This is a genomic window from Mangrovimonas sp. CR14 (assembly GCF_011764015.1).
Taxonomy (GTDB): domain Bacteria; phylum Bacteroidota; class Bacteroidia; order Flavobacteriales; family Flavobacteriaceae; genus Mangrovimonas; species Mangrovimonas futianensis.
In genome coordinates this window covers 1-115,343 of the sequence record NZ_JAAFZY010000006.1, presented here as the reverse complement: position 1 = coordinate 115,343, position 115,343 = coordinate 1, and the positions used below count along the sequence as shown (strand labels likewise).

Genomic DNA, 115,343 nt, shown 5'->3' with positions numbered 1-115,343 from the left:
CGTCGGCTTTACCCATGATAAAGGCTCCTCCCGGAACCAGTTCCATCCCATAAGGTTTTTCTGGGTGCCATTTCTTACCCTTTACTCCAACTAACTGTCCTCTATCTCCAGAGTTACAGCTAAAAAGCAGGGCTACTGTTGCGGTTAGTAAAATAAACTTCTTCATATCCATAGAAAACTCGAGGTTAATTTTTAGTCTTAATTTTTAAAAGAGCGTAAACATATTTATATATTTTCGAAAAAACAACTTTTTTTTAAAAAAAAATACTCTTTGTCGTGAAAATTGTGCATTTCAACGATAAAATTTCCGATAATTAACAAATCAGCAATTAGACACTGTTCTTTTGAAAAGCCTTAAACCAACGGTCTGGTAACTTATTGTTACAGGCATCCAAATAATCCTCGTGCATGCAAGGTAATAACGTATGTCTTTTTAATTTATTATTAACATTTGATAAAAATGGAATTTCTATCCACCAACGTTGGGTTTTATTACTTTTATAGAAGATGAGCTCTTGGTCATCTGTCAAGGTTATGAATTTTTGATAGCTATCTTCATCAGAGAAATCATCATCCTTCACCCTGTAATTGACACCCTCAATAAAATACCAAATCATTTGAGCCATTAGCATGGAGGTGATATCATCGTTTGATGAAGGCTTGTATTCATAAATACCAAAAGACGACACCTTATTGCTGATACCTGCATATCTGGTAATAGCACAAATCTCCTTTCCGTCAAAACCATTAGGAGTCACTTTTTGTCTTTCACTTAATTCTGCAGCTTTAATACATCCTAAATCAATAGTAACAATATTAGCATCCCTCATAACTGGTTCTACCAATGATATATCTTTTGAAACCTGTCCCAAGCGATAATATTCAAAATATAATTTATCCATGAGGTCAATTTCTTCCTGAGAATTAAAATAGGTCTGATACCCCACGGAAGCATAATTGAACAAATTATAAGGTTGGTCTAATATAATCTTACCAACAAAGCTATCATTCTTAATGGGCTTTTGGGAATCCCCCAAATCAAATTTAGAATCAACATTAACGATATTGACCATGGGAGCTAAAGAATCATAAGCTCTATAATTAGCATATGTAAGATCTTGACTCCCTCCTAATATAATAGGTATGATTTTTTTGGGAATTAAAATTTCCAAAATAGTCTTTAAGGCGAAATAAGTATCTTCCACCGATTCCCCTTTATTGATATCTCCCAAATCAACAATGGTTGAAGACCAATTTCCTGGAAAAAGCGAATACAAAGATTTTCTTACTTCGTTGAAGTTAAACTCCTCTCCTATATAATTGATATCATTTCTATTCTCAAGAACACCAACAATGGCAATTCTTGCGTCTTCAAGATCTGGAAAGCCCTGTTGTTTTGAGTAAATCTTAATTTTTTTTCCTAAGGCTTGGGTTGACAGCAATTCATTATGAGCCAAAACAGCTTCTGAAACAGGGGAAAGAAAATTAAAATTCATTTACTTCTATTACTTTTTGGTTGTCGTTTTTTTCTTGGTTGCTTTTTTCTTTGGTGCTACCTTCTCTAGATGAGATTTAGCTTCTTCCAATGTCATTTCTGAGACGTCTACAGTCTTAGCCAATTCCACCTTAGTTTTTCCTTTTATAATATTGTGGCGTCCCCATCTGGCTTTTTCAACACGAATTCCTTCAGCTTCCCAATTATGGATTAACTTATCTTTTTCTTTTTGGATTTTATCCTCTATCAACTCAACAATATCACTATCAGATAAATTATCCCAATCATACTTTTTATTGACGTTAATAAACATATTGTTCCACTTGATAAATGGCCCAAAACGCCCTTTACCCTTCGTCACTTCCTTACCTTCATAATGATATATAGGTGCGTCTGCCTTTTGTTTTTGCTTTATCAAAACAACGGCATCCTCCATTTCCACACTTAAAGGGTCTTGACCCGCAGGCAATGAGATAAAGGTTTTTCCATGTCTTACATAAGGTCCGTATCTACCATTATTGACTTCCACTTCTTCACCTTCATAATCACCCAAGTTCTTAGGTAGCTTGAAAAGATCCATGGCCTCTTCAAAAGTGATGGTGTTCAATTGTTGTTCTGGCGTTAAGCTGGCAAACATCGGTTTCTCTTCCTCATCTACCGTTCCTATTTGCACCATAGGACCAAATTTACCCAAACGTACACTTACTTGCCTTCCGGTTTTCGGATCTGTACCCAAAATGCGTTCTCCAGATTCCCTTTCAGCATTTTCTTCAACATCTGTTACAGTAGGATGAAAGTCCTTATAGAATTCCCTCATCATCTTAGACCAATCCACCTTACCTCCGGCAATTTCATCAAAATCTTCCTCAACCTTGGCGGTGAAATTGTAATCCAAAATAGTATCGAAATGATTCACTAAAAAGTCCGTTACAATCATTCCTATATCCGTAGGAACCAATTTTCCTTTATCAGACCCAACCTTCTCTGTCAAGGTTTGATCTTTAATTTGATCTTTGGCTAAAGTAAGCTGCACATATTCACGCTCGGTTCCATCTACAGTTCCCTTTTCAATATAATTTCTGTTTTGAATGGTTGAAATTGTAGGAGCATAAGTAGACGGACGACCAATACCTAACTCTTCTAATTTCTTAACCAGAGAAGCTTCCGTATAACGGTATGGTGGGCGTGTAAATCTTTGTGTCGCGGTTATATAATTATTAAGGAGTGATTCACCAACTTTCAAGTTAGGCAACATCCCTTCTTGCTCCAAATCCTCCTCATCTGTCCCTTCCAGGTAAACCTTTAAGAAACCATCAAATTTGATGATTTCCCCATTGGCAGTAAATTGCTCCTGATGCTTATCTGCCGATATTTTCACATTGGTTCGCTCCAATTCAGCTTCACTCATTTGTGACGCAATAGCACGTTTCCAAATCAAATCATACAATCTCGCCTGATCCCTTTCCACATTAACACTATGCCTTGAAAAATCGGTTGGTCTGATTGCTTCGTGAGCTTCTTGAGCCCCTTTGGTTTTACCCGTAAAATTTCTTGGCTTGCTATAATTGGATCCGTAAGCTTTTTCTATTTCATTCTGAGCTCCTTTACGAGCTTCATCCGATAAATTCACGCTATCGGTTCTCATGTAAGTAATCAATCCCGCCTCATACAAACGTTGAGCCATGGTCATGGTTTTACTTACCGAAAAATATAATTTTCTTGAGGCCTCCTGTTGCAAAGTAGAAGTTGTAAATGGAGCCGCTGGTGATTTCTTGGCAGGCTTTTTCTCTAAATCGGCAACCTCAAAGTGTGCCGACACATTTTGCTCTAAAAACTTTAATGCCTCTTCCTTAGAATCAAAGTTCTTTGGCAACTTGGCCTTAAAGGTGTGCCCATCTTCCGTTGAAAATTCAGCGTCTATTCTGTATGAAGCCGTTGCTTCAAATCCTTGAATTTCACGCTCTCGTTCAACAATTAAACGAACAGCTACAGATTGCACGCGACCTGCAGACAATCCGCCTTTCACTTTTTTCCATAAAACCGGAGACAGCTCATACCCTACAATTCTATCTAGCACCCGTCTTGCTTGTTGGGCATCAACCAAATCATAATCGATACCTCTTGGGTTCTCAATAGCTTTTTGGATAGCCGACTTGGTAATCTCATTAAAGACAATACGCTTGGTTTTGGATTTATCCAATTTTAAGGTTTCTGCCAAATGCCAAGCTATGGCCTCTCCCTCACGATCCTCATCACTTGCCAACCAAACGATTTCGGCGCTTTTCACTAAATCTCTTAGTTTTTTTACGACAGCTTTCTTATCCTTGGAAACCTCATATTTTGGCTTAAAATCACCGTCAACATCCACCCCTAATTCCTTGGAAGGAAGGTCTGCAATATGCCCAAAACTAGACTCAACCTTGAAGTCCTTTCCTAAGAATTTCTCAATAGTTTTTGCTTTTGCGGGTGACTCAACGATAACTAAATTCTTTGCCATAAATACCTTTTTAAGGCTACAAATGTAGGCGAAAAAAAAGAAATCATCCTAATTTTCTGCATTATGCCGATAGATTCCACCTTAATTATTACATACTTAACAATAAAAAAAGTCTGCTTTTGCAGACTTTACATTTGAGATTTATCATATTTAAAATTATCTAATTATCAAATCCAATAACTTTCTTATAAATGACATACACAGGGTGATAAGTAAACGCCGAAGTCACCAAAACACCAACACCACACATTAAAAATCCTATCACGGAAGCCAATATGGAAGAGATCACAATAAGCCCAAAGGAAATCAACCATTTTTTATTTCCTAACACAAAACTATTAGTAATCATATCACCTACCGACCACTCGGGATTAAATGCGAAAAAGATATTGAAGAAAGACATAGGCACAATGGCATATATTAATGGCAAACCACAAAACATTCCAAACAATATGGAAAGACCTAAGGTAACCAGTAACATTAAAATCATTTTACCTACATATTCCTTTTTGAAAAAATAGAACAAATCCCCGGTTTTCACTTCCTCATTTTCATCCAGTTTTTTCAACATCCTAAAAAACGCTGTTTTTATAGCTAGGGATACTAAGGCAATCGCCAAAATAGCCAAAAAATAAAAGAAAATCATACCCAACGGCATTTCAGACAAATAAGCCTCTACAGCCTCTTCATTGTATCTACCATCAATAGACTCTGACCAAGCCAAAGCAATAATAGGAAAGTAAAAAATCATCACCACTGGAATAGTTATGGCAATAATTACCAGCTGCATGATCAAACCATGCAACCAACTTTTCTTAAATAAAGCTACGGAGTCGTTAAAGACATCTCCAAAATCAAGTTTTGGAGCATTTTCAATTTTAGCTCGCACCCAATCAGACATAACGATTTAGTTTTAGGTTAGTTACAACCTCCAAACTAATAAATATTTCATCGTTAAACAACTAATAACCAGAATTAAAAGCTAAAAGTACTCAAGAGGTTTATAGAGTTTTCAGAATATTCATATTGGTTTAAAAATGCATCCCCTACCAATAACAAAGTGGTTTCAAGAGGAATCACGTCACGGCCATCAACATCTTCAAAATTCTGAAGCTGCTGTAGCTCCAAAGGATTGGCTTTGTTAAATATTTTTAATCCCGCTGTTCCATCACACACAAACAGACTGTTTCCCTGATATCCCAAGCCATATGGGTTTTCGAGACTATATTGCCCAACTAAAGTTGGATTCTGTTTATTGGAAATATCGATGACCTCTAAAACGCTTTCCATTTGACCACATGGGTTTCCACCCCTTAAAGTAAGATATGCATAATTTTCATCGACCACTACAGGATCACAGCCTTCCCAATGCAGAAACTCCGACATAAAAATGGGATTCGTCCTATCGTGAATATCATATATAAACATGCCATTGCTTCCTCCCATATATAAGTAATCTTCATAATAAAAAAGGGTTTCAATATTCCAACCCGCATAAAAACTACCATCCAAAACTGGTGATGATAGACTTGAAATATTAAAAATACTTAATTCATATTCCCCTACAGTATACAAGAAGTCATCAACAATTTGAAATCTAGCCAAAGAACCACCAATACCTACGTCACTACTACTTTCAGCTGCACCAATAAAAGGACCATTGACACCAAAATCTGTATCACTATTCAACTCAATTCGTTCCTCCTCAAGATACCATCCCACAATGACATTTTCGGTGTAATCGTAAGAATCAAAATCAACCATATAAGCTCCTTCGGGTATATCATAATTGTAAACATTAAAAACATCCTCTAATCTATTGACTTCTTCAATATTGTTCATGTCAGAAATATCAAATACCACCAAATCAATCAAGCTATCAGCAAACAAAAATCCACCTTTAATAGAAACATCCTTATTCCCAGGTATTTTGATAAAAGCAATTATATTGGGATCAGAGGGATTGGTGTTATCTATCACATGAACTCCTGCATTATCTTCATTGATAAATATGTAACCGTTGTAATAGTAAATTTTCCCAGATTCCACAATAGCTTGCGGTCCCATAACCTCTACCGAAGTTCTCAACTCACTTTTAGACATTAAAATGGGATGCGCCACATTAACATACTCATATTGTGCACTATCATCGTTATTAGCGCAATTAAAAAGGAGCACAAATATTGACAGAAAGGAAATGACTTTTTTCATGGTTGGTTTTTATCTATTAGATGTAAAAATAACAAAAAGGTTGCCTCCTAATTAAATGAATTTTAACTTCTGCCATTATGTCACTATAATTAAATTAATCCTATCTTTGCACTCTTATTGATAGAAATAGATTCTACACATTTAGTATGGAGAAAATCATAGACGAAAACAAACAAGGAGAAAAACTGATCCTTGATCAGAAAGAAGGCAACCAAAGAAAACTTTTTATAGAGAGTTATGGCTGCCAAATGAATTTTAGTGATAGTGAAATTGTTGCGTCCATCCTCTCTGAAAATGGATTTAATACAACCCAAAACTTAGAAGATGCCGATTTGGTTTTGGTCAACACCTGTTCAATTCGAGATAAAGCCGAACAAACCGTTAGAAAACGTTTGGAGAAATATAATGCCGTAAAAAAAATCAACCCAAACATGAAAGTTGGTGTTTTGGGATGTATGGCAGAACGCCTTAAAAGTAAGTTTTTAGAGGAAGAAAAAATCGTTGACTTGGTGGTTGGTCCAGACGCGTACAAGGATCTCCCTAACCTGGTTGCCGAAGTGGATGAAGGAAGAAATGCCGTTAATGTGATTCTTTCTAAAGAGGAGACTTATGGCGACATTGCTCCCGTAAGATTAAACAGTAATGGAGTTACCGCCTTTGTTTCCATCACCCGTGGATGTGACAACATGTGCACTTTTTGTGTGGTTCCTTTTACCCGTGGTAGAGAGCGAAGCCGTGACCCACAAAGTATTATCGAAGAAATTAATGATCTTTGGAGCAAAGGCTTTAAAGAAGTTACTTTACTTGGTCAGAATGTAGATAGTTACCTATGGTATGGAGGCGGATTGAAAAAAGATTTTTCAAAGGCATCAGATCTTCAAAAAGCGACTGCCGTTAATTTTTCTCAATTATTGGAGATGTGCGCCAAAGCACAACCAAAAATGCGCTTTAGATTTTCAACTTCTAACCCGCAGGATATGACTTTAGACGTGATTGAAACCATGGCTAAGCATAACAATATTTGCAATTATATCCATTTACCTGTTCAAAGTGGAAGCAACAGAATCTTACAAGAAATGAATCGTCAGCATACCCGTGAGGAGTATTTTGAAATGATTGACAACATCAAACGCCTCATTCCAGATTGTGCCATTTCTCAAGACATGATTGCTGGGTTCCCTACTGAAACTGAACAAGACCATCAAGACACCTTAAGTTTGATGGAATATGTAAAATATGACTTCGGATTCATGTTTGCATACTCCGAAAGACCGGGAACTATGGCTGAAAGAAAAATGGAAGATGATGTCCCTGAAGACACCAAAAAGCGTCGCTTGCAAGAAATTATAAATCTACAACAACAACATAGTTTATACAGAACAGAGCAACACTTGGGCAAGGTAGAGGAAGTTTTGATTGAAAAATCATCAAAAAAATCAGATGCCCATTGGTCAGGAAGAAACAGTCAGAACACAGTGGTTGTATTTCCTAAGGAACACTATAAAGTAGGAGATTTTGTGAATGTAAAAATCACCGATTGTACCACGGCTACCCTTATTGGAGAAGCTGTTGGGTACTCTGAAAATAATTAAATACCAAATTCATGAAAAAACTAGTTTACATATGTTGCATTACATTTTTAGCACTAGCTTGCGCTAGTGATGACAACGCATCTGAAGAAGAAACTCAACAAGTTAACCCAAATGACTTAGATGGAGATGGAGTAACCAACCAACAAGAGATAATCGATAATACAGACCCAAATAATCCTTGTGATTATAAAACTAGTAGTCAGTTTTTTCCTTCTATTTCAAATGCTTGGAAAGCCTTAGACTGTGATGGAGATGGAGTAAGTAACTGGAAAGAGTTAGATCCTGATGGTGATAACATTGTGCAAAACAACAGAACCGACACCCTTAATGGATGTAGTTTAAACATCGAAGATGTAAATTTAGAACCTAGTGATGAATGGTTGCTTAACAATTGTGATGGTGATCCTTTTTCGAACGGACAAGAATTAATTGACGGTACAGACATTTTTGACATGTGTGATTTTCTAACTGGAAATCAAGACACCATTGCATCAAATGGATGGGAGGATTTAGATTGCGATAATGACAGCAGAACTAATGCGAGAGAAATTGAGGATGGTACAGATCCTTTAGACCCAACAGATTTTGATGGCGCAGGAAGCATTTTAAAAGAAATTTACAGAGGCACAAAAAATAATTACAGCGAAAAACACACTTTCACTGATGGTATTTTATATGATAAAATTGAAAGTGCTGATGGTACATTGATAACCGATTTTGAATACAACAACCAAAATAAACTTATTTCAGCATTTATTAAAGGTTACAGTAATCCTGATGTTGTATTTACTTACGCATACACGAACAACCAAATCTCTCAAATAACAAGAACTCAAGGAACTGACACCTACACCATAAATATAGGATATGATGGAAATATTATATATACATATGATGGCAATGAACCTCCTGGATTATTTACTCAAAAATTCACTTTTAACAATCAAAATCAACTAATCGAAAGAGAACAATTTTTATCCGATGGTACTAGAAATGATTTAGAAACTTATCAATATGATTCTAATTTTCAAAATTTACTATCTTCTGAAGTAATAAGACGTGGCTACAATTCTGAAACAGGTGAATTTTATGAACTATCATTTGGAAATGGAACTTATGTTGAATCAAAACAATATGGTTATGATCACGATTTAGAAAACGTTATCAATCCATTTTATAATGCCTACCAAAATATAAGAATGAACATTATTTTATCACCTGTCAATATTGGCAATGTAAATTTATACAGTAGAACTTTCTTCCCAACTATCAGTTGCTTGAGCACTGATTTCCTTGCATACAATAACTTTTCAAATTCCACTGACAGTGGAACACTAAGTCACACTTTTGCCTATGGAGTTCATAATCTACAATCTAATAATTTACCAACTAGTATATATCAAGCCGATTTCAACACAATCAATTACGAAGTACACTACGAATAGCATATGGAAAGCATACAAGCTATAAAACAACGATTTGGCATTATTGGTAACGATCACAAATTAAATCGGGCCATAGAAAAAGCCATTCAAGTAGCACCAACAGACATTTCAGTTTTAGTAACAGGAGAAAGTGGGGTTGGGAAAGAAAGTATTCCTAAAATTATACATTCTTTATCCCACAGAAAACACGGTAAATACATTGCCGTAAACTGTGGTGCCATTCCAGAGGGAACGATAGACAGTGAGCTGTTTGGTCATGAAAAAGGTGCTTTTACAGGAGCCACACAAACACGCTCCGGATATTTTGAAGTTGCTGATGGCGGAACCATTTTCTTGGATGAAGTTGGAGAATTACCGCTACCTACTCAAGTACGCTTACTTCGTGTTTTAGAGAACGGTGAATTTATCAAGGTAGGTAGTTCTAAAGTTCAAAAAACGAATGTGAGAATTGTAGCGGCTACCAACGTGAATATGTTTGAAGCCATCAAAAAGGAAAAATTCAGGGAAGATTTATACTACCGCCTTAGCACTGTAGAAATTCATTTACCCCCTTTAAGAGAGCGTAAGGAAGACATTCACTTGCTTTTTAGAAAGTTTGCCAGTGATTTTGCCCTTAAATATAAAATGCCGACTATCAAATTGACTGATGATGCCGTAAGCATCCTCCTCAAATATAGATGGAACGGAAACATCAGACAATTACGAAACGTTGCTGAGCAAATATCTGTTATTGAACAAAACAGAACTATAACAGCAGAAGTACTACGAAGTTATCTACCCAATGTAGGCAACAATCTTCCTGCCGTTGTTAACAACAGCAAGTCTGAAAGTGACTTTAGCAGTGAAAGGGAGATTTTATACAAGGTGCTTTTCGATATGAAAAGCGACCTTAATGACTTAAAGAAACTAACCATGGAATTGATGAAAAGCGGTAATGCTACCGAAGTTCAAAAAAGCCATGAAGGTTTGATTCAAAAAATTTACGGTGAAGATGAAGCCGAAGATGCCGTTGAGGATCTTGAAGATCTTGAAGTGCTATCGCTTCCAGAAAACCGAAGCCTTCCAGAACCTTTACCAGAAGAAACTTTAGAGGACAAATACCACTTTGCAGAAGATGTGGAAGAGGAAGAAACCCTATCCATCCAAGACAAAGAATTGGAATTAATCAAAAAATCGCTTGAAAGACACCATGGAAAGCGTAAATTGGCAGCACAGGATTTGGGCATCAGTGAGCGCACCCTTTACAGAAAAATTAAACAATACGACCTCTAATCTATCATGACAAAATTCCTAAAACTGTTTTCGATTATTGCCTTATTTGTTTTGGTTTCCGGTTGCGGATTTTACTCCTTTACAGGAGCCTCAATCTGCCCCGAAAATAAAACATTTCAAGTCAACTATTTTCAAAACAACGCCTTATTGATTGAGCCAGGACTTGACAGGGATTTCACCAATGCCCTAACCGATTTGTTACTTAACCAGACCAATTTGGAATTGGTAAAAAGCGGCGGGGATATGATTTACGAAGGGGAAATCACTGAATATCGCATCTCGCCAACTACGGCTACAGCCAACAATACGGCAGCCCAAAACAGACTGACTATGTCAGTTAACGTCCGATATTATGACAAATGTGAACCAGACGAAACATTTGAACAACGCTTTACCTTTTTCTATGACTATGCCGGTAACCAACAATTAATTGGTTCGGACAAGGACACAGCACACGAAGAATTATTTGAACGTTTGACTCAAGACATATTTAATGCTACCTTAGCTAAATGGTAACCTTATGAATCGAGCCGAATTCCATAATATTTTACAACATCCGCAGGACATTTCTTCTGCAGATGTGGACGGAATTCGGGCCATTGTTGATGCTTTCCCCTACTTTCAACCTGCTAGAGCACTTTATCTAAAAGCTTTAAAAGACGACGAAAGCTACAAATACAATCAAGAGTTAAAAACAACAGCCGCCTATACAACAGACAGAAGTATCTTGTTTGATTTTATTACTTCGGAAGATTTTCAGCAAAATGAAATTTCCAAGTCCATCAAACAAAATACTATTTATCTCAAAGAAATGGATGTTGATGCTGACGACATTTCGGTAGATAAAAAAGTTTCTGACGACCCAGAGTTAAAAAAACATATTGAAGACACCAAAGATGTTCTGGACCCCGATTTGTTTCAGCCCAAAATCAAAAAGGCTCCTATTGCCTATTTTGAATTGGACAAAACTGAGGAAATTACAGAATCAAAAAGTGATACTTCTTTAAACGACACTGAGGAAAATATCTCAGAAAATGAAGAGGAAACAACTTCAATTGATATTCTAAACATCGGAAAGCCTTTAGAGTTTGACGCAAAAGAAACCCACTCTTTCAATGAATGGTTAAAACTAACCTCTTACCAACCTATTGAAAGAAATGAGGAGTCAGACAAAAAGGATTCTTCAGAAAAAAGGGAACAACCGAAGGAAGTCTCTACTAAAACGGATGAAACAGAAACGGATAGAAAAAGGAAATTTGCTCTTATAGACAAGTTTATTTCTATCAATCCTAAGATTTCCCCAGAGAAATCCACAGGTAAAAACAAAAACTTGGCTGAGGAAAGTATTCTGCAACCTGACGCCTTGATGACAGAAACTTTAGCCCGAATTTATTTAGAGCAAAAAAACTATAAAAAGGCAATTCAATCTTATAAAATTTTAAGTTTGAAATATCCAGAAAAAAGTGGTTTCTTTGCAGACCAAATTAAAGCAGTAGAAAAATTACAAGAACAAAATAAATAATTTAAGATGAGTACGTTCACAATATTTTTAGTACTAATTGTTGTAGTAGCCTTTTTATTAGTCGTAGTGATTATGGTACAAAACCCTAAAGGAGGTGGACTTTCTTCTTCTTTTGGTGGTGGTGGAACCCAACAATTGGGAGGAGTTAAAAAAACATCGGACTTCTTGGACAAAAGTACTTGGACGTTGGCCGGAGTGATGTTGGCATTGATTCTATTATCTAATGTTACCATTCACAGAGGAGCTCAATCTAATGAATCAAAAGCATTAGACCCAGCAACAACGACTCAGCCAGTTACAACCCCAGATATTCCTGCTCCAGCAGAAAACGCAACAACTACAGCACAAGATTCTACAAAGTAATCTTTAAAAATATTTTAAAGAGCCAACCAATAGGTTGGCTTTTTTTATACCTCAAATTATAGTAAATGAAATTTTGTCAGTCCTTTGGCATTGGCATATTTTTAGCTTCTCCCAAAACAATAATTATTAAAATTAAATTTTAAACATATGGCATTAAACATTAAACCTTTAGCAGACAGAGTTCTTGTAGAACCTGTTGAAGCTGAAACTAAAACAGCTGCGGGAATTATCATTCCTGATAATGCAAAAGAGAAACCACAAAAGGGCAAAGTGGTTGCTGTTGGTAAAGGCACTAAAGACGAGCCCATGACTGTTCAAGTTGGAGACACTGTTCTATATGGAAAATATTCTGGAACAGAACTTAAATTGGATGGTAAGGACTATTTGATTATGCGTGAAAGCGACATTTTCGCAATTGTTTAATCTACTAAAAATTAAAATACAACATGGCAAAAGATATTAAATTTGACATTGAAGCACGCGACGGATTAAGACGTGGTGTTGACGCATTGGCAGACGCTGTAAAAGTAACCTTAGGACCTAAAGGTCGTAATGTAATCATAAGCAAAAGTTTTGGAGCTCCACAAGTAACTAAAGATGGGGTTTCTGTTGCAAAAGAAATTGAATTAGAAAACGCTCTTGAAAACATGGGAGCTCAAATGGTTAAGGAAGTAGCTTCTAAAACTAATGACTTAGCCGGAGATGGTACTACTACAGCTACTGTCTTAGCTCAAGCAATCGTCAAAGAAGGTTTGAAAAATGTGGCAGCAGGAGCTAATCCTATGGATTTAAAGCGTGGAATTGACAAAGCAGTTGAAGCCATTACTGCCGATTTAGAATCTCAAGCTAAAAAAGTTGGAAATTCTTCAGAAAAAATACAACAAGTAGCTGCCATTTCAGCTAATAATGATGATACCATTGGTGAATTAATCGCTAAAGCTTTTGGGAAAGTAGGCAAAGAAGGTGTTATCACTGTTGAAGAAGCTAAAGGAACTGATACGTATGTAGATGTGGTAGAAGGTATGCAGTTTGACAGAGGATATCTTTCTCCTTATTTTGTTACGGATGCAGATAAAATGGTTGCCGAATTAGACAACCCATACATCCTTTTATTCGATAAGAAAATCTCTAACCTACAAGAAATTCTTCCAATTCTTGAACCAGTTGCACAATCAGGCCGTCCTTTATTAATCATCTCTGAAGATGTAGAAGGTCAAGCTTTGGCTACATTGGTTGTTAACAAATTACGAGGTGGTTTAAAAATCGCTGCAGTGAAGGCTCCTGGATTTGGCGATAGAAGAAAAGCCATGTTAGAGGACATCGCTATTTTAACTGGAGGAACTGTAATTTCTGAAGAAAGAGGATTTTCTCTTGAGAATGCTGACTTAAGCATGTTAGGAACTGCAGAAACCGTTACCATTGATAAAGACAATACAACAATTGTTAACGGTGCTGGAAACCCTGAAGACATCAAAGGAAGAGTGAACCAGATCAAAGCTCAAATTGAAACCACTACTTCAGACTATGATAAAGAAAAACTACAAGAACGTTTAGCTAAGTTAGCTGGAGGTGTAGCTGTTCTTTATGTTGGTGCTGCAAGTGAAGTTGAGATGAAAGAGAAAAAAGACCGCGTTGATGATGCTTTACATGCTACAAGAGCCGCTGTAGAAGAAGGTATTGTTGCTGGTGGTGGTGTTGCCTTGGTTAGAGCTAAAAAAGTTCTTGAATCATTAACAACCGAAAACCTAGACGAAACAACAGGTGTTCAAATTGTAAATAAAGCCATTGAAGCACCTTTAAGAACTATTGTTGAAAATGCAGGAGGAGAAGGATCTGTAGTAATCAACAAAGTACTAGAAGGAGAAAAGGATTTTGGCTACGATGCCAAGAATGAGAAATATGTAGACATGTTTGAAGCGGGAATTATTGACCCTAAAAAGGTGACCCGTATTGCTCTTGAAAATGCTGCCTCTGTTTCTGGAATGATATTAACAACAGAATGCGCACTGGTAGACATCAAAGAAGATGAGCCTGCAATGCCTCCAATGGGAGGTGGCGGTATGCCAGGTATGATGTAATATAATTACAATCATATTAGCTTCATAAACAAGAGAGGGCCTTGAAAATTCAAGGTCCTCTCTGCATTTATACACTTTCAATTCAGTAAAATAACTGAAATTATAAGTCCGAAATTATCGTTGGACATCCAAATTTACATAGCATAGAGGAATCAGGAACACCTATTAATAGTTTTTTACAACCTTGGTTATCAATAAAATGTACTAACAATTCTTAAAAACCAAAGCTATGTATCAAACTATTAAAAAATTATTTTCGACAGTGAGTAAAGTCATGTGCTTTACTTTAATAATTACTTCTTGCAGTAATGACGACGACAACAATGATAATTTCCCCACTTCACCTTCAAACGTCATAACCATATCTCCTGGAGCTAATGCTCAAAATGAAGCCTTAGATGCATTTATTGAAGTTGAATCAGGTCAAACGATCCTTTTTGAAGCTGGAACCTTTAATTTCACCGGCAGTCTATCTATGACCGGTAAAAATGAAATAATCATCAAGGGATCTGGAAGAGACCAAACTTACTTGGATTTTAGCGCACAAACCTCTGGAGGAGAAGGTATACTAGTAGAAAACTCCACTAGTATCCGATTTGAAAATCTTACTATAAAAGACGCGGTAGGTGACGCACTCAAAACAAGGGAATGTACCAAAGTAAGCTTTGTAAATGTAGCCACCGTATGGTCTGGCGAACCCAGTTCTAATAATGGCGCTTACGGCTTATATCCCGTATTATGTGATGATGTATATATTGATAATTGCTATGCCTATGGTGCATCAGATTCGGGTATTTATGTGGGTCAATCTAACAATGTAATTGTTAAAAACACAGTAGCCGAAGGAAATGTTGGAGGAATCGAAATTGAGAACACAACCAATGCTGATGTATTTTATAATGATGTATTTGACAATACTGGAGGTATTTTAGTATTTGATCTACCTGGTCTCACTCAAAGCGGTAGTGGCACAAGGGTCTTCGACAATAATATTCACGATAATAACCGCAGTAATTTTGCTCCCGAAGGCAATATTATCGGTAATGTGCCGGCCGGAACAGGCATCATGGTATTAAGCACCAAAAATGTGGAGATTTTCTACAATTCTCTAGTCGACAACAATTTCACCAATATACTTGTTGCTAGCTATTTAATGGTAAATCCAAATCCACAGGACCCAACATTTAATCCATTTCCACAAGGTCTGAATATCCATGAGAATTCGTATACCATGTCAGGAACTGTCAATCCCAATCAACCCGCTTTAGCCCAAGCATTAATGCAATTGTTTCAACTAACCGGTTATCCTAATATTCTGCTGGATGGCATCTTGATGCAACCTACAGATGTTTGCCTTCAAGAAGCCACAGACCCTAGCTTCATAAACCTAAATGCCGCAGCAGACCCAACATTTGAATCTTTCACTATGGATACATCACCCCACGATTGTAGCCCCGATCCATTGCCACAAGTGGAATTTGACGAATTTTAACATCAATCATTCAAAAGTACGGCCTACCATTGGCTGTACTTTTTAACCATTTAAATATTAATTATGCGTTTATATTTAAAATATCTATTCAAGGGTATTATGGCCATGTTACTTTTTGCCTGCAGCACTTCAGATGACTATGTGGAAATCCCAACAACAGGTGTGAATATACCTTCAGGGACTCCGTTCAACACCCTTTCAGAATATAATTTTTTTATCGGAGACCTTAAAAATTTAAAACCTAATACTGAAGCTGGGATCATTCCATTTGACCTCAACACACCTCTATTTAGCGACTATGCCCTAAAAAAGCGATTTGTATATGTCCCAGAAGGAAAAACAATCGCTTATAATGATACGGAAGTTTTAAACTTCCCCTCCGGTTCTGTTTTGATAAAGAATTTTTATTATCAACTAGATGGTGAAGATTATATTATTGAAACACGATTATTAATAAAAACAGCCGCTACCTGGGAACCCGCTACCTATACATGGAACGATTCACAAACCGAAGCTTATCATTCCGTTGTAGGCGGTACTAAAAATATAACTATTACTATTGATGACACACAGCAAACCTTCAATTACTCAATTCCCAACGAAAACCAGTGTATTATCTGTCATGGAAACAACGGGAAAATAGAAGCCATAGGCCCTAGAATACATAACTTAAACAAAGACTTCAACTATGGTTCAAATACCGAAAATCAAATAACCCATTGGGCCAATCAAGGGATCTTGGAGCCTCCAACCAATACAAACATCCCGTCATGGCCTAAGTTTGAAGATACTACAGCAGATTTAAATGAACGAGCCAGAGCATATCTTGCGGTGAATTGTTCGTCGTGTCATTCAGCGGGGGGTGCTGCCAATAACTCTGGGCTTTACTTGGGCTATTTTAATGAAAACCCTTTAAGCCTTGGTATTTATAAAACACCGGTAGCAGCTGGGAGCGGGTCTGGAGGCTTTACATATGTCATTGAACCCGGAAATGCTTCGGAATCGATCCTCTTATACCGAATGAATTCCAGCGAGCTTGACATAAGAATGCCAGAAATAGGTAGGGAATTAATTCATAGTGAGGGTGTCGCTCTTATTGAGGAGTGGATTAATAGTCTTTGATTGAACGAATGCTAGGTTTAAAAAAGCCATAGTCCATTAAAGGCCCTTCTATTAAGAATTTGAAACGAAACAAATCATAAAAAAGTTGCCTAACTCAAAACAGTTAGGCAACTTAAAACGCTTACAATTAAACTAATTCAAAAATTAATTCTTTATTTCTTACTGAGCGCTCCAACCACCATCAAGGGCGAATGATGCACCCGTAATTGTGGATGAGGACTCCTTAGCCAAAAGCAATGCCGTATCTGCAATGGCCTGAATAGGCACAAACTCTTTAACGGCTTGTTTCTTTAACATGACCTTTGAGACCACTTGTTCTTCCGAAAGATTATGAGCTTTGGCTTGATCTTTAATCTGATTTTCCACTAAAGGGGTTTTCACATACCCGGGACAAATAGCATTACAGTTTATGTTATAAGGAGCTCCTTCGAGAGCCAAAACCTTGGTCATTCCTATTACCCCATGTTTGGCAGCAATATAAGCAACCTTAAACTCTGAAGCTCTTAAACCATGAACTGAAGAGACATTGATAATTCTACCAAATTTCTGCTTTTTAAAATATGTCCATGCTGCTTTAGACGCATAAAAGGACGCATTCATGTTAATTGAAATAATAGACTCATATTTGTCATTTGGAAATTCATCGATTGGCGATACAAATTGAATTCCCGCATTGTTTATCAAAACATGAATTCCTCCCAACAACTTAACTGTATCCGATATCAATCCTTCAATACTGCTTGGATCCATCAGATTTGCATTGGAAAATGCCACATTTATATTATGAGCTTCACCTATTTTATCAGCAATTTCCTGTCCATTTTCTTCTAAACCATGAAACATAATATCATAGCCATGAATTGCAAAATGCTTAGCAATTCCCAATCCGATGCCACTGGTGCTACCAGTTATTAAAACGACTTTATTCATTTTTCAAAAAATTGTACAAAGTTTGATTAAATGCTAGCGACTGATCCATAACCACTGCATGTCTAGAATTTTCAATAATCTCTAAACGTGCATTTGCCATTCTGGAAACATACTCCTTCTTAAAATCCACAGAGGTGTAATCCATATCAGAGGCAATAACCAAGGTAGCGTGATCTATTTTTTTCAAATCTTCACCTAGTCCCCAGGACATCAATGTCAAAAAAGATTTTTCATAGGCCTTGGGATGATTTTCTTTGCAACGCTTTTCAAAAATCATTCGCATCTCCTTTTGATCTTCCTCAGGAAACATGTTGTATGAGATTTCAGCAGCCAATTCGTCCAAGCCTCTTGTTCTCAAAAATTCGGTTCGATGGCTAATCAAATCGTCTCCAATTTGCCCCATCCCATTAAAATCTGGTCCACTATTAACAATCACCATTTTATCCACATACTCTGGATGCGAAACCGCCATTTGAAAAGCAACGGCACCTCCCATTGAAAATCCTACAAAATGAGCATGTTCAATTTGTAACTCATCCATGAGTTGTTTGACATCCTCTACCATAAATGAGACTCCGTAATCTTCCTTTGGAATTGTAGTATTTCCATGAGCTCTTAAATCTGGTGCCAAAACTCTAAACTCTTTAGAGAAAAATGGCACCTGAGCATCCCAATCTTGTTTGGTGGAACCCAGACCGTGAAGTAATATGATGGGACTACCTTGACCTTGATCAAGGTAATCCAACTCAATATTATTTACATTTACTTTGGGCATTTTCAATTTGGTTTACTGGTTCTTATTTTTCTTGAAAAAGTCTATAGTATATTTCAACTCAAAAGAAACCAGTGTCTGCATCGCTGGAGAAGCCACAAATTGTCTTACTTCAGCATTAAATAAGTTGGTAACACTTGCACCTGCTGTAAAATTATCTGTGATATAATAACCTACATTTGCATCAACTGTAAATCCACCCAATTGCCCATAATTCCATGTTCTTCCATTTTGTGCATTTTCAATAACATCATTAACCCCATCACCATTTAAATCTTGAGTTTCAGCAGCTATATTGATACCAGAGAAGAAATCATATTTTTGAGTCCAGTTTCCAAAAATGGTCCCGTAAAACTTTTTACCAGAATAATGTAACCCTAAACCAGCCTTATGCTCTGGTGTATTTACAGGAAGTTCTGTTTCCAATACAACACCATCTAAGTTTCCATCATTATTCATGTCATTTTTATCCAAATGACGTCCGAAATAAGAATAATTTAAAGAGGTTCTCCATTGATCAGATAAGTAATAATTCAATCCCAAGTCCAGTCCATAGGTATCTACATGACCAAAATTCAAATACGTAAGTACAAAGGACCCGTCTGACCCTTCAACCACATCACCTATAGGTTGGTCACCAATATGGGTTACAAATTTTCCATTTGCTGCATCTGCAATATTTCTTAGTGGACTAATGAAATTATCAGATTGGTTGTAGTAAGCACTAACATCAATAAACATCTTTTTAGATAACTTCCCTTTGAACCCTAATTCATATGAATTGATAGTTTCAACCTGTAATTTGTCTATTGTAGAACCATCACTCAACGTAAAGCCTTCTCCATTACCTAAAACCAAGCCACCAAACAGATTACCTTTCAAGTTTAAGATAGATGGTACCGCTATACCTCTACCATATGTTAATCTGAAGGTTCCAGCGTTAATTTTCTTAGTAATAGCTGCCTTTGGAATAAAATTGGAGCCATATAAATCGTGGTTATCAACTCTAGCTGCAAATAAGAAATTCCATCCAGAATCCTCAAGTCGGTATTCAACTTGACCATAGAAACCTAATTGGGCAATATCAATACTTCCGTCCTGATCCAATAAATAAGTTCCTTTAGAGTCAGCCATATCCAGCTGGTATTGACCACCCGCTGTTAAATAGAATTGATTCCAATTGTTGTTATACTGGGCTTCAGCATTAAATCTACGAGAAGCATCCTTAAAAACAGCCCCTCTTTGCAATGCCACACCAGTTCCTGGCCCCGTTGGAAACCATTGTTCAGTATAAGAGCGCTCCAAAGCCTCCTCTTCTGAAAACCCGTTATTTATGAAAGACACATAGTTTTGTGTTCTTTGGTTCATAGCATACGTATCGTCTGTATTACTCCAAGTGTAGTACGTATTTGCAAAAACATGTTTTGACACGTATTTTAACTGAGCCACATCAATTGTCCAGTCCTTTATTAAATTTCTACCTGCATTAGTAATAGCGATATTATTGTTATTACTATGCCCATAATATCCTATAATTTCAGATCCTGGAGCTGGTTTAAAATATAATCCTGTACCATATTTTGTTGTGTTGAAATCATAATCAATTCCTAATTCTTTATAACCTTCAGTACCTACATATACTGTATCAACATAATTGAAATCTTCTCCTTGAGACCTTTCAAAATGAACTTTATAGGCGAACTTATCACTCACCGCTTGCGCATGTCTTACCCTAGCGGACAATACTTTTTGATTTCCTCCTCCAAAAGCGAGTGTTGTTCCTTCAGAAGTTCTTGGATTCTTTGTAATTGTGCTTATCAAACCATTATGAGCGTTTGGCCCGTAAAGAGTTCCGTTTGGACCTAATAAAATCTCAACGCGTTCAATATCATCCTTTGTAACTGTAGCAAATGTTCCTAACGGCAAACCTGTAGCAATCAATGTAGACAAACGATCATCTGTAACTTGTAAATTTTTAGAATTAAAAGCTGAATTAAATCCGCGAATATTAATTCCTGTACCTAGGACACCGCTTCGAATAAAATCCACACCTTTCTCTCTCGCCGCTAACTCACCAACATTAAAACTTGAATATTCTTTAATGGTTTTTGAATCAATCACATTAACCGTAGCTGGAACATCAGTCAGCTTTTGAGGTTGCTTGTTAACGGTAAGGATAACCTCATCTAGAACACTTGAAGATTCCTCTAGCGTTTTGTTTAATGTTACCGTTTGACCAGACGCAATTGTTACTTGTTCTTTGATTGTGGTATATCCCACAAAAGAAATAGAAACCTCATAGGTTCCCTCTGGGATTTCACTAAGTTTAAAGTTACCATCAAAATCACTCATGGTTCCTTTCCTTAACGATTCGATATAAATCGATGCACCTGATAGAGGCTCATTGGAGCTATCTAAAATTTTACCTTCAAGAACCCCCTCGCTTTGAGCTAGAGCCAAAAAGGAATTAAAAAAAATGAGAATAAAGCATAGTTTTTTCATAGTTAAAACTTGATTAAATTAGTTTGTGCACGCAATCTAATTGTATTGAAAAAGAAAATGGGATTGAAAGAATAACTGTAGGCGTGTGACTTTTTATATTCACTTTGATTTTAAACTAAAAAACAACTGAAAACACCCATTAAATGGACTCAAACAAAACGTGCGACTTTAATTTCTCAAATGCTTCTGGTAAATTTTTTGAGAGCTTTTCAATGACTTTGGCCATCAATTCTTTTTGGTTTGAAGTCGCTTCAATATCAACTAAAGGATCTTTAATTTCTTTCAAAAGCACCTCAGAGCTAATTTTACCCTCCATAAAGCGTGATAAAGAAATACTCCATGCAATATTAGGCACATAATTATTTTTAAGCTTTCTTTCGTTTTCTCGCTCTTCCAAATGATACTTCGAGGAAACTTTAAGAACTTCTCCATACTTTTCTTGAGATACCAAAGCACTGACATAGGATGTAAAAAAATGATGCCATCTATGCTTTAGAATATCTTCATTGTATTTCTTAAGGAATATTTCAGCAGTTGATATGGCCAAATCGGCTTTCCCCAATTCAATATAGGTACGAATCAAGTAGGACGCATATCCTATTTTTTGATGATAATTATGAGTTTCTTGATATAGTTTTACATGTTTATTCAGTAATCTCCTAGCCTCTGTCGCCTTATGAGCTCTTAATAAAATAGCCACTAAATTATTGACATACATAAGGGTATCATTGTTCTCATACCGCACTGAGAGATAACCAAAATACTCTGCTTTTTTAAAATCCCCTTCTTTAGAATGCAAAAGAACCCTACTGGCATAATAATTACAAAGTAATCGTTTGGAATACATCATTCCATTGCTGAAAAACCGATCTATTTTTTCGAATAAAATCTCTAGCTTTTGATTCTCTCCATAGTTGGTATACATGAAGGCCAATAAAACAAAGGCCTGATATCTATTTTTACCATCTATGGTTTCATTCTCAAAAATATCCATCAACCATGACTCCATATGACTGGTCTCTTGATTGTTCAAGGTGTATTGATCGGTTATGGCAGAGGTAGCATGATATAATTTATCCTTTACCTGCATGGATTGCTCATAGGCCCCTTTGAATTCCTCCAGAAATCGCGAAACAATTTGATGATCATTATATCGCATTCTCACCAATAAATAAGGCTTATATTCTCTGGCTAAATCATACAACGTCTGAAAATTAAACTCTATAGACTTATATTGTGTCAAGTAGCCCAAAAACTCAGCTTCATCATCAGCCGTAATGGCATCCGTTAAAATCTTCCTTTTTAAATCAATAAGCCACTCCAGAGTCAAATCTACATCGATGGCTCTAATTCGCTTCTCCACCCAATTCTTGATGTAAGAGTATTTTCTTTTGTTAATGGAGTCATCAAATTCTTCAAACCCAATCTGATTTAAACAATTACTAATCAATAAATCAAAAATAGCCTTCTTTTCAACGTCCAGAAAATTCTCTTTGGAAGCTAAATACCTCGCTTCATTAGGAAGTAGCTGTTTATTGAATTCGGTAAATTTTTTAAGCTTAACTTTCATGGCTTTTGGAGAAATGAATTTATTAAGGCATTGACTTCTTCAGGTTTTTCAAACTGAACAAAATGTCCGGCATCGTCCACCATTTCCAATTGGGCTCCCTTAATTTTTTCTATTGCTAACTGCCCTATCTCTTTGGTAGTTGAATTAGGATGCAAATATTTATTTGGTATTAAATAATCCTTGGAACCAAAAATGACCAAAGTTGGTTTTGAAATAGCCTTCAAATCATCGAATACTGGCTCATCTAACATACCATGAACACTTCGCACTATGGCTTGGACATGCTGATAAAAATCTGAGGCTTCCCTAATATTTTTCCGGTCCTCAATCATAATTTCAACTTCCTTTGGAGCTTTGTAAAAATTCAAAGCGTAGTTCTTTTCTATTTGCGCTTCAGAAGTACTTTTCACGAAATCTTCAGTAAACGCATTTTTTAAAAACTGTGCCTCTTGACCTGAAAAGGTTTCTATTCCCGCAGGAGCTATCAAAATCAGCTTTTCAACTAACTCAGGATACGACTCAGTAAATTTAATAGCTGCCTGGCCTCCCATGGAGTGACCAACCAAAATGACATGATCTAACTTTTGATTTTCCATAAACCTACGAACTACCTTTGCATAAAAACTTGGCGTATAGGCAGCGTCTACCTTGCTAGATTTACCAAAACCAGGCAAATCCAAAGCATAGCAGGTATAATTCTCTTGAAGTCTTGAAATGTTATTTGACCATGCCTCGAGATTACTACTTAGCCCGTGAATAAAAAGTAAATTTTTATCTGAGTTACCTTGCTTTACATAAGCAATTTCCATTGAATCTAAAGACACATATTGGGTGTCAAATGAGTAGGCGGTTAAGATATCTTTCATCTTACCTGACGCTTTTTGGGCTTGTACATACATACTACAAACGATAATAAAACACAACGTAAATTGACGACACATTTTCACTCTTGGCTTATGGTTTTGAAATATTTTAATAGTTTCTTCCTGGACACCTTGCTCAAACTTGTCAAGGGAATTTCGTCTAAAATAAAGATGGACCTTGGATGCTTAAATGACACTAAGGTTTGATCTAAATAGTTCTTTATAGTTTCCACTTTTAAATTGCTCCCTTCCATTTTAGCCACAAAAGCTAAGCCACATTGCCCCCATTTTTCATCTTCAACACTCAAAACCACGGCCTTCTTGACCTCTTTTATTTGTTCTAAATGCATTTCTATTTCTTGAGGATAAATATTTTCACCTCCAGAAATATACATATCATTCTTTCTTCCTTTGATATACAAAAATCCATCCTCATCGCGGTGAGCAAAGTCGCCAGTATGCAGCCACCCATTTTTTATTTTACTCTTGGTTTTGACAGAGTTATTCCAATATCCTGGAGTTACTACTTCTCCTTTAATACACAACTCGCCAATTTCATTTGTTTTGGCCAGTTCGCCATTTTTATTCAAAATTTTCAATTCCAAATAAAAATTGGGTTTCCCAATAGAATTTGGTTTAGTTAGTATCATATTGTGGTGCAAAGAGGTAATACTGGGACCTGCCTCGGTTAACCCATAACCCGGCCTTATTAGAATCCCCTTTTCTTCCTTCCAATAGGAGACCATCGAACTAGGGACCGTTTCTCCTCCAGAAATAATATACCTCAAATTTGACAATTCAACCTCCTTAAAAACTGGCGATTTTTGCATCATTAGAAGCATGGTAGGAAGTGCCATGAACAATGTCGTATCATAAATACTTAAAAGTCTTAGAACCTTTTCAGGGTCAAATTTTTCAACCATACAAATATGCCCTCCTTTATGCAGTAAAGGTGTCACAAAAATGTTCCATCCCGAAGTATGGTATGGTGGCAAGGAGTTAATGGTAGAATCTCTATATGTTATCCCTAATTGCATGGAGGTGTTCAGACTATTCCAAAACATCATTTTGTTTGTATACAACACACCCTTTGGAGCACCAGTTGTGCCAGAGGTATAAAAAATAAAGACCGGATTTTCTTCCTTGATTGGTAAATCCCTTTGGCAAACTCCAATAGGATTCATATAAATCTCTCGAATGACCTCCCTAGACAACACCTTAATATCTGAGATATCTAACGTTGGTAATTTATCCTTTTGAGAGTCTGAAACAACCATAAGACTGGGAGTACAATCTTTTATCAATCGAGCTAATTCAGAATTGGAAAATCGGAAATTCAAGGGGACAAGCATGAGTCCCATTCTTTGACATGCTACAAACAGAACGATATATTCCAGACAATGCTCTGAGAGGACGGCCACCCTATCGCCTTCAGAAAGACCAATATCAAAAAAACGATCAATCAATCGATCTGCATAGGTATCCAACTGGGCATATGAATAAGTTTCATTTCGCTCAAAGGAGGTAAGGGCTATTTTATTAGGTGTGTAATCTGCCCATTTTCGTATCCAATCCAATCTATCCATTTGTTCTTGAATCTATTTTGTTAATAATTAATCCCACACATAGTGAGATAACGATTCCTATTGCAGCGGACACTCCAGGATTGTTCACTGGTTCTTGCATATAGGGCGTAATCCTTCCATAATATATACCAAAATGCACTACTAGCGATACGATGCTTGCTATAAAAACTGCACGTGTAGAAACTGTTTTAAAGAAAGTTCCAAAAAGCACGGGCACAAAAGCGGCTCCAAAATAGGCATAGACCCCATTTTGAGCAAAAATGGCAACACTCACATTAGGATTTTTTATTTGAGCCCAACTAAAAAGAAAACTTACGACGGCCAAAACCACAACAACTAGCTTATTAACTATGATGATATTTTCAGGCATCCTTTCTTTTAAAATTGGCTTTAAAATATCTGAAGTAATCGTAATGGACAGGGATTGAATTAAACTTTCTAAAGTAGATAATCCAGCAGATATTAAACCAACAACAATAACCAATCCTACTCCTACTGAAAATGTTTGTACCACATAAGTTGGAACTATTTCATCCATTTTTAAAGAGACACCATTCACGGAAAGATCTGGAAAGCTCATCCTTGCATATAGTCCAACGATAACTACCGAAAAGAAAACCAGCATAAAAACAATACCACTAAATAAATAGGAATTAATTTTTGACTGGTCTTTTAAGAGAAGTGATTTGGTTATAATATGTGGTTGACATACGACGGCAATTCCTATTACTATTTGACAGAATATAATCTCAAAATAGTCCCTAAACAGAAAACTTGAAGCATTAGTAGGTTTTGCCAATTGAGGATCTATGGCACTTAAATCATTTAACAATCCTGAGATCCCATTAGAGAAATACTCATAACCAGAACCGACCAAAATCAAGGCTACTATAAACATAATAATAGCCTGTATAGTATTGGTGTACACCATGGAGTTAGCTCCACCAAACATCATGTAGCCAAAAACAAAAACGGTGATTCCTAATAAAACATAAAAAGGCTCAACATTTAGGGATTTTGAAATTACCTGCGTAATCCCAACATTAATTAACACAATGAAGGTGATTAACAGCAATGCAATCACGCCAAAAAACAACTTATAAGAATCGCTATTGTATCGTTTTCCAATCCATTGCGCCATGGTTGTCGCCTTAACCGACTGACCATATTTGGCATACCCTTTTGTAAAAACAATAAGTGAAATTAATGCCGCCAAAGGAAAAACAACCCCAAAGGATAAAACACCAGACATACCGTACAAAGCAATAAAGCCCGGATTAATAATAAACGTAGCTGCACTTGTCATTGAAGCCGCAAGGGAGAGCCCTACAACCCAAGAAGGAAACCCTAAATTACCAACGGCATAATCAGCAATACTGGAGGTTTTCCTCGCTCCTCTAATAACAAAAAATAAAATTACAGCTGCGTAAATGGATAAAAGAATCCACATATAAGCAGACATAGTAGTTGAAGCCATAAATAGTTAAATAGTTTGTGCCACCAAAATATAACTTAAAATGCATACGAAAAGCACTTAAACGCATATATTTTATGTGACTATTTAAATATTTTAAATTAATTTATAATCAAACGCCTATTTTAAAGACAAAAACAAAGGTGTGACTTTTATTTTTGAGTCCTATTTAATTTTTTAAAAGGTCATTTTGAACCCAAGGAATTTGTAATAAAATTCATATAATTATTTTCAGCTTTCTTTTTTATATTTTTTACAATTCTCTATTTTTACTTAAAACCCAAAGTCATGATAAAATCAATACTCCCAAAAACCATATTGTTTTTATCCCTAGGAACCACTTTATTAGCACAAAAACCAAATACACCTCAAACCGAATCGGCTTATTCTAATTATTTTTCTTTGGACAAAGAGGTTATCCACACTCAAATGAACAAACTCCTCTTTTTTCCTACAGAAAATCTATGGTTTAAAACTTACATTTACAACATTAAAACACAACTCCCCTATCTCACAACTGTCAATATTTACACTGAAATATTTGATGAGGAAGGGAAATTACTTTCAAAAAAACTCTGGTATGCGGAGAATGGCTGCTCGCATGGAAACATAGAACTATCCAAATTCGAACCAGGCAATTACTACCTCAAGGTCACTACCAATTGGATGAAAAACTTTCACATTCCTGAATCGAGCGTGACCGCTTTTCAAATTATTGGAGAGGAAGTCAACCAAACCACCAACAGTCATGCATCACTCCCCAAGTATGACCTTCAGTTTTTGCCCGAAGGGGGTCACTGCATTGCTGATGCCACCAACTCCATAGGGTTCAAAGTTCTGAGGCAAGACGGGAAAGGAGAAAAAATTGCTTCTGGTCTTATTAAGGACTCTTCAGGAAAAACACTATTGACCTTCCATAGCAATGATTACGGAATGGGAAAATTTCAGCTAGAAATGAAAAGTAATATTTCATACACGGCAGAAATTCTATTTGATGACGGACATAAAATAACCAAACAACTACCGAGCGCTGAACTTTTTGGCGTAAACTTAATAACACATTCCAATAATAAGGAAACTGTTTATATCACCATACAAACAAACGCTGCTACCCTTCCTAATTTATTAAAAAAGCCTTATTATTTCTTAATTCACCGTGATGGCTTTAAAAAAAGAGTTGATGTAAATTTTTCTGCTGACAAGCTTTCATACACTTTTCTTCTAAACATACGAGAACTCATGGATGGTGCTAATATCATTACTGTGTTTAACGACCAGAATAAACCCATACTGGAGCGCGTCATATTTAACTTTACCAACAACCTGATTAATTCAGTTGACATCAGTAAAATTGAAAAAGGGCGGGATTCAACTAGGTTCTATTTTAAAAAGACAGATAATGATCAGGCCTTTTATCAATTGAGCATATCTGCCCTACCTCGTTTTTCAAAAGCAAATAACCTTAAAGAGGATATCACCTATGCCTTTCTTTTAAGACCTTATATTGAAGGACACATTGAAAATGCAGCTCATTACTTTGAGGAAAAAAGCGTAAAAAACATTTATGATTTAGATCTACTTCTTTTAAACCAGGGTTGGAGTAAGTATTCATGGAACCATATTTTCAATTACCCTCCAAACGACAAACATTTTTTTGAAGCTGGAATACAGATAAAAGGAAAACTGACACAACCACAAAAAAATTACAATGAAGTTCTCTTGTTCTCTCATGAAAACGAATTAATGATCAGCTCAGAATTGGACAAAGACCATTACTTCTCTTTTGATAATCTCTTTTTATCGGACAGTAGCTACATAGGCCTTAGCTTAAAAAATGATAAAGGCGATATCCTTAAAAAAGGAATTTATTACAATGTTTATCCCACAAAAAATTCGGGCAATCTAGATGTCCCCCAAAGTCACAGTAACCTATTCAAAGAAAACCACGCCATTATTTTCCCAGATTCCTTTCTAATAGATCCCAAAACAACGCAACTTGACACTGTTAGCTTATTAACCAAAAAAGAATACAAACCAAAAAATGAAATTTACAGAAAAGGGTTTAATGGCAAGTATGTGAATTTAAAAGATAGGTACGAACCTTTTGTGCGGGTTGTAGATGTTATTTTGCATCAAGGCTTTGATTTTTTCTATCACCCCAAATGGAAAACTTTAAGAATTGTTTCAAGAAGAGGCATTGGGTTTGCAGGAAGAAATGAACCAGCGATATATATGGATAACAGAAAACTGGATGATACTGATTTAGATTTACTCCCTGATTTACGTGTAAATGACATCGAGGAACTTTACGTATCCCGTCAAACAGATGTTTTTGGTGGTTTGGGAGGCAGCATCAATATTTTCACCAAAAAAGGTATTAAAACACGAAACAAGTATAAGGAAACATTCCAATCCTCTGCATTAAGTTTTGGCTTCTCAATCCCTGAAAAATACCATTCTCCGTTTTACAATACTTCAAGAGAGTCAAACTTTAGGGATTACAGCGTCTTGCATTGGATTCCTGATATTACCTTTAATGAGTTAGGGGAATTTTCTATTGATTTGCCCAATTATGATCCCGGTTATGAATTATACATTCAGGGTATGGGCAGTAATGGTATGCTCATTTCCCAAACCAAAGAAATTACCATCCGTCCACTTGGGGAAGGTTCCGAATAAATGACCATATATAAAATATAAATGCCACCCTAAGGGGTGGCATGTCTTTTCTTTTTCTGTTATAATGCTCAATTACATTGAGCTAAATACACAAACTACTTCTTCTTTGCAGTAGCTTGCGGAGCTTTCTTTGGAGCCGCTTTTGGAGCAGCAGAAGGCTTAGCTTTAGGCTTTGATTGTCCCATAATTAATGTCTTTAATACGACACAATAAAAGTAGCTAGAAATCCATTCGTTGATATTTTCTTTGGCTATAATTTAACTAAAATCATGGTACTAAAATCAAGGTATCCCACATTAAACCAATCATATCGGCACCTTCTTCTTCTCCCATACTATCCAGATTCATGGTAACAAACAATAGGCCTTCATCTCTTTTTCCGCTGTAGGAGGCAACTTCGTAAGTTTCTATTTCACCCTTATACTCCAATACAGCCTTCAAAACTTTCAACTTAACACCATCTGAAAGCTCCTTTTCATAATCCTCTCGTTTCATTTTATAACCATAGCTCACACTTTCCTTTATAACTTCATTCAGCATCATTTCTTTCAGCATATTGGGATCAAAAGACTCATATTTTTGAACTAAAACTCCAGAACCCATAGCCGTAAACATCATTATTTGAATAACCCCTTCTTCTATTTTTGACTGCGTTATTTTATGGTTCTTAATATGTTTAAATTTAAACTTACTGTCCTTGAAAAGTAATGTATCCTTTTCTTTTAAAAGAACTTCCGAATCCTTCCCATTGATTTTAAGGTGATACGTTTCATTTAAATTAACTTCAAACTCCTCCCCATCAATAGAAAGGATTAAGTCCGTTTGGGCAAATGAGATTATAACAAAAGAAAAGTAAGCAATTAAAGTAGGTAATGTTTTCATATAATAGTTTGGTTGATTAGTTAATCAACCAAAAATACATGGTCAGGTAAAAATTTCCAACAGAAACCCATATTAAGATTTACAAAAAATCAAACTTTAACCTGTAGCCTTTGGTAATAAAACGCAGGGATAAGAATTAAGAGAATTATTGGCTGAATAAGAAACCTGCGCACATTAAAAAACAAATAGTAATCCTCCTGTCTTGGGTTGACCACAAAATACAAGAACAAAATCATCAATAAAACATAGGCTACCCCATATAAAACTGCTGAAAACTTTACCGCACCCCAGTCTTTAAAAAGAACCCAGATGATTCCCAAAGAAATTATTGTGTTTAGTGTAAATCTCAAAGTTGTCGACAATACCAACCTTAAAGTTTCCCTTCTTGGAGAATCTATGTATAAGTAATCATTTTTAAAAAATATCAGATACGGGTCGTAGAAGAGCTGATCTTCAAAATACCTAATCAACACCAATAAAATGACTAATACGAAAACCGAAAATAACTGCAAAAACCTAGTCATTTTTTGTCTTACTTAAATTAGAAAACCGATTCACCCATAAAATCCATAATAAACATACCAAACCATAGATAATGGCAGGAAATATTACCTCATGTAAAATTTCAGATCGCCAAGGGAAATGATACAAACCAATAGACAGTAATGCAATTCTAAACAAATTGGCCACATACACCAAAACGCTACCCAACAACCCATACAAAAATGTTGTTTTCCAACCTCCCCTAAATGCGATTATAAAAGAAATAAACAAAATAATCACACTGATAGAATTGCACCCCTCTACAATTCTAGCAAGATATTTTCCATTGACAATAAATTTAATGGTAGGCTCTTCTGAATGCGGAACCATTTGCACCTCATACCCAAGGCACCTCAATAAATCAGCACTCTGTTCAGCAACCAAATGAGTTAGGTAATCGGGATAATAGATATTTCCCGTAGACCATTGTAAATAAAATTTATACGTAAAGGTAAGTACCGCATAGACCAGCAAAAAGGTAAGCATAAACACAATAACCGCCCGATACTTTTTTATTAGGGATTTCAATCAAATAATTTTTTCTGTGTTAAATTTATACAAAATGATTCTCAGTACTCATGCCTTTTTAAATACTTTTGGCAAAAAGTTTGAATTATGAGTTTGGAAGGTCTTAAGCCACAAGTAGAATTGATTGTTCGAGATGAAACCTCATCTTTAGATGAACGCCTTTTGAATATTTGCAAGCTTCTAGAAGAAAATGTTCCATATTACAATTGGGTTGGTTTTTATTTCAAAAATGGAGATAAAGAAGAATTAAAGTTAGGCCCTTATGTAGGTGAACCAACAGACCACACCATCATCCCTTTTGGAAAAGGAATATGTGGTCAAGTAGCCGTATCAAACCAAAATTTTGTAGTACCAGATGTTTCGGCTCAAGACAATTATATTGCTTGTAGCATCACTGTAAAAGCTGAAATTGTTATCCCGATTTTTGTAGATGGAGAAAATATTGGGCAAATAGACATTGACTCTAATACTCCAGATCCATTTACTTCAGAGGATGAGAGATTTTTAGAGTTTGTCTGCAAGGAAGTAGCTGCCATTCTATAATTGTAAACCGCTTTCTTTTTTCAGCTAAAATTCCTGTTCATTTTTAGTTGTTTTGCTATCATTTTTCGGGCTGAAATAGTTATTTTTGCCCCTTATTTACAACACTTCAAAAATGAGCAATAGCAAAACGATTAAATCGGCCTTAATTTCTGTATTTTCTAAAGATGGTCTAGAACCCATCGTAAGACAATTAAATGACCAAGGAGTTACTATTTATTCTACTGGAGGGACTGAAACCTTCATTAAAAATTTAGGAATAGATGTAGTGCCTGTTGAGGATGTCACTTCCTACCCTTCTATTTTGGGCGGTCGCGTAAAGACCCTTCACCCTAAAATTTTTGGAGGAATTTTAAACAGACAATCCAATTCCTCGGACATTAAAGAGCTTGCTGATTTTGAGATTCCGCAAATTGATTTGGTTATTGTTGATTTATATCCTTTTGAGAAAACAGTAGCGTCTGGAGCCGACCATCAAGATATTATAGAGAAAATTGATATTGGAGGTATTTCTTTAATACGTGCCGCTGCCAAAAATTATGCAGATGTGGTTTGCCTTTCTTCCATGGAGGATTATGCAGAATTTTTAGAATTGTTGAAAGAAAAAAATGGGGAAACCTCAGAAGAAGACCGTAAACATTTTGCTGCCAAAGCTTTTAATGTTTCGTCTCATTACGACTCTGCCATCTTCAATTATTTCAATAAAAATCATGAAATTCCGACTTTAAAAATTAGCGAAACCAAAGGACAGGTTTTACGTTATGGAGAAAACCCTCATCAAAAAGGATTCTTCTTTGGAGATTTTGATGCCATGTTTACAAAACTTCATGGAAAAGAGTTGAGTTACAACAACCTTTTAGATGTAGATGCAGCCGTAACTTTGATTAAAGAGTTTGAAGGTGAAGCTCCAACTTTTGCTATTTTAAAACACAACAACGCCTGTGGTTTAGCTCAAAGAGAAACAACCAAACAGGCTTATATAGATGCCCTAGCAGGGGATCCTGTTTCAGCTTTTGGAGGTATTTTAATCAGTAATTCTGAAATTGATCAAGAGACTGCTGAAGAAATCAATTCTCTTTTTTGCGAAGTAGTTATTGCTCCTTCTTTCTCTGAGGAAGCCCTTGACATCCTAAAAAGCAAAAAGAACCGTATATTATTAATCTTAAATGATATTGAATTACCACAAACAACCGTTAGAAGCTGTTTAAATGGTGTTCTAGTTCAAGATAGAGATAACATTACGGATTCTTTGGAAGATTTAACCGAAGTAACAAATAACAAACCTTCAAATACAGAATTGGAAGATTTAATTTTCGCATCCAAGATTTGCAAACACACCAAATCAAACACTATTGTTTTAGCCAAAAACAAGCAGTTATGCGCTAGCGGAACTGGACAAACCAGTCGTGTTGATGCTTTAAATCAAGCCATTCACAAAGCCCAATCTTTTAATTTTGAATTAAAAGGATCGGTTATGGCAAGTGATGCTTTTTTCCCGTTCCCTGATTGTGTTGAAATAGCAGATAACGCTGGTATTACTGCAGTCATTCAACCTGGAGGCTCTATCAAAGATCAATTAAGTATCGATTATTGTAATGAAAACAATGTCGCGATGGTATTTACTGGAACCCGTCATTTTAAACATTAATTTTATTACATTTACAAGATTTGATTTTTAAACCTCAAAAACTACAATAAGCGAATGGGATTTTTTGACTTCCTAACTGAGGAAATTGCTATAGATTTAGGTACTGCTAACACACTGATTATCCATAATGACAAGGTAGTTGTCGATAGCCCATCTATTGTTGCTCGAGATAGGGTTTCTGGAAAAATTATTGCTGCCGGAAAAGAGGCCAGTATGATGCAAGGAAAAACCCATGAAAACATCAAAACTATCAGGCCGCTGAAGGATGGTGTTATTGCAGATTTTGAGGCTTCAGAGCAAATGATAAGTATGTTCATCAAGAACATTCCTGCTCTGAAGAAAAAATTGTTCACACCGGCACTTCGTATGGTCATTTGTATTCCTTCTGGTATTACTGAGGTGGAAATGCGAGCTGTAAAAGAAAGTGCCGAACGCGTTAATGGCAAAGAGGTTTATTTGATTCACGAACCTATGGCAGCTGCTATTGGTATAGGTGTTGACATCATGCAACCTAAAGGAAACATGATTGTAGATATAGGTGGGGGAACAACCGAAATAGCCGTTATTGCATTAGGTGGAATCGTCTGTGATAAATCAGTAAAAATTGCTGGTGATGTTTTCACCAATGATATCATCTACTACATGCGTACCCAACATAACTTGTATGTGGGAGAGCGTACGGCAGAAAAGATTAAAATCCAAATTGGAGCCGCAACTGAAGATCTTGAACTACCGCCAGAAGAAATGAGTGTTCAAGGTAGAGATTTACTCACTGGTAAACCAAAACAGGTACAAATTTCGTATAGAGAAATAGCCAAGGCTTTAGACAAGTCTATTTTGAGGATTGAGGATGCTGTTATGGAAACACTTTCCCAAACACCTCCAGAGTTGGCTGCCGATATCTATAATACCGGAATCTACCTTGCTGGTGGAGGATCTATGCTAAGAGGACTAGACAAACGTCTTTCCCAAAAAACAGATTTACCCGTTTACATTGCGGAAGATCCGTTAAGAGCAGTAGTAAGAGGAACAGGTATCACTTTAAAAAATTTACCGAAATACAAAAGCGTCTTGATAAAATAGCATAGGGCATGCAACAAATCATAAACTTCATTCTAAGAAACAAAGTTTTTTTGTTGTATCTCACGTTGCTATTTGTTTCTTTGGTTTTTACAATTCAATCTCATTCCTATCACAAAAGCAAGTTTGTAAATTCTGCCAACTTTATTTCTGGTGGTATTTATAATTCAGCTAATAATATTGATGAATATTTTCATCTAAAGAATCAAAACATTCTGCTTCAAGAAGAAAATAATTATTTGAAATCCATCCTTTATAATTCTTCAGACTCCCTTTCTAAAGCATTTAACGATACTACAAGGTACGGAGGCAATTATAGATTCATCCCAGCTATTGTAATTAAAAATAGTTACTCGGCTACGGACAATATACTACTGGTGAATCGAGGTAAAAAGGATAGCCTGAGAGAAGATTTGGGTGTCATCACATCAAAAGGCATCTTAGGAATCATTGACAAAACAAGCAAAAATTATGCTACAGTTTTATCAATTTTGAACACCAACAGTCGGATTAGTGCCAAATTAAAAAATACCAATCATTTTGGTTCTTTACAATGGAATACAAAGAGCCCAAACGTAGTTCAATTAAAGGAAATCCCAAAAATAGCGCCTTTGAAAGAAGGCGATACCATTTTAACTTCTGGACTATCGGCTATTTTTCCTAAAAATATCCCCATTGGCTCCATACAATCCTATGAATTGGATGAAGCTGAGAATTTTTACAACATTGAGGTCAAACTCTTTAATGACATGACCAATATTGAACATGTTTACGTCATTGAAAATCGTGACAAGGAAGAAATTGATAGCTTGTTAAATAACCGAAATGAATAGTTCAATTATAGGACATATCGCGAGATTTATATTGCTGGTTTTACTTCAAGTATTGGTTTTAAATCACATAAATTTTTTGGGACATATTAATCCCTACCTTTATGTATTATTCATCCTACTATACCCCATAAATGGGAATAGAAGTGTTTTTCTTTTAGTAAGCTTTCTATTGGGTATCACTATAGATATGTTTTCAGATTCTGGAGGAGTTCATGCGGCTGCTTGTATAACCGCCGCTATTTTGAGACCTGTTGCCTTAAAATCATCCTTTGGAACTTCATACGACTACCAAACAGTTAAATTTAAAAGTATAGATTTTGGCTCTATGCTCATCTATATGAGTTTGGTTGTCTTCCTCCATCATTTTATTTTATTCTTTCTGGAAGTATTTAACATCTCCAGTATAATTTTAATCCTGAAAAAAGCGTTTTTCTCTAGTATTTTTACTATTATTTTGTGCGTTGGATTCAACATCATTTTTAGGAAAAGAAATTAATGAGACAATTTTTACTGTTTTTTTTGATTGTTGCCACTGGAATCACCTTTGTTTCTAGACTATTCTATTTACAGGTGCTCAATTCATCTACTCATAATTTATATGAGGACAACGCCATTAGAAAGGTTTTTGATTACCCCAAACGCGGATTTGTATATGATAGAAACGGCGAATTATTGGTCGCTAATCAGCCTTCTTATGATGTCATGATTATTCCAAGGGAAGTAAAGCCATTAGATACTTTAGAGTTCTGTTCGCTTTTAAAAATTACCAAGGAACAATTTTTAAAAACCTACGATAAAGCCTACCATTATTCTCCTAGGTTGCCTTCTGTATTTGTAGCCCATCTATCAAAAGAAGATTATGCTGTTCTTCAGGAGAAAATGAGAAAGTTTGAAGGGTTTTATATTCAAAAGAGACTCCTTAGGGATTACCAAACAAGTATTGGAGCCAATGTATTGGGGTTTATTGCAGAAGTAAATCCTGGTCAGATTGAGAAAAACCCATATTATAAAATGGGGGATTTAATAGGAAAACAAGGAGTCGAACTCTCCTATGAAGAAGAATTAAGGGGAGTTAAAGGCATCAAGTTCATTCAAAAAGACCGTTTCAATAGAGATATTGGTCCTTACAAGGATGGCAAATTTGATACCCTGCCAAAACAAGGTAAAGATATCACAATTACCATAGATGCTGCTTTACAAGAATATGGAGAAATACTAATGCAAAATAAACATGGTGGAATTGTGGCCATAGAACCTTCCACTGGTGAAATCTTAACCTTAATTTCTGCTCCCACCTACAATCCTAATCTTTTGGTGGGAAGAAAGCGCTCGAGAAATTATACCCAGTTGTATAATGATACCATCAATAGACCTTTGATTGATAGAAGTCTCCAAAGAATGCATGAACCAGGCTCGCCCTTTAAAACTCTGATTGCCTTAGCTGCCCTTCAGGAGCATGCTATCGTTCCAGAAGGAACAGTTACATGTACAGGAGCATACCACTATGGAGGTCGAAGACCTATGGGATGTCACTGCGGCGGTGGATCTAGAGATTTAACTAGGGGAATTGCCAAATCCTGTAATTCCTATTTTGCCAATGCCTTTAGGAAAACCATTGGAAGATATAACGACGCTAGTCATGCCATGGACGTTTGGAGCGACCATATAAAGAGTTTTGGTTTAGGAAATTTTCTTGGCTATGATCTTCCTATTGGCCAACCAGGTAATATTCCAAATGGAGCCTATTATGACAAATGGTACCCCGATTTTAAATGGGGAGCGACCACCATTATTTCAAACTCTATCGGTCAGGGTGAGGTATTGGTAACCCCAATTCAATTGGCCAATATGACAGCAGCTATTGCAAATAGAGGATTTTATTATACGCCACATATCATCAAGGATATAGAAAATCAAGAAATAGACCCCAAGTATAAGGAAATTCACCACACTACCATCGACAAAAAATATTTTGACCCCGTTATAAAAGGCCTTAATGATGTTTACAACTATGGTACAGCATCCTTTTTGAAAGTACCGGGAATTGAAATTTGTGGAAAAACCGGTACTGCCGAAAATTTTGCAAAAGTAGAGGGAGAAAGAGTGCAATTAACCGACCACGGCATATTCATCGCTTTTGCGCCAAAAGATGATCCCAAAATAGCAATAGCCGTATTTGTGGAGAATGGATACTATGGGGCCAGGTGGGCTGGAAGAATTGCCAGTCTTATGATTGAAAAATATATCAAAGGTGACATTTCTTTGAAACAAATGGAAAAAATGGTTCTTGAAAAAAGTTTGGAAGAGGAATATGCCAAACCATATGCAGGAAAACCATTTACTATTAATGATGGAGCTAAGGTTCAAGGATTACATTTAAAAGCAGATAATGATCAGACAAACTGATAGAAATTTCAAATTTGACTGGATAACAATAATCATTTTTCTGCTTTTGGTGGGATTTGGTTGGTTGAATATATTATCGGCTTCCCATAGTGGGGAAACTATTGAATATTTGGACTTTTCTAAATCTTATGGGAAACAACTCCTATTCATTTTATTGACATTTGGCTTAATCGTCATGATACTATCCATAGAGGCCAAATTTTATGAACGCTTCGCGAGTATCATTTACTTAGCTTCTATGCTTTCCTTGGCTGGTCTCTTTATTTTCGGGAAGAATGTCAATGGCGCTACTTCTTGGTATGGGATAGGCGGCATGACCTTTCAACCTAGTGAGTTTGCAAAAGCCGCAACAGCCCTCGCCGTCGCTAAATATTTAAGCGATTTACAAACAGATATCAAAACGTTTAAAGGTCAACTACAGGCATTTGCTATTTTGGTTGTTCCGGCTATTCTTATTCTTTTACAAAATGATGCGGGCAGCACCCTAGTTTATGGCTCTTTTATTTTTGTTTTTTATAGAGAAGGTTTACCACATCAATACCTCACACTCCTTATTTCTACTGTAGTCATGTCCATTTTATCATTGAAATTTGGAGGTATCGTTGCTTCAATAATAGCTATAACTCTTATTTTAACCTATCATTTCACTAGGAAGAAGAAACCCGTTCTAATAAAATCCCTTCTAGCTATTTTAGCTTGTACCATTTTATCATTTGGCGTCCAGTTCTTTTATGAAAATGTTTTAAAAGCCCATCAAAAAGATCGTATTAGTCTTTGGTTAAGGTTAGAAAAGGATCCAGATAAAATTGCCGAAATGAGGCGCGATATCCTTTATAACCTTTACGAATCAGAAAAGGCCATTCGGTCTGGAGGATTATCGGGGCGAGGATTCCTAGAAGGCACCAGAACTACTGGGAAATTTGTACCAGAGCAACATACAGATTATATCTTTAGCACTGTAGGAGAAGAGTGGGGCTTTTTGGGAACGGTTACGGTTGTCGTCCTATTTGTTTTGCTTTTATTACGGGTCCTACATTTAGCAGAATTACAAAAATCTCAATTCAGTCGCGTTTATGGATACAGCGTGGCATCCATCATCTTTTTCCATTTTTTAATCAATATTGGCATGGTCATGGGTTTGATCCCAACGATTGGAATTCCTTTGCCCTTTTTTAGCTATGGCGGTTCTAGCCTTTGGGGCTTTACCATTCTTCTTTTCATATTCATAAAATTAGATTCCAACCGAATCAACGAATGGTAATTTTTCAATTTTTTTAAGCACTTAAATATTAATTGATTATATTTAACTGAGGGATTTAAAAAGCATATACCAAAATATGATGTATCCTATTGAATCAATTACATATTTCCATTACTCAAATTATTTCATATCAAAACCCAAACTTTATTTCTTTTTGGAAAGGACTGTTTTTCGTGACGATCCATAGATGATAGCAGTTTAAAGTTTTTTCTCTTTTCCTTAATAGCTCATTTTAACTTTTAACTTTAATAACTAACATCATGAGAAAATTTATAGCTGAATTTTTTGGAACTTTTTGGCTTGTTTTAGGTGGCTGTGGAAGTGCTGTCTTGGCTACTGGTGTTCCTGAATTAGGAATTGGTTTTGCCGGTGTCTCGCTGGCCTTTGGTTTAACTGTTTTAACAGGTGTTTATGCCTTTGGGCCCATTTCTGGAGCTCATTTTAATCCTGCTGTCTCCATTGGTCTTTGGGTTGGAGGTAGATTTAATGGAAAATACCTACCCGGTTATATTGCCAGTCAATTATTAGGCGGATTTGCTGCAGCAACCATATTATATGTTATTGCGTCAGGAAATGATGTCTTTAGTGTTTCTGACGGGTTTGCTGCAAACGGTTATGGTGAGCATTCACCTTTAGGTTATGGCCTTAAATCGGCTTTAGTAACTGAAGTCGTAATGACATTTATGTTTTTATTGGTTATTCTTGGCGCCACTCATAAAAAGGCTCCCACCGGATTTGCCGGAATAGCCATAGGACTTACCTTAACGCTTATCCATTTAATTAGCATACCTGTAACCAATACCTCTGTCAACCCCGCAAGAAGTACAAGTCAGGCGTTATTTGTAGGAGGTTGGGCCGTTGAACAATTATGGCTTTTCTGGGTAGCCCCCATTCTTGGAGCTATCATTGCTGGTTTTGTTTTTAAAATTTGGGAAAACGATACCTCAGAAGAGGAATCTTAAAATAATAAAAAAAGCTCATTCTAAAATGAGCTTTTTTTATCCAACTATTTCTTCAATTCCAGCTTTTCAGCAAAATAATCGCAAAAATCTTTCATAGTTGCGGTCATCTTTTCGTCTTGAGTAGCTCTATGAAAGGTATCACTCATAGCGACCAAAGTTTGATGGAAAAACACTTTCATTTCATCTACTGGCATTTCTTTAGTCCACAAATCGATTCGAAGTGTTTCTTGGGCTTCACTGTCCCAAACTGAAAGCAACATAGCTTTAGCTTCCTCATTTTCAATACCGCCATCTTGGGCTGTCCAAAACAACTTTTCTGGAACTCGGTTTTCGTCAAGTTCTACATTTAATTCTATGGTTGATTTTATAATAGACATTATTTTCTAGGTTTAAATTTTGCGTTATTAAATATCTCTTCTGGCTCCATGATCAACATATTTTTAAAGGTGGTCTCATTATTTTCCATATAAGACCTAACAATTTGCCATCCCAAATACGCGCCTATTCTACCGGGTGATTCTTTATCAATTTCTTCTAAGTAAAATTTAGAAAAGGGAGCAGGGTTTATAAATCTACTAGGTAATTTAGCATCTGTACTATACAGCAATTCCCTTTCTATAAAATACCTCCAGATAGGTTCTTCATTAGCCATTGCCCAATCCAATTGTCCTTGGGTGTAACCCATTTTTGCAGCATCGTTTTTAAAAGGAATAACCTTGTCCTTAAAATAAAGTATTTTCCCATGATAAATCATCTCATCAAGAAGCGTCTTTCTTTCTGATTGGAAAATAAACTTTTCTGCATAAGCTGCCGCCATATCGACTACAATTTGCTCTCTTTCAAAATTATCACGAATATATTTATGAATGCCCTCATAAAAATGATGGCCTTCCCCTAAATAGGTATCCAAAGAAATCAACACAATAGAATCGGTCACTATAGATTTGTTTCTATAGTCCACCGAGGAAGTTACCGTGATGACTCTAGGAGTTCGAAACTCGTTAAAATAATATTTTAAATGTTGGAAGAGCTTTCTAATATCTTCCTTCTCTTCATCTAATCGCGGAAAAGACTTTATCGTTTCCTTTGATAATTCTTGCTGAAGGGTATCTTGAATTTTAGCAATCCAAAAAGAATCGGGATACTTTTTGGCAAACATAAATGGATACTCCCTTTTTGTTTCACTTAAGGTCTCAACTGTGGTTTCTGAAAATATTTTATCAAATCTTTCTATCTGAACATCTATTTGAATCTTAGCGATCTTTTTTTCTACCTCATCTTCCTTTTTACAAGAAAACACGGCAAAACCTAGAAAAAGAAATAAGAGGAATTTCTTCATAAACTTGCTAGCTGTTAATTTTTAAAAGTACTAGGTAAAACCTATTTTTGTTAGGCAAAGTTACTATTCTTTGACTTAAAACTTAGAACATGCAAACAGAAAAAGTTATAGATTATATTGTCAATTGGCTAAAGGATTATGCCACTAATGCTAAAATTAACGGTTTTGTGATAGGCATCTCTGGAGGTATTGATTCTGCAGTTACCTCCACATTATGTGCTAAAACAGGCCTCGATGTATTATGCCTAGAAATGCCTATACACCAAGCATCTTCGCAAGTGACAAGAGCCATAAACCATATTAATTGGTTACAAGAACATTTTCCTAATGTGTTATTGACACAAGTTAATTTAACTCCTGTTTTTGATAGTTTGGTAGCCTCTTTACCAACCGTAAAAAATGAGGAAGATCGCTTTATGTCATTAGCCAATACAAGAGCTAGATTAAGAATGACTACCCTTTATTATTTTGCAGCCTTAAATGGTTATTTGGTTGCAGGAACCGGAAATAAGGTTGAAGATTTTGGAGTTGGTTTCTACACCAAGTATGGAGATGGGGGCGTTGATTTAAGCCCAATTGCTGACCTTTTGAAAACTGAAGTTTATGAAATTGCGAAGGTTTTAGGTATCAATCAAGAAATTATTGAAGCGCAACCAACTGATGGCTTATGGGGGGATGACCGAACTGATGAAGATCAAATTGGAGCTTCATACCCAGAGCTTGAATGGGCCATGAAAATGGACGAAAAGGGTAAAAAGGCAACTGATTTTAGTGGGCGCGAACTAGAAGTTTTTAAGATTTACAAGCGATTCAATCAAGCCAACAAGCATAAAATGGTTCCCATACCCATATGTGAAATTCCAGATTATTTGAAGTAAAAATCTGACTTAGTATCATTTATATTTACTATCTTTACAATAAGTGGACTTTGCTTGACCCTAATTTTTACCTCAACAGCCTAATAATTTAAAAACACTAAGAAAATGATTAAACTGTTAGTTGTTGACAGCCATCCTATCATTAGAAAAGGGATTGAGCTTTTATTCATGTCCTCTCCAAATATAAAAGTTGTAGGAGGGGTTAGTAACGGTGAAGCTATCTTTGACTTTCTAAAACAGGAAAAGGCAGATGTCATATTATCTGAAATTGACCTTCCTAAATTAAATGGAATTACCGCTTTAAGGAGACTTTCTAAAGAATATCCTGAAATTAAAGTGCTTATTTTTACTGCGCAACCCGAAGAAATTTATGCCTTAAATGTCATTAAAGCAGGGGCATCTGGATATATCTCTAAATTTTCAAACATCATTACACTGAAGGAAGCCATCTTGAAGGTAGCTGATGGCGATAAATTCTTAAGTCCTACTCTTGCTCATCAATTGGCTTTTGGCAGAAAGGCAGGCAGATCATCTACTTCCCATTACAAAAAATTATCTACCAGAGAAGTGGAAGTTTTAAAACTTATTTCTTCAGGCAAGAAAAACAAAGAAGTAGCTGAAGAGTTGGAAATTAATGAAAAAACCGTGAGTACTTATAAAGCACGCTTAATGAAAAAACTACATGTAACAAACATTGTTGACCTCATTAACCGAGCTAAATTAATGGACATTTAAATAGGTTTATTCAGCTTTCTGGATAACAAATTATCCAATTTTTTATAACCCATAACCTCTTCCAATATTTCAAGATGTTGATCTGCGATATTGGATTTGGTTGTCTCCCCCAATTCATCAATCTTTTTACTTATTAAAAAACATCTTAAATGTAAAATGGTCTCACTAACTAATTGTGATACTGTATCGGTCTTCTTTTTGGGATAAATATCCTTTTTTGTCCAATCAGAAAGTTCGTATCGCTCATCTTCCATTAGAATAGTCGTTATTTCTGAAGCAATATGCGGCTCTACATCATTTACAAAACTCTCTACGGTAATTTCTGGGTTTTGGTTTAATTGTTCAACAACCGTATAATATAGTGTTTTAAACTGCTCATTGGTAAATTCCATTTCATCCTCCTGTAAATCAAGAAACACCTTTTCAAAAACACGAGCTTCCTGCTTTACGGGCTCTAAAACCAAATCACCCTCCTCATTTTCCTTTAAAATCAAATCTTCAAATTCTTCTACTCTCGTTCCGTAAAGTAATAGTATCTGTATGATGCGTCTTTCCAATTCATATTGCACATCAACCTTTTTTACTGGCTGCTCATTACGAATGACATCAAAAGCTTTTTGTTCTTTTTTAAAACTTTTATTTGCCTCATTTAACTCCTTTTTACCCAGCTGAGCTAAGGTGCTGAACAGTACTTCCTCGCCAATATCCATGATTTTGGCACATTCCTGTATATAAACTTCCTGTTTGATCCTATCTGGAATTTTGGAAATACTTTGGATGATCTCTCTTATGGTCTCAGCCTTTTTTATGGGATCATTCTTAGAGTCTTTGGTGAGCAAAGTCGCCTTAAATTGGATAAAATCCTGTGCGTTTTCTTCCAGGTAAAGCGATAATTCTTCAAGGGTATTTTCTTTAGCGAAACTATCGGGGTCCTCTCCTTGCGGAAACGAACATACCCGCACATTCATTCCTTGTTCCAAAATTAAATCAATCCCTCTGATAGATGCCCTAACTCCCGCATCATCTCCATCAAACAACACCGTAATATTTTTAGTCAGTCTACTTATCAATCGTATTTGATCAGGGGTGAGTGCCGTACCTGAAGAAGACACCACATTGTGAATCCCTGTTTGATGGAATTGAATGACATCTGTGTATCCTTCTACCAAAAAACAGTTATCTTCTTTAGCTATACTTTGTTTGGCATGATAAATCCCGTAGAGTACTTTCCCTTTGTGATATATATCACTTTCCGGTGAATTTAAATATTTGGCAGCCTTTTTATCATTGATTAAAATTCTTCCTCCAAATCCCAACACCCTGCCACTCATGCTTAAAATAGGAAACATGACCCTGCCTTTAAATCGATCAAATTGCTTTTCGCCCTTGACAATGGTGAGCCCTACTTTTTCCATGAACTCCAATTTGTAACCCTTTTTTATAGCTTCATCCGTAAATGCGGTCCAGTCATCCAAAGAATATCCAAGTCCAAATGTCTTAATGGTTTCTGTTGTGAACCCTCGCTCTTTGAAGTAACTTAAACCAATCGCCTGACCCGCATCTGTTTTATGTAATACCTTTTGGAAGTATTCATTAGCAAAATCATTGACCAAATACAAACTCTCTTTCTCGTTGGCTATCTCCTTTTGCTCCTGTGACTGCTCGGTTTCCTCAACTTCGATATTGTACTTTTTAGCTAAATACTTTATGGCTTCCGGATAGGTAAAATGCTCATGCTCCATTAAGAAAGCCACTACATTCCCTCCTTTACCACTACTAAAATCCTTCCAGATTTGTTTCACTGGTGACACCATAAAACTGGGTGACCGCTCATCGGTAAATGGACTTAGCCCCTTGAAATTAGTTCCAGACTTTTTCAAATTGACAAAATCACCAATAACCTCTTCTACACGGGCTGTTTCAAATACTTGGTCTATGGATTCCTTTGAGATCATTATTAAACAATTGAAGAATGTAAAAATATAAAGATTAATAAAGAGAGGGTAAAATATTTTTGTTAAATTGATTGGGTTAATCAATTACTAACAAATTAAAAAATGCTTATGAAAAAGGATTTAATTCTTAAACCCTTGCTACTGGCTATTGTCCTAAGCCTAGTGATTTTTAGCTGTTCAAGCGATGATGACTCAGCAGCAGAACCAGAAGACAATTCACCTCCACCAACATTATTTGATAAATGGTGGTATGATGTAGACGATTACTCGGCCGATATCTACTTTCATTCAACAGGAGAGTATGAACAAGAATTACATTTTGCCGGAAATGTATATCCAGCTACTGGCACATGGCACTGGATCAATGAAGCCACAGGAGAAATGAAACTTGAAAACCTTCAAGGTCCTATACAAGTAAATTCAGAACTGTATATAAATATTATCTCTGTGGATGACCACTTGCTTACGCTAGAAAGGTCTCCCGATGGAGGTTCGTTTACTCCAATTGTTTATGAAGACATCGATTAAAAAAAGCTCTCTATTGAGGGCTTTTTTAATTAAACTAATCCAAATCAAATCGTAAACCGAGTGAAATATTATTTTGGTCTATCACTTGGTCATTGAATATAGGAGACAAATCGTACTTAGCATAAATTCCTATATTTCCAAAACCCATATAAGCGCTCAAACCGTAAACAAAATTGTTGGTGTTATAATCCTTGTATTTGTCTTTTTTCTTCTTATCATTTTCATCATAGTATTTCACCTTTTGGATAGAGGAAATATTGAACCCTCCATATCCTCCAAATCCAAATTTAAACTTATGAAAGGTTGAATACCTGAAATAATCTTCTCTCTCAATTTTTCGAGATGGCCCAAATTCAAAATGAACAGGAAACACAATATTAGTGGTTCTAAACTTGGACTTTCTGACATTTAAAGGAAACTCTTCCAATACCACTTGTCCTTCATTATTCTCTGATAAAATCCTGTTACCCTTGATATCTAACTTATTCCATTGAAATGAGAATCCATATTTAAGTCTCATGGCATTACTATTTTTAAACACCCTAGTTTTCCAAGCCCATCCCAGTTCAACAAAACCAGATCCTCCCAATTTATATGGTGAATCATTTAATGATTCGCCTTCAATAATGGCATTATTGAATCCGATAGCAAATACCAAATCACTAGTAGTTCGACGGTCATACTTCCTAGGTTTCAACCTATAATCTTCACGCTCACCCACATAAAAAGAGCCTCGATCAAATTCATCTGAATCTTCATTCTTACCAATTTCCAAAATGAATCTATTTCCTGGGGTATATGTACCTTCCAAATTTCCATTTCTTTCCAATAAAGCGATTTGATTGTCAATGATGGCCAACCTATTTTCAATATTTAATGCTCGTTTTTGGGCAGCTTCTTGCTTTAAGACCTCTGCTTCACTCGATGTGATTTCACCCTTTTCCAACTGAGAGTTAATAGCCTCTACTTCCTTTTTGAGGGCTCCCTTTTCCTCCTGAGTAATTGTTTCTTTGGTTTTGTTGAGTTGTTCAATCTTCATTTGTTTCTGCTCTAATTGAATAGAGTCCTGGGCATTCATATTGCTTGTGACAAGACACAAAACAAGTGCCACCAAAAGTTTGGTAATGATGTTCATAACTGTTCGTTTTTTAATTGATGATTAATTTTAATAATTACGTTGGGCAACTGCAGTTTTTACCGTTTTGTAACCAACTTGTAAAGCTTCAAAAACTTTATCTCTAAACGAATGATCCAAATCATCCTCAACGTCTTGAAGAAGCATCATGGCGTCAACCGTTTTTGAGTTTTCTTTATATATTTTTTGATCGTTTATTTCTTTTTGGGCTTGAGCCAACAAGGCGCTTATATCTTCTTCAGCTACTACGCCTTCTCCATGTGTTTCTTTTAGAATTTTTAAACTATTAGCCAAATCTTGCAACTTTTCATTCTCATGATCAACCTCCTGGTCTTTGATACTATGACTTGCGATTAAGGTTGTCTCCTCTATCCTTTCCTTAACGGAGTCCTCTTCTTGATTCTTAATAATTCTGTTTGCTTCTATAACCTCTTCTTTTTCAACCGAGACTAAAGGACTATCAGACGGGTTTGATTTAGATTCCGTCTCTGTTTCTTCAAAGACCATTTGATTGTTATCAACTTTTCCCTTTTTAGTGTCTTTAAAGGGTATTTGATTTGTCTGCTCCACCGCTTGAGGTTCCTCCACCAATTTTTTATCTTCAACACCCAAAGTTTCCTGGTTAGACATTTTATAAAATAGGGTTGATAATAAAACTACTCCAACCAAACTTGCTGCTAAACCAATTATCCAAAATTGTCTTTTTTGGGATTTCTTTGTTTGGGCATCTAGCTCCAGCTCCAATTTATCCCAAACTGAGTTTGATGGCTGCATCATTCGCTCTTCCAACTGCTCTTTTAATTTCTCTTCAAACTTAAGTGGTGCCATTCTCGCTTTTATTTCGTTCTACAATTTGTTGTTGAAGCATTTTTCGTGCTTTAAACAACTGTGATTTAGAAGTCCCCTCCGAAATATTTAAAATCTCAGCAATTTCAATGTGTTTATAACCTTCAATAGCATACATAACGAATACCATTTTATATCCCTCTGGTAATTGATCAATCAGTTGCTGTATTTCAGCTACATTCATTCTTTGAGTGATGTTATCCGATTTTATTTGGGGCATTTGAGTTTCATCTGTAGCAAACTCAACTTTTTTATTCTGCCTAATAAATGAGATACACTCCCTTACCATAATACGCCTAATCCAACCCTCAAAACTTCCATGGCCTTTGAAACTCTTTAAATGGGTAAACACTTTTAAAAACCCATTTAAAAGAACTTCTTCTGCCTCTTGCACATCCTTTATATAATATCTGCAAACGCTTAACATTTTTGGACTATGCCAATCATATAACACGCGTTGAGCATCCCGGTCATTCTTTAAGGCTTTATCTATAAGCCTCCCTTCGTTTTTATATAATTGAATTACTTTCAACAGCAGATCAAATATTGACTTCTATATACATAGACGCAAATTAAACTAAAATGGTTGCCTCATATATGAAAAATAAATAAAATTACCAATAAAAACCTCATTATCAACTCATTTAAAACAAAGAAATGTAATCCAACAAGAGCTCTTTTTTATTACAATCAAGAATAGTTATATTTGAGTTCTCATTGATCAAAAACCTATTTCATGTATAATAAATTCTTCATTCTAGCTTGTTCCATTTTCATTTTAAGTACTTCTTGTAGTAGCAATGACGACCCAATAATTTCAAGCGGAAATCCTGTTGAGAATCCTGAACAGCCCAATGATCCAGAACCAACTGATAATATAGTGGTATATGAGCCCGATTTATTTGAAGACAGTTATGTCTTAGCTATTGAAAATGGTGGCACTAAATCTTATATACTTAATAAGGAAGGGCATAAATTGAAACAATGGAATTTCAACAAAAACATGGGCCAAGATTTAGAGCTATTAGACAATGGTCAATTATTGGGAATGTTTAAAGTTGATACTCCTGTTATTTCTTTTCCAGGTTATGGCGGAATAATTAGGCTCATCAATCCTGATGGCTCCATTGATTGGGAGTTTGAATATTATAGCGACAATTATATTTCCCATCATGACTTAGATAGATTACCAAACGGTAACATCCTTTTTATCGCATGGGAAAGAATAGAAACAGATGTGGCCCAACAAAATGGGGTTGATGGTGGAGGAAATATATTTACTGAAACCTTAATTGAAGTTAATCCTGAAACGGATGAAATTGTATGGAAATGGCATAGTTGGGATCATATTGTCCAAGAGTTTGACGATACCTTACCAAATTATGGAATTGTTTCTGAGAACCCTCATTTGATAAACATTAACTACAACGAGGCGTCAACAAGTAATTTAATGCATTTTAATGGGTTAGATTATGATGAAGAAAAGGATGTTATTTATGTAACTGTCAATTATTACAGTGAAGTTTGGGTCATTGACCATAGTACCACTACAGCTGAGGCTTCAGAACATGTGGGCGGTAATTATAACCGAGGGGGAGATCTCATTTATAGATTCGGTAATCCAACAGCTTATAATAACATGGAAGGAGAAAGGATTTTTTACAATTGCCATTTTCCTAATTTGATAGAAGGAGGTATTCCTGGTCATGGGAATATGTTGGTATACAATAACGGAAACAATTTTTCGCAGTCTTCAGTTATGGAAATTGAAATACCCCTATTTTCTTTAAATCCTAACTTCAATAATGAACCCAATGTTGTTTGGTCTTTTACAGATCCATCTCTTTACTCTCCATTTATTTCAGGAGCTGTAAGACTCAACAATGGAAACACTTTAATTTGCGAGGGAACTTATGGGTTTTGGGAAATAACCCCTAATGGGGATGTTGCTTGGAAATATGAAGGCGCTAATCAGGAATCCTTTTGGAGATGCTATAATTATTTACCCAATTCTGATGCAATTATCAATCTAGGTTTATAATTATTTCTTTCTGTCAATAACATAATTAACCATGAGTTCCAGTGAATTCTTAAATTCAGAATCTGGATATTGGTTCAAGATTTCAAGGGCTTCCATCTGGAAGCCTTTCATTTTTGAAACTGCATAATCCAACCCTCCTTCGGTTTTTACATAGGAAATCACTTCCTTCACACGACTTTTGTTTTTATTATGATTTTTAACCGAATTAATCAACCAAGCCTTTTCCTTTTTGGGAGCCTTATTGAGAACATGAATAAGGGGTAGTGTCATTTTCTGTTCCTTAATATCAATTCCTGTGGGTTTACCTATTTTATCATCCCCATAGTCAAATAAATCATCTTTAATTTGAAATGCCATTCCGATTAACTCTCCAAATCTCCTCATCTGTTCCACCTCAGGAGAATTTGGTTTAACTGATGCAGCTCCAAGACTACAACATGCCGCTATTAAAGTTGCTGTCTTCTGACGGATGATTTCATAGTAAACCTCTTCAGTAATATCCAATCTTCTTGCCTTTTCAATTTGAAGAAGTTCACCCTCACTCATTTCCCTTACAGCAACCGAAATGATTTTCAATAAATCAAAATCATTATTGTCTATGGATAATAACAAACCTTTTGATAGTAAAAAGTCCCCAATCAATACGGCTATTTTATTTTTCCAAAGTGCATTGACTGAGAAAAATCCTCGGCGCCTGTTACTGTCGTCAACGACATCATCATGCACCAACGTGGCTGTATGAATCAATTCAATAACCGATGCTCCTCTATAAGTTCTTTCACTAACTTCACCGTGATTTATCATTTTTGCAACCAAAAACACAAACATGGGACGCATTTGTTTCCCTTTTCTGTTTACAATGTAATGGGTGATTCTGTTAAGTAAGGCCACCTTTGAGGACATTGATAGTCTGAACTTTTGCTCAAAAAGTTCCATTTCAAAGGCAATAGGCTGCTTTATTTGTTCAACGATTTTCAAGAATAGCCACTCTTTATTAAAAGAATAGCAAACCTAATAAAAAAAATTCATGATTAAGTAATTATAACCCAATACCGGTGCACAAATAGGAATTTACATTATAATTGATTAGTTTTAAGAAGGTTAACTATTAAACTCTTCTTTTTATGAAAAAAACTACTCTCTTCTTTATTCTACTCTTAATTGGTTTCCAAATTACAATCGCCCAACAAACAATTTCCTTTGAAAGTGAAGAATCATATATTTTAGGTGATATAAACGCTCAAAATGGATGGACAACAACAGGCTGCGGGGATGCCTGCAATATTGAAAACCAGGTAATTTCTGATGAAATGTCCTCTGAAGGCACCTATTCTCTGAAAATAGATAATGAGTCTGCCTACTCAGGGCAAGATTCTCCTATAGTGGGTGCTTTTTATGACTATACAACAAATGTTCCTTATCTTGATTCTACATTTTCGGCCGATATCTACATTAGTGAAACAGGTGGAGCTAATTTTAGAATGGGAAATGTCAACTTGACACAGGGTGTTTTTACAACTATTTTTGAATTTGATTATCAGGGAAACATCTTTGTTCTTGATGACGGAAGTTTTTATGACACTCTGATTGAATGGTCTGCCGAAACTTGGTACAATGTAAGAATCGAAATTTACGAAACAACCGCCAAATACTTCTTGGATAATGTTGAAATTCATGAAGCTTCAATTACCCCTTATGACACCGAACAATTTAGATTTGCTCATGACAATTGGGGTGGTTATGCCTACATAGATAACTTCAAAACTAATGACGAAAATCTTTCAATAGAAGAAAACACTTTGCCTCCCATCAAGCATTTTTTCAATCAATCGACAAATGAACTTGTTGTTGAACAAAATGGAACAAATTTAGAATCGTATACCATCTATAATTTAATGGGGCAACAGGTCTTTTCTGGAACATTAGAAAAATCTAGAGAAGTCATTGATATGAACGACCTGCAATCTGGAGTCTATTTATCTCAAATTACTTCAAGTAATCAAACCTCTTCTTTTAAGTTTGTGAAATCAAGGTAAATACCAATAAAAAAAGGGAACCTAATAAGTTCCCTTTTTTTTATTGATTTTTGTTAGCTAACTGCCCACAGGCTGCATCTATATCCTTTCCTCGTGAACGCCTTACCGTAACAGTAATATTATTTGCTTCCAACATTTTAATATACATATTTAAAGCCTCCTCACTTGCTTGCTGAAACTCCCCGTCATCTATAGGGTTGTATTCGATTAAATTCACCTTACTGGGCGCGAATTTACAGAAGTCTATTAAAGCTTCTACATCCTTCCTTCTATCATTTATCCCTCTCCAAACAACATACTCATAGGTAATTCTATTTTTCGTTTTGGCATACCAATATTCTAAGGCCTCCCTTAAATCTTTAAGTGGAAAATTTTCATTAAAAGGCATGATCTTAGAACGCACTTCGTCAATCGCTGAGTGAAGGGATACGGCCAATTTAAACTTCACCTCTTCATCTGCCATTTTCTTAATCATCTTGGGAACCCCTGAAGTTGAAACTACAATGCGTTTTGGCGACATACCCAAACCTTCTGGAGAAGTAATTTTATCTATAGCCTTTAGCACATTATTATAATTCATCAATGGCTCTCCCATTCCCATAAAAACAATGTTACTTAAGGGCTTATTATGGTACAACCTACTTTCCTTATCTATGGCGACTACTTGATCAAATATTTCATCGGGGTTTAAGTTACGCATGCGTTTTAAACGGGCTGTAGCACAAAACTTGCAATCTAGACTGCATCCAACTTGACTTGACACGCAAGCTGTGGTTCTATTTTCAGTTGGAATGAGAACGGATTCAACCACCAATCCATCATGAAGTTTCACCGCATTTTTAATGGTGCCATCTGAACTTTTTTGCATGCTATCAACCTCAATATGATTGATTACAAAATGGGCATCCAATTTATCCCTGGTCTCCTTTGAGATATTGGTCATCTCATCAAACGAATGAGCCGATTTACTCCAAAGCCATTCGTATACTTGATTTCCTCGAAAAGCTTTATCACCCTCCTTCACAAAAAAATCACGCAATTGCTCTTTAGTCAGCGCCCTAATATCCTTTTTACTATCCTTCATCATATCAAAGATAATTGAATTACAAACAAAACAAGCCTTGTAAAAACAAGGCTTGAATTATTTTTGAAATTTATTTTCTACAAAATCAACATGGCATCACCATAGCTGTAAAATTTGTATTTTTCTTTTACAGCTTCTTCATAAGCCTTTTTCATGAAATCGTGACCTGCAAAAGCAGAAACCATCATTAATAAAGTGGATTTTGGGGTATGGAAATTTGTTACCATACAATTTGCAATACTGAAATCATAAGGAGGGAAAATAAATTTATTGGTCCATCCCTCAAATTCATTTAATGTTCCACTTGAAGACACAGAACTTTCCACAGCACGCATTACAGTTGTACCAACAGCACATACACGTCTTTTTTCTGCAATTCCTTTATTTACGGTTTCAACAGCAGCTTTTTCAATTAAAATCTCTTCACTATCCATTTTGTGCTTAGACAGATCTTCAACCTCAACAGGGTTAAATGTCCCAAGACCAACATGCAAAGTAATTTCGGCCAAATTCACTCCTTTAATCTCCAAACGTTTTAGCAAATGCTTTGAAAAGTGCAACCCCGCAGTTGGTGCAGCTACCGCTCCTTCCCTTTTAGCATAAATAGTTTGGTATCTATCTTCATCCTCTGGCTCTACCTCCCTTTTGATATATTTTGGAAGTGGTGTTTCCCCCAATTCTCTTAACTTGGTTCTGAAATCTCTGTAAGACCCATCATAAAGAAAACGAAGGGTTCTACCTCTAGAAGTTGTATTATCTATAACTTCAGCTACCAACGTCTCATCATCACCAAAGTATAACTTATTACCGATACGGATTTTTCTAGCTGGGTCAACCAAAACATCCCATAGTCTTTGCTCCTCGTTAAGCTCTCTCAATAAAAACACTTCAATTCTAGCTCCCGTTTTTTCCTTATTACCATATAATCTGGCAGGAAAAACCTTGGTGTTGTTAAGAATCATCACATCATTTTCATCAAAATAATCGATTAAATCCTTAAAGTATTTATGTTCAATAGTTTGAGTTTTTCTATCCAATACCATTAAACGTGCCTCATCCCTATTTTCTGAAGGATACTCAGCCAATAATTCACTGGGTAGATTGAAGTTAAAATGTGATAATTTCATCTGTTTGTTTTAAAATTTAAATTAAGCTTAAGCTTTATCTTACGTAAAGGGTGCAAATATACAATCTCAAACAAGGGGTTGTCAAGTATTTGACCAATTATTATTTGGAAAGGGCAACACCAATGATCTCAAGATCATCCCAAAAGGCTTTATAAGACTTGGTTACGACCATGGCATCCTTAATCTTCAAAGTTGTTTTTAATGCCAAAGGTGCAAATGCCATAGCCATTCTATGGTCATGATAGGTCTCTATTTCTATATTTGAATTTAAGGAAATAGAGCTTTCCAAATGCAAGCTTTTATCTGTAACTGAAACAATACCTCCCAATTTTTTAATCTCAGTCTTTAAAGCTTCTAGTCTATCAGTTTCCTTTATTTTTAAAGTATGCAACCCTACCAAATCACACTTAATTCCCAAGCCCAAACAGGTTGCGGCAATAGTCTGTGCGATATCGGGACAGGTAACCAAATCAAAATGCTTTTCATCCAAATTGATTTCAACTTTTTCAAGAACTATGGAATCTTCTAGAAAGGTAGTTTGCACGCCGAATTCCTTATAAATATTAGCTAAGATGGAATCTCCTTGAAGACTACTCTCTTTATAACTGCTCAATGTAATTTGCGTACCAATGTCACTTAAAGCAACAAAACTGTAAAAATAGGATGCCGAAGACCAATCGGATTCCACCGTAATCGTTTTGGGAGTCATCTGACCCTTTGGATACACTTTAATAGTTTGATTTTCAAAATGAGCCTTAACCCCAATTTGATGAAGCAGTTGAAGGGTCATTTTTATATAAGGTATAGAAGTAATCTGTCCTAGCAAAGTAATCTCTAAACCTTGATCCAAACTTGGAGCCACCAACATAAGAGCCGAAATATACTGGCTACTCACATTAGCTGGTAGTGATATTTTTGATTTGATTAAATGAGATCCTGTAATTTTCAAGGGAGGGCAACCTTCATTTTCCAAATAATCAATTTGAGCCCCTAAATCACGAAGCGCATCCACTAATAATTGGATGGGTCGCTCCTTCATGCGCTCTGACCCAGTTAAGGTAATGGTTCTTCCTTCCTGACTTGCAAAATAAGCGGTCAAAAACCGCATCGCAGTCCCTGCATGATGGATATCTATCACATCAGATTTACTGTTAAGAGCCTTTTGCATCACTTCCGAATCATCAGAATCTGAAAGATTCGTAATACTTAATGCTGGATAAATGGCCTTAAGCAATAGAAGCCTATTAGACTCACTCTTAGATCCGCTGATCGTGATATTTGATGCTTCCTTAAGTTGGGATTGATTGAGGGTGATTGTCATTATTTATGTATTAGCCTTAAAGATATTGAGGTAAAACAAGAAAAACTATTTCAATTTCTCATTATTATGATGTCTATCGTGATCTCGTTTGGTTTTCTTGTCCATCTTTTTATCAAATGCTGCTTGCAGGTCAATTCCCGTTTGGTTGGCCAAACATAAAACCACAAAGACCACATCGGCTAATTCTTCACCCAAATCCTTCTCCTTATCACTCTCCTTTTCACTCTGCTCCCCATAACGTCGGGCTATAATTCTGGCAACCTCCCCTACCTCTTCTGTAAGTTGCGCCATGTTTGTCAACTCATTGAAATAACGAACACCGTGTTCTTTAATCCAATCATCAACCTCTTTTTGTGCATGTTTGATATCCATGTTATACTTTTTTGAGAACAACTTTTTCATTTTCCTTATCTACCATTTCTTGAAAAAAGGTCTTGATAGATTTATAATAATTGGCAGGAATCAAGGATGAATTAATATCTGACTCCATCATTAATTGAACAGATGAATTAGCACCTTCTGTAATTTTAAACTTAAAGGTACCTAAATTATCTGGAAGCGAAAAAGCCACTGGTTCTGGGATACTCTCAACTTCATAACCTTCAGGAATTACCACATTAATCATATATTTACTCCCTGATGGGTAACCAAAGTCAATAGGAAATTCCCTTTTCTCTAATTTAAAAGGATTCTCTAAATCTCGCATAAAAAACAAAGGAGAAAAATAAATTTTATCGCCTATTACTTCGGCCTGTGACTCCTTAGTAAAGGAATAGGTTTCCATAACCGGCTTGCTAAAATCTAAATCATTTGCAACTTTAAATTCTTCTATTTCCATACCTCCGTAGGTATTCTCTTTAGACTGAATGAATGATTCCTGCTCTGCACCTATGTACTTCTCTCTATATTTAAGCGCATTGTGATTTGAAAATACCGTTCTAATAGAGCCATTAATAGATCCTTGTTCATCAAGAGTTACCATGGCTGAGACTGTATTTTTAGCTTTAATTGAAGGGTATAAATTTACAGTAGTTGAAGTACCATCATTTCTTATAACTCTCCCCTCCCAGTTTAAGGTTCTTGTTGGTAACACATTGGGGGTACTAAACTTGCTGGTGGCATCCAACAAAACAAATCCATTATCACTCTTCACACTGGCTATCACATAATTGTAACCGTCTATTGTTGGAAACAAAGGGATTCCGTTTGATCGTGTGCTTACTAATACAGGATAGGATTCCAGGCCTGCATAACGCATCATAGAGGTTAACATCAAATTAATTTCAGCCACATTTCCACTTCTTTCCTTGTAGGCTCTTTTCACTCCATTATCCGTAAATTTTCCATAATACCCATTCCAAGACATGTGATTTCTTACATACCCAAAAATCAATGCAATTTTTTCCAAATCATTGGTGGCAGATGCCAAAAGTTGATCTACTTCATCATCATAATAACCAGACTTATTAAGCTCACTACCAAAAGAATCATTTTTATAAATTGTTTTAACAACATCTTCCCAGGTCGTGGAATAATTTGTCACCGTCGATTGTGGAAATTGTGTATAAGACAATTCAAACTTCACTGTAGAACGATAATTATCAATATTGCCAACGTAGGGCTCATCCCTTAAAGCTGGAATATCCTTTAAGTTAAAACTATATTTATTTGTTCTAAAGTCCACATCACTTCTGCTAGTGGTACCCGTTCCCGAATAAGCTCCATAAGAATTACCATACTGAGCCTTTGATGCGAAGGTGATTTTCTCATTCCCGGTTTCTAAATTGGGAGAGATTGGCAAATAGCCTCTAGCATTAATTTTATAGTTGAAATATTCTGGGGATTTGAAACTGGCTTCCAAATTCATAATTGGTATGTCCGTCTGTAGAACAAAGTCATCAACATTACTCAAAAATGGAGACTCAACACGATATTTTATATCTATTACAGAACCTACAGAAATATTTGGCATGGTTATTTTTACATGATCTCTATATTTAGAAACTTCCTCTTCAAAAATACCATCATTCTTTAATTTGATTTCTTCCAACTTTCCACCAACCAAATTATAGGTGTAAGCTTTTAAACCACTATAAGATTCACTATCACTTCTTGAATCACTTTTATAAAGACTTATTATTTGAGTGGCGTGATCAAAACCATCTGCATCGTAAATTTTTATACGCTCAAATATTTCAGTAATTAAATGAAAGCCCTTATTCTCGGTGTAATTAATATAGGACCTCCTAGATTTGTACAAATAAGCTGCATTGGCACTAGAATCTATGGGACATTTTTTTTGGCTCACTTCTTCTTTGCTCACCTTTCCAAATCGAAAATCTTGAGCAAAAGCTGAACAAGTAATTAGTAAAAATAATAGGAGTAGGTTAGTTGTGTTTTTCATTTTTTAGGATTTATTTTTTAAGATGATTTTTGCATTGTCTTGTTTGGAAACTTCAACCAAAAAATCTCTGAATTCTTGATATTCTTCTTTTGTATAAGCTCCCTTATTTAGCTTGAAAGTTCTACGATATAAAATATTTCCCTCATCATTCTCAGATACGGAAATTCGATACCATCCATATTTTGACTTTAACTCAAAATCGTTAAACAGTCCCTCTACGACTAAATCATCTCCTAAATGAATTTCTGTTTCATCTTCATCCACAAATCCTCTTTCTACTTCAAAAGGCAGGTTTCTTTCCTTATATTTTGGTGGCACATTGGAATACCTATTAAAAAGGTTAGGATTAATTAAAATATCCTTTCCTGCTTGCATTCCATAGTTATTTAAACTCAAATCAATTTGTTCTAAAAACATAATAGAATCCTTGTCATTCTCAAATTGTGTTTTATCAATTCTCAAACTATTCAAATAACTCCAATATCTCTTTTTGTAATACAGTTCTTGATCTCTTTTTGTTGAAGTCTCAAGAAAATAATGCTCCCCATACTGAGAGCCAAATGATCTAATTAATACGTTGGCATGAACGGTTCCATCATTTGATAAGTCTACTTTTGATTTTGTAGTTTGCAAATTATCTTCATCCAGATATTTCCGGGTGTGAACAATTTTGCCCCCTTCTGGTGTTACTACAAGAGCATCTCTATCATCTGTGAAATTAGCATTATAACCAAACGGAGCTGTTTGACTAGTACATTCTAACCAAATGTAATCATCCTCATGTGGGATAGTAAGAATCATATGGTTTCCTTGCACTGCAGAAAAATCTGAATCAAAATTCTGGAGTTCATCACTTCCGTATATCAATGTGTGATAAGAAGTAACACCTACCTCATTTAACAAAGCCTTGGTATAGTTGGTCAAACCTTTGCAATCTCCATAACCCAGTCTATCTACATCTTCTGCATACATGGGCTTCCAGCCCCCAATACCCACTTGAACACTTATATATCGCGTTTTCTTTTGAACATACTCATAAACAATTTTAGCCTTTTCCAACTCGGTGGAAGCAGTCTCTGTAAGCGACTTAATTTCAGCTTTTACAGTTTCGGGTAAAACTTGTGTGTCAAAAAGCAACTTATCATTGTACCATTGGCCAAATGTTTTCCAGTCATAATTAACGCCTCTCACTCCTTCCATATCAAAATCAATCAAAGCTGCTTTTAATCTTGGAGCGTAAACAAAAAAATTAGGAGAATATGCCTCTGGCTTTAAAGCTTGCAGATGGGATGCCTTAAAGTGAAAGTCAGATAATTTTTCAATACCAAATGGCTCAAAATTAGTTGTCTTAACTTTAAGTTCGACCCCCGAACTATTCTGAATTTTATACTCGGCTTCTTCAGTACTCACATAAAACCCTTCTATGGGTCTCCAACCTGGCAAAAAGGCTGTCGAACGGTATTCAACAACCGATTCAATTTTTACTGTGTACGGATAAGCAATAGGGGTATATCTCAAATACTTAACTCTATTGTCGGCATATAATGTACCATTACTTACGGCACTTTGATCTTCAAAATCCTTCTTTTTGAATTTATTAATTTCCTTTCCAAGACTGTTATAAATTCGAACTTCCAAGCTTTTAATATTGGTGTTTTCATCATAGAAAAAAACCGCCCCAATATCGTCATCTCCCTTTTTATTTAAAACCGTGACGATTCGAGTGTTTGTATGGACAAATCGATTGTAAGAAGTAATATCAATCAAAATATCATCCTGTCTAACAACCGCATTGGCACTTTCTGTTAGTTCTTTAGGTAATGTTAAGGATGTAAATTTTGATTGGTCTTGAGATTGAGAATAAAAGGGTAATACCAGTAATAAAACCAGTTGAAATAAATTTGGGCGCATTCCTAAAATTTTTGGAATGTAAATTTATGAAATTTTTAAGATTTTTTTCACACTTTTTCCTTCGTATCTATGATAATAGTCACAGGTCCATCATTAATTAAATCCACCTTCATATCGGCACCAAACTCACCTGTTTGAACAGGATCTCCTAATTCCTTCTCCAAAGAATCTATAAATGAATGATATAACGGAATGGCAACATCTGGTTTGGCCGCATAGATATAACTTGGTCTGTTTCCTTTTTTTGTACTGGCGTGTAGTGTAAATTGACTAACAACTATAGCCTTCCCAGAAACATCCAAAATGGATTTGTTCATGACCCCTTCAGAATCCGGAAAAATTCGAAGATTTGCAATCTTTTTGGAAAGCCAGTTAATATCCTCCTGAGTATCATCTTCAACAATACCTAAAAGAATCATTAACCCAGTTTCTATTTGCGCTACTTTTTCATAATCAATAGTTACGCCGGCCTGAGATACTCTTTGAATAACTGCCTTCATGAACTATTCTTGGTCATAATTATCGGTTCGGTAATGTTCCTCTTCTCCTTCTAAAATTTGAAGATAACTTCGATACCTTGAGAAAGCCAATTCATCTTTATCCAAGGCTTCCTTAACGGCACATTTGGGTTCATCTACATGAATGCAGTTGTTGAACTTACAGTATTGTTTTAATTCAAAAAACTCTGGGAAATAATCGCCAACTTCTTCCTTGTCCATATCGACCACTCCAAATCCTTTGATTCCTGGCGTGTCAATAATTTGTGCATCAAAGCTTAAGTCAAACATTTCGGCAAAGGTAGTTGTGTGTTGCCCTTGGGAATGCTGCATTGAAATTTCCTGAGTCTTTAAATCTAAATTGGGTTCAATGGCATTAATCAATGTGGATTTACCAACACCTGAATGACCTGCAAACATACTTACCTTTCCTTCCATCAAACCTTTTACTTGGTCAATATTCTTACCAGTCTTAGCTGAAATCCCAATACATTCATATCCAATCTGCCTATATAAATGAGCCAAATACTTAACTTCCATTAAGGTATTCTCATCATACACGTCAATTTTATTGAAAAGTAAAATAGCCTTTATAGAATAAGCTTCTGCTGTGACCAAAAACCTATCAATAAAACTCGTGAAAGTTGGTGGATTATCAATGGTAACCAACAAAAATACCTGATCAACATTAGAAGCAATGATATGTGTTTGCTTCGATAGATTAACAGATTTTCTAACGATGTAATTTTTACGGTCATGAATGTGATGAATGACACCAGTCGTTTCATCATTCTTCGTTTCCAATTCAAAATCAACTACATCACCTACAGCAATTGGGTTGGTACTTTTAATACCTTGAATACGGAATTTACCTTTAATTCGGCATCGATATTCAACACCCAAATCAGTTTTGACCGTATACCAACTACCAGTAGATTTATAAACCGTTCCTGTCATGTGTCAAATTTAGGGCAAAATATGGATTTAACAGCCCTATTATCTTGTTTTAAGCCCTTAATTTAAATGCCCCTAATAAGAAGGGGCATCTTTTATTTATTAATAACTTTTTCTTGATGGTTGATAGATTCTTGATGAATCGCTTTAAACATTTTCAAAATAAACTCCTCACTAAGTCCTTTATCTTCTCCTTCCAAAACCATTTTCCCTAAAATTTCATTCCATCGCTTGGTTTGAAGCACCGCTACATTTTTTTGCTTTTTTAATTGGCCTATGCCATCAGAGACTTTCATTCGCCTTCCCAAAAGATCGATTAATTGATTGTCTAAAACATCAATTTGAGCCCTAAGGTTGTTCAATTGATTGGAGTATTCAGCTTCAGGATCCGTTTCCTTTCTCACCTTCAAATCTTTCATAATCTGAACCAGTGCTTTGGGCGTTACTTGTTGTGCAGCGTCACTCCAAGCATTATCGGGATCAAAATGGGTTTCAATCATCAACCCATCAAAATTAAGATCTAAAGCTGTTTGGGATACATCAAAAATCATATCGCGTTTACCAGTGATATGAGACGGGTCATTAATCAATGGTAAGTCGGGAAACTTGGTTTGTAACTCAATCGCCAACTGCCACTCTGGGTTATTTCTATACTTCGTTTTTTCATAAGTTGAGAAACCTCTGTGAATGACACCCAGATTTTTGATATCAGATGCATACAACCGTTCAATGGCCCCAAGCCACAATGGCAAATCTGGGTTCACCGGGTTTTTGACCAATACTATTTTATCGGTCCCCCTCAGCGCATCAGCAATATCCTGTACAATAAAGGGACTAACAGTGGAGCGAGCACCTATCCAAAGCAAATCAATATCATGCTCTAAGGCTAATTCCACATGGTTTCTATTGGCAACTTCTGTAGCCGTTTTTAGACCAGTCTCTTTTTTTACCTTTTGCAACCATTTTAAGCCAAGTGCACCTACTCCCTCAAAATTACCTGGTCTGGTTCTTGGCTTCCAAATACCTGCCCGATAATAATTTACATCTGTATCTTTTAAATCATGTGCTATTTTCAATACTTGCTCTTCAGTCTCTGCGCTACATGGTCCAGCAATTACCAATGGATGTGGTAATTCCATGGCGTCTAACCACCCTCTCAATTCTTTCTTGTTTTCCATAATCTATTTTTTCTCTAACCCGTTTAAAATGTCTTTTATGTGATTTGTATTTTCCATTTCATTGAAAATCTCGTCATAATTATCTGACTCCAGAAAATCCTTAAAACTCACCAAATTGTGTATATATTCATTTAATGTCTCAACAACATTCTCTTTATTCTGTTTAAATATAGGTGTCCACATAGCAGGCGAACTTTTTGCTAACCTTACCGTTGAAGCAAATCCACTCCCTGCCAAATCGAAGATGTCTTTCTCATTTTTTTCCTTTTCAATAACAGTTTTACCCAGCATGAATGCACTGATGTGAGACAAATGCGATACATAAGCAATGTGTTTGTCATGTGCTTCAGGATTCATGTAGCGAATACGCATGCCCATAATTTGAAAAATATTCAAAGCCAACTCCTGCAGTTTAAAAGCTGTTTTCTCTACCTCACAAATGATGTTTGTTTTTCCATGAAACAAGCCTTCAAGAGCTGCACTTGGACCAGAAAATTCGGTTCCTGCAATGGGATGGGTTGCTAAAAAATTTCGGCGTTTTGGATGATTTGCAACCGCTTTACAGATATCTGCTTTCGTACTCCCAGATTCCATAACCAAGGCATCATCAGGAATAAGATCTAAGACCTGGGGCAGCAAATCTACCGAGGCATCAACTGGTATGCTTACAATTACAAAATCAGCTTCTTGAACATCGGTCAACTGAGCCTTTTTATCGATAATACCAAGATTTAGAGCTTCATCCAAATGATCAGGATTTTTATCAATCCCATAAATGACCATCTCCGGATTCATTCGCTTGACATCTCTGGCTATACTTCCACCAATTAGACCAACTCCAATGATATATAAGTTTTTTATCATCTTTTTTATTTTACTCTAGCTATTGCTTCTTCTATGACATCTGTAGGTGAGCATAGTGAAAACCTGACGTAACCTTCACCATTACTTCCAAATATGGTTCCCGGAGGAATGAAAATATGATTTTCCTTTAACAATAGATCTATAAATGCTTCTGATTTGACTCCTTCTGGCAATCTAGCCCAAACGAACATACCTACAGCCTTTCTATCAAAGGTACAGTTAAGCGCTTCTGCCAATTTCCACATCAATTCCCGGCGTTCCTTATAAACATCATTTAAGCTAACATACCACATCTTTGAACACTTCAATGCTTCTATAGCTCCTTTCTGAATGCCATAAAACATACCAGAATCCATATTGCTTTTTACTTTTAAAACATGGGACAATCTTTCTGAATTCCCCATAAGCATACCCACACGCCAGCCAGCCATATTGAAGGTTTTACTGATGGAATTCATTTCCAAACACACCTCTTTGGCACCCGGAATCTCTAGAATACTTCTAGGATTCTCATTCAAAATAAAACTATACGGATTATCATTTACCAACAAGATATTGTGTCTTTTTGCAAAGGCTACCAATCTGATCAAAACAGCTTCTGAAGCTACTGCTCCAGTTGGCATATTTGGATAGTTAATCCACATAATCTTCACCTTGCTCAAATCCCGTTCTTCCAATTTTTCAATATCTGGAACCCATCCGTTTTCTTCTGTTAAGTCATAAAAAACAGGAACAGCTTCAACCAATTTAGTAACCGAAGCATAAGTAGGGTAACCTGGATTTGGAATTAATACCTCATCGCCTTCATTTAAAAAGGCCATGGATATATGCATGATTCCTTCCTTACTCCCCATAAGCGGCAATACTTCGGTAGTTGGACTCAAATACACATTGAATTGATCCCTATAAAAAGACACCATGGCTTCCCTTAATTCTGGCAATCCTTGATAACTCTGATATTTATGGGCATTGGAATGGGACAAACTCTCAACCAAAGTAGAAATCACCTTGGTTGGCGGAGCTAAATCGGGACTCCCTATCCCCAAATTAATAATGGGCTTACCACTTGCCATTAACACATTAACCTCCCTTAATTTTTTAGAGAAGTAGTATTCCTCTACCGTTTGAAGTCTCTTAGCTACTTCAATCATATCTTTGCGTTTTTATATTCTCCCAAAACTTTAAACTCTTCTGCCATGATTTCAATGAGTGCTTTTGCCTTTTTGAAATCGGTTATTTTATCAAAGGTCACATCAACAAAAAAGGCATATTTCCATGGTGTATTGATCTTTGGCAAGGATTGAATTTTGGTTAAATTCAACCTACAATCACTCATCACGTTTAATACTGCAGCTAGACTGCCTCTTTTATGCTCCAATTCAAATCTTATGGAAGCTTTATTGATGTCTGCTTCTGGCACCAAGGAATTTTGTTTTTTAACCACCACAAAACGCGTTTCATTATGCTTGATGGTTTGAATGCTTTCTGCCAAAATTTCCAAATCAAACAATTCAGCAGCTAATTTGCTGGCAATCGCAGCTACATGTTTCAACTCCTTTTCACGAATTCTTTGAGCTACTTCAGCGGTATCTTTATCTTCAATCAACTTAATATGTGGATATTGCTTAAAGAATTCCTTACACTGAAGAAGCGCCATAGGATGGGAATACACCTCATGAATATCCTGCATTTGCTGCCCTGGAAGTGCCATTAACTGATGTTGCACATCTAAATAATATTCCCCCACAATATGAAGGTTATGATTATCCAACAAGGCATAATTAGGAATAATCGAACCGGCGATGGAGTTTTCAATAGCCATAATCACAGCATCTGTTTTACCATCCATAAGGCTTTGAACTACCCCATCAAAAGTAAGACACTCCTCAACATGCACCTCCCTACCAAAATAGTCTTCTGCAACAATATGATGAAAGGAACCTTTCACTCCTTGAATGGCTACCGATCTAATGGTCTCTACCGTATTTATCATTTCCTTAATTACTTAAACCTTTAATTGACATCAAAAAAAAAGTCTCGATTAAAATCGAGACTTTTTATAGAATTTATCTTTTTGCAAATTACACATACAAAGTCTCGTTCCTTTCGCTAAAAAAGAAATAAAACCAGTTAAAATATGTATTTGCGCTTATTGTGTTCATAATCTGTTTGCTAAAGTAAATAATAAATTCAAAAAACAAAATCTTTTTAGAAGTAATTAGCATTTCCTTATAAATAAGGTATGTAGAGATAGGTAATTATATTATTTTTGAAAGTAAAATCGACTTTTACTATGTCTATTGAAGTTTCAAATATCACAAAATTATATGGTGAACAAAAGGCCCTAAATGCAATTTCATTTAAGGTCTCCAAACCTGAAATCGTTGGCTTTTTAGGTCCTAATGGCGCAGGTAAATCAACTATGATGAAGATTCTCACCACCTATTTGGAACCTTCTGAAGGATATGCCAAAGTTAATGGCTTCGATTTAGGCAGTGAGAAACAAAAAGTCCAACAAAGCGTTGGTTATCTACCTGAGCATAACCCATTGTACTTGGAACAATATGTCAAGGAATATTTAGCCTTTAATGCGGGTGTTTATGGGGTTAAAAAATCTCGAGTGGAAGAAGTTATCGAACTTACGGGATTAACGCCAGAGGCCCACAAAAAAATCGGACAACTATCTAAGGGATATAGACAACGTGTGGGATTGGCAAATGCGTTACTACACAATCCTGATGTTTTAATTTTGGATGAACCTACCACGGGATTGGACCCCAATCAATTGGTAGATATCAGACATTTGATTAAAACCATCGGCGAAACTAAAACGGTATTTCTTTCTACACATATCATGCAAGAAGTGGAGGCGATGTGCGACCGAGTTATTATAATCAACAAGGGAGAAATTGTTGCTGATAAAACCTTAAAAGAATTAAGAGGCGGACAGGAACAAGTGGTCATCGTAGAATTTGACTATCGAGTAGAGGATGCTTTTCTTTTAAAACTCCCCAAGGTAAAACAAGTAATCAACACCCATGATTTTGTTTATGAGATTACTTTTTCTACTTCTGAAGACATGCGTTCCCATGTGTTTGATTTTGCCCATGACAACCAACTTAAAATCCTACAATTAAACCAGAAAAATGAAAGTCTGGAGAGTTTGTTTAGGGAGTTGACAAAAAATAGACCATGAATTTTTTATTTCGTTTATTATTATTGGCAACCTCCTTATCGAGTTTAAATCTTGCCCATTCTCAAATCGCAATTGACGCTTACAGTAAGGAAATTAAAGCCTTACAAACAGAAGAAGCTATCGATGCCTATTGGAAGCATTTAGAGAATCTAGATCAAAAAGTCCAATTGCATTCCGATAATATTAGGCAACACGATTCGATTTCTTTGAGTCTTTTAATCCGTACAGCTTTAATGTTTGAAATTCACAGTCCCAAATCATACAAACCGAACAATACGGTTCCAATGTTAAATATCGCCCACAATTGGAACGGGGAAGCGCTATTAGCCTTTTGGCCTATTATTCTGGAATGTAAAAAAACTGGAGGCGTTATAGACGTATTTGGCGGCACCTATCCCGCCTATGAACTTGAAGCTATTTCAATGGCATTTTACAGGTTCTCTTTATTTAATCAAGAGGATAAGTATGATGCTTTAATGAAGCACATAAAAGTTAGCGAAGACAAACCTATAAGCAAAAAGCTTTTTGAAATTTATAACAAAGACCTCGAATTGTATCGGTTGAGTGAAAAGGAAGCAAATGGAAAATGGTTTATTCAGAGTTTCAAGGACACCAAAGAAGTTGAGACTTTTGAATTTGTTACAATGTCAAACGGGTTATTATATGTTAAAACAGGTGAAAGAATTCAAAAGTTAATTCTCACAGATACCAAGGAAAAATCTAAACTATTTAGAATCGAAAATGAACCTTTCGGATGGGTTTATGAATTAACAAATGATGGTCATTTAAGTTTGAAAGACGAGCCAGGAACTACTTTGATAAATTACACGAAAGTCTAATTAAATAGAAAAATGAAAGCTTGGAAAGTTTGTTTAGATACCACACAAAGTAATTGCCATAAATTTTATGAATGATATTTTTCAAGCCGTTTATAAATCATTGAAATTTCTTTCAAAGGTTTCTGGGTTTACATATCATGAAGTCAATATCATTATCTATTATATATTAACACCCTTTATTTTAGTTTACTTTTTAGGCAAAGTTCTTTCCAATAAGAAATTGGTTTATATATACCTTTTGATAATCTTTTTAATTCTATTAATCATTCCGGACTTTGAAGCGTTCTCAACCAAACTTTTTAATTATTCTGTAGACTTTTTGAACTGGTTTAAAATTTTAGGGTTGAATTATGTTCAGGCATCAGTCGTTATTTGTGTCCTTTTGCCTTTTATGCTTCTGATCTTTTTAATGTTAAAGAACAAAAGAAATCCAAAAACAAACTCTCATTAATTAAAAATCAAAGCTCCAGTATAAAACTGCTCCACATCCACAACCGTAGGTTGGCTCACTGAAATCAAATCTCCAGGTCCGCGGAGTTCTCCCGTTAACTGTTGTTGTGGATTCACAACCATATCATTACTTCCCCGATGATAGACATCCACATTTTGTGCAATCAAGTTAGCCCCTTCAAACCTCCCTGCTCCTGAAAAGAAGCGAACCGACAAATTCTCAACCGAGCCAGTCACATAAACAAAAGACATGTTGTTAGTAGTAACCCGTAACTGTTGCATGTTCGCAACTTGCAATCTAAAGTCTCCTGTAGTAAAAGTCCCGGGAGCATTGAAATCTTCAGAAATCAAGGTTAATTGATCATACTCCAAAACACCTTCTGAAGAAATGTCATATTGTGTGGAACTTCTAATTTCAGATACATTTGGCGCTTGAACATAGACTTTGGTCAAGGCGTAATCCCTAACAAAATTACATGTATTGTTATCTGTAATTTGCAATTGCTCTCCAATAACCTCAGCCGTAATATCATTCATGAGATTCTCACCACTTTCTATAGTAACTAAAAACTCCGGACCTTGTTTTAAAATAAGTTCGACATCTCTATTTACCAAAATAGTTTCAAAAGCCGTAACAGGAACTTCCTTTTGAATGGTATTACCCGCCTTTTGAAAACAATCGTTCGCGTCTTCACTATTGCAAGCAAAGACCAATATTAGCATGATGTAAAATATTCTTTTCATATTACAACCTAACACCAATTCCAAATTCTACTGCCTCAGCTTTAGCACCGTGAGACTTTAAAGTCAATGCGCCAAACACTTTCTTTCCAAAATAGCGCTTTAAACCAACCCTAAAGTAAGTTCGTCCTTCAAAATCGTAAGGATAATAAACATAATAGCCCACTTGGGTCAAGATAGAGGTCTTATTGATAAATAGTTCGTGACCAGCAAATAAACCAACACGTTTCCAATCTTCATCCCCTGAAACACCTTCCTCTGGAAATGCCACAGATTGATAATAAATAAGCTCTTCTAAAAACTTTGCAAAAAACAAATCAGCTCCCAATTGGATAGCACTTTTATGACTCAACCGTTTATCGGCATAACCTGAAACAACAAAAAACGGAAACTGACCACTATCAATAACATCACTTTCATTAATCCCGCCTCTTAAAACCACATTAAATTTGATGGGTTCCGTAAATTTTTCTTTGGTTAAACTCTGCTGATATTCTGGATCTTCTTCCTCCAAATTATAGGTGACTCCCAAATTAATTGCAATGGTATTAACACTTGTATTGGGAGCTCTTACATTGGCATTTGAATAGTGCAACAAACTCAACCCAGCTTGAATACCAAATCGATCAAATAACCGCTCTTTTCTGTAATTAAGCATCAAGTAAGTACTGCTTAAGATATGTGTTCCAAAAGCAATATTTTTTGGATTTTCATACTTGTCATAAGGATTGGTATTATAAGCCAAACCTTGACCGACCCGCAACATCAAATGCCTTTTTATAAAATAAAAATTGTAGTGGGCATATACCGAATAACTGGTGCCCAATACATCATTCTTTAAATTTTGATAGGCAAATGACAGCCCATAATCGGGATAATTATAACGTTGCTCCCAATCTTGAAAGCCAAAGGTTCTTTTGTTCCAACTGAAAATAAAACCTTCGGGATGCCCTTGAATGAGGCCTAGAATATCATTGTTGTGAAGTGCGATATTCCCCTTAAAGTAATTCAATTCAAAGTTATTGGTGTACTGTTGCTCCTGAGCATAAAAAGCCATAGAAACCAAACACAAAATCACCGTGAAAAAATATTTCATAAAGAGGATTATGCGGCAAAAATAGCAGAATAATTAAAACAATTCTGATGCAATAGCTTTAATGTTGTCACTTTTTCCCATGGAATAATAATGCAGCACGGGCACACCAGCTTCCAACAATTCTTTGGATTGATTGATGCACCATTCAATACCAACCTGCCTAACGTCTTTATTGTCCTTACAATTTTCTACAGCATCTATAAGTTCTTGAGGCAAATCAATTTTAAAAACTTGCGGTAGCACCTGCAAATGACGCTTTACGGCAATAGGTTTAATTCCTGGGATAATAGGCACATCAATTCCTGCAAGTTTGGCCGCCTCCACAAATTCAAAGTATTTTTTATTATCAAAAAACATTTGTGTAACCACATAATCAGCTCCGGCTTCCACCTTTTGTTTTAGCCGCTTTAAATCTGATTGTAACGAGGGAGCTTCAATATGTTTTTCTGGATAACCTGCCACTCCGATACAAAAATCTGCCTTATCACTCGCTTCAATAACATCATGAAGGTAATGCCCTTTATTTAGATTTTGGATTTGTTCTACCAAATCAGTAGCATATGTATGGCCTCCCTTAGTGGGTTCGAAGTATTTTTGGTGACTCATAGCATCACCTCGAAGTGCCATAACATTTTCAATTCCCAGATAGTGACAATCTACCAGCAAATATTCGGTTTCTTCTTTAGTGAAACCGCCACACAACACATGCGGTACGGTATCCACATCATATTTATGTTGAAGCGAAGCACAAATACCTACCGTTCCTGGACGCATTCTCGTTATTTTGCGGTCTAGTAACCCATCTTTTTCTATATAGACATATTGTTCCCGGGATGTAGTGACATCAATAAAAGGAGGCTTGAACTCCATTAATGGGTCAATGTTGTTATATAATTCCTGAATGTTGCTACCCTTGGTAGGCGGAATGATTTCGAAAGAAAATAAGGTTTTGCCTTTAGCTTGTTTAATATGTTCGGTTACCTTCATAATGCGTCATAGCCAAACCCAATCTAAGTCGTTAGGTAAGCCATCAACAAGGAAACTGCAGTCATTAAAACTAACTGAACAGCAAAGCGTATTTCTAATCTGAATTTACTCATGATTTTTCCTTTTTTTGACTATACGAACTTAGCTTATAATTTGGATTTCTATTTTAATTTAATTCTATTTAATGGTTAAGTTTCTGCCAAGTTTGGATTAAGCCATTTCCTGGCTTCATCCTCATTTATCTGTCTTCTTTTGGCATAATCCTTTAACTGATCTGTTGTAATTTTCCCCAAACCAAAATACTTGGCTTCTGGATTTCCAAAATAATATCCACTTACACTGGCTGCAGGCCACATGGCTAAGCTTTCAGTAAGTTTTACACCTATGTTTTCTTCAACACGTAACAGATTCCAAATGGTATGTTTCTCCAAATGGTCTGGACATGCTGGATAACCAGGTGCTGGACGAATCCCTTTATAGGCTTCGGAAATCAATTCTTCGTTGGATAAGGTTTCTTCAGAAGCATAACCCCAAAATTTAGTTCTTACCTCTTGATGTAAATATTCGGCAAAGGCTTCTGCAAGTCTATCTGCCAAAGCTTTGATCATAATAGCATTGTAATCATCGTGATTTTTCTCAAAATCTTTGGCCAATTCCTCAGTCCCAAATCCTGCGGTTACACAAAAGGCACCCATATAATCTGATTTTCCCTCCGCTTTTGGAGCTACAAAATCTGCCAAAGCAAAATTAGGAACCCCTTCCCGTTTCTTAAGTTGTTGACGTAAAGTCAAGAATGTTTCCAATACATTTCCTTGCTCATCATACAACTCAATGTCATCATCATTGATGCTATTTGCAGAAAACAATCCAAAGATTGCTTTAGCTTGCAATAACTTTTCATCAAACACTTTTTGAAGTAAAATTTTGGCATCAGAAAAAAGCTCAGAGGCTTGCTTACCAACCACACCATCGGTTAAAATATCAGGATACTTTCCATGCAAATCCCAACTTCTAAAAAATGGGCTCCAATCAATGTAATCCTCCAACAAAGTGATATCAAACGACTCTAAAACTTGTACTCCAATTTGATTAGGTTTTACAAGTTCTGAGAAACTCCAATCTATTTGAAATTTATTTTCTCTAGCTGCCTCAATTGATATGTATTCCTTTTGTTTTCCTCGCTTTAAAAATTGCTCACGGAATTTCTCATACTCTTCCCTAATTTGATCTTTATAAACACGGCTATCCTTTTGCAAAAGATTCCCAACCACGGTTACCGCTCGGGAAGCATCATTGACATGTACCACTGTACTCGAGTAATTCGGCGCAATCTTCACTGCGGAATGTGCTCTAGAGGTGGTGGCTCCTCCTATCATCAAAGGAATATTGAAATTTTGCTTTTCCATTTCCTGAGACACATAAACCATCTCGTCTAAGGACGGAGTAATCAACCCACTTAAACCGATGACATCTACATTCTCCTTTTTAGCAGTTTCAATAATTTTTTCTGGGGGCACCATAACCCCTAAATCCACTATTTCATAATTGTTACATCCCAAAACCACACTAACGATGTTCTTCCCAATATCATGGACATCCCCTTTTACAGTGGCCATAAGTATTTTTCCATTTGATCTTTGGGCATCACTTTTTTCAGCCTCAATAAAAGGTTGTAGATAAGCAACCGCCTTTTTCATCACTCTTGCCGACTTAACAACCTGTGGCAAGAACATTTTCCCACTACCGAACAAATCACCAACCACATTCATCCCTGCCATCAAATGACCTTCAATGACTTCAATTGGACGTTCCACTGCTTGTCGCGCTTCTTCCACATCTTCCACAATAAAGGCATCTATTCCTTTTACCAATGCATGGGTTATTCGATCTTGCAACGGGTCATTTCTCCACTCTTGGGTTTTAACCTCACCCTCCTTTTTTTGATCCTTTACTGTCTCGGCAAAATCCAATAAACGCTCTGTCGCATCATCCCGTCTATCAAACAGTACATCCTCAACATGCTCTAAAAGGTCCTTTGGAATTTCATCATAAACCTCCAACATGGTTGGGTTAACAATACCCAAATTCATCCCATGTTGAATGGCATGGTATAAAAAAGCGGCATTGATAGCTTCACGAACAACATTATTCCCTCTAAAGGAAAAAGACACATTACTAACTCCTCCGGAAACACTTGCATATGGAAGGTTTTCTCTAATCCATTTGGTGGCATTGAAAAAATCCAAAGCATTCAATCGGTGCTCATCCATTCCTGTTGCAACCGGAAAAATATTGGGATCGAAGATGATATCCTCTGGCGGAAAATTCACTTGATTCACCAATATGTCATAAGACCTTTTGCAAATATCAATTCGGCGTTGATAGGTATCTGCCTGACCTTCTTCATCAAATGCCATTACAATAACAGCAGCGCCATAGCGCTTGATCAACTTAGCATGATGGATAAAGGTTTGCTCACCTTCTTTAAGACTAATGGAATTTACTACCGATTTTCCTTGAACCACTTGTAATCCTGCCTCGATAATTTCCCATTTGGAACTATCAATCATCACTGGCACTCTTGCAATATCTGGTTCTGAAGCGATTAGATTTAGGAAGGTCACCATAGCCTGTTTGCCATCCAACATACCTTCATCCATGTTTACATCAATAATCTGTGCACCGCCTTCCACTTGATCTCTAGCAACATCCAAAGCTTCGGTATAATTTTCTTCTTTAATCAACCGAAGAAATTTTCGGGAGCCAGTAACATTGGTTCGCTCTCCTACATTAATAAAATTACTTTCAGGGGTCACAATGAGTGGCTCCAACCCCGAAAGTTTTAAATATTTCATTTTATTTTCAGACATAATATTCCCTTTCATTAAACAGCTGCCCCAATACTTCTAGGTTCATATTTAGCAGCAACCTCAACAATAGCCTTTATATGTTCTGGTGTTGTTCCGCAACAACCACCAATTATGTTTATTAAACCATCCTTTAAATAGGATTCTATCAAAACTTGCATCTCTTTGGCTGACTGGTCATATTCCCCAAATGCATTTGGTAATCCCGCGTTAGGATGTGCTGAAACCATAAAATCTGTGGCATGAGACAATCTTTGAAGATACGGCTTTAATTGATCGGCTCCCAAAGCACAATTGAATCCGACACTTAATAAAGGCACATGGGAAATGGAGGTTAAAAATGCTTCAACCGTTTGCCCTGAGAGGGTTCTTCCTGAAGCATCTGTAATAGTACCTGATACCATCACTGGAATATCAATCTGGCGTTCTTCCTTTACTTCTTCTATAGCAAAAAGTGCAGCCTTTGCGTTTAGGGTATCAAAAATAGTTTCTACTAAAAGTATATCGACACCTCCATCAATTAAAGCCTCCACCTGTTCCTTATAAGCTATACGAAGTTCTTCAAAAGTGATAGCTCTAAATTCTGGTCTATTTACATCAGGAGATAAACTAGCCGTCCTATTTGTTGGCCCAATACTTCCAGCAACAAAACGAGGCTTGTCTGGATTTTCAGCAGTAAACTTATCGGCCACTTCCTTTGAAATCCTAGCTGATTCATAATTCAGATCATAAACCAAATCTTCCATATGATAATCGGCCATCCCCACAGTTGTACTTGAAAACGTATTGGTTTCAACAATATCAGCTCCCGCTTCAAAATACTTAGCGTGTACTTCGGCAATTGCTTTGGGTTGGGTCAAAGACAGTAAATCGTTATTTCCTTTTAAAGGAAATGGAAACTCTTTAAATCGTTCTCCACGGAAATCTTCTTCAGTAAATTTATAGCGTTGCAGCATGGTTCCCATGGCACCATCTAAAACCAAAATTCGATTTTGTAACGCTTGTTTGAGTTTTGACATTTTAATATATATTTAAATGTCATCAGGAAAGGAGTGGAATTTACTCGGGGTTATCTGTCTCTAAAAAAAATCAGAGTAGAATTTAGCACCTTCTTTAAGAATAAAGGGTTGCTAAGGCTTCAACGGGTCTAGTCCCTCTGCCTTTCGTGATAACATCATTACATTTTAGAACTGCGGCAAAATAACGTAATAAAAATGGGATAACCAATTTTTATTCAAACAAATCAGAAGACAAATACCTATCTCCAATATCACAAATAATAGCCACAATTACCCCTGAATCAATACGTTCTGCTACTTTTAAGGCAGAGGCAACCGCCCCTCCACTACTCATACCAGCAAATACGCCTTCTTCCTTAGCTAACTTTTTAGCTGTTTCCTTTGCCTCTTGCTCACTGACCTCTATGACTTGATCGACCTTTTCCCTTTTAAATATTTTGGGCAAATAAGCCTCTGGCCATTTTCTAATCCCTGGAATTTTTGCTCCGTCCTTGGGTTGTGCTCCTACAATTTGTATGAGCGGATTTTGTTCCTTTAAATAGGTTGACACCCCCATGATCGTCCCAGTCGTTCCCATCGCAGAAACAAAATGGGTGACTTCACCATGAGTGTCTTTCCAAATTTCTGGACCTGTGGTTTTGTAATGTGCTTTCCAGTTATCGTCATTAGCAAATTGATTTAACATGAAATAGCCCTTTTCTTCATGAAGTTTCTCCGCCAAGTCACGAGACCCTTCGATTCCCTCATCTGCAGGAGTTAAAATAAGTTCCGCTCCATAAGCTCTCATTGTTTTAATCCGTTCTTCGGTAGAGTTTTCTGGCATAATTAAAACCATATTCACGCTTAACAACTTAGCAATAAATGCCAATGCAATTCCCGTATTTCCACTGGTGGCCTCTATAAGCGTATCACCAGGTTTAATGTCTCCTCTTTTTAATGCTTCAGAAATCATGTTGAAAGCAGCGCGGTCCTTGACACTACCGCCTGGATTCTTCCCTTCTAATTTCAAAAACAATCGGACACCTTCCTTCTGGAGTATGTTTTGAACCTCCACCATGGGTGTATTTCCAATTAAATCGGTAATTGATTGACTATTTATCATGACTTTTTGTACTAATTTTTATTTCAGATTGATAAGTCACCAAGGAATTTGGAGGTACTGATTGTGTAATCCATACATTCGCTCCAATGGTGCTATTGGCTCCAATAACGATATCACCACCCAAGATAGTGGCATTGGCATAAATGGTTACATTGTCTTCAATAGTAGGATGCCTTTTTATTTGCGCTAAATCCTTTTTAACCGATAAACCTCCTAATGTAACACCTTGGTAAATTTTCACTTGGCTTTTAATAATGGCCGTTTCGCCAATAACGATACCCGTTCCGTGGTCAATAAAAAAGGATTCTCCAATGGTAGCTCCCGGATGGATGTCAATACCCGTTTTCCCGTGGATGTACTCACTCATCATTCTAGCAACAATGGGCAAACCCAAATGTAAGATTTCATGACTCACCCTATGAACAGCAATGGCATGAAATCCCGGATAGGCCAAATATATTTCTTGAAGCCCTACACAAGCAGGATCATTTTTTTCAGTTGCCAAAGCATCCAAGTGAATGGCACATTTGATTTGCGGCAATTTTCCTAAAAATTGCTCCCAGACTGATTCTAGATTTTCATGTTGGAATTCAGAAGCAATAACAAAAAATTGTTCTTTCAGGTTTCCTAGCTCCCTTTGAAATGACTCCTCCTCATCAAATAAAGCGTAAAATAACTCCCTAGTAAAGGTTTTTACATTTTCCTTGATTCTTAAATTTATTTGCATGGATGGCTTTTATCGGTTGAATGTATAAATTTACTATACACGATTCATAAATCTTCTTAATACTTCCATAAAAAAAAGCTCCCTTTTGAACTAAATCAACAGGGAGCCAAACCAACTAAAAAAACTTAATCAATGGCTTGAACCACTGCTTTTGGGGCTTCCTTTCTACTTCCGTCAAAACCATCTACGCCACTTACTGTTGTATATTTTAGAACATATTTTTTTCCTGGATTGATAATTTTATAGGCCGACTGACACATTAAAGTGGCCTCATGGAATCCACATAGAATCAATTTTAACTTTCCTTCATAGGTATTGACATCACCAATGGCAAATACGCCAGGAATATTTGTTTGATAATCCAAAGTATCCACCTTAATCGCATTTTTTTCAATCTCCAGACCCCAATTAGCAATAGGGCCTAACTTTGGTGAAAGCCCGAATAGAGGGATAAAATGATCTGTCTCCAAGACATGCTCCTCCCCTTCTTTGGTGATGGTCAAAGCTTCAACATGTTCAGCACCATGAATAGCCGTTACTTCTGCAGGTGTTATTAAATTTATTTTCCCTAATAATTTTAGTTCCTTCACCTTTTCTACAGAATCCAAAGCCCCTCTAAATTCATTTCTTCTATGAACTAGGGTTACCTCTTCAGCAATATCGGCAAGGAAAATACTCCAATCTAAAGCAGAATCACCACCGCCCGAAATCACGACTTTCTTGCCTCTATATATTTCTGGATTCTTAATAAAATAATCAACCCCTTTTTCTTCATAAAAGGCTAAATTATCTAGCAATGGCTTTCTAGGTTCAAAACTACCCAGCCCTCCTGCAATGGCAACAATTGGGGCGTGGTGCTTAGTCCCCTTATTAGTGGTCACAATAAAAGACCCATCTTCCAATTTCTCAATAGTTTCAGCACGTTCACCTAAAGTGAATCCGGGTTCAAACTGCTTTCCTTGTTCCAATAAATTTTTGGTCAAGTCTCCAGCTAATATTTCTGGAAAACCGGGAATATCGTAAATAGGTTTTTTAGGATAAATCTCAGAACATTGCCCACCTGGTTGAGGCAATGCATCTATTAAATGACATTTCAATTTCAACAATCCAGCTTCAAAAACGGTAAATAGTCCCGTAGGTCCTGCTCCAATAATCAGGATGTCAGTTTTAATCATAACAAGGTTTTGTTTATTCTATTAATCTTTTAGTGAATTCGTTCAAGGCACTAACTTTATAGGCAAAGTCGCCTTTTAGTGTTTGTCGGTACCTGTTTAAGTTCTGCACCAGGTCATCAATATTTTCGGGAAGTACTTCCTCAAAAAACTGTCGTAATCTTTTGGCAGTAGTGGGAGATTTTCCATTGGTTGAAATGGCTATCTTCACATGGCCTTTGGTCACAATACCTCCCAAATAAAAATCACATAATTCTGGAGTGTCTGCCACATTAACCAATAAATTCCTTGCTTTGGCATCATCATGAATTTGTTTATTGACCAAGAATTTATCTGTTGCAGCAATCACCATATCCACATCGGTTAAAAAAGCGGTGTCATAAGCCATATGTATCAGCTGAACATCAAATTTTTCAGCCAATTCCTTCACTTCCTTTTTAAACTGAATGGCCAACATGGTTACCTTGGCATTCGGGCTTGATTTTAATAAAAAGGTTAATTTTTCCAATGCCACATTTCCTCCTCCTACAATCAATGTATGAAGCACATGCATTTTTAAAAATACAGGGTATAAATTATTTCTCTCTTTCATAAATCTTCGCTTATTATGCTACATTTTGATTGGCGTTTAAGTGAATTTGGTTTGCCAAAGAATTTAACTTCGATCTTTGACTCACTACTTCACCAACTACAATAATAGCAGGGTTTGACAATGATTTCTCTCTTACAACGTCTTCAATGGTTTTCACAGTTCCTACCCCAAACTTTTCTTCTGGGGTGGTGCCTTTTTGGATAATAGCCACAGGAACATCCTGTTTCCCAAAAGATGAAAACACCTCCATAATTTGGGGTAATTTTCCCATGCCCATTAAAATTACTACAGTAGCTGTAGATTGAGCAGCCAGTAAGATATCATTAGACATTTCGTGTGACTTGGTGGTTCCTGTAATCACCCAAAAACTTTCAGAGCTACCACGCTTGGTCAATGGGATACCCTGATAGGCAGGAACAGCCAAAGCCGAGGTAATACCTGGAACTACATAAGATTCAACACCAAATTTTTGAACATAATCAATCTCTTCTGATCCCCTGCCAAAAATAAACGGGTCACCACCTTTCAAACGAACCACATGGCCTTTTTGAAAAGCCCTTTGCACAATCAATTCGTTAATTTGTTCTTGCTGATAACTGTAGCAACCTTTTCGCTTCCCAACATAAATAAGTTCGGCATTTTGAGAAGCATATTTCAGCAACTGCTTATTGATTAAGGCATCATACAAAATCACATTTGCAGATTCTATGGCCTTAATACCTTTCAAGGTTATCAATTCTTCATCTCCAGGGCCTGCACCAACAACCGTTAGTTTGGGCACTACATTAACTCGCTTCATAATTCAACTGGTTTTGTCTAAAGGTTTCTATGGTATTAAAAAAACTAATGGCATCATCTGCGTAAGATTCTGCAAATTCCTTTGTAGGCTCTTGTCTCTTAATTTGATAAACCAAATCGGCAAAACTTTCCTTAGAAAGTTCCAAAGCATTATTGGCTATAAATGTTTCATCAAACAATTGGATGATATTGGCTTGGGTATTTGTTTTGATATTTTCTGAAGTCAATAAAGCTTTAGCACCATTGACAAACGACGTGTACGTATGATAAATAGCATCAGACCACTTTTGATCTTCAAAAGAATCTTTTGCCAAATCCAATTTTTCCTTAGCTTCCAACATCAATGTTTGCACTAAATCAATCACCACACCAGCACATTCCCCAACACCGACAGCTTGAATATATTGCTTAGTATTCCCCCAATCAATAAAATCGGAATCCGTTAAATTTTCAGCATCAGACAAGGGCACCAAAAAATCATAAAAATACTTCTGTCCCTGTCTGTCATAGTAACTTAAAAAGTCTTCATCAAACTGGCTGTTTGCTTCAAAATCATCTAATATTTGTCTTAATGCCTCAGGACCTCTTTTAGATGGCAACTTGATAACCTTATCTGCGAAACGTCCTTCCCCATTTCCTAAAACGCCTCCTCCCAGCAATACTTGAACTGCTGGAGCAACCCTTCGGTCTTTGGTTCTGATGGACATGCCCTGAAAACCGATGTGAGCCATATTATGTTGCCCACAGGCATTCATACATCCACTAATTTTGATTGTGATGTCTTGATTACTCACAAATTGCGGATATTCTGCTTGCAACACTCGTTCCAACTCAAGGGCTAAACCGGTACTACTCGCGATTCCTAAATTACAGGTATCTGTACCAGGACATGCGGTTATATCGAGAGTGGAATTGAATCCCAACTCTGTAAATTCCAATTTTGATAATTCCTGAAAAAAGAAGGGCAATAATTCCTCCTTCACATGGCGCAACAAAATATTTTGTCTTAAAGTAAACCTCATTTCATTAGCTGCATACGTTTTGATAAGCGCAGCTAATTTTCTGGCTTTTTCAGTAGAAAAATCACCCAGCTTCACCTTAATCCCTATGGCAAACAATCCGCTTTGTTTCTGTGGAAGGACATTTAAGCGCTTCCAAGTTTCAAATGCTTCGGCATTATAATTTCGAACAATTGGAACCTCAACATTGGTAGTCTGTATATCTGAATCAAATTCAGACGTATCTATATCATAAGTTTGTACTGACAGCGCTTGAACCTCTTCATCAACCAAGGATACGAAGGCATCCAAACCAATATCCTTGACTAAGAACTTCATTCTCGCCTTCAATCTTTTGGCACGCTCCCCATGTCTATCAAAAATTCTTAAAACACCTTCGGTTACCGGAATTAACTTGTTCTCTGGAAGAAACTCATAAAGCACATCAGCATGTCTCGGCTGGGAGCCCAGACCTCCACCCAAAAGTACTTTGAATCCTCGTTTGTTATCTTTAACCTTAGGAATAAACCCAAGATCATGAATATAACTTAGGGCCGTATCATTGTCTGAGGAAGAAAATGACATTTTAAATTTCCTCCCCATTTCCTGACAAACCGGATTTCTTAAAAAATACTGAAACACAGCATGGGCATATGGCGACACATCAAATGGTTCCTCAGGATCAATCCCCGCAGCGGCACTTGCAGTGACATTCCTGACGGTATTACCGCAAGCTTCTCTCAAGGTCACGTCATCTTGTTCCAATTGCGCCCACAATTCTGGCGTGCGCTCCAAACTTACATAGTGAATTTGAATGTCCTGACGGGTCGTAATATGCAACCTTCCTGTTGAAAATTCATCTGAAACATCTGCGATTCTCAGAAGTTGATCTCCCGTCACTTTCCCATACGGCAATTTGATCCTGATCATTTGAACCCCTTGCTGACGTTGTCCATAAACTCCTCTGGCTAAACGCAAACTTCTAAAGCGCTCCTCATCAATTCGACCTTCTTTAAAAAGGCGAATTTTTTTCTCTAACTCAATAATATCCCTCTCGACAATAGGATTTTCTATTTCGGTTCTAAAACTTTGCATTATGTATTCGTTTACTTATTGAAGGTGAATCCCACATTCACGGTTCTTAAGAGCCTTTACAGGATCAAAATACCCGTGATTCTTTGGAAGCTGATTTTCTTCCAAATACTGATCTAATTCTTGATCGCTCCAGTAATAGAACGGACTAACTTTTAAGATGCCATCCTTACTCAAGCTCAAAATGTCTTTTTTATCGCGATATTCGGTTTGGCGCACGCGAATGTTGGTAAACCAAACTTCCGGTTGTAATTCGTTTAAAGCCCTTCTGAAAGGCTCCAATTTTACAGCTTCTGAAAACGCTTTGAAATTGTCATCCTCCAAGTTGGGCAAACCTATAGTAGCTTCAATTTCTTCCCTGCTCAAAAACGGCTGGTATTTATGAATATTTAAGCCATAGGTATCTATTAACTTTTGGGCATGTTCATAGGTTTCTAAATCATTATAAAGGGTATCGCACCAAACGACTTTAATTTTTGGATCATGCTTTGCCATATTACTTAATAAAATGGCAGAATAAACACCAAAACTGGTTGTTACAATTTTATTATTGGTCAATCCCATAGCCCATTGAATAATCTCATTTGGTGATTTTGACTTTAATTTTGTATTCCAGTAATCGATGTCTATATTTTCTAAAATCATGATCTTCTTTAATTTAATACTTTATTCCTATCGGAATAATAGGAATTAAAAGCAAAACTATATAAAAATATTTAATATCCAAGCATTTATTTAATCTTTAAGAATATCGGCCAAGGATTTATTGTTAAAAATTTGGAGGGTACTGTCCCTTACTTCTAACATTAAATTATGAACCGAACAGGTTGTTTCATCTGGGCAATCGTCACATTTTTCATAAAAATTGAGACTCACGCAAGGTACCATGGCTATAGGACCTTCCAAAATTCTCATAATAGGTGCCAATTTAATGTCTTTGGGATCTTTCAAAAGGTAATAACCACCTGTTTTTCCTTTTTTAGACCCCAAAAATCCATTTTTCCGAAGGGTTAAAAGAATGCTTTCCAAAAACTTCCTGGAAATATTTTCACTTTCAGATATCACACTGATTTGAACCGGATGATTGGAGCCCTGTTTAGCCAAATAAGCCAAAGCCTTAAGCCCATATTTAGTTTTCTTTGAAAGCATATTTTCAAAGATAACCAATTTCTTATATCAACCTAATGCTTGATTTAAATCTGCAATAATATCATCCACATGCTCCAATCCAACTGAAATCCTAACCAACCCATCACTGATCCCTACTTCTAGTCTATCGGCTTCACTTAATTTACTGTGGGTCGTACTTGCCGGATGGGTAGCAATGCTTCTGGTATCTCCTAAATTGGCTGAAAGCGAAAACATTTTTAAACGATTTAAAAAATTTCTTCCTGCCTCAATACCTCCTTTTATTTCAAAAGCGACAATGTTTCCGCCTTTCTTCATTTGCTTTTTGGCTATTTCATATTGCGGATGTGATTTCAGAAAAGGATATTTCACGAACTCAACGTGCTCATTACCTTCCAAAAACTCAGCCACCTTTATGGCGTTATCACAATGCCTATCCACCCTAACGGCCAAAGTCTCCAAACTTTTTGACAACACCCAAGCATTGAATGGTGATAAAGCAGGTCCTGTATTTCTGGCAAACAAATATATTTCCCGTATCAAATCTTTACTACCCACAACAACACCTCCCAATACACGACCTTGACCATCTATCAACTTGGTTGCAGAATGCAATACCAAATCGGCTCCAAATGCAATAGGATTTTGCAAGTAAGGGGTTGCAAAACAATTATCAATGATCAATAACAATTGATGTTTTTTAGCAATGGATGCCAATAGTTCCAAATCCAAAATATCTACTGCCGGATTTGTTGGTGTCTCTGCATATAGAATTTTGGTGTTGGGCTGAATCAAACTTTCTATTTTCTCAACTTCATTGACTTTAAAATAGCTTGTTTCAATATGCCACTTAGGTAAAAACTTGGTAAACAAAGTATGTGTGGATCCAAAGACACTTCTACAGGATACCACATGATCACCTGCATTCAACAAGGCGGCAAAGGTTGAAAATACGGCACCCATACCGGTAGCAAAAGCATATCCTGCTTCAGCGCCTTCCATTTTACAGATCTTATCCACAAATTCAGAATTGTTTGGATTTGTAAAACGACTGTATATGTTTCTCTCTTTTTCTTCAGCAAAGGAGGCACGCATATCTTCGGCATCTTCAAACAAGAAACTACTTGTAATATGAATAGGAGTTGAATGCTCTAAATATTGAGAACGCTCCATTTGCGTTCTTATCGCATCTGTCTCAAAATGATTTTTACTGCTCATTTTCTTTTAATTTATATGTTTTGACAATCTTAAGATATCTCCAAAGACTCCTCTGGCGGTCACCTTGGCTCCAGCGCCAGCTCCTTGGATTACAATGGGTTGTTCCCCATAAGATTCTGTAAATATTTCTATTATGGCATCTGCGCCCTTAACCTGACCCAATGCACTATCTGCTGGAACAGATACCAACTTCACTTCCAAATTTCCTTTGTCTAACTGCAAGTCACCAGACAAATCACCCACATATCTTAATACATGATTGGTTTTCTGATTGTCTTTGATCTTTTGAAATACATCATCCAATTCCTCTAAGCGATCTAAAAACTCACTGACTGATATGCTTCTATAGGCTTCAGGCACCAAATTTTGAACCGATACATCTTCAAATTCATTTTCCAGGTCCAGTTCTCTAGCCAAAATCAACAATTTTCTAGCCACGTCATTTCCTGAAAAATCCTCACGAGGATCTGGTTCTGTAAATCCGTTTTGTACCGCATCTTTGACAATGGCACTAAAAGAAACATCTTCAATTGAAAAGCGATTAAACAAATAACTCAATGTTCCCGAGAAAACCCCTCTTATCCTCGTTATGTTTTCTCCTGATTCATGTAGCAATTTAATGGTATCAATCAATGGTAAACCAGCCCCTACTGTAGTCTCATAAAGATACTGTTTATTATGTTGCTTTAATTGATTTCGCAATTCGGCATAAAAGTCATGAGAAATGGTATTGGCTATTTTGTTTGAGGATACCAAATCAAACCCTGCCTCTACCAAGGGGATATAATTTTCATGAAATTGTGGGTTAGCCGTATTATCTACAGCAATCAAATTTTCCAGATGATTGGTTTTTGCATAAGCAACTACATCTTCAACCGAATAATTTTCAAGTCCTTGGTGTACGGATTCTTTCCAATTTTCTGTGAGTCCATATTTGCTTAAGCCTACTTTCTTGGAGTTTCCGATGGCAAAAATATTCAGATTGATTCCCTTTCTATTCTCAATGTCTGTTTTGGTTTTTAATATTTGGTCTATTAAGGTTCCTCCTACCAAACCATGCCCAAATATGGCAATGTTCACTTTTTTGGAAACTCCAAATATCTCACCATGGATCACATTTAAGGCCTTGTGAAGCTCTTTTTTCTGAACGACCAAGCTCACATTTTTACCAGTCACTGTATTGTTAAAAAGCAAAGGCGTAATTTGGTTTTTAATCAAGGCATTAAACGGTTTGTGGAACGAACTAAGTTCAATCCCAATGATTGAAATAACAGCCACATCATCTACGACTCCTATTCTATTCACATCTTGGGAATAAAAATCTCTTTCAAACTCCTGTTCCAAAGCTATTACTGCCTGAGCCGCTTTACTTGATTGGATAACCAACCCTATACCTCTTTCAGAAGACCCTTGGGAAACAATACTCACACTAATTCCATAGTTACTGAGCGCTTTAAAAATTCTGGCATCCACTCCTACTTTACCCAAAAGGCCTCTTCCTTCCAAATTAACCAACGCTACATCTTCCAAAACTGATAAGGAAGTGACATTTTTACTATTCGGTTTTGCCGAAATCAAGGTTCCTTCATCTTCTGGATTAAACGTATTCAAAATACGAAGGCTGATATTCTTTTCTACCAAAGGGATAATCGTTTTGGCATGTAATACACTCGCTCCAAAATTGGCTAATTCATTAGCCTCATTAAAGGAAAGCTCTCTTATTTTTTGGGCATCTTCCACCAAATCAGGATTAGCCGTATAGATTCCGTTGACATGGGTAAAGTTTTGTAATTCTTCGGCATCCAAATAATTCGCTAACAAAGAAGCTGAATAATTACTTCCATTTCTACCTAAAAGTGTCGTTTCTCCTTCAGCATCTGAACCTATAAACCCAGTCACTATAGGCAGCGTATTTATAGGTAATGATTTAAAAAATGAGACTACACGCTCTTTGGAAGCTTTCTCCTTGGGTTGGGCATTTAAATAATCTGAATCTGTTAAAAGCAATTTTCTGGAGTCGACCGCTAGTGCATTGTAACCTTTAGACCTTAGTGTTTCGGCTAAAAGATTTACAGATAATAATTCACCAAAGGCCAAAACATGCGCTTTGATTCTATCACTATAATCACCAAGCAATTTGACTCCTTCCAAAATATTGTGCAGTTCTTGGAATTCCTGAGATAAATCAATACCTGGTAAAGGCTCTAACTGATAGTTTTTAAAACTTTCAAAATCTGCTTCAAAGTCCCCTTTTTTAGCTGCCTTGTCTAACAAGGCTTCCAATTGATCAGTTGCTTTTCCTCTGGCTGAAGCCACCACCGCTATTCTGTCACCATCAGACACTTTACTTTCAATAATAGAAAGAACACGATTTAAACCTTCACCATTTGACAAGGATTTTCCGCCAAACTTCAACACCTTCAATCGCTTATTTTTGGATTCGGAATTGAAAATAGGCTCAATGATTTTTTCCAATTGATTGAATTCTATCAAAAAGGCGTCATGACCATGAGAAGAGTGAATTTCACTATAAGTTACATTGGGATGCGTTTGCGCCAATTGTCTTTGAGTTTCTCTATTTTCCTCAGCCGTAAAAAACAAATCAGAATCTACCCCTACGATGGAAATGGTAGATTTAATAGTTTCAAGAACTTGAACATTATCACCTCGCCCCTTAGTGACATCGATAGTCTTCAGCAGTTGGTTCATCAACTTGTAAGCCGATAACTGAAAGCGCTCCTGAAGTTTTTCGCCATGGTGTAGCAACCAACTTTCTACATTGAATATTTCTAATTCATCGTTAATACTTCTTTGAAATCGTTCTTTAAAAGACTGTGGCGTTCGGTAACACAACATCGCATGCATACGTGCATCATGAACAGGATTGTTTGAATTTACCAAAAACTGTTCTTGAATTTGACAATTGGCAATTAGCCAATCTGTCGATTTCCAATCGGTAGCAACTGGGATTAAATATTGCGCCAATTTAGGAGCCAAAAAGGCCATTTCCCAAGCAATTCCTCCCCCTAGGGACCCTCCTATCAAGGCATAAAGATTCTTGATTCGTAACTCTTCGAGACCCAATAAAAATATTTTAGCAATATCTCGAGCTACAAAATCCTTGTAGTTTTCTATGACAAATCCGTCATAGCCATTCCCAGGAATGTTAAAGGCCAAAATGGTGTAAACTTTGGTGTCTATAACCTTACCATCGCCAATTAAATCACGCCACCAACCTGAATCTCCTGCCACATTACTGTTGCCCGTGAGTGCATGGTTTACCAGAACAATTGGAGCCTGGTTAAGTGGTGGACCAAACGTTTGGAAAGACAATTTAATATCTGTCTTTTTACCACTTTCCAAAACAAATTGTTCTAGATTAATATACTGTAAATCTTTCATTTCTTTTCACAAAAAAACATGCAAATGCAATTGCACAAATTATTAATATGTTAAAAAGAAAAGTATAAATAGGGAAGTAATCCACCTAGTTATCTGCCATACAAATACCGAAGCATTTGAGTAGAATTTAGCACCTTCTTTGAGGTCAAAGGGTTGCTAAGGTTTCACAGGGTCTATTCCCTCCACCTTTCTTGATAACGAAACATTAAGTTATTGAACTTTGATGTTGCAAATATTCAATCAGAAAAATTTAATATCCAAATAAATTCGGCTTTTTCTAAAATATTTATCTACTGGGTGCCAAAATGCTCATAGTATTTCTCTCTGATAATTTCAGAAACCGGTCGATTTTGAATATTACTTTCCAACCAGGAAATAATATCCAAATACAAAAAGGCACGACGTTCATAAGGATGGTTTTCATACACCTTCAGTCTTTTGTGTAGCTCAATAAAGGCCTTTTTAATATCTTGGGGATAGATATCCTGTAAACCTCTAATAAACTTGATCATCTCTTTTTGCACTTCATACATATCATCAATCTTGATGAGAAATTTATAAGTATCCCGCAATAAAGCCTCGATGTGGTAATCATACCCGCCCTCATAATGTGCAACCACATTTAAAACCCTAGCAAAGCATTGCAAATCTTCTCTCATCGCTATGGATTTGGTGGTAATAATTTTATTCAAGTATCGAATACATTCCTTGTAATTTTCAGCTCCAAAATGCATACTAGCAAATTTGTAGTTGAAAATCATTCTGTGATGTTCATCAATCCGGTCCGTGTATTTGACCAATTCGGCTTCAATTTTGGGGATTAGATGCAAGCCATCTTTAAAACTCCCATCAAAAAAATAATAGTTTACGCGATGTATATTGAGATATAAAAAAGTTAGAGCATCTACATTTTCATCGATGGTAAAACTTTTATTGGTAACTAACGCTTCAAATTTATCCAGATGATATTTGAATTTTTCTTTGTTGTTGATATAAAATAGGGACTCCAACAAATAGTTTTGCCCCTTAGCAAAAAACACTGGATTCAAATTGACCATACTCGGATTTTGGTCATATAACTTCACCCATTTTAAGGCATATTTAAAGCAGTTTAAGAAATCCTGCAACAGGAAACTGTACCAAAAATACGACCTGTAAAGCCATAATTTTTCCCTAAACCCTAAGTCTTCCAAATCATATTTAGGCAAGCGCGCATTAAAATAGTCATGAATTTCTTGGGCGTCCTTTTCATTTTTGGCGTATCCAAATTTGAGGAACAAACCATAGAGTTGAAGTGACAAATTGGATAACTTACTCGTAATCACATTCGCTTGACTTAACTTTTTAGCCTGAATAGTCAGCTCATCCGCCCGCCCGCTTATACTCCTTGTAATATATTGAGCCTCTATAACCTTTTCCAACTCTACCACCTCAAATGCCAAATTCTTTTCCTCATTTTGAATCGCTATTTCTTTTGATTTATCCAAAATCTTTAAAGCTTGCTTATATAGTCCTTTATGATAAAGAATCGAGGCAAAATCCAGTTGTTCTCGCAATTGGGAACGTACATTTTGATGAGAAGGATTCAACCTAAGGCTGATCAAGATCTGCTTATAGAGGTGCGATTTCACATTGGCCAATTGCTGCTTCTTGATATCGCCATTTTTCAAAATAGCATCTTCATCATACACGGATAGCTTATCCAAAATATTGAATAAATTCAAAAATTTGGAATCTTCATTTACTCCAAGCCGACCAACATACAATTTGAACTGTCTTTTTTCTGATTTTGTCATCGACTTAACCAGTGAAAACAAATTATCTTTTTGATCTTTAACCATCAAATAATTAAGATTTTAAATTATTGATTTTAAGCTGTTTATTATATTTTTTTTCATTTGAACATCGTAACAACTCCTGCCCTTTCATAACCATTTCTTAATCCAAATTATAAATTCGTATAACAATACAAAAATTTATTTTTTAAATGTCTAAAGAGAAAGTACAAATTTTTGACACCACATTAAGAGATGGAGAACAAGTTCCGGGATGCAAATTAAACAAAGAACAAAAACTTATTATTGCTGAACGTTTGGACTTTTTGGGTGTAGATGTGATTGAGGCAGGGTTTCCTGTTTCAAGTCCGGGAGATTTTGATGCGGTACAAGCCATTGGAAAAATTGTAAAAAATGCCACCGTATGTGGACTCACACGAGCAGTTGAAAACGATATTAAGGTAGCAGCTGAAGCTTTGAAATCTGCTGCCAAACCAAGAATCCATACAGGTATTGGCACTTCTGATTCGCATATTAAATTCAAGTTTAACTCCACTCGAGAAGCTGTTATTGAACGCGCATTCAAAGCAGTGGCCTATGCCAAATCCTTTGTAGAAGACGTCGAATTTTATGCTGAAGATGCCGGTAGAACAGATAATGAGTTTTTAGCACGGGTATGTGAAAAAGCTATTGAAGCTGGAGCTACCGTTTTAAATATCCCAGATACTACAGGATATTGCTTACCAAGTGAATACGGTGCCAAAATCAAATATTTAAGAGAAAATGTCAAGGGCATAGAAAAAGCCATTTTATCTTGTCATTGCCATAACGATCTTGGATTGGCCACAGCCAATTCCATTGAAGGAGTTATTAATGGGGCACGTCAAATTGAATGTACCATTAATGGTGTGGGTGAAAGAGCTGGAAATACAGCTTTGGAAGAAGTAGTCATGATATTGAAACAACATCCTTATCTTAATTTAGATACTGGAATACGCACTAAAGAATTATACGGAATTAGCCAACTGGTTCAGGAACAAATGGGTGTTTACACGCAACCCAATAAAGCTATTGTAGGTAGCAATGCCTTTGCCCATAGCTCGGGAATCCATCAAGATGGCGTTATTAAAAATCGTGAAACTTATGAGATTATTGACCCTAGGGATGTAGGTGTGACAGAATCAGCCATAGTCCTGACAGCTAGAAGCGGAAGAGCTGCTTTGGCTTACCGTGCCAAGAACATAGGTTATGAACTTACCAAGCTTCAATTGGATGAAATTTATGCTTCATTCTTAAATTATGCCGATAAGAAAAAAGAAGTTTGTGATGATGACATCCATCAAATAATTGAGAGCAGTGCCATTTATAGACAAATAATTTCAGCCTAATATGGGAAAGACCTTATTCGATAAAGTATGGGATGCTCACGTTGTCGACTCCATTGATAACGGACCTCAGGTATTATATATAGACAAACATTTAATTCACGAAGTTACTAGTCCGCAAGCCTTTAAGGAACTTGAGGAACGAAACATTCCTATTTTTAGACCAGATCAAATTGTTGCTACTGCAGACCATAATACCCCAACAGTAAATCAACATTTACCAGTTAGGGATGAACTTTCCAGAAACCAATTAAAACAACTGGCTGAAAATTGTGAGAAAAATGGTATCACTTTATACGGTCTTGGCCATCCATATAATGGAATTGTTCATGTGATGGCACCTGAACTTGGAATTACCCAACCTGGAATGACCATGGTTTGTGGAGATAGTCACACTTCCACACATGGTGCCTTTGGAAGTATTGCCTTTGGAATTGGAACAAGCCAAGTAGCTCAAGTTTTTGCAAGCCAATGTTTGCTTTTGACTAAACCCAAAAGTTTGAGAGTGAGCGTTAATGGGAAACTAAAAAATGGTGTTCTTCCTAAGGATGTCATTCTGTATATTATTTCCAAAATAGGAACCAATGCAGGAACTGGATACTTCTGTGAATATGCAGGCGATGTGTTTGAAGATATGAGCATGGAAGGAAGAATGACCGTCTGCAATATGAGTATCGAAATGGGTGCTCGAGGCGGTATGATTGCTCCAGACCAAACCACTTTTGATTATGTAAAAGGAAGGGAATTTGCTCCAAAAGGTGAGGAATTTGATAAAAAAGTATCCTATTGGAAAACCCTACCATCAGATGAAGATGCCGTTTTTGACAAAGAATACACCTTTGATGCAGCTGATATAGAACCTATGGTTACCTATGGAACCAATCCTGGAATGGGAATCAAAATCAATGCACGTATTCCAGAATTAAACGATGCCTCTTTTGAAAAATCCTTGCAATACATGGATTTTAAAAAAGGTGAATATATGCTGAACAAACCTATCAATTATGTATTTATAGGCAGTTGTACCAATTCCAGAATTGAAGATTTTAGAGTTGCAGCCCAGTTTATTAAAGGAAAACAAAAAGCTGATAATGTAACAGCCTGGTTGGTACCAGGAAGTAAGCAAGTAGAATCACAAATTGAAGCTGAAGGACTGAAAGACATTTTTGAAGCCGCTGGATTTGAATTGCGACAACCAGGATGTTCTGCCTGTCTTGCCATGAATGATGATAAAATACCACAGGGAGAATACTGTGTATCAACTTCAAATAGAAATTTTGAAGGAAGACAGGGACAAGGCGCAAGAACCATTTTAGCGAGTCCCTTAGTAGCGGCGGCGACCGCTGTAGCAGGTAAAATTGTAGATGTTACCAAATTATTGGAACACAGTTATGAAGAAGAATTGATTTAAATGGAAAAATTCACCACATTACATAGTTCAGCCATCCCATTAGATATCGAAAATATTGATACCGATCAAATCATCCCTGCCCGCTTTCTAAAAGCCACGGACAAACAAGGATTTGGCGATAATGCCTTTCGGGATTGGCGTTTTGATAAAGAAGGAAACCCTAACAAAGATTTTGTACTCAACGACCCTAAGTTTTCTGGAAGTATTTTAGTTGCAGGAGACAATTTTGGTTGCGGATCTAGTAGGGAACATGCAGCATGGGCCTTAGTTGGATACGGCTTTAAAGTGATTGTTTCCAGTTTTTTTGCCGACATTTTTAAAGGAAATGCATTAAACAATGGTTTGCTGCCCGTACAGGTGTCACCACCATTTTTAAAGCAGCTTTTAGATTTAATCCAAGCAAAACCAGACACTCAGATCACAGTAGATTTAGAAAACCAGACCATATTTGTGGCGCCTACAGACTTAAAGGAATCCTTTGATATTGATCCCTACAAAAAAACCTGTATGATCAATGGTTATGATGACATTGATTATTTACTGAGCAAAAAGAAAGAAATAGAACAATTTGAGGCCGCCCTTTAGGTGGCTTTTTGCGTTAGCGGTTGCAGTGGCATCCTTTTGTTGATGTCGAGCAAAGCGAGAACATGAAACACAAGATATAACGAAAAACGCGACCCGAAGGGAAACGTCCAAAACAACAACGAACAAAAACACTCATGAAACTGAATATTGCCGTTTTATCAGGAGATGGCATTGGTCCCGAAGTGACCGATCAAGCCATCAAAGTATTGAAAGCTATAGCTGTAGAATTTGATCACACCTTCCTTTTCTCATCGGCTCCAGTTGGAGCTATTGCCATAGATGAAACTGGAAATCCACTACCGGACAGCACCCTTGATTTATGCAAAAAAAGTGATGCCGTTTTATTTGGGTCTATTGGAGACCCTAAATATGATAACGATCCCAATGCTAAAGTTCGCCCAGAACAAGGGTTATTGAAACTAAGAAAAGAATTGGGCTTATACGCCAATATTCGTCCGGTAAAAGCCTATGATATGCTTTTGGATAAGTCTCCCTTGAAAAAAGAGAACATTCAAGGAACCGACATCAGCATCTATAGGGAACTGACAGGAGGTATTTACTTTGGGGAGAAAAAGCAAAATGAGGAAGGCACTTGGGCTTCTGACTTATGTGAATATTCCAAAGAAGAAATAGAGCGAATTTCCCATCTGGCATTCAAAGCGGCTCAAGCTCGCAGGAGCAAGTTAACACTTGTTGACAAAGCCAATGTATTGGAAACATCGCGCTTATGGAGAAAAGTTGTAAAACAAGTTGCCGAGTCCTATCCAGATGTGGAATTGGATTTCTTATTTGTAGACAACGCAGCAATGCAAATGATCTTAAATCCGAAACAATTTGATGTCATCTTAACAGAGAATATGTTTGGTGATATTATTAGTGATGAGGCCAGCGTAATAGGTGGAAGTATTGGTTTATTGGCATCAGCTTCTGTAGGTGACAAACATGCCTTATTTGAACCCATTCACGGCTCATATCCACAGGCGACAGGAAAAGGAATTGCCAACCCCGTAGCCTCCATTTTATCAGCAGCTATGTTGTTAGATCATTTCGAACTTTATCAAGAGGCCGAATTAATCAGAAAGGCCGTTGAAAAGTCCTTACAATTAAACATCACGACTCCAGATTTAAATCCGGATTCTGAAAATATTACCACAAGTAAAGTTGGAGATTTCATTGAGGATTATATTAATAACCCTCAAGATTCCAACATCAATTTTCAAAACTTACATTTGGGTCAGTCTACCATTATTTAAGTCCTCCCTAAATGAATGATTAATAGTTTAAAAGCACCACTCTGGGGTGCTTTTTAGCTTCTATTAAATTCCATTGATTTCATTCATGATTTCTGAAAACAACTGATAAGAACGCCTCCTGTCTTGAGGATCAAAGGTATTGGTCACTACCATCAATTCATCTACCTTGTTTTCCGCTAAGAATTTTTCAGTCTCTTCCTTGACCTTCTTTTTATCACCTACCACTGAAAAACGCAACATCTGTTGAACTGATGGGTTCATCAAAATGCTTTTTAATTCCGAAGTCATTTGGGTGGGAGGTGTTAAATACTCCCGTTTCCCCATAAATAGGTTCATCACCATTCTTATAGGCGATGTAAACATCATCTCAGCCTTTTCCAATGTATCTGCCGCAATAACATTCACGCCAGCAATCACATAAGGCTGGGATAAAAATTGAGAAGGTGTAAAATCATGTCTGTAAATTTGGAGTGCCTCATGAAAGTGAGCCGTTGCGAAATGACTAGCAAAAGCATAGGGCAGCCCCAATCTAGCAGCTAGTTTGGCACTATCCGTACTGGATCCCAAAATATAAATAGGAACCTGAACGCCTTCTGCAACTGTGGCACGGACCTTATTTTGAACATTGTCAAGTGAAAAATACTGCTGGATATCAGCCACCTCATCAGGAAACCTCATAGTAGCCTGCATTCTATCCGACCTAATCGCATTGGCCGTATCGGCATCGGTACCCGGCGCACGTCCCAACCCCAAATCTATTCTATCGGGATATAACGTTCCAAGGGTCCCAAACTGTTCAGCTACAATGAGGGGGGAATGGTTAGGCAACATAATTCCTCCCGAACCGACCCGAATACTTTTGGTGTTTTCAGCAATATAACCTATCAAAATAGAAGTCGCAGAACTAGCTATATTGATGGAATTATGATGTTCTGCCAACCAAAATCGATGATATCCCAAAGATTCAACCAATTGGGCCAACTCCAACGTATTGGAGAAAGTTTCTTTGACTTGGCTGCCTTCATTTACAAAGGCTAATTCTAGCATGGAGTATTTTACTTCACTCAATTCTCTAATCATTTTTATATGACGTGAAATTATTAAAATGAATACGGAATGGTCTTAATATTATGTTAGAAATTAAAGGATCACAACATAGTCTACACCATTTAATTTGAAAATGCATGAATCAGTTTTGAATGGTTCCGTTGATAATGTTTAAATTTACAATATCATCAAAAACACTTGTATGCAAATTTTAGGAATCGACATTGGAGGAAGTGGTATGAAAGGTGCCATAGTAAATACCATAACAGGGGAACTAATCACAGAACGATTTCGTATTCCTACGCCCAAATCGAGAACTCCAGATGCCATGGCTGAAGTATTTAAGGATATTGTGGCTCATTTTGATTATTCGGGCCCCATTGGTTGTGGTTTCCCTAGCATAATCAAGCATGGAATTTGTAAAGCCTCAGGAAATTTACATGATGAATGGGACCATGTCAATGTCGAAGAATTATTCTCTAAAGCCTGTAAGCAATCAGTAACCGTTATCAATGACGCCGATGCTGCTGGATATGCCGTTATGAACTATGGTATAGGGCAAGGAAAATCAGGATTGGTTGTCACTATTACCATTGGAACCGGTTTGGGCAGTGGTGCCTTCTATGATGGAAAATTAATACCCAACTTTGAATTGGGCCAAATCCCATATAAGAAATACAAAAAAATAGAACAATGGGCCGCCAATTCGGTCAAAGAAAAAAAGAACCTCAGCTTTAAAAAATGGGGTAAGCGCTTTAATACCTTTTTAGAATTAGTAGACACTATTATTTGTCCGGATTTCATCATTTTAGGTGGTGGCACCTCTGATGATTTTGACAAATTCAAAAAGTATATTAAAATAGAAACACCCGTAGCCCCAGCACACCTTGGCAACCATGCCGGAATCATTGGCGCTGCTTGTGCGGCCACTCACAAAATCCCAAAATCATATTAGGAACCTACTCAGGAAATTTCGCCCTAATTTTATCTAACCTGAGGTTCCCCATGCTCCCAACATGCACATGCTGTTTTGACATATCGGGCACATAGGTACCATCTTGTACTTCAGCCCCAATTTTTTTATAAGCATCTCTAAAACTCATCCCCGACTCGACTAGTGTATTGATATTATCCACTGTAAAGAGATACTGATATTTGGGATCATTTAAATCAATTTCCTTCACTTGAATCTGCTTAATGGCATAATTAAAAATATCTAACAAGTCCTTTGTATCCTCTATCGCTCCAATCATATTTTCCTTTAGTAATTGGTAATCCCGATGATACCCACTCGGCAAATTATTAGTGATCAAGGTCATTTCCAAAGGTAAACTTTGCAGTTTATTACTCTTGCCACGGATTAGCTCAAAAACATCTGGATTCTTTTTATGGGGCATGATGCTGCTTCCTGTGGTTAATTCATCTGGAAAGGAAATGAAACCAAAGTTTTGGCTCATATACAAACAAATGTCCATCGAGAATCTAGCTAGCGTATTTGTCAAACTTGATATGGCCATAGACAAAGTTCGTTCCGCTTTTCCACGGCTCATTTGTGCTGCCACAACATTATATTTCATGGATGTAAATCCTAAAGCTTTCGTAGTAAACTCTCTGTCTATAGGAAACGAACTTCCATATCCGGCAGCTGAACCCAACGCATTCTGATCGACTGTTTTTAAGGCTGCTTGCAATAAATAAACGTCATCTACCAACATCTCGGCAAAAGCGGAAAACCACAACCCAAAAGACGATGGCATAGCAACCTGCAAATGGGTGTACCCAGGAAGTAACCTATCTTTATAAGTGCCTGCCAAGTCCAGGAGTGTTTCAAAAAGAACTTTTGACTTACCGAGAATCTCTTTTAAATTTTCTTTGTAATACAACTGAAGGGCTACCAAAACTTGATCATTTCTAGATCTAGCCGTATGGATTTTTTTTCCTACGTCCCCATAAGTCTTGGTCAATTCAAATTCAATCTTGGAATGCACATCTTCAAATTGGTCTTCAATAGCAAACGTTCCATTTTCCAGTTGCTCTGATAACATTTTAAGACCTTCTTCCAGTTGTTTCAACTCACCTTCGGAAAGAATTTCCACTTCCTTCAACATCTGTGCATGGGCCAAAGAGGCCTGAACGTCATATCTGGCGATAAACATATCGATCTCACGATCATTCCCAACTGTAAACTGCTCTATTTTTTTATCGATAGAAATCCCCTTATCCCAAAGCTTCATTTTTTATAGATATTAGAATCAAGACCGCTTCGCTTTTAGAACCTAGATTTAAAAATATTGGTTCTGCAATCTTGACTATTGGTTCATTTAAAATACTTTCTTTAATAATTCAATATAAATCTTTATCCCTTCCTCTATTTCTTCCAAGTGAATAAACTCATCTGCAGAATGTGACCTCGTACTATCCCCAGGCCCCAGTTTTAATGAGGGACAAGATAAGACTGCCTGGTCGGATAAAGTTGGGGAACCGTAGGTTGTTATTCCCATCTCAATACCAGCTTGAACCAATGGATGAGACACAGGAATAGATGACGAATTCAACCTCAAACTTCTCGGAATCAAGCTATCTACAGGGGCCTTCTTCATTAATATCTCTGCTACCTCTTGATTGGAGTATTGATCATTCACCCGACAATCTATGACCAAATCCACATTGGCAGGAATCGCATTATGTTGTTTTCCTCCATGAATTTGGGATACGGTCAGCTTGACCTCTCCCAAAGTCTCAGATACTTTCTCAAATTTAAAATCTCGGAACCATTCTAATACCTTAATGGTATTATAAATGGCATTATCATCATTCGGGTGGGCGGCATGACTGGGTGTTCCTTTTACAACGGCATCAAACACAACCAAGCCCTTTTCGGCTACAGCCAAATTCATTAAAGTAGGTTCTCCTACTATGGCTACATCAATTTTAGGAATGATAGGAAGCATACTGTTCAATCCTTTATCCCCACTACTCTCTTCCTCTGCCGATGCCACAATTACCAAGTTATAAGCTAAATCCCTTTTTTCATAAAAATAGGTGAACGTTGCAATCAATGACACCAAACAACCCCCAGCATCATTGCTTCCTAAACCAAATAATTTTCCATCTTCAACGAGAGCTTTAAACGGATCCTTAGTATAACCGTTATTCGGTTTAACCGTATCATGATGGGAATTGAGCAACAAAGTAGGCTTGGAAGCATCAAAATACTTATTGATGGCCCAAACATTATGGTCGGTTCTATTAAAAGGAATTTTATGATTTGTAAACCAATTTTCAATATGGTGCGCTGTTCCATCTTCCTCCGATGAGAAAGATGGCGTTTCTATAAGTTGTTTTAACAACTCGATGGCTTCCTGTGTAAGCTGTTCTATCATAAAACCAAGGTTGTAAATTTTTGATTTGTGTTTGAAATGATGGTTGGGTTTCCTATAATCACTTTAGAAACGCCCTTTTTTAGTCCTTCAAAACAATTGTGCACTTTGGGTAACATCCCTTCTGAAATGACCCCTTCAGACACCAATTCTTTATAAGTTTCCAAATTGATTTGTTCAATTATGGACTGATCGTCTTCAATAGAACGTAACACGCCGTTCTTCTCAAAGATATAAATCAATGACACCTCATATTTTGAAGACATAGCTATGGCCAATTCCGAAGCAATCGTATCTGCATTGGTGTTTAAAAGCTGCCCCATCTTATCATGGGTAATAGCACAAAATACGGGCACCAAATTATTTTCGAGGAGTAGTGCAATCTGCCCCTCATTAATTTCATCGACATCGCCTGCAAATCCATAATCCAGATCTTTCACTTCCCTTTTATGGGACCTAATGACATTGGCATCGGCTCCAGACAAACCAATCGCATTTGATCCAAACGATTGTAATTGGGCAGCTATATTCTTATTCAACAACCCAGCATAAACCATAGTAACAATCTCCAAATTGGATTGGTCTGTAATTCGACGACCATCAACCATTTTTGCCTCTACACCCAACTTGGCGGCCAATTCTGTGGCTCGCTTTCCTCCTCCATGAACTAAAATTTTCTTACCTTCTATTTTGGAAAAGGCCAATAAAAATTCGGCTAAAGCCTCTTGATTATTGATAATATTACCTCCAATTTTTATAATTTGAAGCGGTTCTTTACTCATTGATACACATTTTAAATATCTTCATTTTATAAACTCTTCAAAATATTTTTAAGCACCACTTGAGCAGCAAACGTTCTATTTTTCGCTTGTTTAATAACCACCGATTGCTCACTATCAAGCACTTCGTCTTCTACTACCACATTTCTTCTCACTGGTAAGCAGTGCATGAATTTGGCCTGACCTAATTTTTCTTGGGTCATCATCCAGCTTGGGTCTGAATTTAAAACCTGACCATACTCCTTGAAATTACTCCAGTTCTTCACGTAAACGAAATCGGCATTCTTCATGGCCTCCTTTTGATCATAAACAATTGGGACATCTTTGGTTATTTCAGGATCCAACTCATACCCTTCAGGATGGGTGATTACAAACTCCACGTCCATTTCTTGCATCATACTTGCAAACGAATTGGCCACTGCTTGGGGTAACGCCTTCGGATGCGGCGCCCAAGACAACACCACCTTTGGAACTTTCTTTTCTGTTAGTTCTGTAATGGTAATCGCATCGGCCAAAGCTTGCAATGGATGCGCTGTAGCACTTTCCATATTGACAATGGGTACCGTGGCATACTTCTCAAAACTTTTTAAAATATATTCGGATTGATCTTTGGCCTTGTCTTTTAAGCTTGGAAATGCTCTCACTGCAATCACATCGGCATATTGGGAAATCACCTGTGCCGCTTCCTTAACATGCTCTGAAGTATTGGCATCCATAATGGTTCCATCATCAAATTCAAGCTGCCAAGCCTCATTCACATTTAATGACATCACATCCATCCCTAAATTCTTTGCCGCCTTTTCCGTACTTAATCTGGTTCTAAGACTGGCATTGAAAAACAACATGACCAGGGTTTTATTTTTACCCAATTCTTTATACTCAAATGGATCCATTTTTAATAAAATGGCTTCCTTAATCGCATCTTGAATATTGGGAATATCCTGTATTTCTGTGTATTTCTTCATTTATAATTCCGCTTTCAAGGCTTTAAAAAATTGATCGATATGTGCTTTTTTTACCGTCAATGGAGGTAATATTCTTATCAGGTTTGGATTGTTGGCACTTCCTGTGAATATGTGATGTTGATGGATGAGTTTCTTTCTCAAATCTCCCACCTTGAAATCAAATTCCAAACCTAACATCAATCCGCGTCCCTTCACTTGCATTAACCCAGGAAGCTCTTTGGCTTTCTCCAAGAAATAAGCAGAGACTTCCAAAGCATTTGCCATTAAGTCTTCATCAACCATGACTTTCAAAACAGATAAAGATGCAGAACAAGCCAAATGATTCCCTCCAAATGTTGTACCCAACATACCATAAACCGCCTTAATATCTGGATGGATTAAAATCCCTCCGATGGGGAATCCATTTCCCATTCCCTTGGCAAGGGAAATGATATCGGGCTCAATTTTATGTTTTTGGAACGCAAAAAAGTCACCAGTCCTACCGAAACCCGATTGCACTTCATCTGCTATAAATAAAACGCCATATGTTTTGCATAATTCTGCTAAGCCCTGGTAAAATTCTGTGGTACTTTCATCCAATCCGCCTACACCTTGAATCACTTCCACAATCACAGCACAGGTTTGACCTGCCTTTAATATGGTTTCAACACCTTCCAAATCACCCAAAGCAACAAAATCAACTTGATGCTGCCCATTTAATGGTGCAACAATTTTTGGGTTATCAGTTGCTGCAACGGCTGCAGAGGTTCTTCCGTGAAAGGAATTTTTAAAGGCCAGCACTTTCGATTTCCCTGTCACAAATGAGGCTAATTTCAGCGCATTTTCATTGGCTTCAGCACCCGAATTACATAAAAACAACTGGTAATCCGTACAACCTGAAATTTGCACCAATTGTTGCGCCAAAGTCTCTTGCAGCGGATTTTGGATTGCATTACTATAAAAACCCAATTTAGCCACTTGATCCGAAATCGCTTTAACATATTGGGGATGGGAATGACCTATGGAGATAACGGCATGCCCACCATACAGATCCAAATACTCCTGACCTTGATCATCATATACATAGACATCCTTTGCCTTTACAGGTGTTATTTCAAACAGAGGGTAAACATCAAACAAACTCATATTTGCTCTTTTTTAATGTTACTTATTTTTTGAAAAGAAGCCACCATACCTTGAATTAAAGAAGAGCTCAATCCTTTGTGCTCCATCTCATTGAGTCCTTCTATGGTACAACCTTTAGGAGTTGTCACCTTGTCAATTTCCTCTTCAGGATGATTGCCTGTATTAATTAACAAACTCGCAGCTCCTTCACAAGTATACATGGCTAATTCTTGAGCTTCATTAGAGTCAAACCCTAATTGGATGGCTGCTTGGGTTGTAGCCCTTATGAGACGCATCCAAAAAGCAATACCACTAGCGCACACTACTGTTGCAGCCTGCATCTGGCTCTCAGGAATCTCCAAAGTGTGACCCAGTCTATTGAAAATGGCTTCAGCTACTTTGATTCTCTTAGCTCCCATCACATTGCTACATAAACAAGTCATCGACTTACCTACAGCGATTGCCGTATTGGGCATTGCCCGAATTATATATTGCTCTGCTCCTACAATTGCTTCTATTTTTGGAATAGTATAACCAGTGATGGTTGAAATTATGACATGCTTTTCGTTTAAAAAAGGAGCAACATCTTTCAAAATGGCTTCAAAATGGGATGGCTGGACGGCAAAAATCAAAATATCAGATTCTTTTACCGCAGCCACATTATCCTGAGTAATAGAAACACCTTTGTAACCTTCAAATTCTGAAAGAGCTTCGGGGTGTCTCTTGGTTAAAACAAGAGTTGTAATGGCATTGTTGGTGATTAATCCTTTGGCGATTGATCGTCCTAAATTTCCAGTTCCTATAATAGCAATTTTCATATTGAATCGTTTAAAAATAGTTGGCTTTCAGTTTTAATCCTTCGTCTTCAAAAAAGCCACACATTAAGTTCATATTCTGTACGGCTTGCCCTGAGGCACCTTTAAGTAAATTGTCCATAACACTAGTAACCAGTAAAGTTTCTTGATGCTTGTGAAGGTGCAACAAACATTTATTGGTATTGACCACCTGTTTCAAATGCAGAGGCTCATCACACACAAAGGTAAAAGCCGCATTCCTGTAATAATTTTGATACAATTCCTGAGCATCTTTCAAAGATCCAGAAAAAGGCATATATGCCGTTGCAAAAATCCCTCTTGAGAAGTTTCCTCGGTTGGGCATGAAGAACACTTCCTCAGAAAAGTCACTTTGAAGCTGTTTTAAGGATTGATTTATTTCTCCCAAATGTTGATGCGTAAAAGGCTTGTAATAAGAAAAATTATTGTCTCGCCAAGTAAAGTGGGTCGTTTCTGAAAGGGAAGTTCCTGCTCCCGTCGCTCCCGTCACGGCATTCACATGTACATCACCCTTTAAAAGATTGGCCTGAGCCAAAGGCAACAATGCCAATTGAATGGCTGTAGCAAAACACCCTGGATTTGCAATATAGTTGGACAATTTAATGGCGTCCCTATTGAGTTCTGGCAAACCATAAGTAAATGTATTTCCTTGAAAGACCTTATCTGCTTCCAACCTAAAATCATTACTTAAGTCAATAATTTTCGTGGTGCTTGAAAACGAATTACTCTCTAAAAAAGCCTTGGAATTTCCATGTCCCAAACAGAGGAACAACACATCCACATCTCGATTAATAGCATCAGTAAACTTTAAATCTAATGCTCCCATTAAATCTTGATGCACTTTTCCTATGGGGTTTCCAGCGTTTGACGTACTATAAACAAAGTCGATTTTTGTTTGGGAGTGATGCATCAACAACCTGATTAATTCACCAGCCGTATAGCCTGCTCCACCAACAATTCCTACTTTTTGTATCATGATTCTGAATTTACTTGGTGATAGATTCTATTTTGATTTCCTAGTATTTTTATAAAGCCCTTTGCTTCGTCAGCTGTCCATCCTTTATTCATTTCACCATAGCTTCCAAATTTGGCATTCATCAGATCATGATCCGAAGCAATACCATCCAAAGAAAAATGATAAGGCTTAAGGGACACGGTTACATCACCAGAAACCATCTCCTGACTGCTTTTCAAAAACGCCTCAATGTTTCTCATGACGGGGTCTAAATATTGTCCCTCATGTAAATGCATGCCGTAGAAACTGGACAAATATTCTTTATGTTGCAATTGCCATTTGGTTAAGGTGTGCTTTTCCAATAAATGATGCGCCTTCACAATAATTAATGCAGCCGAGGCTTCAAATCCTACCCTTCCTTTAATACCAACAATGGTATCTCCAACATGCACATCTCTACCAATAGCAAATGGAGAGGCTAGATTTTGGAGTAATTCTATATTCTTTTCTGGAGGGTTTACTTCTCCGTTCAAGGCAGTCAACTCTCCTTTTTCAAAAGTCAAAACCACCTTTTCCTCTCCCTCCTTCTGCAGTTGTGATGGATAAGCAGAACCAGGCAGTGGTTTATCGGATGTCAATGTTTCAGATCCACCTACACTCGTTCCCCAAAGTCCCTTATTAATCGAATATCTTGCTTTGTCCCATGACATATCTACGCCGTTTGAAATTAGATAATCAATTTCCGCTTCTCTGCTTAATTTTTTATCCCTAATAGGCGTAATGATTTTGATTTCTGGAGCCAGCGTTTGGAAAATCATATCAAAACGAACTTGATCATTTCCTGCCCCGGTGCTTCCATGAGCGATATATTTGGCACCTATAGACTTGGCGTATTCAACAATTTCAATAGCTTGAATAATACGTTCTGCACTCACCGATAAGGGATAGGTGTTATTTTTCAACACATTTCCAAAAATGAGATACTTAACAACCTTTTCATAAAAGGTATGGATAGCGTCCACATTCACATAGGAAGCGACACCCATTTTATAAGCTTTCGATTCGATCGTTTGGATTTCTTCTATCGTAAATCCACCTGTATTTACACTTACAGCATGGACTTCAAAGTCTAAATCCTTACTTAGGTGAACGGCACAATAGGATGTATCTAAGCCCCCGCTATAGGCTAAAACCACTTTACTTTTCATTTTTTTCTTTCTTTAAATACAAGGTTTCTTTAATTTGCTTCAGCCTTTTAAACACTTTTTCTTTGACAGGCTTCACGTTTATTTTGCCTCCTTTTTTTTCTATTTCTGGATTGTACAACATTCCTGTACACAAACACATTTTTTGCTCGGTACGTTGCAAAACATCATAGTTTTTACAGGTTTGGCATCCTTTCCAAAAGGTTGGGTCATCCGTTAATTCTGAAAACGGAACGGGGCGATATCCCAATTCAGTATTCATTTTCATAACAGCCAGACCTGTGGTGATACTAAAAACTTTGGCATCTGGATATTTCTTTCTAGAGTGCTCAAAAATTTTATGTTTGATTTGTTTAGCCACACCGGCTCCTCTATAATCTGGATGTACAATCAACCCGGAATTTGCTACAAATTTGCCGTGGCTCCAAGCCTCGATATAGCAAAACCCAACAAATTTATCTCCGTCCAAGGCTATAACAGCATTGCCATTTTCCATTTTGGTAATGATATATTCAGGAGTGCGCTTCGCTATACCAGTTCCTCGTACCTTGGCCGATTCAGCGATGGTATCAGAAATAAGAGATGCGTAAACCGCATGAGATTTGTCTGCAATAACAATTTTCATTGTTCAAAAAATAAGATTAAGGTTAATTTGATTTTGGAAGAAAAGAACCGGACTCACCTAAGTTCCATAGAAAGCATACACCCTTACGGGCGGCGATACAAACGGAAAGGAGTCAACGGTTGACCGAAATCAACTGCTAATTTTATTAAAAATGTTATTTGGAAAATATGTTTCAAGATTAAAATAATATACGTTATACAATTGCAAAAAGAAGATTAGCAATAGCGTCGGCGTTTGCTAATCAGCAAACTGGGTTGTGACGGACGTATATTATTTTCTGGTTTAAACATGCAACAAATATATAAATTATTTGAAATCGCTTATACCGATTAACTAAATTTTTACAAAATATAGTCCGTGCTCACAAAATTTGACGCATTGGCATCCAATAAGTTATTCAAAATCTCCTTGTTATATTCGGTATCCTTTGTTGCCACAAAAGTCCTAATAGAAAAAGACCTTAAGGCATCATGGACACTAAGGGTTCCTTTAGCTGAATCCTTTCTACCTGTGAAAGGATATACATCTGGCCCACGTTGACAAGAACTGTTTAAGTTCACACGACACACCAAGTTTACCAAGGTATCAATTAACGGCGCCAAGGTTTTAATATCGTTACCAAACAAACTCACTTGTTGTCCGTAATTGGATTCTGCCATCTCATCCAATGGCTGTTCAATATCCTTAAATGGCACGATTGGAATCACAGGTCCGAATTGTTCCTCTTGATACACACGCATGTCTTTGGTTACTGGAAATAGGACCGCAGGAAAAATATAATTTTCTGATGTTTCTCCGCCTTTTTCGTTAAGAACCTTGGCGCCCTTTGAAATAGCATCATCAATTAGTTCTTGAATATATGCTGGCTTTTCAGGTTCTGGAAGCGGCGTCAATTTAGCTCCTTGCTCCCACGGATTCCCAAATTTCAAACCATCCACTTTCTTGGAAAAACGGCTATTAAATTCCTCCAAAATATCTTCATGAACATAAAGAATTTTCAAAGCAGTACACCGTTGCCCATTAAATGACAAGGTTCCCGCAATACACTCGTCTATAGCCAAATCTAGGTTGGCGTCTGGTAACACGATAGCAGGGTTTTTAGCCTCCAAGCCCAATACCAATCGTAATCTATTCTGTTTGGGATGTTGATCCATTAATGCATTGGCCGATTTACTGTTTCCAATTAGTGCCAAAACATCTACCTTCCCTGATTGCATAATCGGCGATGCCACCACACGACCTCTTCCGTACAAAATGTTTACAGCGCCTTTTGGGAAGCTATTTTTGAATGCCTCCAACAAGGGAGTCAATAATAAAACACCATGTTTCGCCGGTTTAAAAATACAGGTGTTACCCATAATTATAGCAGGAATGAGAAGGGCGAACGTTTCATTCAATGGGTAATTATAGGGCCCCAAACACAATACAACCCCTAAAGGACCTCGACGGATGTGGGCATACACCCCATCGTGTTTTGAGAATTTGGCACTGTCACGATCCAGTTGCTTGTATTCTTCAATGGTATCGTAGATATACTCTACAGTTCTATCAAATTCTTTTTCAGAATCTGGAAGGTTTTTACCAATTTCCCACATCAATAATTTCACAACTTCTTCCCGTTTGGTTTTCATTTGCTCTACAAACTTTTCCATACAGGCAATGCGATCTGCCACTTTCATGGTTGGCCACAATCCTTGTCCCTTGTCATAGGCATTACATGCCGCATCCAAAGCTTCCAAGGCCTCTTTTTCAGTGAGAGTTGGAATGGTTCCTAAAAAGGTGGGTTTATAATCTTCAGTTGAAGAAATGGTAGAATAGACATCGGAAGTTTCTCCTTTCCATTCAATTAATTCTCCATTGATTAAATAGGTATTCTGATTGATCCCTTTTTTAATTTGAAATTCTTCTGGAATTTCTACGTAGGTGGAACTTAACATAAAACTAAAAACTTTAAAGTTCACCTTAAAGATACAATAAAGCTCTTAGTAATTTGGTTACCTTAAGGTTAAACTAAACCAAAAACTGAAATAAGTCGGGTTTGTTATTTAAATAATCCCCATAGAAATTGTGTTGCTTCATTTTCGTTATCAAAGGTTGTAAATCGTCTGGTGTTTTTAATTCGATTCCCACTACAGCCGAACCATTATCCCTATTTGATTTTTTGGTATACTCAAAATGGGTAATGTCATCATTAGGTCCTAAAATTTCAACAACAAATTCTTTTAAGGCCCCTGCACGTTGCGGGAACTTCACAATGAAATAATGCTTAAGATTGGAATACAAAAGTGCACGTTCCTTGATTTCGGCGGTGCGTGTGATATCATTATTGCTTCCGCTTACAACACAAACCACATTTTTACCTTTTAGTTTATCGGCATAAAAATCTAAAGCTGCAATACTCAATGCGCCAGCAGGCTCTACCACAATGGCTTCTTTATTATATAAATCCAGTATGGTTTGACAAATTTTACCTTCTGGAACCGTTATCATGTCATCCAAGGTTTGTCTGCATATGGCAAACGTCTTCTCTCCTACCCTTTTTACAGCTGCTCCATCAACGAAATTCTCAATATCATCCAGTTCTGTTACTTGATTATTTTTTAACGAAGTTAACATGGAAGGCGCCCCCTCTGGTTCTACGCCAATGATTTTGGTTTCGGGAGACATCTCCTTAAATATGGTTGACAAACCAGAAGCCAAACCGCCCCCTCCAACAGGTACAAACACATAGTCGATTGGGGTTTCTGTTTGACTTAACAATTCCAAAGCGATGGTAGCTTGACCTTCTATTACCTTTTCGTCATTGAATGGATGGATAAAGGTTTTATTGGACTGTTTTTGTTCCTTCATGGCGGCATGATAAGAATCGTCAAACGTATCTCCTTCCAAAACCACTTCTATGAATTCTTCACCAAACATTTTTACCTGTTCGATTTTTTGCATGGGTGTGGGCGTAGGCATAAAAATGGTTCCTGGAATTTTCAACAACCTGCAAGATAAGGCTACTCCCTGTGCATGATTACCCGCACTTGCACAAACCACTCCATTACTTATTTCCTCAGGAGTCAAAGAGGACATTTTATTATACGCGCCTCTAATTTTGTAGGAACGAACCAACTGCAAATCTTCCCTTTTAAATAATATATGACCATCAAACTTTCGGGAATAGTGAATATTTGAAGTCAACGGTGTGTGGTTTACTACCGATTTTAATTTCTGAGCAGCTTCTTGAACTGCTTGTAATGTGGGAAAATAAGTTGTGGTTGTTTCCATAGTAAAAAGAAAAGCCTCAAGAATCTTGAGGCTATTTAGATTTCAAAATTATGATAATACGGCCTCTTCTTCTGGTTCGGTAATTTTAATCTTTTTCATGGCCGTCATGGCAGCTCTAAGTCGTTTACCTACTGTCTCAATAGAATGAGAGCGAATCGCTTCATTGACTTGGATCAGTTCCACATTATCAACGTCATTAGACGTGGCAAAAGTTTTGCCAATGACAGAAGCATCAACTGTAGTCATAAAATCCTTCAATAATGGTTTTGCGGCATGATCAAATAGATAACACCCGTATTCTGCGGTATCTGAAATGACTCGGTTCATTTCATAAAGTTTTTTACGCGCAATGGTGTTTGCAATCAATGGCAGTTCATGCAACGATTCATAATAAGCAGAATCTTCTATGATTCCAGAACTTATCATCGTTTCATAAGCCAACTCCACACCGGCCTTAACCATCGCAACCATTAAGGTGCCGTGGTCAAAATATTCCTGTTCTGAAATAGTTTCAGAAGTAAGAGGTGTTTTTTCAAAAGCCGTTTCAGCTGTGGCTGCTCGCCATGTCAACAGATTGACATCATCATTGGCCCAATCTTCCATCATGGTTTGTGAGAAGTGACCTGAAATGATATCATCCATATGCTTTTGGAACAATGGTCTCATCAATACTTTCAATTCTTCGGAAAGCTTGAAAGCTTCAATTTTTGCTGGATTGGATAGACGATCCATCATATTGGTTATTCCACCATGCTTTAAGGCTTCGGTAATGGTTTCCCAACCATACTGTATCAATTTAGCAGCATATTCTGGTTCAACACCTTCTTCCACCATTCTGTCAAAACACAAAATAGATCCTGTTTGCAGGACTCCACAAAGGATAGTTTGCTCACCCATTAAATCACTTTTCACCTCAGCAACAAATGATGATTCCAAAACCCCGGCACGGTGTCCTCCTGTGGCTACGGCATAAGCCTTGGCTTGAGACAATCCTTTACCTTCAGGGTCATTTTCTGGATGTACAGCGATCAAGGTTGGCACTCCAAATCCGCGAAGGTATTCCTCACGAACCTCCGTTCCTGGGCATTTAGGCGCGACCATAATCACTGTTAAATCTTCCCTTATTTTGGTTCCTTCTTCTACAATATTAAATCCGTGGGAATACGACAAAGTCGCTCCTTCTTTCATAAGCGGCATGACCGCCTTCACCACATTACTATGTTGTTTGTCTGGTGTTAAATTGAGCACCAAATCTGCAGATGGAATCAATTCGTCATAAGTCCCAACAGTGAAATCATTCTCAGTGGCTTGCAAATAGGATTGACGCTTTTCCTTAATAGCAGCTTCACGCAACGCATAAGAAATATCCAAACCAGAATCTCTCATGTTTAACCCTTGATTTAATCCTTGTGCACCACATCCTATGATGACAATTTTCTTTCCTTTTAATGCTTCTACGCCATCTTCAAATTCAGAAGCAGCCATAAACCGACATTTTCCTAATTGTGCTAATTGTTCTCGTAGTGAGAGTGTGTTAAAATAATTTGACATGGTTTTTGTTTTAGTTGTTGAATGCTACTAGCATTTCTGATATTTTCATTTCCTGTTTGGTGACAGCAATCCTTCCTGAACGGACAAATTGCATGATTCCAAACGGACTTAGTTCATTATACAATTCATTTATTTCATGACGTCTTCCAGACTTTTCCAAAACAAAAAAGACCTTGTTCACCGTCACGATATTGACATTGCCTTCTTTGATAATATTTTGAATCTGTGGCTCATCAAATAGTAAGTCTGATTTGATTTTAAACAGACAAGACTCTTGATAAATGATATCTTCATCCCTGTGGTAATAAGCCTTAATAACTTCAACCTGCTTTTCTATCTGGCCAATAATTTTCTTGATTTGCTCTTCGGTAACCACCACAACGATGGTCCATCGAAACACACCATGTATTTCTGAAGCTGAAGAGGCAATACTTTCTATATTGATTTTTCTACGTTGGAAAATTGCCGAAATGCGATTGAGCAAACCCACGTTGTTTTCGGTGTAGATAGAAACGGTATATAATTCTTTTTCTGTATCCATATTAACTTAATCTTATATCTGAAACCGATGCTCCTGTTGGAATCATTGGAAACACATTGTCTTCTTTCTCTACACATACTTCTAGGAAATAGGCAGATTCACTGACCATCATTTCCTTAATAGCTTCATCTAACTCCTCCCTTTTTGACACTCTTTTGGCTTCAATATGATATCCTTTGGCTATTTGAACAAAATCTGGATTGATCAATTCGGTAGAGGCATATCGTTTATCAAAAAACAATTGCTGCCACTGACGTACCATTCCGAGGAAATCATTATTTAAGACCACAATCTTTACGGGTACCCTTGTTTGAAAAATGGTCCCCAATTCTTGAATGGTCATTTGGTAACCTCCATCTCCAATGATAGCTACCACATCACGTTCTGGAGCTGCCATCTTTGCGCCTATGGCTGCTGGCAATGCAAACCCCATAGTTCCCAATCCGCCGGAGGTAATATTACTTTTTGTCTGGTTAAACTCAGCATAGCGACAAGCAATCATTTGATGTTGTCCTACATCACTAACTATGGCTGCCTGCCCTTTGCTTTCTTCATTGATTTTCTTCAACACCTCTCCCATGGTCAAACCTTCCTTGGTGGGGTTCAAATCGTTTTTGATGACCTCCTCAAACTCTACCTGGTACAGCTTCTTAAACTCATTTAACCAAGAGTCATGGCTGTTTTCATTAAGTAATGGCAATAAAGCCGACAGACTGGTTTTGGCATCTCCAAGAACCGCCACATCGGTCTTTACATTTTTATCGACTTCTGCTGGGTCTATTTCAAAATGGATCACCTTGGCCTGTTTGGCATAGGTCTCCAAATTACCGGTTACCCTGTCATCAAACCGCATGCCAATGGCTATAAGCACATCACACTCATTGGTTAACTTATTGGGTGCATAATTACCGTGCATGCCTACCATACCCACATTTAGGGGATGGGACGTTGGAATGGCTGAAGCTCCCAGAATGGTCCAAGCCGAAGGAATGCCAGCCTTTTCAATCACCGCCTTCAATTCGGCTTCTGCCTCACCCAATATGACACCTTGCCCCCAAACGATTAAAGGCTTCTTAGCCGCATTGATGATATCTGCAGCCTCCTGCACTTTGCTTGGTTGCACTTCGGGGACGGGTTTATAACTTCTTATGGAGGTACATTTTTCATATGAGAAATCAAATTCCTCAAATTGGGCATTTTTGGTAATGTCAATGAGTACGGGACCCGGACGCCCACTTTTAGCGATATAAAATGCTTTGGCAATGACTTCGGGAATTTCAGACGCCTTGGTCACTTGGTGGTTCCACTTGGTAACTGGGGTTGAGATACCTATGATATCTGTTTCCTGAAAGGCATCACTTCCTAATAAATGGGAACCTACTTGCCCCGTAATGCACACCAAAGGCGTGGAATCAATTTGAGCATCGGCAATACCGGTGATCAAATTGGTTGCCCCGGGACCCGAGGTTGCCATAGCCACCCCTACTTTACCAGAAATTCTAGCATAGCCTTGGGCTGCATGGGTTGCCCCTTGCTCGTGCCTGGTCAAGACGTGATGCAATTGGGTTTGATATTTATAAAGCTCGTCATAAACTGGCATTATGGCCCCACCAGGGTAGCCATAAATAATATCAACCCCTTCTTCCAAAAGGCATTTTACAACCGCCTCACTACCCGTAATTCTAACGGATTTTTTAGTAGGCTGCTCTTTTTTTGCTACTGCTTGAGTATCCTCCATATTCTATCATTTAAAACTCATCGGTCACACAGCCATTGGATGCTGATGAAACCGTTTTTGCATATTTATATAATACCCCTCGCTCAAATTTGAGTTTTGGAGCTTTCCAATTTTCTTTTCTTTTTGCCAATTCTTCATCGGAAATTTCGATGTTGATGGTGTTGTTTACTGCATCAATAGCGATGATATCACCATTTTCAACTAAGGCAATGTTTCCACCTACTTGTGCTTCTGGCGACACGTGACCCACCACAAAACCGTGGGATCCACCTGAGAAGCGACCATCTGTAATCAAAGCCACATCCTTACCCAAGCCAGCTCCCATAATGGAAGAGGTCGGTTTAAGCATTTCTGGCATACCAGGCGCCCCCTTAGGACCTTCATAACGAATAATGACCACATCACCTTTTTTTACTTTACCCGTTTTGATTCCTTCATTTACCGCCGCCTCACTATCAAACACATTGGCAACGCCTTTGAAAGACAAGCCTTCTTTCCCTGTAATTTTAGCCACAGCACCTTCCGTAGCTAGGTTACCAAACAGGATGCGAATATGGCCTGAATCCTTGATTGGTTGGTTGACTGATTTGATGACCTCCTGCCCTTCTTCAAGGTCTGGAGCTGTCTCCAAATTTTCCGCCAAGGTTTTTCCGGTAACCGTTAAGCAATCACCATGCAACATGCCTTGTTTTAGCATGTATTTTAAAACACCCGGCACCCCACCTACGGCGTGCAAATCTTCCATGGCATATTTACCACTTGGTTTTAGGTCTGCCAAGAGTGGTGTTGAATCACTTATTTTCTGAAAATCGGCTAAGGTGAATTCCACATTGGCTGCTTTGGCAATAGCCAGAAAGTGCAACACGGCATTTGTAGACCCTCCTAGAACCGTTACCAACCTAATGGCGTTTTCTAAAGACTTTCTTGTAACAATATCTGATGGTTTAATATCTTTTTCCAGTAGTAACTTTAAGGCTTCTCCTGCTCTCTCACATTCCTTCTCCTTAATTTTTCCTTCTGTGATAGCTGGGTTTGAGGAGTTAAAAGGTAAAGACATACCTAAGGCTTCAATGGCCGAAGCCATGGTATTTGCGGTGTACATACCACCACAAGCACCAGCACCCGGACAGGCCTTGTGAATGACTTCTTTGAATTCGGTTTCATCTATGCTTCCAGCTACTTTTTGACCATATGCCTCAAAAGCTGAAATAATATCCAGTTTTTTACCATTGTGACAGCCAGAAGCAATGGTACCGCCATAGACTAAAATGGAAGGTCTGTTTAACCGTAACATGGCCATTAAGGCTCCGGGCATGTTTTTATCACAGCCTACCACAGTCACCAAACCATCATAACTCATAGCTTGAACGACGGTTTCCATAGAATCTGCAATGATATCACGGGACGGTAAGGAATAGCGCATTCCAGGAGTTCCGTTTGAAATACCGTCACTTACTCCAATGGTATTGAAAATGAGTCCGACCAAATCGGCTTTGTCTGCTCCCTTTTTAACATGAACTGCCAAGTCATTAAGGTGCATGTTACACGGATTTCCTTCATACCCTGTACTGGCTATACCCACTAAAGGCTTTTTTAAATCTTCATCGGTTAAGCCAATGGCATGCAACATGGCTTGGGCAGCCGGCAAGGTTGGATCTTGTGTTACTGTTTTACTGTATTTATTTAAATTGTTCATTATTTGTTTTTGACCCTTTTCTTTTAAGAAACTAAATTAATGTAATCACTCTACTAGGGTTTTGCATTACATGAGTACGCTTTAAATTCAATTAGTTTTTTAACATTTCAAATAGCTATTTATCAGCACTTTAACGAATTTGTTATATGATGTTCAAAAGCACTAAAATTTTTCCATAAAAAAAATGCCTTCCCGGATGAGGAAGGCATTTTCTATATCATACTACAATACCATTCCTCACCGGAGCGAAATAATCACTACGATAATAATAGAAATGATATGGATTAGGTTCTTGTTCATTTGAAACCCAAATGTTGGAATTTTTAATTAAAAATCCAAACGCTCTTGAAGGTTTTCTTGTGTTTATGGCAATTAAGGGGACATACCCCTTAGACCTATGCGGTGAATAGTTGGTGCTTGGTGGTTGGTGGTTGGTGGTTGGTGGTGGAAGGTATAAAATGGGGATGGCACGCATAGGGCTAAAAAATGTTTTTATTTGCTATCTTTATGATTTCGTGCTGCTTATGAAACCTACCATTACATTATCTCCACTACAACATAAAGATGTTTTACAAATAGCCATTGGGTTTGTTTATGATGCCCAAACCAAAACCCATGTTAAGGGTTTTGCTGGTGTTATATGGTCACAAACGCACAAAACGTTTTACGTGCCTTATTCAGCAGTTACTTTGAATGCCTTATTTCATTATTTTAAGGATTTGGGGTATTATATTGATTATAGTGGCTTTAAAAAAGTACCATCTACAGCACCCAAGCCTGTTAAGAAACGTGCCACTAAGCCAAGTAAAGAGGTGCTCTACCAAGGATTGTCATTGACCAATAAGGATTTATTAAAGCAATTTATCAATTATTTAAAGGGCAAGCGCTATAGCGAAAGTACCATACAGGTTTATGGTTATTTTATATTGCGGTTTCTTGCCTATCAAGGCGGGCGTGTGTTTACCGATTGGACAACCCGAGACATTGAGCAGTTTATGAGCGATGTGGTTGCCAAGGAGGATTACAGCATAAGCAGTCACCGGCAGTGTGTGAGTGCTTTTAAACTTTTCACCTTGTTTTGTGGTTTGTCTGGTTTTGATGCCACCCATTTTGAGCGCCCCAAAAAGAGCAAGTATTTGCCTGTGGTATTGTCGGCCAAGGAGATTCTTACCTTAATACAGGTGACCAAAAATTTGAAACACCGCGCCATTATTTCGATGTTGTATTCTGGCGGGTTGCGTATTGGGGAGTTGTTACAGCTCAAACCTGAGGATATTGATTATGAGCGTGGGATGATTATTGTAAGAATGGGCAAGGGACGAAAGGATCGGTCTGTGGTTTTGAGTGATGCCATTAGGCCTTTGTTAAGCAATTACTTGACGACCTACCGGCCGAAGGGTTTTATGTTTGAGGGTCAGGATGGTGGTGCCTATACGGCAAGTTCTGTACGGAAGTTTTTGAAGGCCTCCTGTAAGCTAGCTGGCATAAGGAAAGCGGTGACCCCACACACGTTACGTCATAGTTATGCAACGCATATGCTTGAAAATGGGGTTGATTTGCGCTATATACAGGAATTGTTGGGGCATAGCAGACCAGAAACGACCATGATTTATACGCATGTAGCCGAAAAGGATTTGGTTAAGATTAAGAACCCCTTGGATGTTGCGGTGGGGCGTTTAACAAATATGGGAAATGGGGAAGAAAAACTCCTCATATCCCGTAGGGAATTGTGATAAAAGAGTATATTTAGGCACATATAACAAGTTGTGTGTCATTAAAGAAATGGAGATGAGTATAGAAGAATTTAATACTAAAATTAACGATACATTAAATGAAATATATGAATCTAATATTTATATACTAAAAGAAGAGCGTAACTTCAAAACACCAGAAGATTATGCGAAATATATAGAGTTAATTAACTATATGATTAATCATTTAGGCTTAATATATCAGACATTCTCAAATGCAACAATAACTAGCCTAACACCAAAAGGAAGAAAAGTTCATAGGCTTGGAGGATGGATTGAATATTTAAAATTAGAAGAAATTAAAGAAAAAAAGAAGGAGAAAAAAGAAAAGTATGATTTGGATATTTCTTGGTTTCAGTCAAAAACTAAATGGCTTCCACTTATATTATCAATAAGTAGCTTAATATTATCAATCATAGCATTAACCAAAAAAGAACACAAATCTGACAAAGAAAAGTTGTATAGCACAGAAAAACATATAAATTCATCCACCAATAGTATTGAGAATGAAAAGGCTGAAGATATGGATACTTTTCATTTAAAGAATCAAGGTAATTCGAAATAAAATAATTAACTGATTTTAAAAATTTCATGCTTTAAATATTTTAATATGGCAGAACTTAGATTAACAGATGAAAAATACAAAGAGATAGTTATTGATTTATTAATTGATATTTTATCTACAAACAAAGACATCTTAGATAGACTTGATTCTACTTATGATTATGAGATTGACGAGAATGTTGATGTGAACTATAACCGTGTTCAGATAGTTGAATATCTTGAATCGAAATATGGTGAACTGAAAAAACCTTTATTGGACTTTTTAAAAAACAAAGGGATAGATAAATCTGAATAGAATTATTTTTTTTTAAATAAAAAAACGCCACACAACAATGTATATAAATAATAAGGGCTTAAATTATTTTGATTAAACTTTATTTATTTTCCAATCAAACGATTTGATATGAATATTATATACTTAAACCCTTACTATTCATATACAAACCGTTGGCTACAATTTGAGCAAAATGCACCTGATATTAGATTTAGACGGAGTTTTGATAACAAACCCAAGTTGGAAAG

The 115,343-nt window shown here is 36.9% G+C and carries 101 protein-coding genes and 2 riboswitches (1 of these 103 running past the window's edge); of the genes, 34 read left to right on the top strand and 67 right to left on the bottom strand.

What is annotated here, in order from left to right; genetic code table 11:
- The 5 genes from gldK to GZ212_RS12975 all read right to left on the bottom strand — a co-directional run.
- A protein-coding gene (gene gldK / locus GZ212_RS12995) for a gliding motility lipoprotein GldK (RefSeq protein WP_082316496.1) crosses the window boundary here: on the bottom strand, positions 1-172 show its start. It extends 1,196 nt beyond the left edge of the window; 172 of the gene's 1,368 nt are visible here — the first part of the coding sequence; it begins with the start codon at positions 170-172; the stop codon falls past the left edge of the window.
- Between the two features lie 157 nt (positions 173-329).
- Positions 330-1,496, bottom strand: a complete 1,167-nt coding sequence (locus GZ212_RS12990) for a formimidoylglutamase (protein WP_166961036.1) — start codon at positions 1,494-1,496, stop codon at positions 330-332.
- Positions 1,497-1,505: 9 nt separating this feature from the next.
- On the bottom strand, positions 1,506-3,992 hold the full coding sequence (topA, locus tag GZ212_RS12985) for a type I DNA topoisomerase (RefSeq protein ID WP_166961034.1): 2,487 nt from the start codon (positions 3,990-3,992) through the stop codon (positions 1,506-1,508).
- Positions 3,993-4,152: 160 nt separating this feature from the next.
- Positions 4,153-4,893, bottom strand: coding sequence for a hypothetical protein (locus GZ212_RS12980; protein ID WP_166961032.1), 741 nt, complete (start codon positions 4,891-4,893; stop codon positions 4,153-4,155).
- A gap of 74 nt (positions 4,894-4,967) precedes the next feature.
- Positions 4,968-6,203: an LVIVD repeat-containing protein gene (locus GZ212_RS12975; protein ID WP_166961030.1), complete on the bottom strand. Its 1,236-nt coding sequence runs from the start codon at positions 6,201-6,203 to the stop codon at positions 4,968-4,970.
- Positions 6,204-6,349: 146 nt separating this feature from the next.
- Between GZ212_RS12975 and miaB the strand changes: the two genes are divergently transcribed.
- The 10 genes from miaB to GZ212_RS12925 all read left to right on the top strand — a co-directional run bounded on the left by miaB (position 6,350) and on the right by GZ212_RS12925 (position 17,089).
- Entirely contained in the window at positions 6,350-7,795 is a 1,446-nt protein-coding gene (gene miaB, locus GZ212_RS12970) for a tRNA (N6-isopentenyl adenosine(37)-C2)-methylthiotransferase MiaB (RefSeq protein WP_166961028.1), read from the top strand.
- A gap of 11 nt (positions 7,796-7,806) precedes the next feature.
- Positions 7,807-9,240 (top strand): hypothetical protein, encoded by a 1,434-nt coding sequence (locus tag GZ212_RS12965; protein ID WP_166961026.1) that lies wholly within the window; start codon positions 7,807-7,809, stop codon positions 9,238-9,240.
- A gap of 3 nt (positions 9,241-9,243) precedes the next feature.
- On the top strand, positions 9,244-10,512 hold the full coding sequence (locus tag GZ212_RS12960) for a sigma-54-dependent Fis family transcriptional regulator (RefSeq protein ID WP_053970393.1): 1,269 nt from the start codon (positions 9,244-9,246) through the stop codon (positions 10,510-10,512).
- A gap of 6 nt (positions 10,513-10,518) precedes the next feature.
- The gene (locus tag GZ212_RS12955; protein ID WP_166961024.1) at positions 10,519-11,028 is read left to right on the top strand and encodes an LptE family protein; all 510 of its coding nucleotides are present in this window, start codon (positions 10,519-10,521) and stop codon (positions 11,026-11,028) included.
- A gap of 4 nt (positions 11,029-11,032) precedes the next feature.
- Positions 11,033-12,034 (top strand): hypothetical protein, encoded by a 1,002-nt coding sequence (locus GZ212_RS12950; protein WP_166961022.1) that lies wholly within the window; start codon positions 11,033-11,035, stop codon positions 12,032-12,034.
- Positions 12,035-12,040: 6 nt separating this feature from the next.
- Positions 12,041-12,397, top strand: coding sequence for a preprotein translocase subunit SecG (gene secG / locus GZ212_RS12945; RefSeq protein ID WP_166961020.1), 357 nt, complete (start codon positions 12,041-12,043; stop codon positions 12,395-12,397).
- Positions 12,398-12,544: 147 nt separating this feature from the next.
- Positions 12,545-12,820, top strand: a complete 276-nt coding sequence (groES, locus tag GZ212_RS12940; RefSeq protein ID WP_053970265.1) for a co-chaperone GroES — start codon at positions 12,545-12,547, stop codon at positions 12,818-12,820.
- Between the two features lie 23 nt (positions 12,821-12,843).
- Entirely contained in the window at positions 12,844-14,475 is a 1,632-nt protein-coding gene (gene groL / locus GZ212_RS12935; protein WP_053970266.1) for a chaperonin GroEL, read from the top strand.
- 229 nt (positions 14,476-14,704) lie between these two features.
- Complete coding sequence (locus GZ212_RS12930; protein ID WP_166961017.1) at positions 14,705-15,967, top strand: parallel beta-helix domain-containing protein; 1,263 nt, start codon at positions 14,705-14,707, stop codon at positions 15,965-15,967.
- 63 nt (positions 15,968-16,030) lie between these two features.
- Positions 16,031-17,089 carry an SO2930 family diheme c-type cytochrome gene (locus GZ212_RS12925; RefSeq protein ID WP_166961014.1) on the top strand — a complete coding sequence of 353 codons (1,059 nt, stop codon included), beginning with the start codon at positions 16,031-16,033 and terminating at the stop codon, positions 17,087-17,089.
- A gap of 159 nt (positions 17,090-17,248) precedes the next feature.
- Here the strand turns inward: GZ212_RS12925 and GZ212_RS12920 are convergent, their stop codons facing one another.
- From GZ212_RS12920 to GZ212_RS12890, 7 genes are all read right to left on the bottom strand, one after another.
- Positions 17,249-18,019, bottom strand: coding sequence for a 3-hydroxybutyrate dehydrogenase (locus tag GZ212_RS12920; protein WP_166961011.1), 771 nt, complete (start codon positions 18,017-18,019; stop codon positions 17,249-17,251).
- Positions 18,012-18,794 carry an alpha/beta fold hydrolase gene (locus tag GZ212_RS12915; protein WP_166961008.1) on the bottom strand — a complete coding sequence of 261 codons (783 nt, stop codon included), beginning with the start codon at positions 18,792-18,794 and terminating at the stop codon, positions 18,012-18,014. Before GZ212_RS12915 ends, GZ212_RS12920 begins: the two co-directional genes overlap by 8 nt.
- 12 nt (positions 18,795-18,806) lie before the next feature.
- Positions 18,807-21,293: a TonB-dependent receptor gene (locus GZ212_RS12910; RefSeq protein WP_166961005.1), complete on the bottom strand. Its 2,487-nt coding sequence runs from the start codon at positions 21,291-21,293 to the stop codon at positions 18,807-18,809.
- A 139-nt stretch (positions 21,294-21,432) separates the two neighbouring features.
- Positions 21,433-22,863: a hypothetical protein gene (locus GZ212_RS12905; RefSeq protein WP_166961002.1), complete on the bottom strand. Its 1,431-nt coding sequence runs from the start codon at positions 22,861-22,863 to the stop codon at positions 21,433-21,435.
- The gene (locus tag GZ212_RS12900) at positions 22,860-23,729 is read right to left on the bottom strand and encodes an alpha/beta fold hydrolase (protein ID WP_166960999.1); all 870 of its coding nucleotides are present in this window, start codon (positions 23,727-23,729) and stop codon (positions 22,860-22,862) included. The genes GZ212_RS12905 and GZ212_RS12900 overlap by 4 nt, the downstream gene beginning before the upstream one ends.
- A gap of 77 nt (positions 23,730-23,806) precedes the next feature.
- Positions 23,807-25,312: a class I adenylate-forming enzyme family protein gene (locus GZ212_RS12895; protein ID WP_166960996.1), complete on the bottom strand. Its 1,506-nt coding sequence runs from the start codon at positions 25,310-25,312 to the stop codon at positions 23,807-23,809.
- Positions 25,305-26,789, bottom strand: a complete 1,485-nt coding sequence (locus GZ212_RS12890; protein WP_166960993.1) for a sodium:solute symporter — start codon at positions 26,787-26,789, stop codon at positions 25,305-25,307. The genes GZ212_RS12895 and GZ212_RS12890 overlap by 8 nt, the downstream gene beginning before the upstream one ends.
- A gap of 285 nt (positions 26,790-27,074) precedes the next feature.
- On the opposite strand from GZ212_RS12890, the gene GZ212_RS12885 reads away from it, so the two are divergent.
- Positions 27,075-29,465: a hypothetical protein gene (locus tag GZ212_RS12885; protein ID WP_166960990.1), complete on the top strand. Its 2,391-nt coding sequence runs from the start codon at positions 27,075-27,077 to the stop codon at positions 29,463-29,465.
- A 267-nt stretch (positions 29,466-29,732) separates the two neighbouring features.
- On the opposite strand, the gene GZ212_RS12880 is transcribed toward GZ212_RS12885, so the two are convergent.
- The 3 genes from GZ212_RS12880 to xrtF all read right to left on the bottom strand — a co-directional run bounded on the left by GZ212_RS12880 (position 29,733) and on the right by xrtF (position 31,418).
- Complete coding sequence (locus tag GZ212_RS12880; RefSeq protein ID WP_166960987.1) at positions 29,733-30,347, bottom strand: hypothetical protein; 615 nt, start codon at positions 30,345-30,347, stop codon at positions 29,733-29,735.
- A gap of 89 nt (positions 30,348-30,436) precedes the next feature.
- Positions 30,437-30,871 carry an exosortase F system-associated protein gene (locus tag GZ212_RS12875; RefSeq protein WP_166960984.1) on the bottom strand — a complete coding sequence of 145 codons (435 nt, stop codon included), beginning with the start codon at positions 30,869-30,871 and terminating at the stop codon, positions 30,437-30,439.
- Positions 30,864-31,418: an exosortase family protein XrtF gene (xrtF, locus tag GZ212_RS12870; protein WP_166960981.1), complete on the bottom strand. Its 555-nt coding sequence runs from the start codon at positions 31,416-31,418 to the stop codon at positions 30,864-30,866. Before xrtF ends, GZ212_RS12875 begins: the two co-directional genes overlap by 8 nt.
- Positions 31,419-31,505: 87 nt before the next feature.
- On the opposite strand from xrtF, the gene GZ212_RS12865 reads away from it, so the two are divergent.
- From GZ212_RS12865 to aqpZ, 8 genes are all read left to right on the top strand, one after another.
- A complete protein-coding gene (locus GZ212_RS12865) occupies positions 31,506-31,961 on the top strand; it encodes a GAF domain-containing protein (protein ID WP_166960978.1) in 456 nt (151 codons plus the stop codon).
- Between the two features lie 112 nt (positions 31,962-32,073).
- Positions 32,074-33,606 carry a bifunctional phosphoribosylaminoimidazolecarboxamide formyltransferase/IMP cyclohydrolase gene (gene purH, locus GZ212_RS12860; RefSeq protein ID WP_166960975.1) on the top strand — a complete coding sequence of 511 codons (1,533 nt, stop codon included), beginning with the start codon at positions 32,074-32,076 and terminating at the stop codon, positions 33,604-33,606.
- Positions 33,607-33,660: 54 nt separating this feature from the next.
- Positions 33,661-34,689, top strand: a complete 1,029-nt coding sequence (locus GZ212_RS12855) for a rod shape-determining protein (RefSeq protein WP_053970281.1) — start codon at positions 33,661-33,663, stop codon at positions 34,687-34,689.
- Between the two features lie 8 nt (positions 34,690-34,697).
- Positions 34,698-35,519: a rod shape-determining protein MreC gene (gene mreC, locus GZ212_RS12850; protein ID WP_166960972.1), complete on the top strand. Its 822-nt coding sequence runs from the start codon at positions 34,698-34,700 to the stop codon at positions 35,517-35,519.
- A complete protein-coding gene (locus GZ212_RS12845) occupies positions 35,512-36,015 on the top strand; it encodes a rod shape-determining protein MreD (RefSeq protein WP_166960969.1) in 504 nt (167 codons plus the stop codon). The genes mreC and GZ212_RS12845 overlap by 8 nt, the downstream gene beginning before the upstream one ends.
- Positions 36,015-37,925: a penicillin-binding protein 2 gene (gene mrdA / locus GZ212_RS12840; RefSeq protein WP_166960966.1), complete on the top strand. Its 1,911-nt coding sequence runs from the start codon at positions 36,015-36,017 to the stop codon at positions 37,923-37,925. Before GZ212_RS12845 ends, mrdA begins: the two co-directional genes overlap by 1 nt.
- Complete coding sequence (gene rodA / locus GZ212_RS12835; protein ID WP_166960963.1) at positions 37,909-39,186, top strand: rod shape-determining protein RodA; 1,278 nt, start codon at positions 37,909-37,911, stop codon at positions 39,184-39,186. The genes mrdA and rodA overlap by 17 nt, the downstream gene beginning before the upstream one ends.
- 260 nt (positions 39,187-39,446) lie before the next feature.
- Positions 39,447-40,148, top strand: a complete 702-nt coding sequence (aqpZ, locus tag GZ212_RS12830; protein WP_166960960.1) for an aquaporin Z — start codon at positions 39,447-39,449, stop codon at positions 40,146-40,148.
- Between the two features lie 44 nt (positions 40,149-40,192).
- On the opposite strand, the gene gldC is transcribed toward aqpZ, so the two are convergent.
- On the bottom strand, positions 40,193-40,525 hold the full coding sequence (gene gldC / locus GZ212_RS12825) for a gliding motility protein GldC (RefSeq protein ID WP_053970288.1): 333 nt from the start codon (positions 40,523-40,525) through the stop codon (positions 40,193-40,195).
- Positions 40,525-41,487 carry a gliding motility lipoprotein GldB gene (gldB, locus tag GZ212_RS12820; protein ID WP_166960957.1) on the bottom strand — a complete coding sequence of 321 codons (963 nt, stop codon included), beginning with the start codon at positions 41,485-41,487 and terminating at the stop codon, positions 40,525-40,527. Before gldB ends, gldC begins: the two co-directional genes overlap by 1 nt.
- 89 nt (positions 41,488-41,576) lie before the next feature.
- On the opposite strand from gldB, the gene nadE reads away from it, so the two are divergent.
- Together nadE and GZ212_RS12810 are read left to right on the top strand one after the other, a co-directional pair.
- A complete protein-coding gene (gene nadE, locus GZ212_RS12815) occupies positions 41,577-42,365 on the top strand; it encodes an NAD(+) synthase (protein WP_053970290.1) in 789 nt (262 codons plus the stop codon).
- A 105-nt stretch (positions 42,366-42,470) separates the two neighbouring features.
- Complete coding sequence (locus tag GZ212_RS12810; RefSeq protein ID WP_053970291.1) at positions 42,471-43,100, top strand: response regulator transcription factor; 630 nt, start codon at positions 42,471-42,473, stop codon at positions 43,098-43,100.
- Here GZ212_RS12810 and dnaG read toward each other — a convergent pair.
- On the bottom strand, positions 43,097-45,055 hold the full coding sequence (gene dnaG, locus GZ212_RS12805; RefSeq protein WP_166960954.1) for a DNA primase: 1,959 nt from the start codon (positions 45,053-45,055) through the stop codon (positions 43,097-43,099). The genes GZ212_RS12810 and dnaG overlap by 4 nt on opposite strands.
- Before the next feature lie 108 nt (positions 45,056-45,163).
- Between dnaG and GZ212_RS12800 the strand changes: the two genes are divergently transcribed.
- Entirely contained in the window at positions 45,164-45,583 is a 420-nt protein-coding gene (locus GZ212_RS12800; RefSeq protein ID WP_157492044.1) for a hypothetical protein, read from the top strand.
- A 34-nt stretch (positions 45,584-45,617) separates the two neighbouring features.
- Here the strand turns inward: GZ212_RS12800 and GZ212_RS12795 are convergent, their stop codons facing one another.
- From GZ212_RS12795 to GZ212_RS12785, 3 genes are read right to left on the bottom strand one after another with little or no spacing between them, the layout of a single operon-like run.
- Positions 45,618-46,718: a hypothetical protein gene (locus GZ212_RS12795; RefSeq protein WP_166960951.1), complete on the bottom strand. Its 1,101-nt coding sequence runs from the start codon at positions 46,716-46,718 to the stop codon at positions 45,618-45,620.
- A gap of 30 nt (positions 46,719-46,748) precedes the next feature.
- Positions 46,749-47,546, bottom strand: coding sequence for a hypothetical protein (locus GZ212_RS12790; RefSeq protein WP_166960948.1), 798 nt, complete (start codon positions 47,544-47,546; stop codon positions 46,749-46,751).
- A complete protein-coding gene (locus GZ212_RS12785; protein WP_166960945.1) occupies positions 47,533-48,096 on the bottom strand; it encodes an RNA polymerase sigma factor in 564 nt (187 codons plus the stop codon). The genes GZ212_RS12790 and GZ212_RS12785 overlap by 14 nt, the downstream gene beginning before the upstream one ends.
- A 204-nt stretch (positions 48,097-48,300) precedes the next feature.
- Here GZ212_RS12785 and GZ212_RS12780 point away from each other — a divergent pair, with 204 nt between their 5' ends.
- Entirely contained in the window at positions 48,301-49,605 is a 1,305-nt protein-coding gene (locus GZ212_RS12780) for an aryl-sulfate sulfotransferase (RefSeq protein ID WP_166960942.1), read from the top strand.
- On the opposite strand, the gene GZ212_RS12775 is transcribed toward GZ212_RS12780, so the two are convergent.
- Positions 49,606-50,583, bottom strand: coding sequence for a polyprenyl synthetase family protein (locus GZ212_RS12775; protein ID WP_166960939.1), 978 nt, complete (start codon positions 50,581-50,583; stop codon positions 49,606-49,608).
- A 146-nt stretch (positions 50,584-50,729) separates the two neighbouring features.
- On the opposite strand from GZ212_RS12775, the gene GZ212_RS12770 reads away from it, so the two are divergent.
- Positions 50,730-51,641: a T9SS type A sorting domain-containing protein gene (locus GZ212_RS12770; RefSeq protein ID WP_166960936.1), complete on the top strand. Its 912-nt coding sequence runs from the start codon at positions 50,730-50,732 to the stop codon at positions 51,639-51,641.
- A gap of 40 nt (positions 51,642-51,681) precedes the next feature.
- On the opposite strand, the gene rlmN is transcribed toward GZ212_RS12770, so the two are convergent.
- From rlmN to GZ212_RS12710, 12 genes are all read right to left on the bottom strand, one after another.
- Positions 51,682-52,725 carry a 23S rRNA (adenine(2503)-C(2))-methyltransferase RlmN gene (rlmN, locus tag GZ212_RS12765; RefSeq protein ID WP_166961332.1) on the bottom strand — a complete coding sequence of 348 codons (1,044 nt, stop codon included), beginning with the start codon at positions 52,723-52,725 and terminating at the stop codon, positions 51,682-51,684.
- Positions 52,726-52,802: 77 nt separating this feature from the next.
- Positions 52,803-53,852: a tRNA preQ1(34) S-adenosylmethionine ribosyltransferase-isomerase QueA gene (queA, locus tag GZ212_RS12760; RefSeq protein WP_053970300.1), complete on the bottom strand. Its 1,050-nt coding sequence runs from the start codon at positions 53,850-53,852 to the stop codon at positions 52,803-52,805.
- Positions 53,853-53,952: 100 nt separating this feature from the next.
- Positions 53,953-55,173: a 3-phosphoshikimate 1-carboxyvinyltransferase gene (locus GZ212_RS12755; protein WP_166960934.1), complete on the bottom strand. Its 1,221-nt coding sequence runs from the start codon at positions 55,171-55,173 to the stop codon at positions 53,953-53,955.
- Positions 55,174-55,218: 45 nt separating this feature from the next.
- Positions 55,219-55,545, bottom strand: a complete 327-nt coding sequence (locus tag GZ212_RS12750) for a nucleotide pyrophosphohydrolase (protein ID WP_166960931.1) — start codon at positions 55,543-55,545, stop codon at positions 55,219-55,221.
- A gap of 1 nt (position 55,546) precedes the next feature.
- Entirely contained in the window at positions 55,547-57,577 is a 2,031-nt protein-coding gene (locus GZ212_RS12745) for a transglutaminase-like domain-containing protein (RefSeq protein WP_166960928.1), read from the bottom strand.
- Positions 57,578-57,580: 3 nt separating this feature from the next.
- Positions 57,581-59,488, bottom strand: coding sequence for a DUF3857 domain-containing protein (locus GZ212_RS12740; protein WP_166960925.1), 1,908 nt, complete (start codon positions 59,486-59,488; stop codon positions 57,581-57,583).
- A 47-nt stretch (positions 59,489-59,535) separates the two neighbouring features.
- Positions 59,536-59,988 (bottom strand): D-aminoacyl-tRNA deacylase, encoded by a 453-nt coding sequence (gene dtd, locus GZ212_RS12735; RefSeq protein WP_166960922.1) that lies wholly within the window; start codon positions 59,986-59,988, stop codon positions 59,536-59,538.
- Between the two features lie 3 nt (positions 59,989-59,991).
- Positions 59,992-60,942 carry a ribosome small subunit-dependent GTPase A gene (gene rsgA / locus GZ212_RS12730; RefSeq protein ID WP_053970304.1) on the bottom strand — a complete coding sequence of 317 codons (951 nt, stop codon included), beginning with the start codon at positions 60,940-60,942 and terminating at the stop codon, positions 59,992-59,994.
- 92 nt (positions 60,943-61,034) lie between these two features.
- Positions 61,035-62,117 (bottom strand): bifunctional 3-deoxy-7-phosphoheptulonate synthase/chorismate mutase type II, encoded by a 1,083-nt coding sequence (locus GZ212_RS12725; RefSeq protein WP_166960919.1) that lies wholly within the window; start codon positions 62,115-62,117, stop codon positions 61,035-61,037.
- Positions 62,118-62,120: 3 nt separating this feature from the next.
- Positions 62,121-62,978: a prephenate dehydrogenase gene (locus GZ212_RS12720; protein ID WP_166961329.1), complete on the bottom strand. Its 858-nt coding sequence runs from the start codon at positions 62,976-62,978 to the stop codon at positions 62,121-62,123.
- An 8-nt stretch (positions 62,979-62,986) separates the two neighbouring features.
- Complete coding sequence (locus GZ212_RS12715; RefSeq protein ID WP_166960916.1) at positions 62,987-64,132, bottom strand: pyridoxal phosphate-dependent aminotransferase; 1,146 nt, start codon at positions 64,130-64,132, stop codon at positions 62,987-62,989.
- On the bottom strand, positions 64,129-64,974 hold the full coding sequence (locus GZ212_RS12710; RefSeq protein ID WP_166960911.1) for a prephenate dehydratase: 846 nt from the start codon (positions 64,972-64,974) through the stop codon (positions 64,129-64,131). The genes GZ212_RS12715 and GZ212_RS12710 overlap by 4 nt, the downstream gene beginning before the upstream one ends.
- A 300-nt stretch (positions 64,975-65,274) precedes the next feature.
- Here GZ212_RS12710 and gldA point away from each other — a divergent pair, with 300 nt between their 5' ends.
- Together gldA and GZ212_RS12700 are read left to right on the top strand one after the other, a co-directional pair.
- The gene (gldA, locus tag GZ212_RS12705) at positions 65,275-66,177 is read left to right on the top strand and encodes a gliding motility-associated ABC transporter ATP-binding subunit GldA (protein WP_166960908.1); all 903 of its coding nucleotides are present in this window, start codon (positions 65,275-65,277) and stop codon (positions 66,175-66,177) included.
- Positions 66,174-67,016 (top strand): hypothetical protein, encoded by an 843-nt coding sequence (locus tag GZ212_RS12700; protein ID WP_166960905.1) that lies wholly within the window; start codon positions 66,174-66,176, stop codon positions 67,014-67,016. Before gldA ends, GZ212_RS12700 begins: the two co-directional genes overlap by 4 nt.
- Before the next feature lie 447 nt (positions 67,017-67,463).
- Here the strand turns inward: GZ212_RS12700 and GZ212_RS12695 are convergent, their stop codons facing one another.
- The 16 genes from GZ212_RS12695 to GZ212_RS12620 form a co-directional block, all read right to left on the bottom strand.
- Positions 67,464-68,210 (bottom strand): head GIN domain-containing protein, encoded by a 747-nt coding sequence (locus tag GZ212_RS12695; RefSeq protein ID WP_166960902.1) that lies wholly within the window; start codon positions 68,208-68,210, stop codon positions 67,464-67,466.
- Between the two features lies 1 nt (position 68,211).
- On the bottom strand, positions 68,212-69,303 hold the full coding sequence (locus tag GZ212_RS12690) for an acyloxyacyl hydrolase (protein WP_166960899.1): 1,092 nt from the start codon (positions 69,301-69,303) through the stop codon (positions 68,212-68,214).
- Positions 69,304-69,336: 33 nt separating this feature from the next.
- Positions 69,337-70,290 (bottom strand): methylenetetrahydrofolate reductase [NAD(P)H], encoded by a 954-nt coding sequence (gene metF / locus GZ212_RS12685; protein WP_053970313.1) that lies wholly within the window; start codon positions 70,288-70,290, stop codon positions 69,337-69,339.
- Positions 70,291-70,478: 188 nt separating this feature from the next.
- On the bottom strand, positions 70,479-73,145 hold the full coding sequence (metH, locus tag GZ212_RS12680) for a methionine synthase (RefSeq protein ID WP_370520488.1): 2,667 nt from the start codon (positions 73,143-73,145) through the stop codon (positions 70,479-70,481).
- A 29-nt stretch (positions 73,146-73,174) separates the two neighbouring features.
- Positions 73,175-74,176: a homocysteine S-methyltransferase family protein gene (locus tag GZ212_RS12675; RefSeq protein ID WP_166960894.1), complete on the bottom strand. Its 1,002-nt coding sequence runs from the start codon at positions 74,174-74,176 to the stop codon at positions 73,175-73,177.
- A gap of 47 nt (positions 74,177-74,223) precedes the next feature.
- Positions 74,224-74,332: riboswitch (SAM riboswitch) on the bottom strand.
- Positions 74,333-74,387: 55 nt separating this feature from the next.
- Positions 74,388-75,278 (bottom strand): cysteine synthase CysM, encoded by an 891-nt coding sequence (gene cysM, locus GZ212_RS12670; protein WP_206080443.1) that lies wholly within the window; start codon positions 75,276-75,278, stop codon positions 74,388-74,390.
- Complete coding sequence (gene epsC / locus GZ212_RS12665; protein ID WP_166960892.1) at positions 75,268-76,005, bottom strand: serine O-acetyltransferase EpsC; 738 nt, start codon at positions 76,003-76,005, stop codon at positions 75,268-75,270. The genes cysM and epsC overlap by 11 nt, the downstream gene beginning before the upstream one ends.
- Before the next feature lie 125 nt (positions 76,006-76,130).
- Positions 76,131-77,180, bottom strand: a complete 1,050-nt coding sequence (locus GZ212_RS12660) for an NAD(P)/FAD-dependent oxidoreductase (protein ID WP_166960889.1) — start codon at positions 77,178-77,180, stop codon at positions 76,131-76,133.
- Positions 77,181-77,193: 13 nt separating this feature from the next.
- A complete protein-coding gene (locus GZ212_RS12655; protein WP_166960887.1) occupies positions 77,194-77,769 on the bottom strand; it encodes a bifunctional precorrin-2 dehydrogenase/sirohydrochlorin ferrochelatase in 576 nt (191 codons plus the stop codon).
- Positions 77,770-77,782: 13 nt separating this feature from the next.
- On the bottom strand, positions 77,783-78,568 hold the full coding sequence (gene cobA, locus GZ212_RS12650; RefSeq protein WP_166960884.1) for a uroporphyrinogen-III C-methyltransferase: 786 nt from the start codon (positions 78,566-78,568) through the stop codon (positions 77,783-77,785).
- Entirely contained in the window at positions 78,555-80,660 is a 2,106-nt protein-coding gene (locus GZ212_RS12645; RefSeq protein WP_166960882.1) for a nitrite/sulfite reductase, read from the bottom strand. The genes cobA and GZ212_RS12645 overlap by 14 nt, the downstream gene beginning before the upstream one ends.
- 15 nt (positions 80,661-80,675) lie before the next feature.
- On the bottom strand, positions 80,676-81,302 hold the full coding sequence (locus GZ212_RS12640) for a phosphoadenosine phosphosulfate reductase family protein (protein ID WP_166960879.1): 627 nt from the start codon (positions 81,300-81,302) through the stop codon (positions 80,676-80,678).
- Between the two features lie 90 nt (positions 81,303-81,392).
- Entirely contained in the window at positions 81,393-81,806 is a 414-nt protein-coding gene (locus GZ212_RS12635; protein WP_053970323.1) for an Rrf2 family transcriptional regulator, read from the bottom strand.
- Between the two features lie 27 nt (positions 81,807-81,833).
- Entirely contained in the window at positions 81,834-83,003 is a 1,170-nt protein-coding gene (locus GZ212_RS12630) for a PLP-dependent aspartate aminotransferase family protein (RefSeq protein ID WP_166960877.1), read from the bottom strand.
- Between the two features lie 6 nt (positions 83,004-83,009).
- Positions 83,010-86,405 (bottom strand): bifunctional aspartate kinase/homoserine dehydrogenase I, encoded by a 3,396-nt coding sequence (gene thrA, locus GZ212_RS12625; protein ID WP_166960874.1) that lies wholly within the window; start codon positions 86,403-86,405, stop codon positions 83,010-83,012.
- Positions 86,406-86,491: 86 nt separating this feature from the next.
- Positions 86,492-86,606, bottom strand: a riboswitch (SAM riboswitch).
- Positions 86,607-86,695: 89 nt separating this feature from the next.
- The gene (locus GZ212_RS12620; protein WP_166960872.1) at positions 86,696-88,246 is read right to left on the bottom strand and encodes a hypothetical protein; all 1,551 of its coding nucleotides are present in this window, start codon (positions 88,244-88,246) and stop codon (positions 86,696-86,698) included.
- A gap of 146 nt (positions 88,247-88,392) precedes the next feature.
- Between GZ212_RS12620 and GZ212_RS12615 the strand changes: the two genes are divergently transcribed.
- From GZ212_RS12615 to leuB, 4 genes are all read left to right on the top strand, one after another.
- Positions 88,393-89,568, top strand: a complete 1,176-nt coding sequence (locus GZ212_RS12615; RefSeq protein ID WP_053970327.1) for a 2-isopropylmalate synthase — start codon at positions 88,393-88,395, stop codon at positions 89,566-89,568.
- 1 nt (position 89,569) lies between these two features.
- A complete protein-coding gene (leuC, locus tag GZ212_RS12610) occupies positions 89,570-90,976 on the top strand; it encodes a 3-isopropylmalate dehydratase large subunit (protein ID WP_166960870.1) in 1,407 nt (468 codons plus the stop codon).
- Positions 90,977-91,561, top strand: coding sequence for a 3-isopropylmalate dehydratase small subunit (gene leuD / locus GZ212_RS12605; RefSeq protein ID WP_166960867.1), 585 nt, complete (start codon positions 90,977-90,979; stop codon positions 91,559-91,561).
- A 134-nt stretch (positions 91,562-91,695) separates the two neighbouring features.
- Positions 91,696-92,814: a 3-isopropylmalate dehydrogenase gene (leuB, locus tag GZ212_RS12600; RefSeq protein ID WP_166960865.1), complete on the top strand. Its 1,119-nt coding sequence runs from the start codon at positions 91,696-91,698 to the stop codon at positions 92,812-92,814.
- A gap of 63 nt (positions 92,815-92,877) precedes the next feature.
- Here leuB and GZ212_RS12595 read toward each other — a convergent pair whose 3' ends face one another.
- Positions 92,878-93,894 carry an LLM class flavin-dependent oxidoreductase gene (locus GZ212_RS12595; RefSeq protein WP_166960863.1) on the bottom strand — a complete coding sequence of 339 codons (1,017 nt, stop codon included), beginning with the start codon at positions 93,892-93,894 and terminating at the stop codon, positions 92,878-92,880.
- A gap of 169 nt (positions 93,895-94,063) precedes the next feature.
- Between GZ212_RS12595 and ppgK the strand changes: the two genes are divergently transcribed.
- On the top strand, positions 94,064-94,816 hold the full coding sequence (gene ppgK, locus GZ212_RS12590) for a polyphosphate--glucose phosphotransferase (protein ID WP_166960860.1): 753 nt from the start codon (positions 94,064-94,066) through the stop codon (positions 94,814-94,816).
- A 4-nt stretch (positions 94,817-94,820) separates the two neighbouring features.
- On the opposite strand, the gene argH is transcribed toward ppgK, so the two are convergent.
- From argH to GZ212_RS12510, 16 genes are all read right to left on the bottom strand, one after another.
- The gene (gene argH, locus GZ212_RS12585; protein ID WP_166960858.1) at positions 94,821-96,095 is read right to left on the bottom strand and encodes an argininosuccinate lyase; all 1,275 of its coding nucleotides are present in this window, start codon (positions 96,093-96,095) and stop codon (positions 94,821-94,823) included.
- A gap of 87 nt (positions 96,096-96,182) precedes the next feature.
- Entirely contained in the window at positions 96,183-97,244 is a 1,062-nt protein-coding gene (locus GZ212_RS12580) for a M20 family metallo-hydrolase (RefSeq protein WP_166960856.1), read from the bottom strand.
- Positions 97,241-98,023, bottom strand: a complete 783-nt coding sequence (gene argB / locus GZ212_RS12575) for an acetylglutamate kinase (protein ID WP_166960853.1) — start codon at positions 98,021-98,023, stop codon at positions 97,241-97,243. The genes GZ212_RS12580 and argB overlap by 4 nt, the downstream gene beginning before the upstream one ends.
- 26 nt (positions 98,024-98,049) lie before the next feature.
- Complete coding sequence (locus GZ212_RS12570; RefSeq protein WP_166960851.1) at positions 98,050-98,985, bottom strand: acetylornithine carbamoyltransferase; 936 nt, start codon at positions 98,983-98,985, stop codon at positions 98,050-98,052.
- Positions 98,986-100,110, bottom strand: a complete 1,125-nt coding sequence (locus GZ212_RS12565) for an aspartate aminotransferase family protein (RefSeq protein WP_166960848.1) — start codon at positions 100,108-100,110, stop codon at positions 98,986-98,988. It abuts the gene before it with no gap.
- A complete protein-coding gene (gene proC / locus GZ212_RS12560) occupies positions 100,107-100,907 on the bottom strand; it encodes a pyrroline-5-carboxylate reductase (RefSeq protein ID WP_166960846.1) in 801 nt (266 codons plus the stop codon). Before proC ends, GZ212_RS12565 begins: the two co-directional genes overlap by 4 nt.
- 10 nt (positions 100,908-100,917) lie before the next feature.
- Complete coding sequence (argC, locus tag GZ212_RS12555) at positions 100,918-101,898, bottom strand: N-acetyl-gamma-glutamyl-phosphate reductase (protein WP_166960843.1); 981 nt, start codon at positions 101,896-101,898, stop codon at positions 100,918-100,920.
- Positions 101,895-103,085 (bottom strand): argininosuccinate synthase, encoded by a 1,191-nt coding sequence (locus tag GZ212_RS12550; protein ID WP_166960840.1) that lies wholly within the window; start codon positions 103,083-103,085, stop codon positions 101,895-101,897. The genes argC and GZ212_RS12550 overlap by 4 nt, the downstream gene beginning before the upstream one ends.
- The gene (locus GZ212_RS12545) at positions 103,075-103,707 is read right to left on the bottom strand and encodes a GNAT family N-acetyltransferase (RefSeq protein ID WP_166960837.1); all 633 of its coding nucleotides are present in this window, start codon (positions 103,705-103,707) and stop codon (positions 103,075-103,077) included. The genes GZ212_RS12550 and GZ212_RS12545 overlap by 11 nt, the downstream gene beginning before the upstream one ends.
- A 341-nt stretch (positions 103,708-104,048) precedes the next feature.
- Positions 104,049-105,644, bottom strand: a complete 1,596-nt coding sequence (locus GZ212_RS12540; RefSeq protein ID WP_166960834.1) for an NADP-dependent glyceraldehyde-3-phosphate dehydrogenase — start codon at positions 105,642-105,644, stop codon at positions 104,049-104,051.
- 73 nt (positions 105,645-105,717) lie between these two features.
- Positions 105,718-106,980: a threonine ammonia-lyase IlvA gene (gene ilvA / locus GZ212_RS12535; protein WP_166960831.1), complete on the bottom strand. Its 1,263-nt coding sequence runs from the start codon at positions 106,978-106,980 to the stop codon at positions 105,718-105,720.
- 48 nt (positions 106,981-107,028) lie between these two features.
- A complete protein-coding gene (gene ilvC / locus GZ212_RS12530; protein ID WP_166960828.1) occupies positions 107,029-108,531 on the bottom strand; it encodes a ketol-acid reductoisomerase in 1,503 nt (500 codons plus the stop codon).
- A 10-nt stretch (positions 108,532-108,541) separates the two neighbouring features.
- Entirely contained in the window at positions 108,542-109,072 is a 531-nt protein-coding gene (gene ilvN / locus GZ212_RS12525) for an acetolactate synthase small subunit (protein ID WP_053970345.1), read from the bottom strand.
- 1 nt (position 109,073) lies between these two features.
- Positions 109,074-110,810: a biosynthetic-type acetolactate synthase large subunit gene (gene ilvB / locus GZ212_RS12520; protein WP_166960825.1), complete on the bottom strand. Its 1,737-nt coding sequence runs from the start codon at positions 110,808-110,810 to the stop codon at positions 109,074-109,076.
- Positions 110,811-110,820: 10 nt separating this feature from the next.
- Positions 110,821-112,506 (bottom strand): dihydroxy-acid dehydratase, encoded by a 1,686-nt coding sequence (gene ilvD, locus GZ212_RS12515; protein ID WP_166960822.1) that lies wholly within the window; start codon positions 112,504-112,506, stop codon positions 110,821-110,823.
- A gap of 217 nt (positions 112,507-112,723) precedes the next feature.
- Complete coding sequence (locus GZ212_RS12510; protein ID WP_166960819.1) at positions 112,724-112,981, bottom strand: hypothetical protein; 258 nt, start codon at positions 112,979-112,981, stop codon at positions 112,724-112,726.
- Between the two features lie 49 nt (positions 112,982-113,030).
- Here GZ212_RS12510 and xerA point away from each other — a divergent pair, with 49 nt between their 5' ends.
- Genes xerA through GZ212_RS12495 form a run of 3 tightly spaced genes read left to right on the top strand, consistent with a single transcriptional unit; the run spans position 113,031 to position 115,116 of the window.
- Complete coding sequence (xerA, locus tag GZ212_RS12505; protein ID WP_166960816.1) at positions 113,031-114,239, top strand: site-specific tyrosine recombinase/integron integrase; 1,209 nt, start codon at positions 113,031-113,033, stop codon at positions 114,237-114,239.
- A 55-nt stretch (positions 114,240-114,294) separates the two neighbouring features.
- Positions 114,295-114,822 carry a hypothetical protein gene (locus GZ212_RS12500; protein WP_166960813.1) on the top strand — a complete coding sequence of 176 codons (528 nt, stop codon included), beginning with the start codon at positions 114,295-114,297 and terminating at the stop codon, positions 114,820-114,822.
- Positions 114,823-114,867: 45 nt separating this feature from the next.
- Entirely contained in the window at positions 114,868-115,116 is a 249-nt protein-coding gene (locus GZ212_RS12495; RefSeq protein ID WP_166960810.1) for a hypothetical protein, read from the top strand.
- Positions 115,117-115,343: the final 227 nt, after the last annotated feature.

Coding starts and splice junctions, on each gene's coding strand:
- GZ212_RS12770 (WP_166960936.1), top strand. CDS start 50,730: ATGAAAAAAACTACTCTCTTCTTTATTCTACTCTTAATTGGTTTCCAA.
- GZ212_RS12595 (WP_166960863.1), bottom strand. CDS start 93,894: ATGATTAGAGAATTGAGTGAAGTAAAATACTCCATGCTAGAATTAGCC.
- GZ212_RS12500 (WP_166960813.1), top strand. CDS start 114,295: ATGAGTATAGAAGAATTTAATACTAAAATTAACGATACATTAAATGAA.
- GZ212_RS12745 (WP_166960928.1), bottom strand. CDS start 57,577: ATGAAAAACACAACTAACCTACTCCTATTATTTTTACTAATTACTTGT.
- gldC (WP_053970288.1), bottom strand. CDS start 40,525: ATGTCTATTATAAAATCAACCATAGAATTAAATGTAGAACTTGACGAA.
- GZ212_RS12875 (WP_166960984.1), bottom strand. CDS start 30,871: ATGACTAGGTTTTTGCAGTTATTTTCGGTTTTCGTATTAGTCATTTTA.
- xerA (WP_166960816.1), top strand. CDS start 113,031: ATGAAACCTACCATTACATTATCTCCACTACAACATAAAGATGTTTTA.
- GZ212_RS12660 (WP_166960889.1), bottom strand. CDS start 77,180: ATGATTAAAACTGACATCCTGATTATTGGAGCAGGACCTACGGGACTA.
- ilvN (WP_053970345.1), bottom strand. CDS start 109,072: ATGGATACAGAAAAAGAATTATATACCGTTTCTATCTACACCGAAAAC.
- GZ212_RS12795 (WP_166960951.1), bottom strand. CDS start 46,718: ATGAACATCATTACCAAACTTTTGGTGGCACTTGTTTTGTGTCTTGTC.
- GZ212_RS12975 (WP_166961030.1), bottom strand. CDS start 6,203: ATGAAAAAAGTCATTTCCTTTCTGTCAATATTTGTGCTCCTTTTTAAT.
- leuC (WP_166960870.1), top strand. CDS start 89,570: ATGGGAAAGACCTTATTCGATAAAGTATGGGATGCTCACGTTGTCGAC.
- ilvA (WP_166960831.1), bottom strand. CDS start 106,980: ATGGAAACAACCACAACTTATTTTCCCACATTACAAGCAGTTCAAGAA.
- GZ212_RS12855 (WP_053970281.1), top strand. CDS start 33,661: ATGGGATTTTTTGACTTCCTAACTGAGGAAATTGCTATAGATTTAGGT.
- GZ212_RS12545 (WP_166960837.1), bottom strand. CDS start 103,707: ATGAAAATTGTTATTGCAGACAAATCTCATGCGGTTTACGCATCTCTT.
- dtd (WP_166960922.1), bottom strand. CDS start 59,988: ATGAAGGCAGTTATTCAAAGAGTATCTCAGGCCGGCGTAACTATTGAT.
- GZ212_RS12915 (WP_166961008.1), bottom strand. CDS start 18,794: ATGCCCAAAGTAAATGTAAATAATATTGAGTTGGATTACCTTGATCAA.
- nadE (WP_053970290.1), top strand. CDS start 41,577: ATGCAAACAGAAAAAGTTATAGATTATATTGTCAATTGGCTAAAGGAT.
- GZ212_RS12510 (WP_166960819.1), bottom strand. CDS start 112,981: ATGCGTGCCATCCCCATTTTATACCTTCCACCACCAACCACCAACCAC.
- GZ212_RS12550 (WP_166960840.1), bottom strand. CDS start 103,085: ATGAAAAGTAAAGTGGTTTTAGCCTATAGCGGGGGCTTAGATACATCC.
- aqpZ (WP_166960960.1), top strand. CDS start 39,447: ATGAGAAAATTTATAGCTGAATTTTTTGGAACTTTTTGGCTTGTTTTA.
- GZ212_RS12965 (WP_166961026.1), top strand. CDS start 7,807: ATGAAAAAACTAGTTTACATATGTTGCATTACATTTTTAGCACTAGCT.
- GZ212_RS12675 (WP_166960894.1), bottom strand. CDS start 74,176: ATGTCAAAACTCAAACAAGCGTTACAAAATCGAATTTTGGTTTTAGAT.
- cysM (WP_206080443.1), bottom strand. CDS start 75,278: ATGATAAATAGTCAATCAATTACCGATTTAATTGGAAATACACCCATG.
- ilvB (WP_166960825.1), bottom strand. CDS start 110,810: ATGGAGGATACTCAAGCAGTAGCAAAAAAAGAGCAGCCTACTAAAAAA.
- GZ212_RS12910 (WP_166961005.1), bottom strand. CDS start 21,293: ATGAAAAAACTATGCTTTATTCTCATTTTTTTTAATTCCTTTTTGGCT.
- GZ212_RS12900 (WP_166960999.1), bottom strand. CDS start 23,729: ATGAAAGATATCTTAACCGCCTACTCATTTGACACCCAATATGTGTCT.
- mreC (WP_166960972.1), top strand. CDS start 34,698: ATGCAACAAATCATAAACTTCATTCTAAGAAACAAAGTTTTTTTGTTG.
- GZ212_RS12655 (WP_166960887.1), bottom strand. CDS start 77,769: ATGAAAGAGAGAAATAATTTATACCCTGTATTTTTAAAAATGCATGTG.
- GZ212_RS12810 (WP_053970291.1), top strand. CDS start 42,471: ATGATTAAACTGTTAGTTGTTGACAGCCATCCTATCATTAGAAAAGGG.
- GZ212_RS12630 (WP_166960877.1), bottom strand. CDS start 83,003: ATGAGCAGTAAAAATCATTTTGAGACAGATGCGATAAGAACGCAAATG.
- GZ212_RS12895 (WP_166960996.1), bottom strand. CDS start 25,312: ATGGATAGATTGGATTGGATACGAAAATGGGCAGATTACACACCTAAT.
- GZ212_RS12905 (WP_166961002.1), bottom strand. CDS start 22,863: ATGAAAGTTAAGCTTAAAAAATTTACCGAATTCAATAAACAGCTACTT.
- miaB (WP_166961028.1), top strand. CDS start 6,350: ATGGAGAAAATCATAGACGAAAACAAACAAGGAGAAAAACTGATCCTT.
- GZ212_RS12865 (WP_166960978.1), top strand. CDS start 31,506: ATGAGTTTGGAAGGTCTTAAGCCACAAGTAGAATTGATTGTTCGAGAT.
- GZ212_RS12695 (WP_166960902.1), bottom strand. CDS start 68,210: ATGAAAAGAATATTTTACATCATGCTAATATTGGTCTTTGCTTGCAAT.
- GZ212_RS12890 (WP_166960993.1), bottom strand. CDS start 26,789: ATGGCTTCAACTACTATGTCTGCTTATATGTGGATTCTTTTATCCATT.
- ppgK (WP_166960860.1), top strand. CDS start 94,064: ATGCAAATTTTAGGAATCGACATTGGAGGAAGTGGTATGAAAGGTGCC.
- GZ212_RS12880 (WP_166960987.1), bottom strand. CDS start 30,347: ATGAAAACATTACCTACTTTAATTGCTTACTTTTCTTTTGTTATAATC.
- gldA (WP_166960908.1), top strand. CDS start 65,275: ATGTCTATTGAAGTTTCAAATATCACAAAATTATATGGTGAACAAAAG.
- groL (WP_053970266.1), top strand. CDS start 12,844: ATGGCAAAAGATATTAAATTTGACATTGAAGCACGCGACGGATTAAGA.
- GZ212_RS12990 (WP_166961036.1), bottom strand. CDS start 1,496: ATGAATTTTAATTTTCTTTCCCCTGTTTCAGAAGCTGTTTTGGCTCAT.
- groES (WP_053970265.1), top strand. CDS start 12,545: ATGGCATTAAACATTAAACCTTTAGCAGACAGAGTTCTTGTAGAACCT.
- dnaG (WP_166960954.1), bottom strand. CDS start 45,055: ATGATCTCAAAGGAATCCATAGACCAAGTATTTGAAACAGCCCGTGTA.
- ilvD (WP_166960822.1), bottom strand. CDS start 112,506: ATGAACAATTTAAATAAATACAGTAAAACAGTAACACAAGATCCAACC.
- GZ212_RS12580 (WP_166960856.1), bottom strand. CDS start 97,244: ATGATAGAACAGCTTACACAGGAAGCCATCGAGTTGTTAAAACAACTT.
- GZ212_RS12540 (WP_166960834.1), bottom strand. CDS start 105,644: ATGTTAAGTTCCACCTACGTAGAAATTCCAGAAGAATTTCAAATTAAA.
- rodA (WP_166960963.1), top strand. CDS start 37,909: ATGATCAGACAAACTGATAGAAATTTCAAATTTGACTGGATAACAATA.
- queA (WP_053970300.1), bottom strand. CDS start 53,852: ATGAAATTATCACATTTTAACTTCAATCTACCCAGTGAATTATTGGCT.
- gldB (WP_166960957.1), bottom strand. CDS start 41,487: ATGAAGAAATTCCTCTTATTTCTTTTTCTAGGTTTTGCCGTGTTTTCT.
- GZ212_RS12755 (WP_166960934.1), bottom strand. CDS start 55,173: ATGACAATCACCCTCAATCAATCCCAACTTAAGGAAGCATCAAATATC.
- proC (WP_166960846.1), bottom strand. CDS start 100,907: ATGAAAATTGCTATTATAGGAACTGGAAATTTAGGACGATCAATCGCC.
- GZ212_RS12645 (WP_166960882.1), bottom strand. CDS start 80,660: ATGCAAAGTTTTAGAACCGAAATAGAAAATCCTATTGTCGAGAGGGAT.
- GZ212_RS12570 (WP_166960851.1), bottom strand. CDS start 98,985: ATGAAGAAATACACAGAAATACAGGATATTCCCAATATTCAAGATGCG.
- leuD (WP_166960867.1), top strand. CDS start 90,977: ATGGAAAAATTCACCACATTACATAGTTCAGCCATCCCATTAGATATC.
- GZ212_RS12715 (WP_166960916.1), bottom strand. CDS start 64,132: ATGATTGAAGTAGCTAAGAGACTTCAAACGGTAGAGGAATACTACTTC.
- rsgA (WP_053970304.1), bottom strand. CDS start 60,942: ATGACAGGAACGGTTTATAAATCTACTGGTAGTTGGTATACGGTCAAA.
- GZ212_RS12700 (WP_166960905.1), top strand. CDS start 66,174: ATGAATTTTTTATTTCGTTTATTATTATTGGCAACCTCCTTATCGAGT.
- GZ212_RS12495 (WP_166960810.1), top strand. CDS start 114,868: ATGGCAGAACTTAGATTAACAGATGAAAAATACAAAGAGATAGTTATT.
- GZ212_RS12710 (WP_166960911.1), bottom strand. CDS start 64,974: ATGATAAATACGGTAGAGACCATTAGATCGGTAGCCATTCAAGGAGTG.
- purH (WP_166960975.1), top strand. CDS start 32,074: ATGAGCAATAGCAAAACGATTAAATCGGCCTTAATTTCTGTATTTTCT.
- GZ212_RS12885 (WP_166960990.1), top strand. CDS start 27,075: ATGATAAAATCAATACTCCCAAAAACCATATTGTTTTTATCCCTAGGA.
- GZ212_RS12690 (WP_166960899.1), bottom strand. CDS start 69,303: ATGAAATATTTTTTCACGGTGATTTTGTGTTTGGTTTCTATGGCTTTT.
- metF (WP_053970313.1), bottom strand. CDS start 70,290: ATGAAGGTAACCGAACATATTAAACAAGCTAAAGGCAAAACCTTATTT.
- GZ212_RS12780 (WP_166960942.1), top strand. CDS start 48,301: ATGTATAATAAATTCTTCATTCTAGCTTGTTCCATTTTCATTTTAAGT.
- leuB (WP_166960865.1), top strand. CDS start 91,696: ATGAAACTGAATATTGCCGTTTTATCAGGAGATGGCATTGGTCCCGAA.
- argC (WP_166960843.1), bottom strand. CDS start 101,898: ATGATACAAAAAGTAGGAATTGTTGGTGGAGCAGGCTATACGGCTGGT.
- topA (WP_166961034.1), bottom strand. CDS start 3,992: ATGGCAAAGAATTTAGTTATCGTTGAGTCACCCGCAAAAGCAAAAACT.
- GZ212_RS12750 (WP_166960931.1), bottom strand. CDS start 55,545: ATGGATATCAAACATGCACAAAAAGAGGTTGATGATTGGATTAAAGAA.
- rlmN (WP_166961332.1), bottom strand. CDS start 52,725: ATGAAGGATAGTAAAAAGGATATTAGGGCGCTGACTAAAGAGCAATTG.
- GZ212_RS12800 (WP_157492044.1), top strand. CDS start 45,164: ATGAAAAAGGATTTAATTCTTAAACCCTTGCTACTGGCTATTGTCCTA.
- GZ212_RS12640 (WP_166960879.1), bottom strand. CDS start 81,302: ATGATTTTAGAAAATATAGACATCGATTACTGGAATACAAAATTAAAG.
- GZ212_RS12725 (WP_166960919.1), bottom strand. CDS start 62,117: ATGGAAAACAAGAAAGAATTGAGAGGGTGGTTAGACGCCATGGAATTA.
- metH (WP_370520488.1), bottom strand. CDS start 73,145: ATGAAATATTTAAAACTTTCGGGGTTGGAGCCACTCATTGTGACCCCT.
- secG (WP_166961020.1), top strand. CDS start 12,041: ATGAGTACGTTCACAATATTTTTAGTACTAATTGTTGTAGTAGCCTTT.
- argB (WP_166960853.1), bottom strand. CDS start 98,023: ATGAGTAAAGAACCGCTTCAAATTATAAAAATTGGAGGTAATATTATC.
- GZ212_RS12950 (WP_166961022.1), top strand. CDS start 11,033: ATGAATCGAGCCGAATTCCATAATATTTTACAACATCCGCAGGACATT.
- GZ212_RS12955 (WP_166961024.1), top strand. CDS start 10,519: ATGACAAAATTCCTAAAACTGTTTTCGATTATTGCCTTATTTGTTTTG.
- epsC (WP_166960892.1), bottom strand. CDS start 76,005: ATGCAAATAAATTTAAGAATCAAGGAAAATGTAAAAACCTTTACTAGG.
- GZ212_RS12740 (WP_166960925.1), bottom strand. CDS start 59,488: ATGCGCCCAAATTTATTTCAACTGGTTTTATTACTGGTATTACCCTTT.
- GZ212_RS12620 (WP_166960872.1), bottom strand. CDS start 88,246: ATGGTTAAAGATCAAAAAGATAATTTGTTTTCACTGGTTAAGTCGATG.
- argH (WP_166960858.1), bottom strand. CDS start 96,095: ATGAAGCTTTGGGATAAGGGGATTTCTATCGATAAAAAAATAGAGCAG.
- ilvC (WP_166960828.1), bottom strand. CDS start 108,531: ATGTCAAATTATTTTAACACACTCTCACTACGAGAACAATTAGCACAA.
- GZ212_RS12925 (WP_166961014.1), top strand. CDS start 16,031: ATGCGTTTATATTTAAAATATCTATTCAAGGGTATTATGGCCATGTTA.
- GZ212_RS12930 (WP_166961017.1), top strand. CDS start 14,705: ATGTATCAAACTATTAAAAAATTATTTTCGACAGTGAGTAAAGTCATG.
- GZ212_RS12635 (WP_053970323.1), bottom strand. CDS start 81,806: ATGCTTTCAAAGAAAACTAAATATGGGCTTAAGGCTTTGGCTTATTTG.
- GZ212_RS12615 (WP_053970327.1), top strand. CDS start 88,393: ATGTCTAAAGAGAAAGTACAAATTTTTGACACCACATTAAGAGATGGA.
- thrA (WP_166960874.1), bottom strand. CDS start 86,405: ATGAAAGATTTACAGTATATTAATCTAGAACAATTTGTTTTGGAAAGT.
- GZ212_RS12845 (WP_166960969.1), top strand. CDS start 35,512: ATGAATAGTTCAATTATAGGACATATCGCGAGATTTATATTGCTGGTT.
- GZ212_RS12960 (WP_053970393.1), top strand. CDS start 9,244: ATGGAAAGCATACAAGCTATAAAACAACGATTTGGCATTATTGGTAAC.
- GZ212_RS12565 (WP_166960848.1), bottom strand. CDS start 100,110: ATGAGTTTGTTTGATGTTTACCCTCTGTTTGAAATAACACCTGTAAAG.
- GZ212_RS12980 (WP_166961032.1), bottom strand. CDS start 4,893: ATGTCTGATTGGGTGCGAGCTAAAATTGAAAATGCTCCAAAACTTGAT.
- GZ212_RS12920 (WP_166961011.1), bottom strand. CDS start 18,019: ATGAATAAAGTCGTTTTAATAACTGGTAGCACCAGTGGCATCGGATTG.
- mrdA (WP_166960966.1), top strand. CDS start 36,015: ATGAGACAATTTTTACTGTTTTTTTTGATTGTTGCCACTGGAATCACC.
- GZ212_RS12790 (WP_166960948.1), bottom strand. CDS start 47,546: ATGGCACCACTTAAGTTTGAAGAGAAATTAAAAGAGCAGTTGGAAGAG.
- cobA (WP_166960884.1), bottom strand. CDS start 78,568: ATGAAGCGAGTTAATGTAGTGCCCAAACTAACGGTTGTTGGTGCAGGC.